The sequence below is a fragment of the Pseudomonas sp. GXZC genome (assembly GCF_026967615.1).
GTDB classification, from domain to species: Bacteria; Pseudomonadota; Gammaproteobacteria; order Pseudomonadales; family Pseudomonadaceae; genus Aquipseudomonas; species Aquipseudomonas azotoformans_A.
This window is the reverse complement of record NZ_CP114115.1, coordinates 6,929,053-7,044,395: the sequence shown is the minus strand read 5'-3', so window position 1 is coordinate 7,044,395 and position 115,343 is coordinate 6,929,053. Positions and strand designations below refer to the sequence as shown.

Annotated in this window: 99 protein-coding genes and 2 pseudogenes (2 of these 101 only partly in view); 53 read left to right on the top strand and 48 right to left on the bottom strand. The window is 60.2% G+C overall.

What is annotated here, in order from left to right; genetic code table 11:
* From OZ428_RS33290 to OZ428_RS33225, 14 genes are all read left to right on the top strand, one after another.
* Positions 1-332 carry the 3' portion of a F0F1 ATP synthase subunit B gene (locus OZ428_RS33290; RefSeq protein ID WP_008439543.1) on the top strand. 139 nt of this gene lie to the left of the window's left edge, so only the last 332 of its 471 coding nucleotides appear in the window; its start codon lies off the left edge, out of view; its stop codon occupies positions 330-332.
* Between the two features lie 12 nt (positions 333-344).
* Positions 345-881, top strand: coding sequence for a F0F1 ATP synthase subunit delta (locus tag OZ428_RS33285; protein WP_010207689.1), 537 nt, complete (start codon positions 345-347; stop codon positions 879-881).
* Between the two features lie 21 nt (positions 882-902).
* Positions 903-2,447 (top strand): F0F1 ATP synthase subunit alpha, encoded by a 1,545-nt coding sequence (atpA, locus tag OZ428_RS33280; protein WP_010207686.1) that lies wholly within the window; start codon positions 903-905, stop codon positions 2,445-2,447.
* Between the two features lie 50 nt (positions 2,448-2,497).
* Positions 2,498-3,358: a F0F1 ATP synthase subunit gamma gene (gene atpG, locus OZ428_RS33275; RefSeq protein ID WP_010207685.1), complete on the top strand. Its 861-nt coding sequence runs from the start codon at positions 2,498-2,500 to the stop codon at positions 3,356-3,358.
* A 27-nt stretch (positions 3,359-3,385) separates the two neighbouring features.
* Positions 3,386-4,762: a F0F1 ATP synthase subunit beta gene (gene atpD, locus OZ428_RS33270; protein ID WP_010207684.1), complete on the top strand. Its 1,377-nt coding sequence runs from the start codon at positions 3,386-3,388 to the stop codon at positions 4,760-4,762.
* 44 nt (positions 4,763-4,806) lie between these two features.
* Positions 4,807-5,223, top strand: coding sequence for a F0F1 ATP synthase subunit epsilon (locus OZ428_RS33265; RefSeq protein ID WP_003177061.1), 417 nt, complete (start codon positions 4,807-4,809; stop codon positions 5,221-5,223).
* A gap of 123 nt (positions 5,224-5,346) precedes the next feature.
* A complete protein-coding gene (glmU, locus tag OZ428_RS33260; protein WP_133078456.1) occupies positions 5,347-6,714 on the top strand; it encodes a bifunctional UDP-N-acetylglucosamine diphosphorylase/glucosamine-1-phosphate N-acetyltransferase GlmU in 1,368 nt (455 codons plus the stop codon).
* A gap of 128 nt (positions 6,715-6,842) precedes the next feature.
* Entirely contained in the window at positions 6,843-7,610 is a 768-nt protein-coding gene (locus OZ428_RS33255; protein ID WP_133078455.1) for a DeoR/GlpR family DNA-binding transcription regulator, read from the top strand.
* A 10-nt stretch (positions 7,611-7,620) separates the two neighbouring features.
* On the top strand, positions 7,621-9,453 hold the full coding sequence (glmS, locus tag OZ428_RS33250) for a glutamine--fructose-6-phosphate transaminase (isomerizing) (protein ID WP_269132371.1): 1,833 nt from the start codon (positions 7,621-7,623) through the stop codon (positions 9,451-9,453).
* A gap of 145 nt (positions 9,454-9,598) precedes the next feature.
* On the top strand, positions 9,599-10,426 hold the full coding sequence (locus OZ428_RS33245) for a heteromeric transposase endonuclease subunit TnsA (RefSeq protein WP_017781026.1): 828 nt from the start codon (positions 9,599-9,601) through the stop codon (positions 10,424-10,426).
* Positions 10,427-10,439: 13 nt separating this feature from the next.
* Positions 10,440-12,500, top strand: coding sequence for a Mu transposase C-terminal domain-containing protein (locus OZ428_RS33240; RefSeq protein WP_330913947.1), 2,061 nt, complete (start codon positions 10,440-10,442; stop codon positions 12,498-12,500).
* Positions 12,493-14,103, top strand: coding sequence for an ATP-binding protein (locus OZ428_RS33235; protein WP_017781028.1), 1,611 nt, complete (start codon positions 12,493-12,495; stop codon positions 14,101-14,103). Before OZ428_RS33240 ends, OZ428_RS33235 begins: the two co-directional genes overlap by 8 nt.
* A 1-nt stretch (position 14,104) precedes the next feature.
* On the top strand, positions 14,105-15,607 hold the full coding sequence (locus OZ428_RS33230) for a TnsD family Tn7-like transposition protein (RefSeq protein WP_017781029.1): 1,503 nt from the start codon (positions 14,105-14,107) through the stop codon (positions 15,605-15,607).
* Entirely contained in the window at positions 15,600-17,222 is a 1,623-nt protein-coding gene (locus OZ428_RS33225; protein ID WP_017781030.1) for a Tn7-like element transposition protein TnsE, read from the top strand. Before OZ428_RS33230 ends, OZ428_RS33225 begins: the two co-directional genes overlap by 8 nt.
* 658 nt (positions 17,223-17,880) lie before the next feature.
* Here the strand turns inward: OZ428_RS33225 and OZ428_RS33220 are convergent.
* Positions 17,881-18,852: an ExeA family protein gene (locus OZ428_RS33220; protein ID WP_017781032.1), complete on the bottom strand. Its 972-nt coding sequence runs from the start codon at positions 18,850-18,852 to the stop codon at positions 17,881-17,883.
* Positions 18,842-19,018 (bottom strand): annotated as a pseudogene (locus tag OZ428_RS33215) (IS481 family transposase); the annotation flags it as partial. The pseudogene OZ428_RS33215 and the gene OZ428_RS33220, both read right to left, overlap by 11 nt.
* A 723-nt stretch (positions 19,019-19,741) precedes the next feature.
* On the opposite strand from OZ428_RS33215, the gene aac(3)-IId reads away from it, so the two are divergent.
* Both aac(3)-IId and OZ428_RS33205 read left to right on the top strand, forming a co-directional pair.
* Entirely contained in the window at positions 19,742-20,602 is an 861-nt protein-coding gene (gene aac(3)-IId, locus OZ428_RS33210; RefSeq protein ID WP_000557454.1) for an aminoglycoside N-acetyltransferase AAC(3)-IId, read from the top strand.
* A gap of 12 nt (positions 20,603-20,614) precedes the next feature.
* A complete protein-coding gene (locus OZ428_RS33205; protein ID WP_000587837.1) occupies positions 20,615-21,157 on the top strand; it encodes an AAA family ATPase in 543 nt (180 codons plus the stop codon).
* Positions 21,158-21,638: 481 nt separating this feature from the next.
* Here the strand turns inward: OZ428_RS33205 and OZ428_RS33200 are convergent, their stop codons facing one another.
* Positions 21,639-21,830 (bottom strand): hypothetical protein, encoded by a 192-nt coding sequence (locus OZ428_RS33200; RefSeq protein WP_000951934.1) that lies wholly within the window; start codon positions 21,828-21,830, stop codon positions 21,639-21,641.
* 23 nt (positions 21,831-21,853) lie between these two features.
* Between OZ428_RS33200 and OZ428_RS33195 the strand changes: the two genes are divergently transcribed.
* The 7 genes and pseudogenes from OZ428_RS33195 (at position 21,854) to OZ428_RS33165 (ending at position 28,978) form a co-directional block, all read left to right on the top strand.
* Positions 21,854-22,081 carry a hypothetical protein gene (locus tag OZ428_RS33195; RefSeq protein WP_000248278.1) on the top strand — a complete coding sequence of 76 codons (228 nt, stop codon included), beginning with the start codon at positions 21,854-21,856 and terminating at the stop codon, positions 22,079-22,081.
* Positions 22,082-22,131: 50 nt separating this feature from the next.
* Positions 22,132-23,268, top strand: a complete 1,137-nt coding sequence (locus OZ428_RS33190; protein WP_000080860.1) for a DUF3883 domain-containing protein — start codon at positions 22,132-22,134, stop codon at positions 23,266-23,268.
* Positions 23,269-23,382: 114 nt separating this feature from the next.
* Positions 23,383-24,754 (top strand): annotated as a pseudogene (locus OZ428_RS33185) (IS1182-like element ISCfr1 family transposase).
* A gap of 668 nt (positions 24,755-25,422) precedes the next feature.
* Positions 25,423-25,836: a hypothetical protein gene (locus OZ428_RS33180; RefSeq protein ID WP_269132367.1), complete on the top strand. Its 414-nt coding sequence runs from the start codon at positions 25,423-25,425 to the stop codon at positions 25,834-25,836.
* Positions 25,837-25,913: 77 nt separating this feature from the next.
* Complete coding sequence (locus tag OZ428_RS33175; RefSeq protein ID WP_269132366.1) at positions 25,914-27,116, top strand: Fic family protein; 1,203 nt, start codon at positions 25,914-25,916, stop codon at positions 27,114-27,116.
* A 117-nt stretch (positions 27,117-27,233) separates the two neighbouring features.
* Positions 27,234-27,815, top strand: coding sequence for a LemA family protein (locus OZ428_RS33170; RefSeq protein ID WP_133078452.1), 582 nt, complete (start codon positions 27,234-27,236; stop codon positions 27,813-27,815).
* On the top strand, positions 27,812-28,978 hold the full coding sequence (locus tag OZ428_RS33165) for a hypothetical protein (RefSeq protein WP_133078451.1): 1,167 nt from the start codon (positions 27,812-27,814) through the stop codon (positions 28,976-28,978). Before OZ428_RS33170 ends, OZ428_RS33165 begins: the two co-directional genes overlap by 4 nt.
* Positions 28,979-28,981: 3 nt before the next feature.
* Here OZ428_RS33165 and OZ428_RS33160 read toward each other — a convergent pair whose 3' ends face one another.
* The 5 genes from OZ428_RS33160 to OZ428_RS33140 form a co-directional block, all read right to left on the bottom strand.
* Positions 28,982-29,266, bottom strand: coding sequence for a hypothetical protein (locus OZ428_RS33160; RefSeq protein ID WP_269132365.1), 285 nt, complete (start codon positions 29,264-29,266; stop codon positions 28,982-28,984).
* Between the two features lie 319 nt (positions 29,267-29,585).
* On the bottom strand, positions 29,586-30,596 hold the full coding sequence (locus OZ428_RS33155; RefSeq protein WP_133078449.1) for a hypothetical protein: 1,011 nt from the start codon (positions 30,594-30,596) through the stop codon (positions 29,586-29,588).
* 85 nt (positions 30,597-30,681) lie between these two features.
* Positions 30,682-32,982: a penicillin-binding protein 1C gene (pbpC, locus tag OZ428_RS33150; protein WP_269132364.1), complete on the bottom strand. Its 2,301-nt coding sequence runs from the start codon at positions 32,980-32,982 to the stop codon at positions 30,682-30,684.
* Positions 32,963-38,767 (bottom strand): MG2 domain-containing protein, encoded by a 5,805-nt coding sequence (locus OZ428_RS33145; protein WP_269132363.1) that lies wholly within the window; start codon positions 38,765-38,767, stop codon positions 32,963-32,965. Before OZ428_RS33145 ends, pbpC begins: the two co-directional genes overlap by 20 nt.
* A gap of 77 nt (positions 38,768-38,844) precedes the next feature.
* Positions 38,845-39,474 (bottom strand): LysE family translocator, encoded by a 630-nt coding sequence (locus OZ428_RS33140; protein ID WP_133078446.1) that lies wholly within the window; start codon positions 39,472-39,474, stop codon positions 38,845-38,847.
* Positions 39,475-39,601: 127 nt separating this feature from the next.
* On the opposite strand from OZ428_RS33140, the gene OZ428_RS33135 reads away from it, so the two are divergent.
* Complete coding sequence (locus OZ428_RS33135; protein ID WP_016978705.1) at positions 39,602-40,084, top strand: Lrp/AsnC family transcriptional regulator; 483 nt, start codon at positions 39,602-39,604, stop codon at positions 40,082-40,084.
* 84 nt (positions 40,085-40,168) lie between these two features.
* Here the strand turns inward: OZ428_RS33135 and OZ428_RS33130 are convergent, their stop codons facing one another.
* The 9 genes from OZ428_RS33130 to OZ428_RS33090 form a co-directional block, all read right to left on the bottom strand.
* Positions 40,169-40,552, bottom strand: a complete 384-nt coding sequence (locus OZ428_RS33130; RefSeq protein ID WP_269134248.1) for a mobile mystery protein B — start codon at positions 40,550-40,552, stop codon at positions 40,169-40,171.
* 32 nt (positions 40,553-40,584) lie between these two features.
* Positions 40,585-40,755, bottom strand: coding sequence for a hypothetical protein (locus tag OZ428_RS33125; RefSeq protein WP_269132362.1), 171 nt, complete (start codon positions 40,753-40,755; stop codon positions 40,585-40,587).
* Positions 40,746-41,210, bottom strand: coding sequence for a helix-turn-helix domain-containing protein (locus tag OZ428_RS33120; protein WP_269132361.1), 465 nt, complete (start codon positions 41,208-41,210; stop codon positions 40,746-40,748). Before OZ428_RS33120 ends, OZ428_RS33125 begins: the two co-directional genes overlap by 10 nt.
* A 164-nt stretch (positions 41,211-41,374) precedes the next feature.
* Positions 41,375-42,307 (bottom strand): phosphatidate cytidylyltransferase, encoded by a 933-nt coding sequence (locus OZ428_RS33115; protein WP_010207670.1) that lies wholly within the window; start codon positions 42,305-42,307, stop codon positions 41,375-41,377.
* Position 42,308: 1 nt separating this feature from the next.
* A complete protein-coding gene (locus tag OZ428_RS33110; protein ID WP_061434693.1) occupies positions 42,309-42,929 on the bottom strand; it encodes a lysophospholipid acyltransferase family protein in 621 nt (206 codons plus the stop codon).
* A 9-nt stretch (positions 42,930-42,938) separates the two neighbouring features.
* Entirely contained in the window at positions 42,939-43,382 is a 444-nt protein-coding gene (locus OZ428_RS33105) for a hypothetical protein (RefSeq protein WP_016978701.1), read from the bottom strand.
* A complete protein-coding gene (locus OZ428_RS33100; protein ID WP_269132360.1) occupies positions 43,372-44,670 on the bottom strand; it encodes a phosphatase PAP2/dual specificity phosphatase family protein in 1,299 nt (432 codons plus the stop codon). The genes OZ428_RS33105 and OZ428_RS33100 overlap by 11 nt, the downstream gene beginning before the upstream one ends.
* A gap of 2 nt (positions 44,671-44,672) precedes the next feature.
* Positions 44,673-46,421: a bifunctional alpha/beta hydrolase/class I SAM-dependent methyltransferase gene (locus OZ428_RS33095; RefSeq protein WP_177052535.1), complete on the bottom strand. Its 1,749-nt coding sequence runs from the start codon at positions 46,419-46,421 to the stop codon at positions 44,673-44,675.
* A gap of 11 nt (positions 46,422-46,432) precedes the next feature.
* Positions 46,433-47,056, bottom strand: coding sequence for a CDP-alcohol phosphatidyltransferase family protein (locus OZ428_RS33090; RefSeq protein ID WP_061434689.1), 624 nt, complete (start codon positions 47,054-47,056; stop codon positions 46,433-46,435).
* Between the two features lie 186 nt (positions 47,057-47,242).
* On the opposite strand from OZ428_RS33090, the gene hflK (OZ428_RS33085) reads away from it, so the two are divergent.
* From hflK (OZ428_RS33085) to cfaB, 8 genes are all read left to right on the top strand, one after another.
* Positions 47,243-49,147, top strand: coding sequence for a protease modulator HflK (gene hflK, locus OZ428_RS33085; RefSeq protein WP_269132359.1), 1,905 nt, complete (start codon positions 47,243-47,245; stop codon positions 49,145-49,147).
* Between the two features lie 12 nt (positions 49,148-49,159).
* Positions 49,160-50,149 (top strand): protease modulator HflC, encoded by a 990-nt coding sequence (gene hflC, locus OZ428_RS33080; protein WP_269132358.1) that lies wholly within the window; start codon positions 49,160-49,162, stop codon positions 50,147-50,149.
* A complete protein-coding gene (gene hflK / locus OZ428_RS33075; RefSeq protein ID WP_177110923.1) occupies positions 50,146-51,180 on the top strand; it encodes a protease modulator HflK in 1,035 nt (344 codons plus the stop codon). The genes hflC and hflK (OZ428_RS33075) overlap by 4 nt, the downstream gene beginning before the upstream one ends.
* Positions 51,177-53,063 carry a cation-translocating P-type ATPase gene (locus tag OZ428_RS33070; protein WP_269132357.1) on the top strand — a complete coding sequence of 629 codons (1,887 nt, stop codon included), beginning with the start codon at positions 51,177-51,179 and terminating at the stop codon, positions 53,061-53,063. The genes hflK (OZ428_RS33075) and OZ428_RS33070 overlap by 4 nt, the downstream gene beginning before the upstream one ends.
* Before the next feature lie 116 nt (positions 53,064-53,179).
* On the top strand, positions 53,180-53,434 hold the full coding sequence (bufA2, locus tag OZ428_RS33065; RefSeq protein WP_010207657.1) for a BufA2 family periplasmic bufferin-type metallophore: 255 nt from the start codon (positions 53,180-53,182) through the stop codon (positions 53,432-53,434).
* Between the two features lie 65 nt (positions 53,435-53,499).
* Positions 53,500-54,345 (top strand): MNIO family bufferin maturase, encoded by an 846-nt coding sequence (gene bufB, locus OZ428_RS33060; RefSeq protein ID WP_269132356.1) that lies wholly within the window; start codon positions 53,500-53,502, stop codon positions 54,343-54,345.
* On the top strand, positions 54,336-55,124 hold the full coding sequence (locus OZ428_RS33055) for an HvfC/BufC N-terminal domain-containing protein (protein WP_269132355.1): 789 nt from the start codon (positions 54,336-54,338) through the stop codon (positions 55,122-55,124). The genes bufB and OZ428_RS33055 overlap by 10 nt, the downstream gene beginning before the upstream one ends.
* Positions 55,125-55,211: 87 nt before the next feature.
* The gene (gene cfaB / locus OZ428_RS33050; protein WP_038845439.1) at positions 55,212-56,396 is read left to right on the top strand and encodes a C17 cyclopropane fatty acid synthase CfaB; all 1,185 of its coding nucleotides are present in this window, start codon (positions 55,212-55,214) and stop codon (positions 56,394-56,396) included.
* Between the two features lie 5 nt (positions 56,397-56,401).
* On the opposite strand, the gene cls is transcribed toward cfaB, so the two are convergent.
* On the bottom strand, positions 56,402-57,841 hold the full coding sequence (cls, locus tag OZ428_RS33045) for a cardiolipin synthase (RefSeq protein ID WP_033897233.1): 1,440 nt from the start codon (positions 57,839-57,841) through the stop codon (positions 56,402-56,404).
* A 130-nt stretch (positions 57,842-57,971) separates the two neighbouring features.
* On the opposite strand from cls, the gene OZ428_RS33040 reads away from it, so the two are divergent.
* Positions 57,972-58,493, top strand: a complete 522-nt coding sequence (locus OZ428_RS33040; protein ID WP_016978689.1) for a DUF3617 domain-containing protein — start codon at positions 57,972-57,974, stop codon at positions 58,491-58,493.
* Here the strand turns inward: OZ428_RS33040 and OZ428_RS33035 are convergent.
* From OZ428_RS33035 to folE2, 8 genes are read right to left on the bottom strand one after another with little or no spacing between them, the layout of a single operon-like run.
* Entirely contained in the window at positions 58,477-59,295 is an 819-nt protein-coding gene (locus tag OZ428_RS33035; RefSeq protein WP_269132354.1) for a His/Gly/Thr/Pro-type tRNA ligase C-terminal domain-containing protein, read from the bottom strand. The genes OZ428_RS33040 and OZ428_RS33035 overlap by 17 nt on opposite strands.
* Before the next feature lie 11 nt (positions 59,296-59,306).
* Positions 59,307-60,644 (bottom strand): dihydroorotase, encoded by a 1,338-nt coding sequence (locus OZ428_RS33030; RefSeq protein WP_133078431.1) that lies wholly within the window; start codon positions 60,642-60,644, stop codon positions 59,307-59,309.
* 3 nt (positions 60,645-60,647) lie between these two features.
* Positions 60,648-61,208 carry a gamma carbonic anhydrase family protein gene (locus OZ428_RS33025; protein WP_028618554.1) on the bottom strand — a complete coding sequence of 187 codons (561 nt, stop codon included), beginning with the start codon at positions 61,206-61,208 and terminating at the stop codon, positions 60,648-60,650.
* Entirely contained in the window at positions 61,205-61,618 is a 414-nt protein-coding gene (gene hisI, locus OZ428_RS33020; protein ID WP_269132353.1) for a phosphoribosyl-AMP cyclohydrolase, read from the bottom strand. Before hisI ends, OZ428_RS33025 begins: the two co-directional genes overlap by 4 nt.
* Positions 61,615-62,493 carry a metal ABC transporter substrate-binding protein gene (locus OZ428_RS33015; RefSeq protein ID WP_269132352.1) on the bottom strand — a complete coding sequence of 293 codons (879 nt, stop codon included), beginning with the start codon at positions 62,491-62,493 and terminating at the stop codon, positions 61,615-61,617. The genes hisI and OZ428_RS33015 overlap by 4 nt, the downstream gene beginning before the upstream one ends.
* Positions 62,494-62,504: 11 nt before the next feature.
* Complete coding sequence (locus OZ428_RS33010; protein ID WP_016978683.1) at positions 62,505-63,371, bottom strand: metal ABC transporter permease; 867 nt, start codon at positions 63,369-63,371, stop codon at positions 62,505-62,507.
* Positions 63,371-64,039 (bottom strand): metal ABC transporter ATP-binding protein, encoded by a 669-nt coding sequence (locus tag OZ428_RS33005; RefSeq protein WP_133078428.1) that lies wholly within the window; start codon positions 64,037-64,039, stop codon positions 63,371-63,373. The genes OZ428_RS33010 and OZ428_RS33005 overlap by 1 nt, the downstream gene beginning before the upstream one ends.
* Entirely contained in the window at positions 64,036-64,926 is an 891-nt protein-coding gene (folE2, locus tag OZ428_RS33000) for a GTP cyclohydrolase FolE2 (protein WP_177052547.1), read from the bottom strand. Before folE2 ends, OZ428_RS33005 begins: the two co-directional genes overlap by 4 nt.
* A gap of 128 nt (positions 64,927-65,054) precedes the next feature.
* Between folE2 and OZ428_RS32995 the strand changes: the two genes are divergently transcribed.
* The gene (locus OZ428_RS32995) at positions 65,055-66,257 is read left to right on the top strand and encodes an N-acetylmuramoyl-L-alanine amidase (RefSeq protein WP_269132350.1); all 1,203 of its coding nucleotides are present in this window, start codon (positions 65,055-65,057) and stop codon (positions 66,255-66,257) included.
* Here OZ428_RS32995 and OZ428_RS32990 read toward each other — a convergent pair.
* A complete protein-coding gene (locus OZ428_RS32990; protein WP_269134247.1) occupies positions 66,254-66,622 on the bottom strand; it encodes a glutamine synthetase in 369 nt (122 codons plus the stop codon). The genes OZ428_RS32995 and OZ428_RS32990 overlap by 4 nt on opposite strands.
* Positions 66,623-66,749: 127 nt before the next feature.
* Between OZ428_RS32990 and dksA the strand changes: the two genes are divergently transcribed.
* The 4 genes from dksA to OZ428_RS32970 are packed head-to-tail and all read left to right on the top strand — an operon-like array spanning position 66,750 to position 70,041.
* Positions 66,750-67,154 carry an RNA polymerase-binding protein DksA gene (dksA, locus tag OZ428_RS32985; protein WP_033897241.1) on the top strand — a complete coding sequence of 135 codons (405 nt, stop codon included), beginning with the start codon at positions 66,750-66,752 and terminating at the stop codon, positions 67,152-67,154.
* Between the two features lie 27 nt (positions 67,155-67,181).
* Positions 67,182-68,390 (top strand): zinc metallochaperone GTPase ZigA, encoded by a 1,209-nt coding sequence (zigA, locus tag OZ428_RS32980; RefSeq protein WP_133078425.1) that lies wholly within the window; start codon positions 67,182-67,184, stop codon positions 68,388-68,390.
* Positions 68,390-69,034 (top strand): DUF1826 domain-containing protein, encoded by a 645-nt coding sequence (locus tag OZ428_RS32975; protein WP_269132349.1) that lies wholly within the window; start codon positions 68,390-68,392, stop codon positions 69,032-69,034. The genes zigA and OZ428_RS32975 overlap by 1 nt, the downstream gene beginning before the upstream one ends.
* 44 nt (positions 69,035-69,078) lie before the next feature.
* Entirely contained in the window at positions 69,079-70,041 is a 963-nt protein-coding gene (locus OZ428_RS32970; protein ID WP_269132348.1) for a CobW family GTP-binding protein, read from the top strand.
* Here OZ428_RS32970 and OZ428_RS32965 read toward each other — a convergent pair.
* Positions 70,035-70,427, bottom strand: coding sequence for a DUF3301 domain-containing protein (locus OZ428_RS32965; RefSeq protein WP_016978674.1), 393 nt, complete (start codon positions 70,425-70,427; stop codon positions 70,035-70,037). The two genes, OZ428_RS32970 and OZ428_RS32965, sit on opposite strands and share 7 nt — an antisense overlap.
* Before the next feature lie 117 nt (positions 70,428-70,544).
* Here OZ428_RS32965 and pdxY point away from each other — a divergent pair, with 117 nt between their 5' ends.
* Both pdxY and OZ428_RS32955 read left to right on the top strand, forming a co-directional pair.
* Positions 70,545-71,417, top strand: a complete 873-nt coding sequence (pdxY, locus tag OZ428_RS32960; RefSeq protein ID WP_033897245.1) for a pyridoxal kinase PdxY — start codon at positions 70,545-70,547, stop codon at positions 71,415-71,417.
* 82 nt (positions 71,418-71,499) lie between these two features.
* The gene (locus OZ428_RS32955) at positions 71,500-72,528 is read left to right on the top strand and encodes a hypothetical protein (protein WP_269132347.1); all 1,029 of its coding nucleotides are present in this window, start codon (positions 71,500-71,502) and stop codon (positions 72,526-72,528) included.
* 3 nt (positions 72,529-72,531) lie between these two features.
* Here OZ428_RS32955 and OZ428_RS32950 read toward each other — a convergent pair whose 3' ends face one another.
* Complete coding sequence (locus tag OZ428_RS32950) at positions 72,532-73,017, bottom strand: acyl-CoA thioesterase (protein WP_003177014.1); 486 nt, start codon at positions 73,015-73,017, stop codon at positions 72,532-72,534.
* A gap of 291 nt (positions 73,018-73,308) precedes the next feature.
* Between OZ428_RS32950 and OZ428_RS32945 the strand changes: the two genes are divergently transcribed.
* Complete coding sequence (locus tag OZ428_RS32945; protein ID WP_033897248.1) at positions 73,309-75,072, top strand: cation:proton antiporter; 1,764 nt, start codon at positions 73,309-73,311, stop codon at positions 75,070-75,072.
* 16 nt (positions 75,073-75,088) lie between these two features.
* Here OZ428_RS32945 and OZ428_RS32940 read toward each other — a convergent pair whose 3' ends face one another.
* The 3 genes from OZ428_RS32940 to uvrD all read right to left on the bottom strand — a co-directional run bounded on the left by OZ428_RS32940 (position 75,089) and on the right by uvrD (position 78,878).
* Positions 75,089-75,496 (bottom strand): SMI1/KNR4 family protein, encoded by a 408-nt coding sequence (locus OZ428_RS32940; protein WP_017739032.1) that lies wholly within the window; start codon positions 75,494-75,496, stop codon positions 75,089-75,091.
* Between the two features lie 136 nt (positions 75,497-75,632).
* Positions 75,633-76,505, bottom strand: a complete 873-nt coding sequence (locus OZ428_RS32935) for a Tim44 domain-containing protein (protein ID WP_033897249.1) — start codon at positions 76,503-76,505, stop codon at positions 75,633-75,635.
* A gap of 189 nt (positions 76,506-76,694) precedes the next feature.
* Positions 76,695-78,878 carry a DNA helicase II gene (gene uvrD, locus OZ428_RS32930; protein WP_038845478.1) on the bottom strand — a complete coding sequence of 728 codons (2,184 nt, stop codon included), beginning with the start codon at positions 78,876-78,878 and terminating at the stop codon, positions 76,695-76,697.
* Positions 78,879-79,125: 247 nt separating this feature from the next.
* On the opposite strand from uvrD, the gene OZ428_RS32925 reads away from it, so the two are divergent.
* The 3 genes from OZ428_RS32925 to OZ428_RS32915 all read left to right on the top strand — a co-directional run bounded on the left by OZ428_RS32925 (position 79,126) and on the right by OZ428_RS32915 (position 83,318).
* Positions 79,126-81,999, top strand: coding sequence for an EAL domain-containing protein (locus OZ428_RS32925; RefSeq protein ID WP_269132346.1), 2,874 nt, complete (start codon positions 79,126-79,128; stop codon positions 81,997-81,999).
* A gap of 161 nt (positions 82,000-82,160) precedes the next feature.
* A complete protein-coding gene (hexR, locus tag OZ428_RS32920) occupies positions 82,161-83,027 on the top strand; it encodes a transcriptional regulator HexR (protein WP_003177007.1) in 867 nt (288 codons plus the stop codon).
* A gap of 93 nt (positions 83,028-83,120) precedes the next feature.
* Positions 83,121-83,318: a PA3496 family putative envelope integrity protein gene (locus OZ428_RS32915; RefSeq protein ID WP_073860054.1), complete on the top strand. Its 198-nt coding sequence runs from the start codon at positions 83,121-83,123 to the stop codon at positions 83,316-83,318.
* Here the strand turns inward: OZ428_RS32915 and OZ428_RS32910 are convergent.
* Positions 83,248-84,222, bottom strand: a complete 975-nt coding sequence (locus OZ428_RS32910; RefSeq protein ID WP_033897252.1) for a LysR family transcriptional regulator — start codon at positions 84,220-84,222, stop codon at positions 83,248-83,250. The genes OZ428_RS32915 and OZ428_RS32910 overlap by 71 nt on opposite strands.
* A gap of 196 nt (positions 84,223-84,418) precedes the next feature.
* Here OZ428_RS32910 and OZ428_RS32905 point away from each other — a divergent pair, with 196 nt between their 5' ends.
* Entirely contained in the window at positions 84,419-85,834 is a 1,416-nt protein-coding gene (locus OZ428_RS32905) for an acetyl-CoA carboxylase biotin carboxylase subunit (RefSeq protein WP_016978663.1), read from the top strand.
* Positions 85,835-85,845: 11 nt separating this feature from the next.
* On the top strand, positions 85,846-87,654 hold the full coding sequence (gene oadA, locus OZ428_RS32900) for a sodium-extruding oxaloacetate decarboxylase subunit alpha (RefSeq protein WP_269132345.1): 1,809 nt from the start codon (positions 85,846-85,848) through the stop codon (positions 87,652-87,654).
* A gap of 116 nt (positions 87,655-87,770) precedes the next feature.
* Here oadA and OZ428_RS32895 read toward each other — a convergent pair whose 3' ends face one another.
* The 3 genes from OZ428_RS32895 to OZ428_RS32885 all read right to left on the bottom strand — a co-directional run bounded on the left by OZ428_RS32895 (position 87,771) and on the right by OZ428_RS32885 (position 90,884).
* On the bottom strand, positions 87,771-89,054 hold the full coding sequence (locus OZ428_RS32895; RefSeq protein ID WP_133078419.1) for an autotransporter outer membrane beta-barrel domain-containing protein: 1,284 nt from the start codon (positions 89,052-89,054) through the stop codon (positions 87,771-87,773).
* Between the two features lie 190 nt (positions 89,055-89,244).
* A complete protein-coding gene (locus OZ428_RS32890; protein ID WP_133078418.1) occupies positions 89,245-90,066 on the bottom strand; it encodes an amino acid ABC transporter permease in 822 nt (273 codons plus the stop codon).
* Positions 90,063-90,884: an ABC transporter substrate-binding protein gene (locus OZ428_RS32885; RefSeq protein ID WP_133078417.1), complete on the bottom strand. Its 822-nt coding sequence runs from the start codon at positions 90,882-90,884 to the stop codon at positions 90,063-90,065. The genes OZ428_RS32890 and OZ428_RS32885 overlap by 4 nt, the downstream gene beginning before the upstream one ends.
* 113 nt (positions 90,885-90,997) lie before the next feature.
* Here OZ428_RS32885 and OZ428_RS32880 point away from each other — a divergent pair, with 113 nt between their 5' ends.
* Positions 90,998-91,894 carry a homocysteine S-methyltransferase family protein gene (locus OZ428_RS32880; RefSeq protein WP_269132343.1) on the top strand — a complete coding sequence of 299 codons (897 nt, stop codon included), beginning with the start codon at positions 90,998-91,000 and terminating at the stop codon, positions 91,892-91,894.
* A 114-nt stretch (positions 91,895-92,008) separates the two neighbouring features.
* On the opposite strand, the gene OZ428_RS32875 is transcribed toward OZ428_RS32880, so the two are convergent.
* The 3 genes from OZ428_RS32875 to OZ428_RS32865 are packed head-to-tail and all read right to left on the bottom strand — an operon-like array spanning position 92,009 to position 93,784.
* Positions 92,009-92,692 (bottom strand): GNAT family N-acetyltransferase, encoded by a 684-nt coding sequence (locus tag OZ428_RS32875; protein WP_269132342.1) that lies wholly within the window; start codon positions 92,690-92,692, stop codon positions 92,009-92,011.
* Positions 92,693-92,702: 10 nt separating this feature from the next.
* Entirely contained in the window at positions 92,703-93,149 is a 447-nt protein-coding gene (locus OZ428_RS32870) for a GNAT family N-acetyltransferase (RefSeq protein WP_133075609.1), read from the bottom strand.
* Positions 93,146-93,784 carry an FMN-binding negative transcriptional regulator gene (locus OZ428_RS32865; RefSeq protein ID WP_133075608.1) on the bottom strand — a complete coding sequence of 213 codons (639 nt, stop codon included), beginning with the start codon at positions 93,782-93,784 and terminating at the stop codon, positions 93,146-93,148. Before OZ428_RS32865 ends, OZ428_RS32870 begins: the two co-directional genes overlap by 4 nt.
* 87 nt (positions 93,785-93,871) lie before the next feature.
* On the opposite strand from OZ428_RS32865, the gene pdxR reads away from it, so the two are divergent.
* Positions 93,872-95,416, top strand: coding sequence for a MocR-like pyridoxine biosynthesis transcription factor PdxR (gene pdxR / locus OZ428_RS32860; protein ID WP_133075607.1), 1,545 nt, complete (start codon positions 93,872-93,874; stop codon positions 95,414-95,416).
* A gap of 132 nt (positions 95,417-95,548) precedes the next feature.
* On the opposite strand, the gene OZ428_RS32855 is transcribed toward pdxR, so the two are convergent.
* The 7 genes from OZ428_RS32855 to aspA all read right to left on the bottom strand — a co-directional run bounded on the left by OZ428_RS32855 (position 95,549) and on the right by aspA (position 107,966).
* A complete protein-coding gene (locus OZ428_RS32855; protein ID WP_133075606.1) occupies positions 95,549-96,640 on the bottom strand; it encodes a polyamine ABC transporter substrate-binding protein in 1,092 nt (363 codons plus the stop codon).
* Positions 96,637-97,677 (bottom strand): histone deacetylase family protein, encoded by a 1,041-nt coding sequence (locus OZ428_RS32850; RefSeq protein WP_133075605.1) that lies wholly within the window; start codon positions 97,675-97,677, stop codon positions 96,637-96,639. Before OZ428_RS32850 ends, OZ428_RS32855 begins: the two co-directional genes overlap by 4 nt.
* 199 nt (positions 97,678-97,876) lie before the next feature.
* A complete protein-coding gene (locus OZ428_RS32845) occupies positions 97,877-98,869 on the bottom strand; it encodes an AraC family transcriptional regulator (RefSeq protein ID WP_133075604.1) in 993 nt (330 codons plus the stop codon).
* 62 nt (positions 98,870-98,931) lie between these two features.
* Positions 98,932-103,551 carry a dermonecrotic toxin domain-containing protein gene (locus OZ428_RS32840; RefSeq protein WP_269132341.1) on the bottom strand — a complete coding sequence of 1,540 codons (4,620 nt, stop codon included), beginning with the start codon at positions 103,549-103,551 and terminating at the stop codon, positions 98,932-98,934.
* Positions 103,552-103,661: 110 nt separating this feature from the next.
* Positions 103,662-104,639 carry an asparaginase gene (locus OZ428_RS32835; RefSeq protein WP_269132340.1) on the bottom strand — a complete coding sequence of 326 codons (978 nt, stop codon included), beginning with the start codon at positions 104,637-104,639 and terminating at the stop codon, positions 103,662-103,664.
* A gap of 77 nt (positions 104,640-104,716) precedes the next feature.
* Positions 104,717-106,162, bottom strand: a complete 1,446-nt coding sequence (locus OZ428_RS32830; RefSeq protein WP_269132339.1) for an alanine/glycine:cation symporter family protein — start codon at positions 106,160-106,162, stop codon at positions 104,717-104,719.
* A gap of 379 nt (positions 106,163-106,541) precedes the next feature.
* On the bottom strand, positions 106,542-107,966 hold the full coding sequence (aspA, locus tag OZ428_RS32825) for an aspartate ammonia-lyase (protein ID WP_269132338.1): 1,425 nt from the start codon (positions 107,964-107,966) through the stop codon (positions 106,542-106,544).
* Positions 107,967-108,148: 182 nt separating this feature from the next.
* On the opposite strand from aspA, the gene OZ428_RS32820 reads away from it, so the two are divergent.
* Complete coding sequence (locus OZ428_RS32820; protein WP_133075599.1) at positions 108,149-109,060, top strand: LysR substrate-binding domain-containing protein; 912 nt, start codon at positions 108,149-108,151, stop codon at positions 109,058-109,060.
* Positions 109,061-109,119: 59 nt separating this feature from the next.
* Here OZ428_RS32820 and OZ428_RS32815 read toward each other — a convergent pair whose 3' ends face one another.
* Complete coding sequence (locus tag OZ428_RS32815) at positions 109,120-110,988, bottom strand: reprolysin-like metallopeptidase (RefSeq protein ID WP_269132337.1); 1,869 nt, start codon at positions 110,986-110,988, stop codon at positions 109,120-109,122.
* A 384-nt stretch (positions 110,989-111,372) separates the two neighbouring features.
* On the opposite strand from OZ428_RS32815, the gene purE reads away from it, so the two are divergent.
* The 4 genes from purE to OZ428_RS32795 all read left to right on the top strand — a co-directional run bounded on the left by purE (position 111,373) and on the right by OZ428_RS32795 (position 113,925).
* Entirely contained in the window at positions 111,373-111,864 is a 492-nt protein-coding gene (gene purE, locus OZ428_RS32810) for a 5-(carboxyamino)imidazole ribonucleotide mutase (RefSeq protein WP_003176980.1), read from the top strand.
* 11 nt (positions 111,865-111,875) lie between these two features.
* Positions 111,876-112,961 (top strand): 5-(carboxyamino)imidazole ribonucleotide synthase, encoded by a 1,086-nt coding sequence (locus OZ428_RS32805; protein WP_028618517.1) that lies wholly within the window; start codon positions 111,876-111,878, stop codon positions 112,959-112,961.
* A 104-nt stretch (positions 112,962-113,065) separates the two neighbouring features.
* On the top strand, positions 113,066-113,311 hold the full coding sequence (locus OZ428_RS32800; protein WP_016978642.1) for a GlsB/YeaQ/YmgE family stress response membrane protein: 246 nt from the start codon (positions 113,066-113,068) through the stop codon (positions 113,309-113,311).
* 77 nt (positions 113,312-113,388) lie between these two features.
* Positions 113,389-113,925 (top strand): DUF3299 domain-containing protein, encoded by a 537-nt coding sequence (locus OZ428_RS32795; RefSeq protein WP_269132336.1) that lies wholly within the window; start codon positions 113,389-113,391, stop codon positions 113,923-113,925.
* Here OZ428_RS32795 and OZ428_RS32790 read toward each other — a convergent pair.
* A protein-coding gene (locus OZ428_RS32790) for a hypothetical protein (protein WP_269132335.1) crosses the window boundary here: on the bottom strand, positions 113,922-115,343 show its 3' portion. 4,203 nt of this gene lie beyond the right edge of the window; only the last 1,422 of its 5,625 coding nucleotides appear in the window; its start codon lies beyond the right edge, outside the window — the gene reads right to left on this strand; its stop codon occupies positions 113,922-113,924. The genes OZ428_RS32795 and OZ428_RS32790 overlap by 4 nt on opposite strands.

Here is a 115,343-nt window from a genome sequence, read left to right as displayed (position 1 = left end):
CAGCACGAGCAGCTCGCGACCTGGAGTTGGCCCAAGATAAAGCGGGTCAACAACTGCGCGAAGCGAAAGCTCAAGCAGCCGAAATCATTGAGCAAGCCAAGAAACGCGGTAACCAGATCGTTGAAGAGGCTGTTGAAAAAGCCCGTATCGACGCTGACCGTGTGAAGGTTCAGGCTCAGGCCGAGATCGAGCAGGAACTGAACGGTGTCAAAGATGCGCTGCGTGCCCAACTGGGTGCTCTGGCCGTCGGCGGTGCTGAGAAGATCCTGGGTGCCACAATCGATCAAAACGCGCACGCGGAGCTGGTAAACAAACTGGCTGCTGAAATTTAAGCGAGGGCGATCATGGCAGAATTGACCACGTTGGCCCGACCTTACGCTAAGGCAGCCTTCGAGCACGCCCAGGCCCACCAGCAGCTGGCCTCTTGGTCAGCCATGCTCGGCCTGGCTGCAGCAGTGTCGCAAGACGACACGATGCAGCGCGTGCTCAAGGCCCCGCGACTGACGAGCGCAGACAAGGCCGCCACTTTTATTGAAGTGTGCGGCGACAAGTTCGATGTGAAGGTACAGAACTTCATCCACGTCGTTGCCGAAAACGACCGTCTCCTGCTTCTGCCGGAGATTGCCGCTCTGTTCGACCTGTACAAGGCCGAGCAAGAGAAGTCGGTAGACGTTGAAGTGACCAGTGCTTTTGCATTGAACCAAGAACAGCAAGACAAACTCGCCAAGGTTCTCAGTGCACGACTCGACCGGGAAGTGCGCCTGCAAGTTGCGGAAGACAAGTCCCTCATTGGGGGCATTGTCATTCGCGCCGGCGACCTGGTTATCGATGGCTCGATTCGCGGCAAACTCGCGAATCTTGCCGAAGCATTGAAATCTTGAGTTTGAAGGGGCAGCAGAGCAATGCAGCAACTCAATCCTTCCGAAATAAGTGAAATTATCAAGGGCCGCATCGACAAGCTCGATGTGACCTCCCAAGCCCGTAACGAAGGCACTGTCGTCAGCGTATCTGACGGTATCGTGCGGATTCACGGTCTGGCCGACGTAATGTCCGGCGAGATGATCGAGTTTCCGGGCGGCGTCTTCGGTATGGCCCTCAACCTGGAGCAGGACTCCGTAGGTGCCGTAATCCTGGGCGCTTACCAGTCTCTGGCTGAAGGCATGAGTGCCAAGTGCACCGGCCGCATCCTGGAGGTTCCGGTTGGTAAGGAACTGCTGGGTCGCGTAGTCGACGCACTGGGTAACCCTGTTGACGGCAAAGGTCCACTGGGCAACACCGAGACCGACGCGGTCGAGAAAGTTGCTCCAGGCGTGATCTGGCGTAAGTCGGTAGACCAGCCTGTACAGACTGGCTACAAGGCTGTCGATGCCATGATCCCTGTCGGCCGTGGCCAGCGTGAGCTGATCATCGGTGACCGTCAGATCGGTAAAACCGCTCTGGCGATCGACGCGATCATCAACCAGAAAGACAGCGGCATTTTCTGCGTCTACGTAGCCATTGGTCAGAAGCAATCGACCATCGCCAACGTGGTTCGCAAGCTGGAAGAGAACGGCGCACTGAAAAACACGATCATCGTGGCTGCCAGTGCTTCGGAATCGCCTGCACTGCAATACCTGGCACCGTATGCCGGTTGCACCATGGGTGAATTCTTCCGCGACCGCGGTGAAGACGCGCTGATCGTTTATGACGATCTGTCCAAGCAAGCAGTGGCTTACCGCCAGATTTCCCTGCTGCTGCGCCGTCCACCAGGCCGTGAAGCTTACCCAGGCGACGTGTTCTATCTCCACTCCCGTCTGCTGGAGCGCGCATCCCGCGTTTCGGAAGAGTACGTAGAGAAGTTCACCAACGGCGCAGTGACCGGCAAAACCGGTTCCCTGACCGCACTGCCGATCATCGAAACCCAGGCTGGCGACGTTTCCGCGTTCGTTCCGACCAACGTGATTTCCATCACCGACGGTCAGATCTTCCTGGAATCGGCCATGTTCAACTCAGGCATCCGCCCTGCAGTGAACGCCGGTGTTTCGGTATCCCGTGTGGGTGGTGCCGCTCAGACCAAGATCATCAAGAAGCTCTCCGGTGGTATCCGTACCGCTCTGGCTCAGTACCGTGAACTGGCGGCATTCGCCCAGTTCGCTTCTGACCTGGACGAAGCGACCCGTAAGCAACTTGAGCATGGTCAGCGCGTTACCGAGCTGATGAAGCAGAAGCAATACGCCCCAATGTCGATCGCTGACATGGCGTTGTCGCTGTATGCCGCTGAGCGTGGGTTCCTGACTGACGTCGAAATCGCCAAGGTCGGCAGCTTTGAACAAGCGCTGATTGCTTACTTCAACCGCGATCACGCCGACTTGTTGGCCAAGATCAACGTGAAGGGTGACTTCAATGACGAAATCGACGCTGGCCTCAAAGCCGGTATCGAGAAGTTCAAGGCCACCCAAACCTGGTAAGCCGCAGCGGGAGCCGCAAGGCTCCCGCTTGCTAACCTGATAGGTGTTACATGGCAGGCGCAAAAGAGATTCGCAGTAAGATTGCGAGCATCAAAAGCACGCAAAAAATTACCAGCGCCATGGAAAAAGTGGCGGTCAGCAAAATGCGCAAGGCACAAATGCGCATGGCTGCTAGCCGTCCTTATGCGGAGCGTATCCGCCAGGTAATTGGGCATCTGGCCAACGCCAACCCGGAATACCGCCACCCCTTCATGATCGACCGCGAAGTTAAGCGTGTGGGTTATGTGGTTGTGAGCAGTGACCGTGGTTTGTGCGGTGGTTTGAATACCAACCTGTTCAAGGCCCTGGTCAAGGACATGGCGGTAAACCGCGAAAAGGGCGTCGAGATCGATCTGTGTGTTGTTGGTAGCAAGGGTGCGGCCTTTTTCCGCAACTTCGGCGGCAACGTCGTAGCAGCTATCAGCCACCTGGGTGAAGAGCCGTCGATCAATGATTTGATCGGCAGTGTGAAGGTGATGCTGGATGCATACCTGGAAGGCCGGATTGACCGCCTCTCCGTGGTATCCAACAAGTTCATCAACACCATGACCCAGCAGCCAACCGTGGAGCAATTGATTCCACTGGTGGCGACTCCGGATCAGGAACTCAAGCACCACTGGGACTACCTCTACGAACCAGACGCCAAAGAGCTGCTTGACGGCTTGATGGTGCGCTACGTGGAGTCGCAGGTGTACCAGGCGGTGGTCGAGAACAACGCAGCTGAACAAGCGGCGCGGATGATCGCGATGAAAAACGCTACCGATAACGCCGGTGATCTGATCAGCGATTTGCAGCTGATCTACAACAAGGCGCGTCAGGCTGCGATCACCCAAGAGATCTCGGAAATCGTCGGCGGCGCTGCCGCGGTTTAACGGTTCAAATATTCAGAGGATCCAGCTATGAGTAGCGGACGTATCGTTCAAATCATCGGCGCCGTTATCGACGTGGAATTTCCACGCGACAGCGTACCGAGCATCTACAACGCGCTGAAAGTACAAGGCGCGGACACTACTCTGGAAGTTCAGCAACAGCTGGGCGACGGCGTAGTTCGTACCATTGCGATGGGTTCCACCGAAGGCTTGAAGCGCGGTCTGGACGTTGTCGACTCTGGCGCAGCCATCTCCGTACCGGTCGGTAAAGCGACCCTGGGCCGGATCATGGACGTACTGGGCAACCCGATTGACGAAGCTGGCCCGATCGACACCGAAGAGCGCTGGGGCATTCACCGTCCAGCACCTTCGTTCGCGGAACAAGCTGGCGGCAACGACCTGCTGGAAACCGGCATCAAGGTTATCGACCTGGTCTGCCCGTTCGCCAAAGGCGGTAAAGTCGGTCTGTTCGGTGGTGCCGGTGTAGGCAAGACCGTAAACATGATGGAACTGATCCGTAACATCGCCATCGAGCACAGCGGTTATTCCGTGTTCGCCGGTGTGGGCGAGCGTACCCGTGAGGGTAACGACTTCTACCACGAGATGAAGGACTCCAACGTTCTGGACAAAGTGGCACTGGTTTACGGTCAGATGAACGAGCCGCCGGGTAACCGTCTGCGCGTAGCACTGACTGGCCTGACCATGGCCGAGAAGTTCCGTGACGAAGGTAACGACGTTCTGCTGTTCGTCGACAACATCTACCGTTACACCCTGGCCGGTACTGAAGTATCCGCACTGCTGGGCCGTATGCCTTCGGCAGTAGGTTACCAGCCGACCCTGGCTGAAGAGATGGGCGTTCTGCAAGAACGTATCACTTCGACCAAGGAAGGTTCGATCACTTCGATCCAAGCGGTATACGTACCTGCGGATGACTTGACCGACCCGTCGCCAGCGACCACCTTCGCCCACTTGGACGCCACCGTCGTACTGTCCCGTGACATCGCTTCCCTGGGTATCTACCCAGCGGTCGATCCACTCGACTCGACTTCGCGCCAGCTGGATCCGAACGTGATCGGCCAGGAGCACTACGACACCGCTCGCGGCGTTCAGTACGTGCTGCAGCGTTACAAAGAACTGAAGGACATCATTGCGATCCTGGGTATGGACGAGCTGTCGGAAGCCGACAAGCAGTTGGTAAACCGTGCTCGTAAGATCCAGCGTTTCTTGTCGCAGCCGTTCTTCGTGGCTGAAGTCTTCACCGGTGCATCGGGTAAATACGTTTCCCTGAAAGACACCATTGCTGGCTTCAAAGGCATCCTCAACGGTGACTACGACCACCTGCCAGAACAAGCGTTCTACATGGTCGGCGGCATCGAAGAAGCGATCGAGAAAGCCAAGAAACTGTAATCCAGGCGCCCGGAAACGGGCGCTCATCAGGTTGAGGCAATCAGATGGCTATGACAGTCCATTGCGATATCGTCAGCGCGGAAGGGGAAATCTTCTCCGGTCTGGTAGAGATGGTGATTGCACACGGCGAACTCGGTGACCTTGGTATTGCCATGGGTCACGCGCCGTTGATCACCAGCTTGAAGCCAGGTCCGATCACTCTGACCAAGCAAGGCGGGGAAAAAGAGGTGTTTTACATCTCGGGTGGTTTCCTCGAGGTTCAGCCGAACATGGTCAAGGTACTTGCCGACACCGTGCAACGTGCTGGCGACCTGGATGAAGCCTCCGCTCAGGAAGCCGTCAAGGCTGCCGAGAAGGCCCTGAATGAAAAGGGTGCGGACTTCGACTACAGCGCTGCTGCTGTACGTCTGGCCGAGGCTGCAGCTCAGCTGCGCACGCTCCAGCAGATCCGCAAGAAGTAAGCGGCCACGCCGTCATGCTTCATGCGCGATTGATTAAAAAGGGTAGCCTCGGCTACCCTTTTTCTTTTTCAGCAAAACACTTCTCTGGTCTGAAGCCGGACCGCCCAGGATTGGTAGCCACTCATGTCTCTTGAAATCGTCATTCTCGCCGCAGGCCAGGGCACCCGCATGCGTTCGGCCCTGCCCAAGGTGCTGCACCCGGTTGCCGGCAATTCTATGCTGGGCCATGTTATCCACAGCGCCCGGCAGCTCGACCCACAGCGCATTCACGTGGTGATCGGCCATGGTGCCGATGTAGTACGTGAGCGCCTCGCCGCGGACGATCTGAATTTCGTATTGCAAGACAAACAACTGGGCACCGGCCACGCCACTGCCCAAGCCGTGCCTTTCATCAGCGCCGACACCGTGCTGATCCTCTACGGTGACGTGCCGCTGATCGAAGTCGAAACCCTGCAACGCCTGCTCAAGCACGTGGTGCCTGGCCAGATGGGCCTGCTGACGGTTGAACTGGATGATCCTACTGGTTATGGGCGCATCGTGCGTAACGCCGATGGCAAGGTTGCCGCTATCGTTGAGCACAAAGATGCCAGCGAAGCCCAACGCGCTATTACCGAGGGCAACACCGGGATCCTGGCGGTCCCCGCCGATAAGCTCGGCGATTGGATGAGCCGTCTGTCTAACAACAACGCCCAGGGCGAGTACTACCTCACCGACGTCATCGAGATGGCGGTAAGCGATGGCCTGTTGGTTGCCACCGAGCAGCCTCACGACCCGATGGAAGTTCAGGGCGCCAACGACCGCAAGCAACTCGCCGAACTGGAACGTCACTACCAATTGCGCGAAGGCCGTCGCCTGATGGCCCAAGGCGTGACCTTGCGTGACCCGGCACGCTTCGATGTACGGGGTGAAGTAACTGTAGGCCGCGATGTGCTGATCGACATCAACGTGATCCTCGAAGGTCGCGTGATCATCGAAGACGACGTGGTGATTGGCCCGAACTGTGTGATCAAGGACAGCACCCTGCGCAAAGGCGCGGTGGTCAAGGCCAACAGTCATCTGGACGGCGCGGTAATGGGTGAGGGCAGCGATGCGGGTCCATTTGCGCGACTGCGCCCCGGAACCGTGATGGGCGCCAGGGCGCACGTGGGCAATTTCGTCGAGCTGAAAAACGCCAAAATGGGTGACGATGCGAAGGCTGGCCACTTGGCCTATCTCGGTGATGCGGTGATTGGAGCTCGCAGCAATATTGGCGCGGGTGCCATTACCTGTAATTACGACGGCGCGAACAAATACCAGACCACCATTGGTGAAGACGTATTTATCGGCTCCAACAATTCGCTGATCGCCCCCGTTTCCATCGGAGATGGCTCGAACACGGCGGCGGGTTCGACCATCAACCAGGATGTGGATAAGTCTCAACTGGCGGTAGCCCGCGCCCGCCAACGCAACATCGACGGCTGGAAGCGCCCGGTCAAAATCAAAAAGAGCTGAGTGATCCACATTCACTGAAACCTGTTGGCTAATCACCCACAGGTTTTTTTATACCTGCATGTTGACGATTTTCTCGGAATAGGTTTTGATTGCCTTCGTTATCTTTCGAAACGAAACTTAAAGCCAAAATGTCGAAACGAAATACGCCCCAACGACGCCACAACATCCTGACCTTGCTCAATGAACAGGGCGAAGTCAGCGTGGATGAATTGGCCAAGCGTTTCGAAACCTCGGAAGTTACGATCCGTAAGGACCTGGCCGCCCTCGAAAGCAACGGCCTGCTGCTGCGTCGCTACGGGGGCGCAATCACCATGCCCCAGGAGTTGGTGGGCGACGCTGCCCAGCCCATCTCGGTGTACAAGCGCGCCATCGCCCGTGCCGCCGTGATGCGCCTGCGTGAACACGCCCGCATCATCATCGACAGCGGCAGCACCACCGCCGCCATGATCCCCGAACTGGGCCACCAGCCAGGCCTGGTGGTGATGACCAACTCCCTGCACGTGGCCAGCGCCTTGAGCGAACTGGAACACGAGCCGGTGCTGTTGATGACCGGCGGCACCTGGGACCCGCATTCGGACTCGTTCCAAGGGCAGGTCGCCGAGCAAGTGCTGCGTTCTTACGACTTCGATCAGTTGTTCATCGGTGCCGACGGCATCGACTTGGAGCGCGGCACCACCACCTTCAACGAATTGCTGGGCCTGAGCCGCGTCATGGCCGAGGTCGCCCGTGAAGTGGTGGTCATGGTCGAATCCGACAAGATCGGCCGCAAGATTCCCAACCTGGAACTGCCCTGGAGCAGCGTCCATACCCTTATCACCGATGATCGCCTGCCGCTTGAGGCCCGCGACCAGATCAAAGCCCGCGGCATTACGCTGATATGCGCGGCAATCATCTAGGAGAAACACCATGTGTGGCATCGTAGGCGCAGTCGCTGAACGCAACATCACCCCGATCCTGCTCGAAGGCCTCAAGCGCCTGGAATACCGCGGCTATGACAGCGCCGGTGTGGCGGTCTTCACCAACGCCGGCAAGCTGGAGCGCATGCGCCGTCCGGGCAAGGTCAGCGAGTTGGAGCAGGCCCTGGCCGGCGAGCCGCTGGTTGGCCGCCTGGGTATCGCTCACACTCGTTGGGCGACTCACGGTGCGCCGTGCGAACGCAACGCCCACCCGCACTTTTCCGGCGACCTGGCCGTGGTGCACAACGGCATCATCGAAAACCACGAAGTGCTACGCGAGCAGCTCAAGGGCCTGGGCTACGTGTTCACTTCGGACACTGACACCGAAGTCATCGCCCACCTGCTCAATCACAAGCTCAAGGATCTGGGCGACCTGACCGTCGCGCTCAAGGCCACGGTCAAGGAACTGCACGGCGCCTACGGCTTGGCCGTGGTCAGTGCCAGCCAACCGGACCGCCTCGTCGCGGCTCGCAGTGGCAGCCCGCTGGTGATCGGCCTGGGCCTGGGCGAAAACTTCCTCGCCTCCGACCAACTGGCCCTGCGCCAGGTCACCGACCGCTTCATGTACCTGGAAGAAGGCGATATTGCTGACATCCGTCGTGAAAGCGTGGCGATCTGGGACGTTAACGGTCAGTCCGTCGAGCGCGAAGCCGTGCAATACCGCGATGGCGCCGAAGCCGCTGACAAAGGTGAATACCGCCACTTCATGCTCAAGGAAATCCACGAGCAACCGGCTGTGGTGCAACGCACCCTGGAAGGTCGCCTGAGCCAGAACCAAGTGCTGGTCAACGCCTTCGGCCCACAGGCCGCCGAGCTGTTCGCCAAAGTGCGCAACGTGCAGATCGTCGCCTGCGGCACCAGCTACCACGCCGGCATGGTTGCGCGTTACTGGCTGGAAGAACTGGCCGGCATCCCGTGCCAGGTCGAAGTCGCCAGCGAATTCCGCTACCGCAAGGTGGTGGTGCAGCCCGATACCCTGTTCGTGACCATCTCCCAGTCCGGCGAAACCGCCGACACCCTGGCCGCCCTGCGTAATGCCAAGGAGCTGGGCTTCCTGGCCAGCCTGGCGATCTGCAACGTCAGCATCAGCTCCCTGGTGCGTGAGTCCGACCTGACCCTGTTGACTCAGGCCGGTCGCGAAATCGGTGTGGCGTCCACCAAAGCCTTCACCACCCAGCTGGTGGGCCTGTTGCTGCTGACCCTGTCCCTGGGTCAAGTGCGCGGCACCCTGGCCGAAGGCGTCGAAGCCACCCTGGTCGAAGAATTGCGCCGCCTGCCAACCCGTCTGGGCGAAGCCCTGGCCATGGACAGCACCGTGGAAAAAGTCGCCGAACTGTTCGCCGACAAGAACCACACCCTGTTCCTCGGCCGTGGCGCGCAATACCCGGTGGCGATGGAAGGTTCGCTCAAGCTCAAGGAAATCTCGTACATCCACGCCGAAGCCTACCCGGCCGGGGAACTCAAGCATGGCCCATTGGCTCTGGTGGATGACGACATGCCGGTGGTTACCGTGGCGCCGAACAACGAACTGCTGGAAAAGCTCAAGTCCAACCTGCAGGAAGTCCGTGCCCGTGGCGGCCAACTGGTGGTGTTTGCCGACGAGAAAGCTGGCATGACCAACGGCGAAGGCACCCACGTCATCAACATGCCGCACATCAACGACACCCTGTCGCCGATCCTCTACACCATCCCGCTGCAGTTGCTCTCGTACTACGTGGCTGTGCTCAAGGGCACTGACGTCGACCAGCCGCGTAACTTGGCGAAGTCAGTAACCGTGGAGTAATCCGCCACATCCTGGAGACCCGCCCTGTGGGATGCAAATAAAGTTTCATCCGTACAAATAAAGTATCATCCTTACAAATAAAGTTTCATCCTAAGCCTGTATCCGCTATGTTGAGGTCATCGACACGGTGGATGCAGGCTTTTTCATGTCTGGAACATTCAAGGGCCTGACCCAGGCACAGATTGATAGAAGGCTCAAGGAGGGGCGTGGCCAAGGCCAGGGACGGGACTACAAGCCGTTCATCTACACCAGGGATGTGTCCTCGTTGGGGCGCTCCCACCGCCTGCCTGGCAGCAAGACCCGGCGTCTGCACCATCTTTTATCCGATCTTGAACTGGCCATTTTCCTGACCTTGGATCGGTCTCCCCAGGTCACTGATATCCGTGAGCAGTTCCCGATGCGGGCCGAAGATACGGTGCGCATCGCCGAGGAACTTGGCCTTGCTCACGGTCGCTACAAAGGAATCCCTCAGGTTCTGACCAGCGATTTCCTGGTGGATTTTGATGACCCCCAGCGCCCATCCGTCGCGATCCAGGCCAAGTACAGTGCCGATCTGCAGAAGCCGGAAGTCATCGAGAGACTTGAACTTGAAAGGCGCTACTGGCAGGAAAAAGGGATTCCCTGGTTCATCATCACGGAGCGCGAGGTATCCAGAGAGGCATTTGCCAATATCCAATGGCTCTATCCGGCCCATGCTGAAGACGACATTGCACAGGATGATCTCGCACACTATCAGCAGCTGTTCTTGCTCGAGTTTCAGCGTCACCCAGACCGGAAGCTGACCGCCATTGCCCAGGAAATGGATACTTCCGGCCAACTGGAGGCTGGTCAAGCACTCTATTGGCTACGCCAGCTGCTGGCTCGGCACTGGTTTCTCTTCGATCTTGACACCCCTTACCGCGTGCTGAAGCCGAAGGATCTAGCTGCCAACCCTCATCAGATTCATCAGGAGCTGATCAGTGTTGTCCGTTAATCAGGTGTTCCGTATGGGAGAGCTCCGAAAGCGCCTGCTCTGGTCCGGTACCGAGCAGGCTGTCTGGATTGATATCGATTTGGACACGGCGCTGCCCGAATCGATATCGGTTGCAGAGCTGGAGCGTCTGATTATTGAGGGTGAGCTGGAGAGCATTGGCGATCCCTTCGAGGAGACGGTCCTTCGGGAGGTGGAGGCAGGCTCCCCTGACCAGCTGAAACGTGATGAGGCGTGGGCGATGCTGGCGGATTATATGCACGATCCCCAGCTTTTCGTGCGGCGCCCCAGAGGGCTCATTGTCGGAAGCATCATGCAACGCCATGGTGTCACCAAACAGACGGTGTACAGATTACTGAGGCGCTACTGGCAACGAGGCATGTGTAGGAACGCCCTCTTGCCGGACTATGTCAACTCGGGTGCCCGTGGCAAGCGCCGAAAGCCGAACAGAGCCAAGCTGGGCAGGCCAAGAGTGGTGATGGCGGGGAAAGGGCGTAATGTCACGCCGGATATCGAGCGCATTTTTCGCCGGGTCATCGAGGAACGCTTGCTCAAGGAAAAACATCCGTCCATTCCTGATGCCTACGCCTCCGGGCTGAACCTGCTCCGTGCTGTTCAGCCGGAGCTGCCGACCTCCGAACTGCCTACATTGGGGCAGTTCCGGTACTTCTATGGGCGCGAATATCATTTCACCGACACCTTGCCGCGCAGGATGTCCGCAGTGGACTTTGCCAAGGACTTCCGGCCGCTCAACAGCACATCGACGACTGAGACCCTGGGTCCAGGATACCGTTACCAAATAGATGCCACCATCGCAGATATTTATCTGGTTTCAGAGCATGACCGCAGCCTTATCGTCGGCAGGCCTGTCGTTTACATGGTGCTCGACGTGTTCAGCCGCATGGTCGTTGGTATGTACGTCGGATTCGAGGGGCCCTCCTGGGTCAGTGCCATGGTGGCATTGGCCAACACGGTCGCCGACAAGGTCGAGTATTGTCGCCAGTATGGTTTGGAGATCGATGCCAGCGATTGGCCGGTCAAGGGTTTGCCGGATGTGATACTGGCCGATAAGGGCGAACTGAACGGCACCAAGGTTGAGGCATTTTCCCAAGCCTTCGGCGTCCGCATCGAGAACGCACCGGCCAGGCGAGGTGATGCCAAGGGCATCGTCGAGCGCTATTTTCGAACGGTGCAGGAGCGTTTCAAGCCTTACGCCAGCGGTGTGGTCGAGGACACTACCAGCCGGAAGCGAGGTGGCCACGACTACAGGCTTGATGCCAGTCTGACCTTGCCCGAATTCACGAAAATCATCATTGCCGGCATCCTCCACCACAACAATTTCCACACCCTGAGCAAATACGACAGGGCTGCGGGAATGCCGGGCGATCTGCCGGCGATTCCAGTCATGCTGTGGAACTGGGGCTTGGCCAGCTTGACCGGTCGGTTGCGCACTGCGCCGGAGGAACTGGTGTGGATCAATCTCTTGCCCCATGAGTCGGCCACGGTTTCGGAGCTGGGAATCAGGCTATTCGGCTGCTTCTACAGTTGCCCGGCAGCAATCAGGGAGGGTTGGTTTCACCGAGGCCAGGGGCGTCGGCCGACAGGGGTAACGGTCGCATACGACCCGCGTAGTGCGGACCATATCTACTTGCGGCCGTCCAATAGTCTCAAGGATTACTGGGTTTGCGATCTTGCCGACCGTAGTCGACGTTTCAGGGGGATGACCTTCTGGGATGTCTGGATACTGTCCAGAGAGGAACGGCGGAGCGATGTCAATGCGGCGTCAAAAGCCTTGGCGGAAAGAGGCAAGCTTCTGGAGCAGATCGAGTCGATTGTTGCCCAGGCAGAGAACGCCAGTCCGCTCAAAACTGGCATTAGCAAGAAAGATCTGGGCACCCAGATCCGCGAGAACAAGCAGCAGGAAAAGCGCCAGGAGCGCCTGAAAACAGCATTTAAACCTGAGAAAGCACAGCGGGCGAAACCCGCGGAGGTGATCCCACTGCGGGGCGAGAAGCAGGAAGATTATGCCTTTCCGGATCTCAGTGACCTGATATTCAAGGAGGAAGAAGATGACTGAAGAATTACAGCGCGGAGTGATTCCCCTGGCGCGTTATCATGAGCAGCAGCTTCCCGAGTATCAGGACAATCCACTCATCAGTGCATTACCTCCGATTCCTGATCTGCAGGAAGTGGTCGGCCTGATGCAGCAACTTCCCAGTTTCGAGCCGCAGGAGGCGCTTCTGGATGGTCGGCTCCGGGCTCATGCCATTGCCCGTCTGTTGCACGGCTTCTTTCAGCCACTCAGCCACCACTTGGAGCTGGAGAGCAAGATCAGCCTGATGATCCGTCAGGGCTACATCGGTCGGAACCCGGCCAGCGGTGCCTGGTATGCACACCTGCAGAATGGCTATCGCCGGGTGGAGGAGGAGGATCTTGATGCGGCGGTGTACCAGAGTGTTACCTCCACAGCCAACAGTTTGTCGCTGTTCGGCTGCTCCGGTTGCGGCAAGACGCGCACGCTGGAGCGGATTCTGGGTATGTACCCCCAGGCTCTCCATCACCCCGATTACAACATCACTCAATTGGTCTATCTGAAGGTCGACTGCCCCATTGACGGTGACCTGGATGAGCTGTGCCTCAGCTTCTTCAACGAGGTAGACAAGATCCTGGGCACCCACTACAGCCGTAGCCACGGACGCAAGAAGCTGGGTACCAAACGTTTGATGGCATCCATGTGCCAGGTGGCCAACCTGCACGCACTCGGAGTGCTGATCATCGATGAAGTTCAGAACCTCAACGAGGCACGCTCCGGTGGTGCCGAAAAAATGCACAATTTTTTCGTGTCGTTGGTGAATACCATTGGCGTTCCGATCATTCAGGTCGGTACTCACCGGGCCAGCAAGTTCTTCCAGCGCACCTTCCGGGCAGCGCGTCGGGTCTCCGGGCTGGGCAGTATTCGCTGGGACAGGTTGCCTCGGGACGAGCACTGGAAGCGCCTGTTGAAGCGACTCTGGAAGTACCAGTGGCTACGAAATGCGGCGCCGCTGGACGATGAGTTGGAATCGACCATGTACGACCTCACACAAGGGGTCATGGACATCGTCATCAAGTTGTTCGCGCTGGCGCAGATCAGGGCAATAGTGACAGGCGTCGAGTGCATCAAGCCGCTGTTGCTGCGCAGGGTTTTCGAGGACGAGTTCAAACCGGTCCACCCGATGCTGGCGGCTTTGCGAAGTGGCAGGCCCGAACTGATCGCTAAATATGACGATCTGCTGATGCCGGAGATCGAGGGACGTTTGCTGACCCTGAGTCGCTCTCTGGATAACCTCCCCCAACCGAAAGCGCCGGCACTTCCGGCAGACGACAAGGCCAAGCGGCTGGCTTCACTGCTCGAAGAGATGGAAATCCCGAGGGATATTGCCATTCCCATAGCCGATGAATTGGTGGTTGAGTATCCGGATATCCCCCTGGCGGCCCTGATTCATAAGGCCACAGCTTACCTCGCACAGGACGTTCCCAAGAGGCCCAGCGTTTCCCGAGTTAAGCGGACGGAGTGGCGATGTCTATCCGAAGAGGATCTGCGTCGACGTTATGCCGATGGGCCTGAAAGTGAGGCCTACGACAGATTCAAGCAGGCTGGTCTGATCCTCGATATGCGGCCTCTGCTGAGAGCGAGCTAACGTGTACTTTCCCAGGCTCTATCCGGACGAGCTGCTCTACAGCGGCATTGCTCGCTGCCGGGTCCATCTGGGGATCAGCAATCACAAAACTCTGCTTCATATGGCGTTCGGTGACAGCAAGGTCGCCGCCATCACCGACCTGCCCACGCACTTGGCCGCTCTGGCGAACAACACTGGGCTGGATACGGCGAACGTGATCATGCATCACACGCTGTTTCCGCTCTATGCCCCCTTCATTCCAGCGAAGCGGCGTAACGATCTGTTCCAGGCCATGCTTGCTTCCGACCGGTCGACCATCGGTCTGGCTGGGTCTTCGGCGGCTTTGGTCAAGTGGCCCGACTGGCTGCGTTACTGCCCTGTCTGTTTTGAGGAAATGGCTGCCCGTTTCGGTGAGACTTATTGGCGGCGAAGCTGGCAGATTAAAGGGGTAGATGCCTGTCCCGAGCATGGCTGTCAGCTCCTGAACTCACCTATCCCGTTCCGTCGAGCGCAGCGGCATGAATTTCATCCGGCCTCGCCATTGTTTCTGCCCTGTGACTCTCGCACGAGCCCGGCGAGCGAAGAAGCTATCAGGCTCGCCAAGACTGCCACGCAACTGCTGGCGCTTGAAGAGGCGCAATCGCCTGGCTACGGTCGCTGGACCAACCTGTACAGGTACCTGGCCACAGAGTGCGGTGCCAGGCGTGGCCGGCAAGTTAGGGCTGAAGTCATATGGGAAAAGATCCTGGAATCTCACTGCAGGAATTGGCTTACTACGAATGGTCTGCTTTCCCACGAAGAGCCTCCGCCCTGGCTGCTGGCGATGTTCAGGAAGCATCGCAAGGGATTCAGTGCGCTGCAGCATCTGATCGTCTGGACTAGCCTGCGCCCCGGCCAGCATGCTGGCGAGCTGATCGGCGAGGCGAAGACACGCCAGGCCGACGTTTCTCCCGATCAGTTTGCCAGGCAACTTCCGGCAAGGGCAGGCCAAACACAGATGTACCGTACCCTTTGGCTGCAAGCACTGGATAATCACGGTGGAGCCAAGGCAGCTCGACAAAATGGCGGGGATGCGTGTTATGCCTGGCTCTATCGTCATGATCGGCACTGGCTGATGGCTGCGAACCAAGCCAGGCAGCGTCGACAGGGCAACAACAGCCACATCGATTGGCGAGCGCGCGACAGGAAGCTAGTACGTCTGCTGATCCGGCTTGGCAAAGACAGCGAAGATGACCTGACCTTGCCACGCAGGAGCCGCAACTGGTTCCTGCAGCAGCTACCCCATCGGGCATCAATTGAGCACCATCTCGATCAAATGCCTCTGTGCCGCACCTTCCTGAATCGCTATGCCGAGTCCGTCGGCGAGTTTCAGATTCGCCGCCTGACTGCAGCGATGCAGGAGGATATTCGGGTCGGCATATCATCCAGGCGCTGGGAGTTGGAAAAGCGTTGTGGGCTGGAAAAAAGCAGTATGGCACCGCTGACCACTGCGTTCATTCGATTGATAGGAAGATGGATTGAATAGGACCTTATTCCGTCAGATCCAGACCGGATCTAGGCTGTTGGCTATTGGAAACTTGTTCAGAGCCCCTACTCCTGGGGCGCAGTGGCGACTGGCGGCACTCTTCGAGGGTAATGGCCAGTCGCAATTGAAGCGGTTTCCACTGGAAATGTCCTGTGTCCTTGCGGTTGGTCGCGAGTTTCCTGGCGAAGAAGGGGCCCCTTACCGGTCCAGTGGTTTCAAGAAGGCGGTGGTGCTGCCTCCAATAGATAGCTGGCGGGAAAGGCAATTGGGTGACTGTCCAAGGCTCGCCAGAAGGCTGGCTGCAAATCCTGAGATATCTGGACAGCGATGCTTTGTGTTCGAGGTTGACGGTCTGACCGTCTGGTTACCGAAATTCGAGCTGGCACGCAAACTGTTCTTCCACGCAGCTTTCATAGTCCGTGCAGCCTTCGAGCCGAATGGTCTAGACATGGCTTTCACAATCTACAAAGAGGGCGATGCTGTTCATATCCATACGCCTACGAAGACGGGCGCGCCAAGTCAGCTTCTCAAAATTAAGGGATATAGGGACCACTTCAGTTGGCTGCTACTGAATCAGGATGTGAAGCGATCCTTCGAGTCAATCTGGCAAAGCCTCAACCAAGAGCAAGAGCGCACATCGCAAGAGTCGGCATATGCCAGGTGGAAGTTCGACTTCATGGCACCCATTTCCCTAGCGGGTACCACCATGAATATGCGAGGCCCTTTTGATCCGAAAAGCAACGAGTTGCTGGTCTGGGAAATCGAAGCGCTTCAAGGCCTCAGCTTCAGCCATCGAGGCGATATTTTTTTCCACCATCCTGCCCTGAAGCAACCAGTGAGGGGAGAGGGTACTGGCTGTGTATCCGTGCCATCGGGAGCTGAAGAGGTGGAAGTAGATGCTATCGAAGAGCCGACTGCTGCCAAGGAACCAAGGCTGATTCATCTACCCGTTGAGGGAATTACTTTTGATGCTCAGTTGAGCACCAGGATTGCCTACAACGGGGAGCGTGCCAGCGGTCATGGCAAGAAGATCGACGATGAGCAATGCCCGAGCAAAGAAGGCCAACTCTTAGGCGTGGCTGATCCTGTGAGCGGTGGCAGCATAGCGCCAGGGGAATTCCAGCAATTGGGCGAGGGTGATAGGGAGGAGCATGAGCGGTTTGCAAATCGCTTCTCGTTGCTCCGTGAGGTCATTGAACAGATCGCTCAGGAGCCTCGAATTACGCTGGTATCACTGGAGGTGAGACCATTGCCACCCGTTCCGCGCTGCAGCTATCACATGCTCGATCACGAAAAACCACGCTGTTATTTGCTGGCAAAATTCAAACTGCCAAACGGCAATCAGCGCTACCTTCTAGAAATAGACACCTCAGACAACCGCAAGACCATGTCAACACGGATCATGGGCTTCAAAGCAGGTGTTGAGGCCGAGAAATGCATCGACAGGATCTTGAGGCAGACAGTGAAAGGTTCGTTGCGCTGGCCGCACACTATGGCGAAGTTCTGTGAGCCTTTGCGCTCTGTACATCACCCGAAAGAAAGCTCATTCGGTGTCAATCATGCCAAGGTGTTCGAATGGAAGCAGCGTATAGAAGCCTGTCTTAGTCGGGAGTAAAAGGCCGGTGGACCCGGCCTTGCGATGCGGGGGCTATTAGGTCACGTAAATGAAAATCTGGGTGCATTCATCACCGGTAGCTACAACCTTGCATTGGATGCGCTCCATGATTTCCTCTCCTAACTGACGCGCTGCGAAGTCGAACCTGAGCAGGTAGGACTTCTCGCTACGCTCGGCCTCCCAATATGAAAGTCCCTGATCGAGCTGGACGGTCAGCTGCCTTCCGGAGCGCAACTGCAGTTGCAGCTGACGGTAGTGCGGCAAAGATGGGAGGCTGAGCACCTCGCCTTCGAAGCCGCAGTACTCCAAAGCCTGACGGATAGCTTCATCGCGCTCCTGAGATGTCCGCCAGTCGTGCCAGCACTGCCAAGGTGAGCGGTTGTCATCTTTCTGGTACTGACGCCCCTGGATGCGGATGGCGAAGTCTCCATCGCTATGCCTGCCCAGCTCATGAATAACGTTGACCAGCAGATTTACGACTAGCTGTAACGACCTGCAAACGAAAACACCCCGACCTGCAATCGACGCGATTTTCGACCGGAATTAACTGCGACTGTCCGGTCCAGCAAACCAGCATTAGCTGCGAATGAACCTGCATTGATCCGTGCGGACCTGCATTCCATTGTCGCCAGCCAGCATTAGCTGCAAATGTCGGGACTCAGATCGGCAAACCCGCTGCCAGCATCTTGTCGCGTAATTCGACGGCCCGAGCCGGGTCGAGCGTGTTGCTGAATAACGCCTTGATCTCGGTAGGCTTGGCGTCGAACTGTTCCACTAGGTCCTTGAGGCGGTAGCCGTGGCGCGTGAGGGTCGGCTCCAGGTCATCCAGCTGTCGCGACAGCACCGAGTGCACGAGTTCCGCCGACACAGGCTTCTCGCCGGTCAGGTAGCCGGCCTCCAGGGCCAGGCTGAGGTGCAGTTGAATTTGCAGTGGCGTGCGCAGCTTGGTGGCCAGCAGGTCAATGGCGTCTTCGGTCAGGATCGACTCGGGTTCGAGCTTACCCTCGGTGCAGGCGTCCAGTAGCCAGTGAATGTATTCGCGCTGACTGCCGGTGATGCCGTCGAGCGAGAAGATGTCGGTGCGGTAGCCGATTTCCTCCATCGTCGGCCGCCGCAGGTCGTTACGCAGCTTGGGGTGTCCGGCCAACACGATCGACAACCGGCCGTTGCCGTCCTCGACCAGTTCCATCAAGCGTTTCAGACCGGTCAGGGTATGGCCGTTGAGGTCGTGGGCCTCATCGACGAACAGCGCAACCGGGCGCTTGTTCTTCCTCACCAGCTCGCGCAGATCGCGCTCACGCTTTTCGCCCTGGGTGGGGATGCGCACCTGCTTTTCGGTGGAGAGGTCGTAGAACAGCGCGGCGATGAAGGTGGCCAGCTTGATGCTGTGCTTCTCGATGGCCAGCGACTTGGAGACCGTGATCTTCTTTTCCTCGTCCATCGCCTGTTGCAGTCGGCGCAACATCACGGTCTTGCCGCTGCCGATGACGCCGCACAGGGCAATCAGCCGCCCTTCGAAGATCGCCCCCTTGATGTCCTTGATCAACTGCTGATGGTGGCCGGTTTCAAAGTAGCCTGCCTGGTTCAGTGGCACCGCCAATCCGTAGTGCTGCATCACTTCAGCCCGCATGTTCTTCTCCTGCTTTCTTGTGGCGGAAGTAGCCCCGCACACGCTCCAATACAATGCGGCGTGTCAGGGTTTCGCTCAGCACCTGGTGGATGAAGGATTGATCGTCGGCGGAGAGCTTAGCCAACGGCTGCGCCAAGTCATCGGCAATGGCGAGCTTGGCTGCGATGGTGCAGAACCTGCGCCGCATGGCCAAGCTTTTGCCTCAAGGGCCACCGCTGACGGGATAGGTATGCCTGCTACGAGCAGAAACCCTCAAATTAACCCTTAAACCTGAGCAAGGACGCTCAGTGAAACGCCGGAAGGCAACTTGAAGTGGCTTGCAGCCACTTCGACAGCAGGCACACCTGATCGGCAGGCTGCCGCTAAAGCTACTTTTTCAACAGAATCGGCCGATTTGTGCCGGTCGTCAAGGACCGCTTCGGATCACTCTCAACCGGATCGCGGGCCAGCTGATTTGCTAAAACCCGCGCCAAACTCAACGAAGGATTTCGCATGATCCGTTTTTTTTGGCGATCACGCTCGGCCTGATGGTTGGCTGCTCGTCGAGTTCAAGTTCGATCTGATCAGTGAGCGGTAGCGCAAGTGGATCGCCTCAGCCAAGCAGCGTTGTTGTACCGGAAGAAAGCCTTGAACTAGTAGCGGAAAGGATGAAACTTTATTTTTACGATTCTCAGCATTTTCCAAGGTTGAGCGAAAATTAGGATGATACTTTAATGATTCCGGCCTCCATCCCCACAAAACGCTTGCAGATGGCAGAATTGAAATAAGTCATTGTTTTAAATGGATTTTTGCAGGAATTGCTACGTTGCAGGGTCCTGTAGTTAGGATGACACTTTATTTTCCTCCCACAGATAGGTATAGTGTTTTGCAGTTTAGAGGAGATATCGCGATGCATACGCGGAAGGCAATAACGGAGGCGCTTCAAAAACTCGGAGTCCAAACCGGTGACCTCTTGATGGTGCATGCCTCACTTAAAGCGATTGGTCCGGTCGAAGGAGGAGCGGAGACGGTCGTTGCCGCGTTACGCTCCGCGGTTGGGCCGACTGGCACTGTGATGGGATACGCGTCGTGGGACCGATCACCCTACGAGGAGACTCTGAATGGCGCTCGGCTGGATGACGAAGCCCGCCGTACCTGGCTGCCGTTCGATCCCGCAACAGCCGGGACTTACCGTGGGTTCGGCCTGCTGAATCAATTTCTGGTTCAAGCCCCCGGCGCGCGGCGCAGCGCGCACCCCGATGCATCGATGGTCGCGGTTGGTCCGCTGGCTGAAACGCTGACGGAGCCTCACGAACTCGGTCACGCCTTGGGGGAAGGATCGCCCGTCGAGCGGTTCGTTCGCCTTGGCGGGAAGGCCCTGCTGTTGGGTGCGCCGCTAAACTCCGTTACCGCATTGCACTACGCCGAGGCGGTTGCCGATATCCCCAACAAACGGTGGGTGACGTATGAGATGCCGATGCTTGGAAGAGACGGTGAAGTCGCCTGGAAAACGGCATCGGATTACGATTCAAACGGCATTCTCGATTGCTTTGCTATCGAAGGAAAGCCGGATGCGGTTGAAACTATAGCAAATGCTTACGTGAAGCTCGGTCGCCATCGAGAAGGTGTCGTGGGCTTTGCTCAGTGCTACCTGTTCGACGCGCAGGACATCGTGACGTTCGGCGTCACCTATCTTGAGAAGCATTTCGGAACCACTCCGATCGTGCCTCCGCACGAGGCCGTCGAGCGCTCTTGCGAGCCTTCAGGTTAGAGGCCGTCGACAATGATAATCTGGATCAACGGACCTTTCGGCGCCGGAAAGACGACGCTCGCTAAGCGGCTGCGCGATCGGCGTTCCAAATCGCTGATCTTTGACCCCGAGGAAATCGGGTTCGTGGTGAAAGAAACGGTCCCCATGCCAGCGAGCGGAGACTATCAGGATCTCCCCTTGTGGAGGGGACTTACGATCGCGGCGGTCAGGGAGATTCGAAGGAATTACTCGCAGGACATCATCATCCCAATGACGCTCGTGCACCCGGACTATCTGACTGAGATACTCGACGGGGTAAGGCGGATCGACGATCAGCTGCTGCACATCTTTCTGACGCTCAACGAGGACCTATTGCGTCACCGGATCGCGAACCAGACCATGCATCCTGACCCGAATCGAAATGCGGAGATTCGAGAGTGGCGATTAGCGAATGTCGCCCGATGCTTGGCCGCAAGGGAACGGCTTCCATGCACAACCCGTGTTCTCGATAGTGGTGCACACACCAGCGATGAACTCGCAGCGATGGTGCTCGACGGAATCGATGGGCGCACCTGATCGCCTTCGACGCCTGCGCAAAGCGTAGCGCGAGGGTGGCGGGCTCACGACCAAACGCCCAGAGGTCGATCATCGCAGGGATGTTTGGCTTTGTGGTGCGGACGACGGGACTCGAACCCGTACTCTCACAGAGAAGCAGATTTTCGTACCACCTCGACTTTCGCCGCCGTCTGATGACGTTCGTGGTCTGGACTGTCCCTTCGCCATTGCCCGAAGGCTTTAGGCGCCGCCCGTCCAGTCTCTACACCTTCCCCCGAAGGGGCTTGGCTCGGGATTGGCTTAGGGTATTGCCCGTTAGCGTTCCCCGACTTTGAGCGGTTCTACTCCGCGGATTTCCCCGCGGGCACTCCAATTTTAAAGTCTGCTGCGTCTACCGATTTCGCCACGTCCGCCTTTTTTCGCCGTTCCTAGCGCTCGTGCGATGCACCTATGTTGCACCTAGCGCCGAATCGTTCTTCGTCATCCTGAAAAACCACGTCTCCTAAAGCCTTGCATAGCTTATCTTTTCTCCACCACGAACTTTTTTGTGGGATGGTAGAAAAAAAGACTTTTTAAGTCCGCTGGCTTGCCAGGCCTTGTTAGCTTGTACGGTCATGGTTATCGGGTAAAGAATATTGACGGCATCGCTGGTGTCGGTGGCTGAAAAGCCGGCTCCCATCAGGGCAATAGCCATTTCAGATGCAGGCGTACAGGGCAATGGTCAACAGCTACAGCCTGTCTGACGATTCCGGCGTCATGGCTGCGGCGGCTATCACGCATTTTTTGTTCGGTCAGGCGGTGTTTTCGTACCTCAATGGTTGGAGCGTGTTGATCGGACCTGGTACAGGTTTGGACAGCACGGGCTGCAAATACGCAAGGGATTTAATGGGCCTGGTGGCGTTCACGGCTTTTATCGTGACGTTTCTGTTCAGGGGCTACTCATAATCTCGTGGCTCGGCGGTTCCCGGCACACCATGACAGTAAGGAAGGACCCTGTGTCTCAACTCTCCCAGCTTCGAAGCCCCGCCGCCGTGCAGGCTGCCATCGATGAGTTCGTGCAACTGGGCCGCACGAAATTCCTGGCGCGCCACGGCTACGGCAAGTCCCGCGACTTCCTGGTACGTGATCCGAAGACCGGCACCGATTGCGATTCCAAGGCCATCGCCGGTGTGGCCTTCGGCAAGCAATTTCCCGAGCAGGGCCCGCTCACTGCTGACAGCTTCTCCGGTGGCGAGGCGACCGTCGTTCCGGCGCTGACGCGGCTCGGGTTTCGCATCATTCGCATCGGCGAAGACTGGTCCGAAGAAGAGGTCCTGGCCACGGTCGAAGACTATTTCGACATGCTGCGTGCCGAGGCGGCTGGGGAGCCGTACAACAAGTCCGAGCACAACCAGGCACTGCGCCAACTGCTGAACGGTCGCAGCAAGTCTTCAGTCGAGCTCAAGCACCAGAACATTAGCGCCGTACTCGATGCCCTGGGCCTGCCCTATATCAACGGCTACAAGCCACGCGGCAACAGCCAACTGCTGCTGCGTAAATCCGTACACGCCTACGTTCTGGAACATCAGCAGACGGTCGGCGCTCTTGTCGATGCCCTGGAGGAGGTAAAACTTCCGGGTGACAAAACCTACCGAGCGGCTTTGGTAGAACCACCCGCCCGTGAAGTGCTTGTGCGTACCCCGGCATCTCTACGGCAACGCCTACCGCGAAAGTTCGATTATGCCGCTCGCGATGAAGCCAACCGCAAGCTGGGCCGGGCAGGGGAGCAGTGGGTGATTGGCTACGAACAGCAACGCCTGACCGAGCTCGGCCACCCAGAGCTTTTTCAGCGGCTGGATTGGGTGTCCGACACCCAGGGAGACGGTGCGGGGTTCGACATCCTGTCGTTCGAAGAGGACGCCCATGAGCGCTTCATCGAGGTGAAAACCACCAATGGCGGGGTAGGCTCGTCTTTCTTGGTCAGCCACAACGAACTCGAATTCTCCAAGGAGGCGGGCGATCAATTCCATCTGTATCGCGTGTTCCAGTTTCGGGACGGTCCGCGCCTGTTCACGCTACCCGGCGACCTCAGCCAACATGTGCATCTCAAGCCGACGGACTACCGGGCGAGTTTCCGGAGTTTGGTGGGGTAAAGGCAGGGTTCTGTTGAGCCGAATGGCTGTGTGCGGCCGATTCTGTTGAAAAAGTAGCGGCCTCCCCATGCCGTTGGCAAAATTGCTTTGTCAGCGAGCGTGGGGGCGAACAGCATGATGGGACAGTTACCGGGAGGACAGCAGCGCCTGTTCTACTCGTTCAATCTGGAAGATCACGTCCCGGCCCAACATCTCCTGCGCAGCATCGACCAGTGCTTGGATCTCAGTGATCTACGTGCCTACCTGGCAGATTTCTATAGCCCCATCGGGCGTCCCTCGATTGACCCGGAGTTGATGGTGCGCATGCTGGTCGTCGGCTACTTGCTATGGCATTCGTTCCGAGCGGCGATTGTGCGAAGAGGTGCACCTGAACCTGGCCTATCGCTGGTTCTGCCGGTTGGGTCTGGAAGACGAAGTCCCCAATCACTCGACCTTCTCGAAGAATCGCCATGGGCGTTTTCGTGACAGCGATCTATTCCGCTGGTTATTCAATGAGGTGCTGCGGCGCTGCATGGCAGCCGGCCTAGTCAAGGGTGAAGGTTTCGCCGTCGACGCCAGCATCATTAAGGCGGATGCCAGCCGGCAACGTGGGGTGGCGGGAGATGAGGTCGATTGGAACGATCCAAAGCTCAGCAGCCGCGCAGTGCGCGAGTACCTCGAAGCCCTTGATGAAGAGGCGCTGGCTGAGGCTCTTCCCAAGAAAATTTCGCTCACTGATCCTCAGTCCCGTTGGACAGCAGCGCCAGGTGGCCCGGCCTTTTTTGCCTACTCCACGAATTACCTGATCGACACTGAGCACGGTGTGATCATGGACGTGGAAGCTACCCCGGCGCACCGTACCGCCGAAGTCGATTCGACTAGGACGATGGTCGAGCGTGTCGAGGCGCAGTTCGATCTCACACCGGAACGCCTTATCGGCGATACCGCTTATGGCACCGCCCCGATGCTGGCCTGGATGGTCGAAGAAAAGGACATCGAACCGCATGTGCCGGTGTGGGACAAGACCGAGCGCAAGGACGACAGCCTCTCCAGTAACGACTTTCACTGGAGTCAGGACGCCAATGAATATCGCTGCCCAGCCGGCAAACCGCTACGCAGTGAATGGCGCGCCTTCACCCAGCAAAGGTCGCGGGTAACTAAGGCCAAAACCGTCATTTACCGCTCCAGCCAAACCGACTGCGCCACCTGCCCGTTGAAAGCGAAATGCTGCCCCAACACGCCGAATCGGAAGATCGTCCGCAGCATCCATGAGGCTGCCCGCGACGTGGCTCGACGCATCGCCAAGACACCGGAGTACCTCGTCTCTCGCTGCGAACGAAAGAAGGTGGAGATGCTTTTCGCCCACCTCAAACGGATCATGAAACTCGACCGTTTACGACTGCGTGGCCTAACGGGTGCCACTGACGAATTCACCTTGGCTGCGATGGTGCAGAACCTGCGCCGCATGGCCAAGCTTTTGCCTCAAGGGCCACCGCTGACGGGATAGGTATGCCTGCTACGAGCAGAAACCCTCAAATTAACCCTTAAACCTGAGCAAGGACGCTCAGTGAAACGCCGGAAGGCAACTTGAAGTGGCTTGCAGCCACTTCGACAGCAGGCACACCTGATCGGCAGGCTGCCGCTAAAGCTACTTTTTCAACAGAATCGGCCGATTTGTGCCGGTCGTCAAGGACCGCTTCGGATCACTCTCAACCGGATCGCGGGCCAGCTGATTTGCTAAAACCCGCGCCAAACTCAACGAAGGATTTCGCATGATCCGTTTTTTTTGGCGATCACGCTCGGCCTGATGGTTGGCTGCTCGTCGAGTTCAAGTTCGATCTGATCAGTGAGCGGTAGCGCAAGTGGATCGCCTCAGCCAAGCAGCGTTGTTGCCGGCGGCCGGAAGAAAGCCTTGAACTAGTAGCGGAAAGGATGAAACTTTATTTTTACGATTCTCAGCATTTTCCAAGGTTGAGCGAAAATTAGGATGATACTTTAATGATTCCGGCCTCCATCCCCACAAAACGCTTGCAGATGGCAGAATTGAAATAAGTCATTGTTTTAAATGGATTTTTGCAGGAATTGCTACGTTGCAGGGTCCTGTAGTTAGGATGACACTTTATTTTCCTCCCACACGCCCGGGCCTCCAGGCTCCCGCGAAAGGACGCGCCCTCGATGCAAACCCCCTCCCAGCTCCACCAACGCTTGAACGACCGCCGCTTCACCGTCGCCAACAACGCCCAGGGACTTTCTGGCTCGGGCACGGTGTTTCATTACCTTGTCGAGGGTGATGCCATCTCCGGCACGTACCAGGGCGGACACATTCGCCTGGGCACGCAAGTGGGCCGAGTGACAGGCCCAGACACTATCGAACTTCTGTTTCAATGCCTGACCTCGGACGGTGAGCTGCTGTCCGGTTGGTCGCGTGGCACGGTCGGCTTGGATGCTGTCGGGATTACCACACTGAGCTTTGTATGGGGTTGGTTGTCGGGGGCGACGGGTGGAGGGGAGTCCAGCTATGTAGAACTCATTGAGTCAGTTGAGAGATCAGAAAATAAATCGGAAAAATTTTCTGGAATAGCTGTATAAAACTGTCTTTATGTCCCGTTAATATTGAGCTTTAAGGAAAAACGGATCCGAAAATAAATCGGAAAAAGGTGAGGAAAATGACGCAGCAATTCATCTCCGGAAACCACTGGTTGGAACCTGTCTGGCCATCGCCTGGTTTCCCTGCGTCAATTTTACGGACGGCTGAAACGCTTTCGTTTCGTGCAGGGAAACTCACGGGTCTACTTCCCGAAAATACCGCCATCCGGATCGGCGGCCTGATGCGAATCACCAACAGCTATTACAGCAATCTCATTGAAGGCCAATTCACTGAGCCTGCAACGTTGTCTGCGCGAGTCCCCCGGCGTGACTCCAAACACCTGCGTGAGCTGGCCGAAAGTCATATCGGTGTTCAGGAGTTGTTGGAACGAGCGGTACGTCGGCCAAAATCAATCGAAGCCTCTTGGGGTGTTTTCTTTGCCCCTGAGCTCATTTCTGTCATCCATCGCCGCCTTTTTGCCAGTGCCAGTGATGAGGATTTGCGGCTCAGTGATGGCCGGCTACTTGTATCCGGTCAGTTGCGGGATGTAGCACAACGCAACGTGCTGGTAGGTGACCATGCTGCGCCTGCTTGGGAGTCCGTCACGCCAATGCTCAAACGCCTTCAGCAGGTATACGGCGGACAACCCGACCAGACCTCCCGAGTTCTCAGCGCACTGGCTTACCACCATCGTCTCGCATTTGTTCATCCATTTGAGGATGGCAATGGCCGGGTGGTCCGTATGGCCACGCATTTGCAGTTGATGCGACTTGGACTTGCGTCGCCCCTTTGGTCGCTTTCTCGAGGGCTGGCACGAAAACAAGATGAATACTATGGGCGCCTGCGAGCTGCTGATCAGCCTCGTCGAGGCGATCTCGATGGTCGAGGTCAGTTGACCCAACGCGGGTTGTTCGAGTTTGTAGAGTTCATGCTGCAAGTGTGTATCGACCAGATGGATTACGTAGAGCAATCCATGGGGCTTGTCAGCTTGCGCCAGCGACTTGAAAGGGTGATTGGACTCGAGAGTCGCTTCATCGAGTCCGGGGTAAAGCAGGATATGGCCAAGGCTATTCATATCTTGCTGACTCAGGGTGAAGTTGCCCGAGCAGATTTCAAGACCTTCTCAGGGCTTCATGATCGGGTGGCGAGTGATCAGCTTAAAAAATTGATCGATATGGGCGTGGTCGAGGCACCTTCGGCCAAGTCACGTTCGATCTTTCCTGGGCTTCCCGTGTGGTTTGCGCAGATGATCTTTCCTGATCTCCATCGGCGCTTTTATTAAACGGCAAAAGTAGGTGTGGGCGTTCTGTCCCTTTTGTGGACTAATTCCACATAGGTCGCCGCGCTTTACCTCTAAAATGCGACCCTGTGGATAACTCAGCCAGGGAATGCCTTCACCATGAACATCGAACTCCTAATCTCCGGCATCGTCGTGCTGATCATTGTTGTCGGCCTCGTCGGCTGGATGGTGGGCGTCTACAACGGCCTGGTGATGCGGCGTAACGATGTGGACAAGGCTTTCGCCAATATCGATGTGCTGCTCAAGCAACGGGCGGATCAGATCCCGGATCTGATGCGCGTGGTGCAGACCGCGATGAACCATGAGCGCGCGCTGTTTACCCGCCTCAGTGATGCGCGCCAGCAATACCTCAACGCCAGCAGCCTGAATGACAAGGTCGAGGCGTCCAACCAGTTGAATGCGGCGCTCAAGTCGGTGATTGCGGTGGCGGAGGGTTACCCGACGCTGATTTCCGGTCCCAACATGGTCGAGCTTCAGCAGGCGATCTCGGCTGTCGAAGAGCGCATCGCTGACCGTCGTGAATTCTTCAATGAGTCGGTCAATCTCTACAACATCGCTATCGCGGTGTTCCCCGACCTGTTTTTCGCGCGGATGCTCAGCTATCAACGCATTCCGCTGCTGGCCATCAGTGCCGAAGAAACCCGTTACGAAGGTGTGAAGCTTGAGGTGCCGGGGGCATGAAAACCACGCAGGCGGGAGAAGAGAAAAAGAAGTCGCGTTGGAAAACCCTGTTGGCGCTGTTGTGCCTGGCAGGGTTTGCCTGCTTGTTGGTCTACGCGCCGATGACCGTGGTGGCGATGTTTTTCCCGGTATTCGCCCTGGTGTGCCTGCTGGCCAGCTTCGGCCCCAACTTCTACAAGACCGAACAACGACTGGCCACCAGCCAGATACGGTCGCTGGCCATGGGCCTGGTAGAAATCCGTGGCAAGGTGATTGTGGATAAACCGCTGGTGTCTCCGGTGCACGGCAAGTCCTGCGCTGGCTACGTGTGGATCATCGAAGACGGCGAAAAGGACGACGACGGGCGCTGGAGTTGGAGCCGGGCCAAGAGCGAGGCGCGCTGCAACGACTTCCGTGTACAGGACGCCACGGGAGAAATCCGCGTCATTGCCGAAGGCATCGACCTGTTCGGCAACAAATCACCGGACGACTATGAACTGATCGGCAGCTCGCGCCGCCAAGGCGAAATCCTGCTGGTCCAAGACCTGGACGTGATGCTGATTGGCGACGCCTGCGAGCGCGATGGCCAGACCGTGATCGCCCAGGGCAAACAGTCCAAGGCTGTATTCGGCGTGGCACTGACCGAGGACGTGGAAAACCGCCGGGTGCTGGCGCCGTTGTGGCGTGTCGGTAGTTTCTACGGCGCGGTGGTGGCGATGCTCGGGGTTGGCGTGATGGCCATGACCCCTGCGCATTTTGCCCAATTGCAGTTGCCGGGCCCGGATACTTATCAACAGATGGAATCACTTGGGTCTGTGTATAAGCTGCTGGCCTGGCTGTACCGCGAGGGCGGTTTTCCGATCCCCTTCATGGCCGCGTTCGGCTTCATGCTGACGATTTTCGTGGTGTTGATATGGACCCGGCTGTTGCTGCCCAAAGGCATGCGCCTGGCGGTCGGTCGCGTACTCGGCGCTTGGATGGCGTTGGGCATGGTGATTGGTGGCGTGGTCACCCTGCTGCTGTTCGTCGCCCATGTGGATGCGTTGAAACAGTTTTTGGTGTGGATGCTGATCCTGCTGGGCACGCTGGTGTTCTCACTGTTTGAGCAGCGCAAGATGGGGGTTGCGTACAGGCATTTTGCCAAACGGGTGAGCAAGGGTAGTTTCAGCGATGAAGACGGATAATATTTAACTCACGGCTAGTTCGACCCGTGACCCGACTTCATTAGGCGTAAGTCCAAAGCCCACCACTAAACGATCAATGATCGTCTCCAGAGAGCCTTTTAATTTCAAGTCCTTAAGATTCACTTCTTCAAGCGCCAGACGCTCCAGGAACGTACTCATGTCGGTGCTTACTGCCGAGGGCAGGGTTATTGGTTGGTCTGAAAGTAATTGGCTTAAGGCAAGAACATCGTTCCTGTGCTTTTTGATGTTCTTGCTATCGACGGGTTCTCCGTTCGCTTTGGCGTCCAATAAGTTGAGCCAGGCTTTGGCCTTTAGAGGAATTAACCGATCAACGCTGATATGAGTGATATCCCCGAGAAGCTGTCGACCTTCCAGCAGGAAGGTGTAATAGGCGTCATCCAGTAAAAATGCAGATAGGCTGGATACTGAATCGTCTGTTGGGATAGGGACCAGCTTGGTATCTTCTGGGACTGCAAGTCCTTCAGGTGCTCGTGTAAACAGCTCGATTTGTACCGGATATTCTTCATCGCTTGGGTGTTGAAAGCGGAAGAAAACGGGCCGCTCTCCATCTCCCTGTTTGATCCTATAACCACCCGCCCGAATAGCGTTAGTCCTCTGATAGCCAAATGACTCTCTCCTTCAACTCATCCAGTGCAATCTGAATACGCTCATCGGGGCAGTCTTCCAGACTCAACAGTAACGATGCTTCATCCGCCAGGTTTTGCTCTTTCTTCAGGCTGGAGTAAGACCAGATCTCGACCCAGGCCCTCTGCTCATCGATGCCATCAGTCACCGTCACCTCAAGGCTATCAAACACCTTTCTCGTCATGCCGTAGACCGGCGAGGCAGGCTCGGCCAGCATTGAGACACTGGCCAGCGCGGTTTCCCCTGCCAGGTAAACCCCTTCACCCAGATGGAGCTTCCGATCGATAGGGAATTTTCGCTTAACTGGGGACCGCAGATAAGGACGTGCTTTTTGAAAAACCTCTGCTTGGGAGCCGCTGAATTCGTAGTGGTTGATGAAGCCTTTGCTCTGAGCTGGACGAATGATGTCCAACGTTAGCAACTGATGGATGACCTTGCCCAAGGTCACACGGCTGTATTTGTAAGGGCCCATGATTTGATTAGCAGTCAGGAGCGTATGGCTTTGCCAGCCGCGGTAGAGGCAGTGCAGCAACATTGCTTGCGATGCAGGCAACAGGGCACTGGTTTCTGCGTCAGCTCTGCGTTTACGGAAGTGCTCACGCAGGTCCAGCGCCAACTCGGGCACGAACATCTGATAGCCAGGCTGGATAAAGTTGATCTGCTGCTTGATCAGGCTGCGTCGCTCCAGCACGGACAACGATTTGCTGACGTATACGACCACCGCCTCTGTGGCTTTCAGAACGTGTTGGATGTGTTTTTTTAAAGCGACAGCGCCGGGGTAGGTATCGTCCGTTGGCAAAAGTAGAAGAATTGAAAGCGCAGGGGCAGAGCCGAGTTGAAGCGTGAGTTCAGCTATTCCATAGGCGTCCGTGATGAAGAACGGAAGCTTTAAGCCTGTTACCGTCGCCACGTCCGTTTCTATACCTAGAACAGATTGGACATAGGTACGTGTTTGGTCTCTGAGGTTATCCATGTGCGCAGCTCTTGTTAACCTATTTTTTTCACTGTAAACCCAAATGGGTTACACGTCAAAAAACTGGATAACATAGTGCCGTGGTTTAAGGCACAAACTCCACCTTCAACCCTCGACTCGTACTGCGCCCCTGATCATCACTGACCCGCAACCGATACTCCCCCGACTTGCCCGGTCGCCAGTTCAGCGTGCTTTGCGGCGGGCCCTGGCCGATCAAGGTTTGATCGGCAAACCAGTACAACGTCGCTGCGTCGCTAGCGGCGTTGGCATTCAGCGGGATGCTTTCCTGGGGCTGGGACAGGCGCAATTGATAGCTCACCTGGGTCAGCGGCGAGCGGATCTGCGGGGCTTCGCTCTGATCACTGAGGCGGTTGGGCTGGCAGTTTTTCATCACGCTGGGCGGGGTACGTCGCGGCAGGCCGGCGGCGCGGTACAGGCGTTGCACGTCGCTGGGCCAGAATTCGAAGACTTCTTCGCGGGTGTATTGCGCGTCAAACGGCGGGCAGGCGGCCTTGCCGGTACGGGTGTCGATCAGCACCGGGCGGTGCAGGTTGGACACGCGAATTGGCGACACGCCGGGGATGTACCAGGTCTTGCGGGTTTGCGGGCACCAGCGGTTGGGCAACTCGCCGGACGCGGCGCAAACATCGATGCGCACCAGCCCGGCGGGCGGTTTGTCGGCCTTGATGACCACGTTGGGCAAAGCCAGGGGCAGAGCGTCTGTGATGCGAAAGAATAAGGGCGCGGCAGTCTTGGCACCGATAAATGCTGGGTTCGGCCGGCCATCGAAATTACCCACCCACACCACCAGCACGTAGGGGCCCACCAGTCCTGCACTCCACGCATCATGAAAACCCCAGGAAGTGCCGGTTTTCCAGGCGGTACGCCAGTGGCGTCCGGGCAGACCATCCGGGCGAGGGTTTCGGCGCAGCATATCGCGAACCATGAACGCCGCCTGGGGCGTCAGCAGTGGGGCGCCGGTGGTCTGGGGCTGTTCCTGCAAATAGCGCAATGGCCGCAGATGCCCGTCCCCGGCCAACATCACGTACAGACGCGCCAATTCTTCCGGGGTCATTTCACCGCCACCGAGGGCCAGGGCCAGGCCGTAATGGCTTTCGTCACGCAGGCCTTTGATCCCGGCGCGTTGTAATAGTCCATACAGGGAAGGCGACTTGACCTGGCTGGCGAGCCACACCGCCGGGATGTTACGACTACGGATCAGGGCGTCCCGCGCGGTCAGTGGGCCGACAAAACTACCGTCGAAATTTTCCGGCTGGAAGTAGCCGAAGTTACTCGGCAGGTCCTTCAGGATGCTCATGGGGTGGATCACCCCTTGGTCTAGCGCCAGCCCGTACAGGAACGGCTTGAGCGTCGACCCTGGCGAGCGCCGCGACAGCACGCCATTGACCTGGCCGTGAAGGCTTGTGGATAAATAATCCGCCGACCCGACCAAGGCCTTGACGCTCTGGTCGCGGCTGTCGATCAGGATCGCCGTAGCGTTTTCCACACCGGTGCTGCGCCGTTCGGCGATGAAGCCGGTGATCAGGCGTTCGAGCAATTGTTGCAGCGGCAGGTTGAGGGTGCTGTTCAGCTCATTACCGGGCTGGGACGCCAGCAGTTGTTCACTCAAATGCGGCGCCAGGAACGGAATCTGCTGGCGGTTGCGTGCTTCCAGGGGCAAGTCCAACAAGCTGTCATTGCGCGGGTCTTGTGGATAAGTCTCGCGCCAGTCAGCCATCAAGCGCTGCCGCGCCTGTTGCAGCGACGGGCCGAAGCGTGCGCGTCGCCCCGGTTGCTGCGGAATCACCGCCAGCGCCAGCGCCTCGGAAAGCGACAACTGCGTCGCCGACTTGCCGAAGTAAATACGGCTGGCCGCCTCGGCACCTTCGATATTGCCGCCCATCGGCGCCAGGTTCAGATAGGCCTCAAGGATGTCGTGCTTGCTGTAGCGCGCCTCCAGCCACAGCGCCAAGGCCATCTGCTGCAACTTGCCCGGCACCTGGCGGGTGTTCAAATTCCACAGGCGCCGTGCCAATTGCATGCTCAAGGTCGAGCCGCCCTGGCGCTGGCCACCGCTGTAGGTTGCCATGGCCGCGCGCAGTAACGCCGGGGGATTGATCCCCGGATGCCAGTAGAAATTGCGGTCTTCCTTGAGCAGCAAGGCTTCGACCAATGAAGGAGAAATCCGCTCCAACGATAGCCAAAGACGGTATTGCCCGTCATCCGCCAAGGTCATGCGCAGCAGCGAGCCATCATCGGCCAACACCACACGTGATGACGTGACGGCTTGCTCCAGCGGCGCATGTGGCCATAGACGCAGCCCCACCAGGACCACCGCCGCTGCGAACAGCGGCAGTGTCAGGCGCTTAAGGCTTGGTAATTTCAAGCTGGCCTACTTTGCCGCGCCCTTGCAGGGTGGTTTCGTACATGCCTTCGGCATAGGCCGGTGGCGTATTGAAAGTGCCCGCGTTGGTAGCGCGCACGCGGTAGACGAAAGTGCCTACATCACGCAGCGCGGTGCCGTACAACACCACTCGATCATCGCGCACATCGACGTACTCCGGCTGCCAGTTGCTCAGCTCGGTTTCGCCGATGGGGGCTTGCCAGCTTTCTTCTTCCTGGCTGTCCTCTTCCACGTACTCGGACTCTTCGCCTTCACCTTCCTCGCTGCTGGCGGCTTCCGGCTCCGGCGGCAAGTTATACACAGGCTCGACGCCACCCGGCAGCAGGTCGACCACGGCCACTTGTTGCACCTGGTCACGGTCGGTCGCGCGCAGACGCAGGCGCACCAGGAACTCATCACCTACCGCGACCTTGCTCACCGGCTCGCCCTTGAGGTCGAGGTATTCGTGGATGATCTCCAGGCCATTGGTGATCGGCTTGAGCTTGGCGCCCTTGTCGAAACCGGCTTCGCTGAGCATGAAGAACGCCGCCGGGCCGTCGGATTTTTCCATCACCAGCTTCTGCGTCGCGCCCGGCACGGCGGCGCGGGGTGGCTGACCGGCCATCTCCAGCAATTGCTGCTGCTTGTCCCCCAGCCAGGCCGTGGCCTTGAGGGTCATGTCGCTTTGCGCGCGCTGGCCGTAGTTGTCCAGGGCGCGCAGCAGCAGGGCCGCCGACAGCGAGTTGTAACGCTGCTCGTTGAGGCGCTTACCGAGTTTATCCAGCAGCGCTGCAGGCACATCGTCCATCAGCTCTGGGAAATGTCGCGCCAACAGGTGCAGGTGTTCGGCGTCGTGCACCAGCGGGTCGTAGTACAAACCGTCGCTGTCCCACTTATCCACAAGCGAGCGCCAGGGGATTTTGCGGAACAGCGTGTCAGCCTGGCGATCCTGCTTGAGCAGCTTGTAGCTGGCCGCCAGGTAAGCGGCGCCCAGGTCGTTCTGCCAGCTGTCCTTGAAGTAGCCCTCGTAGCGCTCGCGGATATCGCTCAAGGCGCCGCTTACCAGAATCCCCTGACGGCTTAGCAGGTAACTGGCGTAGGCGCGATTGCGCAATTCCGACAGGCCTTCGCTAGGGCCATTGGCCAGGTCTGTCAGATACGCATTCGAACGCACCAACAGGTCTTCCGGCACCGGTAGGCCACGCTCCTTGGCTTCGATCAGGAAGTCGGTGGCGTACAGGCTGGCGTACGGCGCCACGTCCGGGTTGGCCGCCCACAAACCAAAGCCGCCGGCCTGGTTCTGGCGCTGGCGCAGCATGCGCACCGCACTGCCGAAGGCTTGTTCGGCCTCAGGTGCGTTGCCGCCCCAGATCAACGCCGGCATGGCCTTGGACACCAGTTGCTCGGTGCAGGCGTAGCCGTAGTCGTCCAGGTAATGCTTGAGGCCGTTGGCCCACACCAGTGGCGAGGCCGCCACGCCCAACTGTACGTCGCGCAATTGGCTGAACAATTCGCGGGTCGGCTTGAGCTCCTTGCTGGCGCTCTCAAAGCGACCCAGGCTCAGGGCGACGCGATGTTCGCTCAGTGGGCGGATCGAAGTGGTTTCGGCCACCTGGATGCGTTTGCCATCCGGCAGCACTGCGACAAATCGAAGGTCCGCCGAGCCGAGTGTTTCGCCAACCTTGATCTTGAACTCGGCGGTGCCTTCCTTGCGAGGTTGCAGGGACAAGGTGCTGCCCTTGTCGCCCTGTACCTTCAGGCCATCGCTGGTCTGCAGTTCAAACTTCACCTCTGTCGCCGCGTCGAGGTTGCTGAACACCCCGGCGCTGACGTTGAACACATCCCCCGGCGCCACAAAGGCCGGCACGTTGGGCGTGATCACGATCGGGCCGCGCACGTCGGTATTGGTTTCGCTGACGCCGACACTGTCGCTGTCCACCGCCACCGCAAACAGGTGCAGCTTGCCGTTGAAGCTGTCCGGCACCTGGTAATGCAGTACGGTTTCGCCAGCGGGCAGGTCGACCAGTCCAGACCACCAAGCCACAGGCGGCTGGTGTTTACGCTTGAACGGGTTGAGGTGATTGGCCAGCGCGCCTTCCGTATCGCCACCGGGCGCTGCCCCACTGAGCAGACGGCTGAATTCCGGCAGGATCAGGTCAAGAATCTGACTGGTGCCGACCTCCAGCGCACGCTTCTGGAAGAAGAAGCCCAGCGGATCCGGCGTCTGGTAGCGCGCCACTTGCAGGATGCCTTCGTCCACCGCATAAACCACTGCTCGGCCTGGGCGGTCGGCGTTGACCTTGATGTCGAGCATCTGCCCCGGCTCAATCTTCGCCGGGCCTTCAACCTTCAGCGTCATGCGCCGCGCATCCAGGTTGATGCTGAAGGGCACGACGCCATAGGACAGCGGGCTCATATACACCTCGGCCGAGCCCATGTCGCGCACAAACTGCACGTTGACGTAGGCATTGCCCTCAAGCCCTGCAGGCACGCGGATATGTTGCACGCTGTTGGTGCTGTCGGCCTTGAACCATTGCTGGGTGTAGACCTTGTCCCGCTCGATGGTGATCAAGCCGGCACCGGTATACGGCGCGCGAATGCTGATGGCGATTTCATCACCGGTGGCGTAGCTGCGTTTATCCAGGCGCAGTTGCAACTCGGCATTGCGTTCCAGCGAGCGTGAGGTGTTGCCTCGTCCGGCCACGCTGTAGTCGATCTGGTTGAGCAGGTTGCCGTTGGCGTCTTTCAATTGCAGGGTGAAGTCACCCGGTGTGCCGGTGTTCAGGGCCTGCTTGGCGCCTTCCTGGGTCATCACCAGCGGTGAGGCCGGCTGGCTGATGTTCTTGATGCGCGACTCGTACTTGTAGGTGCCGTTGGATTGTTTCACCAGCACCGACACATAACGATGCTCGACCACCTCTGTAGTCAGGCCGTCCACCGCCAGGGGCGAAAGGTCCGGCGCGACGGCCAGCCATTGCACTTGGCGCGGCGCATCCTTGGCGACGTACGACAGCGAATCCTGACTTTTCACACCCACAAGGTAGGGCGCGGACGACACCAGCAAGGCACTTTGCGCCGCCACATTGCGCCCACCTTCGGCTTCGAACACCTGGCTCATCACCTGCAGGCGATAGGTGCTATTGGCGAAGCGTTGCAGGTTGAGGTCGAGCACGGCCTGGCCGTTATCGTCGACGGTGGTTTCGGCCAGGTCTTCCGTGGTGGCGTCTTCCAGGGAGTCGTTGAGACGGAAACGGTAATCCGGGTAACGATCAAACGCCGCGAGCGTCGGGCTCAGGGACATTTTGGCGGTCACGCGACGGCCGGACGCCGGGGCGCCAAACAGATGCATCGCGGTGACCTTGGCCACCACTTGGTCCGGTGGAATCCAGCCTGGCACAGGCGTGTCGTGCAAACTCAGGCTGACCTTCATGCGGTCCGGTTCGAAGTCACGGACCTTGAAGCTCACGCTGCCCAGGTCGGTGCGGGTCTGCTTCTGGCCGATCAACTGCAAGGTCGCGGTGTATTCCCCGGCGGGAGCGACTTCACTGCTGGGGAAATCAAAGGTTTCAAAACCGCTGGCGGACAGCTTCAACGGTTGGCGAATCACTTCCAGGCCACGGGGGTCGGTGATTTGCAGTTCCACCGGCAGGCCCAGCAGGGCGCCTTTCCAGTTGCCGCTGCGCACGATCATGCCCAGGTGCGCGGTTTCGCCCGGACGGTACAGGCCGCGATCAGTAAACAGGTAGGCGCTGAGGCGATCGATCGCACCGTCTTCTTCCAAACCGCCTACATCGAAGCGCGACAGATCCAGTTGCTGGGACTGACGGGCGATCGGCAAAAACGACTGGTCATTGCCGCGAGTGACCACATACATCAGCGGCGTTTTCTCACGGCGCAGTTCATCCAGCTTGGCGAAGTGCGCGTGGCCTTCGGCATCGGTGCGGCCGCTGCTCACCGGCAGACCGTTACGCCCAATGATGTCGACTTGCGCGTCGGACACCGGCGAACCGTTGCCGATGGACTGCACATACACGTCATGGCTGCCATCGCTGGAACGCTTGGCGATGATGCCCAGGTCCGTCACCACGATAAAACGCAGGTCGCTGGTGCTGCTGCGGTCGTACTCGAAAGTGCGTTGGGCCGGGTCATCCTGCGGGCTCAACTTGAGTACGAAAATCCCGCGACGGCCGCCATTGGCGGTGAGGTAGTGGCTGAGGTCCACGTTGTCGTAGACGGTTTTCGCCGGGTCATTGGATGACAGCGGGATATCCAGCGACTGACGCTCGACCATGCGGTCGAAGTACTCGTTGCCGAAGTTCGGCCGGGCAAAGCTGCCGCTGCTTTGGTCCACCAGGTGTTGCAACTGGTTGGGCAGCAGGCGGGCGATTTCCACATGGGCGCCAGGCACACCGCGAGCCATGAAGCCCAGGCGTTTTTCACCATTGAGGCTGAGTAAGGCGCCGTCAGACAGGAACTGCAAGGTGCGTGGGTAAGCCGGCATGCTGATCAGCGACGCCGTAGGATTCTTCGCCAGGTAGCCGCCGATGGCTTCCAGGTTGGCGGGGACTCGCACGTACACCGCGCGCCCGGCCGGGGCCTTGAATTTGAAGGCGTGCAGGGTATTCAGCGGTTCGACGCTGGGCACATGGGTCAGGTTGAGCTTGTTGCTGCGGGCGAGCAGGGCGTCGTCGATGTCGTTGCTGTTGTAGGGGCGCGTGTCGTCCTGGGCTTTTTCCGGCAACAACCAGGCCTGGACCTTACCGGCGATGGTCTCGTCGGCGACGGCGCTGGAACTGCTGAACATCAACACCGGCTCTGGTTCACCTCGTGCGTTGTCGACAAAACTCACTTCGGCGCCGGTGAAGGTCAGGCGATAGCGGCCGGGCACGGTGACTTCCGACACCAGCGGCGCGGTGCTGGCGTTGCCGCCGTCGCGGGCCTTGATGCCTTCGTCGAGCTTGGCGCTGACAGGCGTGCTTTCCAGTGGCGTGGCCAGGGCGGCGGAGCGCACGTACGCGTTGAGTTTTTTCTCGTCGAAGGTGATTTCCGGGCGGTTGGGCAACTGGGCGTCGCGGTAGGCCAGGCCTTTGCCGAGGGTTACCGTGACGCGCTTGCGGAGGTTGTCTTCATCCACCGGGTGGGAAAAATGGAAGGTCGCCACCAGCTGTTTCAGCGTCGGGTTGGACGGGTCCTGGTACAGCTCGTTTTGCGCCAGGGTGGCGCGGAACGGTTGGGTGGAAAACTGCGTGCTGTACTGGTCGAGCAACACGCCGTCGGCGAGCAGGTTTTTCTTCGCCATGTCCAGGGTGTAATGGGCGTCGATGGGCCAGTCTTTTTCCGGCACGAACAACAGGCTGCGGTCATCCGCCCAGCGCCAGGTGCCCGCCACCGCAGGTTTAAGGGTAATACCCTCGGTGACCGGTTTGCCGATGGCCGACAACGGAGCCACGGATTCGCCAAAGCGCACCTGCAAGTTATCCACAACCGGCGTTTGCTGGGTGTAGTCGGTAAGGTTGGGTTTGTGCAGCGAGTAGCTCGCGGTATGCGGCTGTGGCAGGTTGGAGTACCAATGCCAGCCGTAGAAACCGGCGGCGGCCAGCAATACCAGGCCCACTAAGCCGGCACCGGTTTGACGCGGATAAGCGCGCGCCTTTCTGCCCAGGTTCGCCAGCCCACGCCAGACTGCACGCAGCCAGAGCGGCGGATGCCATTGACCAAAGACGGCCCCCACCACAGTCAATAACGCACCGACAATACGGCGGCTGATCGCTTTGAACGAATCGAACATGGTGAGCATCCCTGGCTAAGTGCGGCGTATCTTACACGCGTCTTTGATACAAAAGATGACGCCGATAGGCTGCACCGCTAGGCGTGTTGCACAAAAGTGAGACGCACCGCAAAACCGATCAAAAGACTGCCGAATAGCCATTGCTGCACACGCTGCGCCGAGCGATTGCGTGCCAGCCACTGGCCAATGCGCGCGCCGGCCAGGGCATAGCAACAGTCGAAGACGAAACCGACTGCGACCAGAATCACCCCCAGCAAGGCGAATTGCGCCGCCACGGGGCCGGCTTGCGGGTTGATGAATTGCGGCAGCAGTACCGAACAGAACAGCAGTGCCTTGGGATTGAGCAGGTTGGTCAGCAAGCCACGTTGCAGAGCGGCACGCCAGGCACGCGTTGTCAGGGTGGCGTTGGCCGTATCGAGCGTCGGCAGCATATTTGCCCGCAGGCACTGCACCCCCAGCCACAACAGATAGGCCGCGCCGCCCAGGCGCACTACATCAAAGGTCCAGGGCGCCACCTTGAACAAGGTCGCCAAACCCATGCCCGCCAGCGCTACATGGCAGGCGCGGGCCAGTCCCAGGCCAATCGCCGTGGTCAGCGCCAGGGCCTTGCCCTGACGCGCGCCGGTCTGCAGCAGCAGGATCATGTCCGGCCCTGGCAGCAGGTACGCCACCGAAAGAGCCACCAGAAACAACCAGAGTTCCGCCATGTTCCACCCCCCTTGTGTGTCGGCCAATTCTAGGGCCGAAGGGTGGGGCAGGTGCTTGCGTAATCAGCCAGAAAAGCGTCTAGTCTTGGCACTATCTGCCACTTATTGCCATGAAAGCCATCCACTTATGCCAAATCTAAAACTCGATGCTTTTGACCGCAAGATTCTCGAAGCCCTGCAACGCGACGGCCGCCTGAGCAATGTGCAACTGGCCGACGAGATCGGGCTGTCTGCCTCACCCTGCCTGCGGCGCGTGCGCCTGCTGGAAGAAGCCGGCGTGATTCGCGGCTACCAGGCCACACTGGATCGCGATGAAGTGGGCCTGGGGATGATGGTATTCGTGGGCGTGAAGGTGGAGCGGCATAACGACACCGAAGCCAACGCCTTCCGTGAGGCAGTCACGGCGTTGCCCGAGGTGATCTCGGCGTTCCTGGTGTCGGGGGAGTCGGACTTTCTGTTGCAGGTGGTGGTTCCGGATTTGCGCGGCTATGAGCGGTTCGTCACGGGGAGTTTGCTGAAGCTGCCGGGGGTGAGGGATATCCGCAGCAACTTCGCGATCCAGACCGTGAAAACCCCAGGGGCATTGCCACTGGGGCATTTGCCGGGTTAAGCGCTTGTGACAAGCTCCCTCGCCACAGGGGTACAGCGGATTCACGATTCACCCTAACGTTGCCCGTTATCCTCAAGCGGCGCGTCAACTGCGCACGAATGCCAACAGTAGCGTGTAATCATTGTTGTCGGCAGCGCGAAGCGCTTGGATGTAGCGTTGGCGCACTTCATTAGCGGTCACCAAGTTACCGCGACCCCAGGAGAAGGGAGCAAGACCACATTGCCTCAGTAGGCAGTCGGTCATGAGGCGAGCATGTCTACCGTTGCCATTCGGAAAGGCGTGTAGCCAAACAAGTCGGTGGTGAAAGCGCACGGCAACCTCTTCTGGCGGGAAGACATTGTGTTCCAGCCAGTAAGCCATGTTGTCGAGCAACTGTCGTAAGTTGACCGCGATCTGTGTCCAATCACAGCCGATATTCTTATCGGATTTGCGGAAGGTGCCGGCCCATTTCCAAGTGTCGTCGAACATTTTCACGTGAAGCTCACGGCAGAAATGGTCGTTCAGTACATCCAGCTTTTTTGCCGCGTTATCCAACGTGAGGCTTTGAGGATGTTCTGCGCTTCCCATTCATCCAGTTCGCCCTGGGTGGCGATATGCCTCGGTTTCAGGCCAGCGACTTCGTCGGGATCGAGAGGCGCTTGGCCTGGTTTCAGTTCCAGTTCTATCGCCATAGGCGGGCCCACGAACCGTCGAGCAGTTCTCTGCGGCGTTCATCAATCTGACGTTCGATGAACGCATCAGAGGGGCGTTGGTCTTCGAGGCTCATGGAGTGTGCAACGCCTAGGATTTCTTGCTTCGCCATGAATTCGGCGCGGTCTTGGATGACTTCGTGCAGGGGCTTCTTGGGGACCAGGCCGTAGACGAGTTCACAGTCCAGTGCTGCTGCTAGCTTTCTTAGCTGTGCGAGCGATATCCGATCTTCAGCCTCGGAGCGCTCGGACTTGGTCAACGTTCCTGAGGATACGCCGGCAATTTCGGCCTGCGTTTTTAATGAGCGGCCTAATGATTCTCGGATTGCCCGCAGCCAACCGCCTGGCGGAACAGCCGCATTTTTAATGGTATTAAACGGCTCAATGGCACGTTCTACTTGAGAAAGGCGCAGTTTGTAGAGCTTGGAAGCACTCATGGTAAATGACCCTTGGTAAGCCTATAGGCTATCAATTTCGCTAATTAATATTAGCCTATAGGCATACAAATAAAGAAAAAAATAAGCCTATAGGCTAACAAAATACATAATTTTGTTTGCCTATAGGCTTAAAAATTCGTTCAAGTTGTTAATGGCAACGAAATTTACGTCCACCAATACCGCACAAGATGAAAGAAAATCGGCGCCGCAAAGCACACCGAATCCAACCGATCCAACATCCCGCCGTGCCCTTCGATCATATGGCCCCAATCCTTCACGCCGCGATCGCGTTTGATCGCCGACATCACGATGCCGCCGGCAAACCCGAGCAGGTTGATCAGCAGTGCAATCAAGAACGACTGCCACGGGTTGAACGGCGTGGTCCACCACAACGCCGCGCCGATCAGCGACGAGAGCAGGATGCCGCCGACAAAGCCTTCCACGGTTTTCGACGGTGACAGGTTCGGTGCGATCTTGTGCTTGCCGAACAATTTCCCACACACGTACTGCAAGACGTCCGACAGTTGCACCACGATCACCAGGTAGGCAATCAGCAGCAGGTTGCGGCCTTCGTAGCCGGGGATGTCGAGGGTGAGCAGGGCGGGCACGAAAGACACACAGAACACTGCGATCATCAGGCCCCACTGCACTTTCGACGCGCGTTCCAGGAAGTGCGTGCTGTCGCCACCCAGGGAGGCGAGGATCGGCAGCAGCAGGAACACGTACACCGGGATGAAGATCGAGAACAGCCCGTACCAGTCCGAGTAGATCAGCAGGTATTGCAGCGGCAGCGCCAGGTAGAACGCGGCGACCAGCGCCGGGTAGTCGCTGCGGCGGGTGGGGGTGAGGGTGAGGAATTCGCGCAGGGCGTAGAACGACACTGCGTAGAACAGCAGGATCACCGCGCCGGTGCCGAGCCAGAAGGCGATGCCGATGACCACCACCATGACCCACCAGGCGTTGATGCGCGCATTGAGGTTGTCGATGACGGCATTGGGGCTGCCACGGGTGCGCAGCTTGAGGATCAGGCCGATCAGCGAGGCGAGCACCAGGATGGCGCCGATGCCGCCGAACAACATCAGGGTTTGGCTATCCATGTCAGACAGGCTCCGGGGCAAGGGCGAGCAGGGCATCGCGGGTGCGGGCGAGGAAGGCGGTTTTGTCTTCGCCGTCTTCCAGTTGCAGCGGCGCGCCGAAGCTGGTGGTGCACAGCAGGGGCAGCGGCAGCACGCGGCCCTTGGGCATGACCCGGTTGAGATTGGCGATCCACACCGGCACCAATTCGGCCTGTGGGTAACTTTTCGCCAGGTGATACAAACCGCTTTTGAACGGCAACAGGCCGTCTTCGAGGTTGCGCGTGCCTTCGGGGAAGATGATCAGCGAATCGCCGCCTTCCAGAGCGTTGAGCATGGGTTGCAAAGGGTTATCCACAGGGTCCTTGCGTTCGCGGTCGATCAGCACGCCGTTGAACACTCGGTTGATGATGTAGCGACGCAGGGCGCTGGTATTCCAGTAATCGCTGCCGGCGACCGGGCGCGTGAATTTGCGCAGGTTCTGCGGCAGCGAGGCCCACAGCAACACGAAGTCTCCGTGGCTGCTGTGGTTGGCGAAGTAGATGCGTTGCACCGGCACCGGCGCGCAACCGAGCCACAGGCTGCGGGCGCCGGTGACGGTGCGGGCCATGGAGGTAATCAACGTGGCGACCACGGGTTCGAACATGGGGATTCCTTATCCGGCGAAAGGCAGCCAAGGGCTGGCGAGGATCACGCCCAGGGTCAGCAGCGCTTGCGCGCCCAGCAGCCAGGCTTGTTTGCGCAACAGTTTGAGCGCGCCACGACGGCGCTCGGTCCAGGGTCGGCCAACGCGCTTGGCCGATTGCAGGCCAAGGGTTTGCAAGGCCTGGTCGAGGTCCGGGGTGCGGTCGATGTCCCGGGCCAGCAGCGCGAACAGGTCGGCGTCGAAGGCCACGCGCAGCGCCCAGTACTTTTGCAGCAGCCCGAGGATAATCATCCACAGGCTCAGCAGCAGGCAGATCGGCGCAATACTCGCCATCAGCAGTTGGGCCAGGCCGAACAGTACGCCGACCAGGGTCAGGCCTGTGGATAACTGATCCAGCGAGCGACCTCGACGCAACAAGCTGGCGACAACCTGCAGTTCCATATCAGCGGGCATGGGGTAAACCCTCCAAAGCTTCACGGTGTGCGGGGTGCAGGACCACATCGGCCCGCGCTGTACGAATGATAGTCAGCGCATCCTCTATCGTCGCGGCGCGCCCGGTGTGCAGCAACCAGGCCGCGACGGCGGTGGCGCTGCGCGAATAGCCGAGGGCGCAGCACACCAGCAAGGGGCCGCTAGTGCGCAAGCGTTCGATGGCCTGCGCGGCTTGCAGGCATTCAGCGGGACTCGGGGCAATCAGGTCCAGCACTGGAATCGATTGGTAAGCGCGGCCCTGTGGATTAATCGGCAATTCGGCACAGAGATCGACGATGGCCTTGAAGGGTTCTTGCTCATTCGTTGTAGGAATACGCCCGAGCCAGACGTTATCCACAATCAGGTCAGGTTGTGGATGCTTGCGTGTCCACAGGCGTGAGTTGATCCAGGCAGCGGCCAGATAGGGTGCATACAGCCAACGCGCGGCAGGTGTCAGTTGGCCGTCGGCGCGTTTCTGGAAGCCCGCAGCGCCGAGCACGAAGTAATTGGCCTTGATCAAGGCGAGGGAAACCGCAGGCCAAAGTATCCACAGCCATGCGCCACCCATCACAAATGCAAAGATCGCCAAGGCCAAGGCGCCAAGGCCATAGCGCACACCCAACCGCCAGCGCTTGGGATCCCGCGTCAGCCGTGCATTCAATAACGGGCTCGGATGTTCCACCGGCCACAACCACACACACAGCCACCCGGCGAGGGCGCCTGTGGGTAAGTCGATAAAGTGATGTTGATAAGTGGTCAGCACTGAAATGCCGATCAACGCGAACCAGCCATGCACCAGCCAACGCCAGAATCCCTGGGTATGGCGTTGGTACATGACCCACAGGATTACCAGCAACGCGATATGCAGGGACGGCGCCTGGTTGAACGGCTTGTCGAACCCCGCCAGCACCGCAAACAGCCAGCCGAACACGCCGTCCAGCTCCGGCCGTTCGAAGGTGAAGCGCAGCGGCCAGATCAGGAAGCAGCTCACGGCGATCACCTGGGCACTCAGCAAACGCAGCGCATGTTGCTTCAGTTCATGCCGGGTGTTGGGCAGCAGCAGGGAAAACCCGTAGAGCAGGTCGATGGACCAGTAGGGCACGATGGTCCAGGCCCAGAACGGCATATGGGTTTCCCAATCGAACACCAGCGTGCCGACGTCGCTACGCTGGCTGGTCACCCAGGTGGCAAAGCCGTAGGTGCTGAAAAACAGCGGCGCCAACAGCAGCAGCCACAGGAATGCGGGTTTCAATAAGCCGGGTTCGCGCATGCTCAGATCTTCTGTGCCAGGGACACCGTGAAAATGCCCCACTCATCCACACGCTGGGTGATCTTGCGGAAACCGGCGGCTTCCACCAGTTGGTCCATTTCCGCCTGGCTGCGGCGGCGCATCACCCAGGCCTGGCCCTGGCGGTGACTGGTCAGTGCGCGTGCGATCAGCTCCAGTTGCGGGTGCCATGGCTGGCCGGTGTAGACCAGATAGCCGCCGGGCTCTACGGCCTCAGCGAGGCCCGCCAGCGAACCGCCGACCATGCCGTTATCGGCAAACAGCTCATACAGCCCGGACACCACCGCCAGCGTTGGCTTGGGTTCCAGCGCGGCGAGATCCAGGCGGTCGAATGCATCACCTTTGACGAACTGCGCAATGTCCCCCAGGCCTTTCTCGCGAATCAGCGCACCCCCGTCGCGCACGTTGATGTCGCTGTAGTCGCGCAGCAGGATCGATTCCGGCAGCGGCGACACACCCTGCAAGGCTTCGAGGATGTAGCGGCCATGACCGGCGGCGATATCCACGATACGCACTTCGCGATCCTCCCCGCGCAACTTGGCCATCGCCAAGCGCAACAGTTCTTCTACATTCAACTTGCGCTGGCGAATACCGCGCCAGCCGATGGAGTTGAGGTAGTTGGTGTCGATCATCCGTCCCAGCCCGCCCTTGCCAGTGGGCGTGTTGCGGTACACGTAGTCGAGGGTGCTACCGGAGTCGAAACCGGTGTCGAAGCCCAGCTTCACACCGTCCGAGAGGTTCTTGCCCAGGCCCATGCTGGCGCGGGTCATGCGCCAGTACAGGTCGCGCAAAGAGTTGCGCGGTAGCGGCGCGGCCAGGGCTTCGGACTCGGCGCAAGTAGCGCCCAGCTTGTCGGCGTCCAGCAGTGACGCGCGGTCCAGCGGGTGTTCGAAGTTCTGCAGGATGAAACGCCGGGCGCTGCTCACAGCAGTTGCGCGGTCGCGTTCGCCCAGGGTGTCGTGGAAGAAACCGGGGAGAATGTGCAGCTCTTTTTTCAGGCTGCCGAGGCGGTCGAAAAATTGCTGCTGGGGTTTGCGGTGCACCACAAAGTCCGAACCCGAGATCAGCAGTTGCGTCGGCACCTGGATCGCCTGGGCATCGGCGACAACCCGGTCGGCCGCTTCGTACAGGCCGAGCAGCACATTCACCGAGATCGCCTTGGTGATCAGCGGATCGCTGTCGTAGGAGGCGACGCGCTCCGGGTCATGGCTGAGGAACTTGGCCTTGACGTAACTGTTGACGAAAAAGTTGCCACGGAATTTGCGCATCAGCGCCAGGCCCGGACGGGCAAATGGCACGTAGAGCTTGACCTTGAACGCCGGGGACGCGAGCACCAGCGCGCGGATTTTTGGCGCGTAGTCGTGCACCCAGGTCGCGGCAATCACCGCGCCGACGCTTTGCGCAATGACGGCGAAGTTCTCCTCCTCGATGCCATAGGTGGCGCCGATGTGGTCGCAGAAGGTCTGCACATCACGGGCGCTGGTGGCGAAGCTGGGGCTGTCACCGCGCTCGCCGGGGGATTGGCCGTGGCCACGGGCGTCCCAGGCGAAGAAATCAAACTGCGGCAGGTTCAGCTCATCCACCAGGTGGGCGATACGTCCCGAATGCTCATGGCCGCGATGGAACAACACGATTGCCTTGCGCGGCCCGGTAGTTTCCGTGGCCGGCCAGTGCCGGTAGAAAAGCTCGACGCCGTCGTGGGTACTGAAGGTGTGCTGTTGCTGTTCGCGCATCGCAAAAATCCTTATGCAATCGGTGAGGTTTCTTGTTGTTCTTTGAGGCCCTGACGCACGCGGTTGACCAAGGTGTAGGCGAGCAGGGCGGCCACCAGCCACATCACGGCGTCGACCCAACCCGCGCCCAGCCAGCCCAGCGCCACGCCGGTGGCCAGTACCCCGAGTACGAACGCGCGATCGCTTTTGCCCATCGGCCCGTCATAACGCCGCGATGCGCCTACCATCGGCCCCAGCACGCCGGCGTATTCGCTGAACACCGCCAGCAACGCCACCAGCAGCACCGGCGCCAGGCTCACGCCGGGGATCAGCGCAAACGGCAGGATCAGCGCACTGTCGGCGATCACATCGCACAGTTCATTCAGGTAGGCGCCCAGGCGCGACTGCTGGCCGAATTCACGGGCAAGCATGCCGTCGATAGCGTTGAGCGCCATGCGCAGGATCATCCACAGCGGGATCAGCGCAAACAGCCACAGGTGTTGGGCGAAGCTGGCAATCAGCAGGCCGACCAGCAAGGAAATCACGCCGGCCAGCACGGTGATCTGGTTGGCGGTGGTGCCATTGTCATAGAGGCGCTGCACAAGAGGGCGCAGCAGGTTTTGAAAACGCGGCTTGAGCTGATAGATCGAAATCATGGGGAGTGACGCTTCCTTGTCCGTGGACCCGCGAAAAACTGTTCTGGAGTGTGCCCGATTCTTCGTGGCCTGCACCAGTGATGGCGTGTGTTTCTGGGGGTTTAGTCACGGTCTGCTTCTAAGCAAACAAAAATTTCACGCCTTGTGTTATATCGTAACTAATTGTGTGCGAGCGGACATAAGTGGATGCAAGTGGATCTGGAAGCTGACGGCGCTTCGGTGGAAGGCCTTCCGCGTTTTCAACAGGGGCTTTTCCATGCCCGGCGATTGCGCCAGGCCGGTATCAGCCTGACGGTGTTGGCCGTTGCCGGCTGGGTGCTGGCGCTGTTTGTCGCGTTGTTTGCGCCGCTGTCGATCTGGCCGGTGGTGTTGATCAACTGTGCGTCGGCGTTGTTATTGTTGGTGGCCGGCTTGCAATCGGCGTGGTGGGTGGCGGATTGGCGTGCGCAGGCGTTGGAAGAACCGTCGGTTGATGCGCCGGTTGAAGACGCAAGCCGCTACGCGCGCCTTCTGGAGCGCTTTGGCAAACAGATCGGTACGCCAGTGTTGTGGCTCGGCGGCTGGTCGTTGCTGGCGTTGGTCAGCATTGTCGAGTTCTGGAACCTAGCCTTGCCCGCCGCAGCGATCGGTCAATCGGCAAGCATCGGCGCCGCCCTGGCGTTGGGGTTGGCGTTTGGTGTGCTGGTGTTTGAACGCCGCCTTGCCCAGGAGACCACCGCGCAATGGCCGGAAGCCTCGCAACTGGCGCAGTTGAGTCGGGTGGCGATTATTTGCCTGGTGGTCAGTGCGGTGTGCCTGCTGTTTGCCGGGGCCAACGCCGTCTGGCCCCTGAGGTTGGCTGTATTGATCGGCGTGCTGCCGGCGCTCGTCTCGCTGGAGTTTCTATTAAGAGCCGTGCTGTCCCTGTTCAGCCCACGCCAGCCACGCCTCGAACCGCGCCTGATGGCGCAAAGCTTTATCGCCGGATTGTTACGCTGGCCGCCGCAACCCTTGCTCGCGCTGCAGCATGAATTGCACAACCGCTTTGGTATCGACCTGCGCCAGATCTGGGCATTTACCTACATGCGCCGGGCGTTCCTGCCGGTGTTGCTGGTGGTGCTGGCGGTAGGCTGGGCGCTTACTGGCGTGCACGAAGTGCCCCTGCAAGGTCGTGGGATCTATGAACGTTTCGGCAAGCCGGTGCAGGTGTTCGGCCCTGGCTTGCATGCGGGATTGCCATGGCCATTGGGCCGCGTGATCAGTGTGGAAAACGGCGTGGTGCATGAACTGGCCACTAGCGTCAGCGAAGCCGCTACACCGGAGCTGGCGCCTGCCGAAGGCCCGGCGCCGCTGATCGCCAACCGTTTGTGGGACGCCAGCCATGTGAATGACAAGTCCCAGGTGATCGCCAGCAGCAGCGGCGACAAACAGAGCTTCCAGATCGTCAATATGGATGTGCGGTTCGTCTACCGCATCGGCCTCACCGACCAGGCCGCGCTCGCCGCCACCTATAACAGCGCGGACGTGCCGACCCTGATCCGCAGCACCGCCAGCCGCATCCTCGTACATGACTTCGCCTCGCGCACCCTCGACGAATTGCTCGGCGAACAACGCACGAGCCTGGCCGACGAAATCGGCCGCGCCGTGCAGGCCGACCTGCAAACACTCGACAGCGGCGTAGAAATTCTCGCCACGGTGGTGGAGGCGATTCACCCACCGGCCGGCGCCGCCAACGCTTACCACGGTGTGCAAGCTGCGCAGATCGGTGCCCAGGCCCTGATTTCCCGCGAACGCGGTGCGGCCAGCGAGCAAACCAACCAGGCGTTGCTGCAAGCCAGCACCGCCCGCGATCAGGCCACAGCCACTGCCCGTGAAGTGAACGCGGGCGCCCAGGCGGCCAACCTGCGTTTTGCCGCCGAACAAAAGGCCTACGCCACGGCCGGCCAGGCGTTCGTGTTGGAACAGTACCTCGGCCAACTCAGCCAGGGCCTGGCCCACGCCAAGCTGCTGATTCTGGATCATCGCCTGGGTGCCGACGGCGCGCCGACGATCGATCTGCGTTCTTTTACCTTGCCGGCCGATCCTTCGGTGCCGCGTAAAGCCGTTCAATAAGGAGTCTGTCTGTTGAGCGCTCATTCTCACGATCACGGTCATCATCACGGCCATCACCACCACCATCATCACGGTGACGAACAAGCGGCCGGCCCGTTCCCTTGGCGGCGTATGGCCTGGGCGCTGTTGCTGGTGCTGTTTGCGGTCGCTGCCGCCAGCCTGGTGCAGGTGCGTTCCGGCGAGGCCACGGTGATTACCCGTTTCGGTAACCCGTCGCGGGTGCTGTTGGAACCGGGCCTGGGCTGGCGTTGGCCGGCGCCGTTCGAAGCGGCGATCCCGGTGGACCTGCGCCTGCGCACCACCTCCAGCGGTTTGCAGGATGTGGGTACCCGCGACGGCCTGCGCATCATCGTGCAGGCGTACGTGGCCTGGCAGGTGCAGGGCGACGCAGACAACGTGCAGCGCTTCATGCGCGCCGTGCAGAACCAACCGGATGAAGCGGCGCGGCAGATTCGTACCTTCGTGGGTTCGGCGCTGGAAACCACGGCGGCCAGCTTCGACCTGTCCAGCCTGATCAACACCGACGCCAGCCAAGTGCGCATCGCTGATTTCGAGGCGCAGTTGCGCCAGCAGATTGATCAACAATTGCTCACCACGTATGGCGTGCGCGTGGCCCAGGTCGGCATCGAACGCCTGACTTTGCCTTCGGTCACCCTCACCGCCACAGTCGACCGCATGCGCGCCGAGCGTGAAACCATCGCCACCGAACGCACCGCCGTGGGCAAGCGTGAAGCTGCGCAGATTCGCTCCGCCGCCGAGCGTGATGCGCGCATCGTGCAGGCCGATGCCACGGTGAAGGCTGCCGATATCGAGGCCCAGTCGCGGGTTGAAGCGGCGCAGATTTATGGTCGCGCCTACGCGGGTAATCCACAGCTGTACAACCTGCTGCGGTCCCTCGACACCCTGGGCACCGTGGTCACGCCAGGCACCAGGATCATCCTGCGCACCGACGCGGCGCCGTTCCGCGCCTTGGTGGACGGGCCGAAGGACGTCCAGCCATGACGATGCGTGACAGCCCGGACAGCCCCTGGATCCAGGCCGGGCGCCTGACCTTCCTGGCGCTGTACGCGGTGACGGTATTGGCGGCGTTGGCCTGGGCGTTTTCCAATGTGCGCCAGATCGACCCGCAGAACCGTGCGGTGGTCCTGCATTTTGGCGCCCTCGACCGTATTCAGAATGCCGGGCTGTTGCTGGCGTGGCCGCAGCCGTTCGAGCAGGTGGTGTTGCTACCGGCGGCTGACCGCGTGATCGAACGCCGGGTGGAGAACCTGCTGCGCTCCGACGCGGCGGTCCAGGCCGACCGTGTGGCCAGCTTCGCCACGCCCTTGAGTGATGCGCTGGCGGGTTCCGGTTACCTGCTGACCGGCGATGCCGGCGTGGTGCAACTGGATGTGCGGGTGTTCTACAAAGTCACCGAACCCTATGCCTTTGTGTTGCAGGGCGATCATGTGCTGCCGGCCCTGGATCGACTGGTGACGCGCAGCGCCGTGGCCCTCACCGCGGCGCGGGACTTGGACACGATTCTGGTGGCGCGACCTGAACTGATCGGCACCGACAACGGCGCCGCCGAGCGCCGTGAGCGGTTGCGTGGCGACTTGGTGCAAGGCATCAATAAACGCCTCACGGAATTGGCTTCTACGGGATTGGGATTGGGCATCGAAGTCACCCGTGTCGATGTGCAATCGAGCCTGCCGGGCCCGGCAGTCAATGCGTTCAACGCCGTGCTGACCGCCAGCCAGCAAGCCGACAAGGCCGTGGCCAACGCCCGCACCGACGCGGAAAAACTCACCCAGACCGCCACCCAACAGGCCGACCGCCTGGTGCAAGTCGCCCACGCCCAGGCCAGCGAACGCCTGGCCAATGCCCAGGCGCAAACCGCAACCGTCGCCAGCCTGGCCCAGGTGAAAGACCCGGGTTTGCTGCTGCGCCTGTACCGCGAGCGCGTGCCGAAAATTCTCGGCCAGGCCGGTTCTGTGACCACGGTCGATCCGAAAGACGACTCCCGCTTGATCATCCAGGGAGCCGAACAATGAGCGCACCCATGCTGACCTCCGCCGAACAGCGCAGCGCTGCCCGGCAATTGACCCTGGCCATGCTGGCCTTGGGGTTGCTGGTGCTGGGCCTGGTATGGCGCTGGCTCGCGCCCGACCAGACCGGCGTGAGCCAGTTGCTGCTGGGCGTCGCGTCCTTGCTGGTGGCCGTGCCGGTGATGCGTTCGGCCTGGTACAGCCTGCGGTTTCCGAGTTTGCATGGCATCACCGATCAACTGATCGCCCTGGCCATGCTCGGTGCCTGGGCCACAGGGGATCTGCTGACGGCGGCGTTGCTGCCGATCATCATGATCTTCGGCCATGTGTTGGAAGAGCGCAGCGTGATCGGCTCCCAGGAAGCGATCCATGCTCTGGGCAAGCTGACGCGCAGCCACGCGCGCTTGGTGCAGGCCGACGGCAGCATTGTCGAAGTGGATAACGGCACGCTGAATACCGGCGATGTGGTCGAGGTGCGCGCCGGTGACCGGGTGCCGGCTGATGGCGTGGTGCTGTCGGGCCAGGCGAGCCTGGACACGGCGCCGATTACCGGTGAGTCGGTGCCGTTGGAAGCCAGTGTGGGCGTGCAGGTGTTTGGCGGGGCGATCAACCTGGATGGCTTGCTGCGCCTGCAAGTGACGCGCACGGGCAATGAATCCACCTTGGGCAAAGTCATCGCGCTGATGCAGAACGCCGAGCGCGCCAAGCCGCCGATCACACGCCTGCTGGAACGCTATGCCGGCAGCTATATGGTGCTGGTGTTGTTGCTGGCGGCGGTGACCTGGTTTGTGACCAACGACGCCCAGGCGATGCTCGCGGTGCTGGTGGCGGCATGCCCGTGCGCGTTGGTGCTGTCGGCGCCGGCCACGGCGATTGCCGGGATAGCGGTCGCGGCGCGGCATGGGATTTTGATTCGCAGCTCGGCGTTTCTGGAAGAGCTGGCGGACCTGACCTCGTTGGTGGTCGACAAAACCGGCACGCTGACCTTCGGCACCCTGCGCCTGCAATCCATCGAAGCCACCGCGCCGGATCGGCAGGTGCTGCTCAATCTCGCGGCCAGCCTGGGCTCCGCGAGCAGCCATCCGGTCAGCCGGGCGTTGGCGGGGTTGGCAACGCAGGAACAACTGCTGGCGTTGACGGATATTCGCGAACGCCAGGGGCTGGGTGTCGTGGCGCAAACCGATCAGGGCGAAGCGGCCTTGGGTCGGCCGGAATTGTTCGAGCAACTGGGCATCGTCACCACCGCTGTGCCGAATCACGATGGCCCCATCGCCGGGCTGGCGCTGAATGGGCAATTCCTCGCCTGGTTGCTGCTGGCCGACAGCGTCAAGCCGGAGGCACGCCAGGCCCTGCAAGAACTGCGTGATCTGGGCCTGGGTCGCCAACTGCTGCTTACCGGCGATCGCCAAAGCGTGGCCAACAGCCTGGCGCTGGAGGTCGGCATCAGCGATGTCGAAGCCCAGGCCCTACCGGAAGACAAGCTCAACCGCGTGTTGGGTGAAATCGGCAGCGGCTTCCGCCCGATGGTGGTGGGGGATGGCATCAACGATTCCCTGGCACTCAAGGCTGGCGTAGTCGGTGTGGCCATGGGCGCGGGCGGGGCGGATATTGCCCTGGCGTCGGCGGACGTGGTGCTGATCGGCAGCGACCTGCGGCGCCTGGGCACCTGTGTGCGCTTGAGCCGCCAGTGCCGGCAGACCTTGCAGGTCAACGTGATCATCGGCCTGGGTTGGACCCTGGCCATTGTCGTGTTTGCCGCGTTTGGCTGGTTGGGTGCAGCGGGCGCCATGATTGCAGCGGTGTTGCATAACCTCAGTACCTTGCTGGTACTGGGGAATGCCGGGCGTTTGCTACGCTTCCAGGAGCCCCTTTTGAAGCTCGAAGAATAATTTTCAGAAATATTTGCACACGGCTGTAACGCGGCTGAGGGGCCTCACTCTAGTGGTGTGTCGAGACTGAACAATCCGTTCAGACCGACACCCCTACGATCATGAGGAATACAACAATGAACATCAAATCCGCTGCTGCTGGTGCCGCTCTCGCAATGGCCGCTGCCACTCTGTTTGCCGGTGTTGTCACTCAGGCTCAAGCCGCTGACACCGCCGTTCACTGCTACGGCATCAACGCGTGCAAAGGCCAGAACGACTGCAAAACCAAGGACCACGCCTGCAAAGGCCAGGGTTCTTGCAAAGGTCAGGGTTTCAAGGCAATGGCCAGTGCCGATGCCTGCACCAAGGCTGGCGGCAAAGTCGGCGAATAACCGACCGCTAAGTGCACCCGCAGCGGTCGCCCCCACCGCTGCGGACACTTTCCCAGGAGTGTCTTATGCCTACCTCTCTTCCGAGCCTTGGTTACGGCCTGGGTTTACGCAGTGAGTACTACCAACAGATCCTTGAACAATCGCCTGCGGTGGATTGGTTCGAAGTGATCTCCGAGAATTACCTGGTCCAGGGCGGTAAAGCCTTGTATTACCTGGATGCGATAGCCGAGCGTTATCCCCTGGTGATGCACGGGGTGTCCTTGTCCATCGGTGGGCCCCATGCCCTTGATACCGATTACCTGAAGCAGATCAAACAGCTCGCCGAGCGTATCCAGCCGGCGTGGGTTTCCGATCACCTGTGCTGGAGTCGCGGCAGCGCCCACCAGTTGCATGACCTGCTGCCGCTGCCTTACACCGAAGAAAGCCTCTACCACGTGGCCGCCCGTGTGCGCCAAGTGCAGGACGTGTTGCAACGCCCGTTGGTGCTGGAAAACGTCTCCAGTTATGTACGCTCGAAGGCGGACGAATTCACCGAGTGGGAATTTCTCAATGCCCTGGCCCACCTGTCGGGCTGCCAGCTGTTGCTGGACGTTAACAACGTGTACGTCAGCTCGCGCAATCATGGCTTTGACGCCTGGACGTTTATTCGTAACTTGCCGCCGGAAAGCGTCCGCCAGCTGCATCTGGCGGGGCATATGGACTATGGCGATTACGTGGTCGACACCCATGACCATCCGGTGTGTGATCCGGTGTGGGCGCTTTATCAACAGACGCTCGAGCACCTGGGGCCCGTGTCGACGCTACTGGAACGGGATGACCATTTCCCACCCTTTGAAGAACTGCTCACCGAGCTGAGCAAGGCCCGTGAACTGGGCGCGGCCGCCCTGGCCAGGAGACAGCTATGCGCCTGACAGATTGGCAACTGGCCTTCGAGCAGCACCTGTTATCCGAAACGCCAGTGGCCAACAGTGGTTTCGCCGCCACGTTGCTGGGCGGGCCGACGCTGGATGTGGACACGGGCCTGGCGATTTACCACAACGCCTATCTCTCTCGGCTGCAGGAAGTCTTGCGGCATGACTTCAGCGCCCTCCTTTATTGGCTGGGCGATGACGAGTTTGCCGCGCTGACCGAAGCCTACCTGCGGCGCTACCCCTCGGCCCATTACAGCCTGCGCTGGCTGGGCGAGCGTTTCCCGGTGTTTATCCTTGAGCATCTGGTGGCGGAGCAGAGTGCGCCATTGGCGGAGTTGGCGCGGTTGGAGTGGGCATTCACCCTGGCATTTGATGCGCCGCAGGGCGAACCACTGACGCTGAGCGACATGGCGTCGTTGCCGCCAGAGGCGTGGCCGGTGTTGCAGGTTTCCCTGGCGCCGACGGTGCAACCGCTGCTGTGCCACTTCAACAGTGTCGCGATCTGGCGTGCCAGCAAGGACGAATCCGACTTCCCCGACAGCCACACGCTGGACCCGGCGCAGACGTGCCTGGTGTGGCGTCATCAGAATGTCTGCCATTACCGCAGCCTGGAACCCGCCGAGGCCTCTGCCCTGACGGGGATGGCGACCACCGGTTGGAGCTTTGCCGAACTGTGCGCCGAGTTGGCAGTCACTCATGCAGAGGGTGCGCCATTGCAGGCCGTTACGTGGCTGAAGCAGTGGGTCCAGGACGGGTTGCTCGAGCGCCGGGCCCCATAGAAGAGCGCTATCAAATCGATAGCCTCCTACTTTGTCTTCGGATGGTCTAACCTCTCAGCAGACGTCTGAAACAAGGGGGGACTACTCATGCTCGCGCAACTTCCACCGGCCTTACAGAATCTTCAGCTACCGCTGCGTCTTCGACTCTGGGACGGCCATGAATTCAACTTGGGCCCCGAGCCCAGTGTGACCATCGTGGTGAAGGACCCCACGGTCGTGACCAAGCTGACTCATCCAACGCTCGATTCACTGGGCGAAGCCTTTGTCGAGGGCAAATTGGAGCTGGAAGGCTCCATCGCCGAGGTCATCCGGGTGTGTGATGAATTGAGTCACGCCCTGATCGAAGACGACGAGGGGAGTCGTCCGGTGCGCTCGATCCACGACAAGGCCACTGACGCAGCGGCCATTTCCTACCATTACGACCTGTCCAACGAGTTCTACCAGCTGTGGCTGGATCAGGACATGGCGTACTCCTGCGGGTATTTCGAAACCGGCAGCGAATCCATCGACCAGGCCCAACAAGACAAATTTCGCCACTTGTGCCGCAAGTTGCGGCTGCAGCCGGGCGAGTATCTGCTGGATGTCGGCTGTGGTTGGGGTGGCTTGGCACGGTTTGCCGCGCGGGAGTTCGGGGTCAAGGTGTTTGGCATCACCTTGAGCAAGGAGCAGTTGGCGCTGGCCCGGGAACGGGTGAAAGCCGAAGGCCTGGAAGACCAGGTGGACCTGCAACTGCTCGATTACCGTGACCTGCCGCAGGACGGTCGTTTCGACAAAGTGGTCAGCGTGGGCATGTTCGAACACGTCGGTCACGCCAACCTGGCGGAATACTGCAAGACCCTGTTCGGCGCGGTGCGCGAAGGTGGCCTGGTGATGAACCACGGCATCACCGCCAAGCACACCGATGGTCGCCCTGTGGGGCGCGGCGCGGGTGAGTTCATCGAGCGCTACGTGTTCCCCAACGGCGAACTGCCGCATTTGGCGATGATGACGGCCGAGATCAGCGAAGTCGGGCTGGAAGTGGTCGACGTCGAAAGCCTGCGCCTGCACTACGCGCGTACTCTGGACCATTGGAGCGAGCGCCTGGAAGACAACCTGGAAGCGGCGGCCAAGATGGTGCCGGAGCAAGCGTTGCGTATCTGGCGGCTGTACCTGGCCGGTTGTGCCTATGCGTTTGCGCGGGGCTGGATCAACCTGCACCAGATTCTGGCGGTGAAACCCCATGCCGATGGCAGCCATGACTTGCCGTGGACACGGGAAGATATCTACCGCTGAGCCCGTTACAAGATCGGTGAAATAAGCCGCGCAACCCGCATGCCCAGTTGCTGAAGGCGGCGGGTTTCGCGGCTTTCTTCTTGGCTGACTTCATGGGCCAGGGCGAAGTCGTCCAGCAGCATGTGCTCGACTTCCTTGGCGAAGGCCTCGTCGACCGTCAGCAACATCACTTCGAAATTCAGCCGGAACGAACGGTTGTCCATGTTCGCACTGCCGATGGCGGCGATTTCGTCGTCTACCAACACCACCTTCTGATGCAGGAAGCCTGGCGTATAGCGAAATACCCGCACGCCGGCGCGCACGGCTTCGATCGCGTACAGGCTGGACGCGGCGTAGACGATGCGGTGATCGGGCCGTGAAGGCAGCAGCAGCCGCACATCGACACCGCGCAGCACGGCCAGGCGCAGTGCAGAGAACACCGCTTCGTCGGGGATGAAATAGGGGCTGGTGATCCAGACGCGCTCGGTCGCGGCGTGGATGGCTTCGACGAAGAACAGCGAGCAGGTTTCATAAGGGTCGGCCGGACCGCTGGCGAGCAGTTGGCAGAGCACGCCGTCCTCGGGGTAGGCGTCCGGCAATATCAGCGGCGGTAGTTCGCGCGCGGCCCAGAACCAGTCCTCGGCAAACGACTCCTGCAGGCACGCCACCACCGGGCCGGTCACCTGCACATGAGTGTCGCGCCACGGCGCCAGCGGCGGTTTCTTGCCCAGGTATTCATCGCCGACGTTATGCCCGCCGACAAACCCGGTGATGCCGTCCACCACCACGATCTTGCGATGGTTGCGGAAGTTGACCTGAAAGCGATTGAGCCAGCCGCTGCGGGTGGCGAAGGCTTTGACGTTCACCCCGGCGTCGCGCAGCGACTGCACATAACGATGGGGCAGGGCGTGGCTGCCGATGCGGTCATACAGCACGTAGATGGCGACGCCTTCTGCGGCCTTTTCCTTCAACAGCGCGTGCAGTTGGCGGCCGAGTTCGTCGTCATGAATGATGAAGAACTGGAACAGCACCGCCGTCTTGGCATTGCGGATCGCCGCGAAGATTGCGCTGAAGGTGGCGTCGCCATTGATCAGCAAACGCACTTCATTGTTGGCCAGGCACGGCATGCGGCCCAGCTTGGGCATGGCGCGCAGCGAGGCGTAGGCGCTGGAGTTGCGTGCCGCCAGGGCTTCCTCGACCCACGGGCGCCAGTTCAGCTCGGTGATGGCGGTGTGCATTTCCTGGTTGGCCTGGCGACGGGCCTGGATGTAAGCGTCGAACGTGCTGCGGCCGAAGATCAGGTAGGGGATCAGCGTGAGGTAGGGCATGAACATCAGCGACAAGGCCCAGGCGATCGAGCCTTGGGCGGTTCTGACGGTCAGCACCGCGTGGATCGCGGCGAGGGTCCCGAGAAAATGCAGCGTGGCAATGAAGTAGGCGAGCAGGTGCGGGCCAAAGAAATCCATGAACGACGTTACTCCAGGCAATCCAGTGCCTAACAGACCATGTCTGGTCAGGAATGTCGCTATTTTATTTGCCGTGCAACCCTGGCACCTTTGCGGCGTCTAACGCCCAACATTACCCAGGAGTTACCCGATGAATGCTCGTCTGCTGTCTTTGGCCATGATGATTGGTGTGTCGCTGCCGGTGGCGGCGCAGGCGCAGATGCTGGCGCCGGGCTTGTGGGAACTGACCACCAGCAATATGAAAGTCGATAACCAGGACTTGCCCGACCTGTCGCTGATCCTCGGTCAGCTCAAGCAACAGATGACCCCGGAACAGCGTGCCATGCTCGAAAAACAGGGCATCACCATGGCCGGCAAAGGCGTGCAGGTGTGCCTCACCCCGGCGCAGGTTGCCTCCGATTCGATCCCGCTGACCGACCCGCAATCGGGCTGCAAGCAGGAAGTGACCGACAAAACCGGCAACCAGTGGAAATTCCGTTTCAGTTGCCCGAAAGCCCAAGGCACGGGTGTAGCCACTTTCCAGAGCCAAAAAGAATTCACCACCACCGTCAACGGTACCTTCAATGCCACCGGCATTCAGCAGAAGGGCAGCCTGGACAGCCATGCCCAGTGGCTGGGCAACGATTGCGGGACGGTCAAGCCTCGCGCTTGAGCCTTTCGCACAGGGCTTCGATACTCATCTGACCGAGGTCTTCCCCCAGGCGGCTACGCAGGCTGACGTAGCCGCCGGCTTTTTCCCGCTCGCCAACAATCACCAGATACGGCACTTGGTGCAGGCTGTGCTCGCGCATCTTGTAGCTGACCTTCTCGTTGCGTCGGTCCACCACCGCCCGTATGCCCACACGTTTCAATGCTTCACAGACCTGCTGGCCGAAGTCGGCCTGGCTTTCACTCAGGGTGAGCACCGCAGCCTGCTGGCTGGCCCAACAGGTGCCGTAAATGCGTTGTTGCGATGCGTTGAGGGTGACCTTGGTCAGCTTGAAGGCTCGGATCACACCGGTGCTGGGCACATGAAGACCGTGGCACAGGGCTTCAAAATCGCCCAGGCGCCGTACTGAATGATTGGTGTTCGCCAAGTGACGCATGCGCGCTTCGATCTGTTCAAGGTCGAGCGCTGTGAAGGCGCGTTCGTAGGCCAAGTCATAGAAAAAACCATCGTCGATGGGCGACCCGGCTGTCAGTTGAGCGATAGGAAACAGTTGCTGAGTGGCCATCGCCAACAGACTTGCGCAGGAGCGACGCAGAATCTCCAGCCCCTCAGGATCCTGGGTGGTGATGATCTGGAGTCGGGCGTCCTGTTCCAGCAGGTGTTCACAACCCACTAGCACACCGTCAACACGACCGGCGACCGAGGTTTTGGTCAGCCCCAAGCCGATGCTGGCGGCTACCTCGTAAACCGACAGCGCCTCGTCGTACTCGCGTTGGGTGCCGTCTGGCAGGGTGATCCGGATCATCGCCGTCGTCTCTAGCGCTGGAAATGCAAAGGTAATCCTTGGCAGCTGTCGATTACCTGACCGTTATGAAAGGCCAAGTGGCCGGAAACCAGGGTGGTGCTGACGCTGTGACGAAAACTGCGTTCGGCGAAGGGCGTCCAGCCGCAGCGGGCCAGGATGGGTTGGCTGCTGACCGGCTTGCCCTCGGGCTCAGGTTTGATCAGCACCAGGTCGGCCCAATAACCTTCACGCAGGTAGCCACGGTCGGGGATGGCGAACAGGTCGGCCACACGGTGACTGGTTTTTGCGACCAGCGTGGTCAACGGCAGCAGCCCATCGGCCACTAGTTCCAGCAGCGCGGGCAGGGCGTGCTGGACCAGGGGCAATCCCGACGGCGCCTCGCGATAACCCAACTGTTTTTGCGCCCAGGTATGCGGCGCGTGATCGCTGCCGATGACATCCAGGCGGTCGCTTAACAAGGCCAGGCGCAAGGCGTCGCGGTCGGCGCGGGTCTTGATGGCCGGGTTGCATTTGATCTGGTGGCCGAGGCGGTGATAGTCGCGGTCATCGAACAGCAGGTGGTGCAGGCAGACCTCGGCGGTGATGCGTTTTTCGCTCAAGGGCTTGTCTTCGAACAGCGCCAGCTCGCGGGCGCTGGTCAGGTGCAGTACATGCAAGCGGGTGCCATGGCGCTTGGCCAATTCCACGGCAAAGGATGACGAGCGATAGCACGCCTCGGCATCGCGGATCAGCGGGTGCGCGACGGCGGGGATGTGCTCGCCGAAGCGTTCGCGCAGGCGCTGTTCGTTGGCCTGGATGCTTGGCGTGTGTTCACAGTGGGCCAGCAAAATCGTGGGCACTTCGGCGAACAGGCGCTCCAGGATCCGAGGATCGTCCACCAGCATATTGCCGGTCGAAGCCCCCATGAACACTTTGACCCCGGCCACCTCACGTGGGTCGAGGGCGGCGACGGTGTCGAGGTTGTCGTTGCTCACGCCGAAGTGGAAGCCATAGTTGGCCACCGAGTGCAGGGCGGCGCGGCGTTTTTTGTCGGCCAGGGCGTCCAGGTCGAGGGTGGCCGGGTGCGTGTTGGGCATGTCCATGAAACTGGTGATACCACCGGCTACCGCCGCGCGGGATTCGCTGTAGAAGCTGCCTTTGTCCGGCGCGCCAGGTTCGCGAAAATGCACTTGGTCATCGATCATGCCGGGCAGCAGCCAGTGACCTTGGGCGTCGATGGCGACAGGCGCGTTGCTGTCCTGGATGCTGCTGGCGATCTTTTCGATACGACCATTGGCAATCAACACATCGGCGTCGAATTCCTGGCCTTCGTTCACCAGGCGGGCGTTGCGGATCAGCAGGCGGCTCATGGTTCAGAACTCGTTTTGCAGGGCTTTGTAGCCGCGCACCAGATCAACGTTGGTGCGGGCCACGTCCTCGGAAAACTCCGAGGCGCTCACGCTCACCGGCGGGAATTGCGAGAGGTCGGTGTTGGGTCCGATGCGGGTGGTGGAGGGCACGTAGAACGCGGCGGGCAAGTCGCGGCCGTCGACCACCGAGTTGTGGCGCACCACGCAGCCATCGCCCACGGCGCAGTTGAACAGCACGCTGTTGAAACCGATGAACACGCGGTCACCGACGGTGCAGGGGCCATGGACGATGGAGCGGTGCGCAATCGAGGTGAACTCTCCGATGGTCACCGCCGCGCCGGATTTGGAGTGGATGACCACGCCGTCCTGGATGTTGGAGTTGGCGCCGATGATGATCGGGTCCATGCCGCCGCTGGCGTCGACTTCGTCGGCGCGGATGACGGCGTAGGGGCCGACGAACACGTTTTCGCCAATGATGACCTTGCCGCAGATGATGGCGGTCTTGTCGACGTAGGCCGATTCGGCAATCACGGGCAGATCGCCGGACGGGTTTTTGCGGATCATGCTAAGGGCTCCGTAATGATGTGGACGTAGTCGCCGTCGATGGCGTTGTAGAAGCAGGTCGGCCGTCCGGTGTGGCAGGCCGGGCCTTGCTGGTCGACGATCAGCAGGACCGCGTCGCCGTCGCAATCCAGGCGTGCTTCCACCAGCTGTTGCCAGTGACCAGAGCTTTCGCCCTTGCGCCACAACTGCTGGCGTGAGCGCGACCAGTAGCAGACCTGCCCGCTGCCCAGGGTTTCCTTGAGGGCCTGGCGGTTCATCCAGGCCAGCATCAACACCTCGCCGCTGCCGTGTTGCTGGGCGATGGCGGCGATCAGGCCATCGCTGTTCCACGGCAGGGCATCGAGCACGGGTTCGAGGGGAAAGCGGCTGCCGACGGCAGCCCCTTCCAGTTCGAGCATGCTCAGGGTCATGGCTTGCCCAGAGCCGCGCACAGCGTGTTGAGGTTGTATTCGAACAGCCCGGTGAAGGTGCTGGCCGGGCCTTCAGCGGCGAGGGCGTCGGAGTACAGCGTGCCGCCGATCTGCGCACCGCTTTCGTCAGCGATCTGCTTGAGCAGGCGCGAATCCTTGATGTTTTCCATGAACACGGCTTTGACTTTGTCTTTGCGGATCTGAGTGATCAGCGCGGCCACTTCGGCGGCGGACGGCTCGCGTTCGGTGGACAGGCCCTGTGGCGCGAGGAACTCGATGCCATAAGCCTGGCCCAGGTAGCCGAAGGCGTCGTGGGAGGTAACGATGCGGCGGTTACCGGCGGGCAGTGCGCCGAACTTGGACTTGGCGTCGGCCAGCAGGCGATAGATTTCTTTAAGGTAGGTTTGGCTGTTGTGCTGGTAGTCGGCCTTGTTGGCCGGGTCGGCAGCGATCAGCGCCTTGGTGATGTTGTTCACATAGATTTCGGCGTTGGCCAGGTTGTGCCAGGCATGCGGGTCGGGGATGGTCTCGCCGTCTTCGTCCATGGTGTGGGAGATCACGCCTTTGCTGGCGGTCACCACCGTGGCTTTGGTTTCGGTGCTGGTCACCAGGCGGTCCAGCCAGGGTTCGAAGCCCAGGCCGTTCTTGATGATCACCTTGGCCTTGAGCAGTGCCTTGGCATCGTCCGGGGTAGGCTCGTAGGTGTGGGCGTCGGCGTCGGGGCCGACCATGTTGCTGATCTGGATGTGATCACCACCAATCTGGTGAGTGATGTCATCGAGGATGCTGAAGCTGGTAACCACCTGAAGCTTGTCGGCGGCCTGGGCCGTCGACAACGACAGGACGAGACTGAACAGCACGAGTAGAGCGCGCATCGGGAAACACCTCATTGGGATGACAGCAAAGGCGGGCGGCGCAGCAAGCCGTGCACCGGACCGAAGACCACGGACAGCAGATACCCGGCGCCCGCCACCAGCACGATGGCCGGGCCGCTGGGCAACGAGTAGTAGAACGACAGCAACAAACCCAGCCACACCGACAGGCATCCCAGCACTGCCGATACCGCGATCAACACCGGCAGGCGCCGGCTCCAGAAACGTGAAGCGATAGCCGGCAACATCATCAGGCCTACCACCATCAAGGCGCCGATGGCCTGGAAGCCAATGACCAGGTTCAGCACCACCAAGGTCAGGAACAAACCATGGGCCAGCGGACCGAGGCGGCTGACGGTCTGCAGGAACAACGGGTCGAGGGTGTCCAGCAGCAGCGGTTTGTAGATCGCGGCCATGGCGATCAGGCTGAAGCTGGAAACCCACAGCATGCCGGTGAGGGTGGTTTCATCCACCGCCAGGGCGGAGCCAAACAGCAGGTGCAGCAGATCGAGGCGTTTGCCGGCGATGCCGAGGATCAACACGCCCGCGGCCAGGGAGATGGGGTAGATGGCGGCGAGGCTGGCGTCTTCGCGCAGGCCGGTGCGGCGAGTGATCCAAGCGGACAGGCCAGCCATGCTCAGGCCCGCGCCGAGGCCGCCGATGGTCAGGGCGGGCAGGCTGAGGCCGGCGAACCAGAAGCCGAGGGCTGCGCCGGGCAGGATGCCGTGGGCGACGGCGTCACCGATCAGGCTCATGCGGCGCAGGATCAGGAACACGCCCAGCGGCGCGGTACTGCAGGCGAGCACCAACCCGCCGATGAGGGCGCGGCGCATGAACACGAAGTCGACGAAGGGCATCCACAGGTGGGCGGCGAAATGCATCAGGCCACCTGCATCTGTGGCTGCGGGCGGATCAGCTCTTTGCTCGGGCCGAACACGCAGCCGGTGCTTTTGATCTGCACCACTTGCTGGGTGTGGTGGCGCACGGAGGCGAGGTCATGGCAGACCACGATCAGCGTGCGGCCTTGCTCATGCCAGGCGTGGATGTGTTTCCAGCACAGCGCCTGGCCCTCTTCATCAAGGGCGGCGTGAGGCTCGTCGAGCAGCAGAACGGGCGCTTCGGCCAGGCTCATGCGAGCAAGGAGGGCGCGTTGCAGCTCGCCACCGGACAGTGCCATCAACGGGCGATGCTCAAGGCCGCTGAGGCACCAGTCTTCCAGTACTGCTTCAAGCCGCTGATTGCGCTGTTGCGGGGACAGTTGCGTGCCCCAGAAGCCGGCGGCGACCAGCTCTTGCAGGCTGATGGGAAACTGACGGTCCAGGTGTTGCTGCTGGGGCAGGAACGACAGGCCGCCACGGCGTGGAACCTCCACCGTGACCTTGCCCGCCAGCGGCTTTTGCAGGCCGGCGATGACTTTAAGCAGGCTGCTTTTACCGGTGCCGTTGGCGCCGATGATGCCGGTGAGGCTGCCTTTTTCCAGGGTGAGGTCGATGGCGGGCGTCAGCGGCTGGCCGGGTGCGCCCCAGCGTAAAGCGGTGCAGGTGATCATGCAGGGTGTCTCGTCCAGCGGCTTTCAGCCACGGCATCGTGCGCGTGCAGGCTTTCGGCGTGGATCACTTTCAGGTGGAAGGCTTTGACGGCATCCGAGCGTTTCAAGGCGAGGTTCAGGCGGCGGGCGGCGTCTTCGCAGAACATCAGGTTCTGCCCGTTGGCCAGGGCGAAGGCTTGTTCGTCCGCACGTTTCACGGCGGTTTGTACGGCGGTGCCGAGGGCGGCTTCGACGGTGTCGATTAAGTCTGTCAGTGGCAGTTGCTCGCCTTGCAGCTCGACATGCAATTGCGCACTGCTGCGCTGGCTGTGAGGCGTGGCGACGATGCCGTTGGCGCTGCCGAGCCAGGTCAATACGTCTTCATGCTGCAACGGTGTGTTGGCGAAGTCGTCGAGAAATTGTTGCTGAATCAACTGCCTGGCGAGGGCAGCGGAGCAGGGACAGGTCGAGGAGTAAGTAACGTCAATTTTTAGTTCCACGTGGAACATCTGGTTTTCCAGACGCGCTTCGATGCTCACCGGGTAGCCTTTCCAACCGGCCAAAGGACTGACCAGTGCCGGGCGTTTGAGCAGCAAATCGGTGTGGATACGCAGGTAGGCGTTATTAGATAAACCTTCATGACTGTCGAGAAAACGCTGCAGTACATTACGCAGAAGTGCGGGCGTAAGCGGTTGCTGGTCGAGCATCTCCAAGGCCAGGTACAGGCGTGACATATGAATGCCACGGGCGGCGCCATCGTCCAGGCTCACGCCGGCATCGGCGGTGGCGGTCAGGCGCTGGCCGTCGATGAGAATCGGCAGGGCGATACCGCACATGCCCACCCAGTCGAGTGGCAAGGCTTGGCGTGAAGCCTGCGCGGCGATATCCGGCAGAGTCAGCGCATTCATGAGCAGGTCCATCGTTGGAAATAAAAAGACATGTTATATTATAACTATTGAGTCGACGATGATTTTTCTGCTCCAGCCTTTTTTCAGTCATGTCGAGTAGGGACGCTCCTTTATTTGCGGTATTTTTCATGCACAGACGTCAGCTCCTAAACCTGCTTCTGGCCAGCCCGCTGTTCACCTTGCCGTTTGCCGCCCACGCCACGCAGATCAGCAACGCCCGCCTGTGGCGCTCGGACGACAAGCTGCGCCTGGTGTTCGACCTCAGCGGTCCGGTGCAATACAAGACCTTCACCTTGAGCGCGCCGGAGCGCTTGATCATCGACTTGAGCGGCGCCGGGCTCAGTGGGGATTTCTCTCAGTTGGCGCTGAAGAACAGCGGGATCACCTCGATTCGTTCCGGGCATTTCGGCAAAGGCGACACGCGCATCGTGCTGGACCTGGCCGCACCGATGCAGCTCAACAGCTTTCTATTGCCGCCTCAGGATGGCCAAGGTCATCGACTGGTACTGGACCTGACCAGCGCCACCCAGGCGCCTCGCCAGATTGCGGCCGAGCCCAAGCCTTTGGTGGATAAAGCGCATCCCAAACGCGACATCGTTGTGGTGGTCGACCCCGGCCACGGCGGCAAGGACCCAGGCGCCGTCGGCTCCAAAGGCCAGCGCGAAAAAGACGTGGTGCTGTCCATCGCCCAACTGCTGGCTAAACGCTTGAAACGCGAGAAAGGCTTCGACGTGAAGTTGGTGCGCAACGACGACTTCTTCGTGCCGTTGCGCAAGCGCGTGGAAATCGCCCACAAGCACAATGCCGACATGTTTATCTCGGTGCATGCGGACGCGGCGCCACGCATCACCGCTTCGGGCGCTTCGGTGTATGCCTTGTCCGAAGGCGGCGCCACTTCCGCCACGGCGCGGTTCATGGCGCAACGGGAAAACGGCGCCGATCTGCTCGGCGCTACCAGCCTGCTCAATCTGAAAGACAAGGACCCGATGCTCGCCGGGGTGATCCTGGATATGTCGATGAACGCTACTATCGCGTCCAGCCTGCAACTGGGCAGCTCGATCCTGGGCAGCCTGGAAGGCATCACCAGCCTGCATCAAAAGCGTGTGGAACAAGCCGGGTTTGCGGTGCTCAAGTCACCGGACGTGCCGTCGATCCTCGTGGAAACCGGGTTTATTTCCAACGCACGGGACAGTGCGCGGCTGGTCACTGCGCGGCATCAACAGGCGGTTGCCGACGGCCTGTTCGAAGGCCTGAAGAAATACTTCCAGAAGAACCCACCGATGAACAGCTACATGGCATGGGTGCAGGAACAGAAGATCGGTCAGGTCTAACAGCCGGTTATACGGCTACAGGTGAATTTGGCGCTGGCGCCGCCCGAACTGGAAAACCGGTTGAGGGTGGTCCAGCCCACGCGCCGCGTGTAGCCGACCCACGCCTCTCCATCCGACGCCAACCCGGTAAAGAACGTCAGTTGCCCATAGCGGCTGTTGGTTTGTGCCCAATAGCGTTTGCCGATCACCTCGTACCCGCGCAAATACGTGGTGCTGCCGACCGTCGCCACGCTGTAGGCGTTGCCTAAAGGGTCAACGCAAGCGAGCAGATTGGCGCTGCGCGTGCAGTTGGCCAGCAGGCTTGGCGTCTGGGCGCACGCAGGTCCCACGGCAACCAATAACAGGGCGCACACCAGGTATCTCATCGGGTTTCTCAAGGCTGGGGAGTGTTCAAGCATTGCGCCCTTCGTCGTGGCGAGCAAGAGGGGATTGGCTTATTTGTATTGTTATACTATAACATTAAAAAACAGCCTGACCCGTGAACCGCTCCCCATGACCGAACAAGACCTCCTGGCCCAGCCTTGCGCCGACTACATGAATGAAGCCCAGCAAGGGTTCTTCCGTGAGTTGCTGCTGGCCCAGCGCAATGAGCTGCAAGCCCGCATCGACGCCGAGTTCCTGGTACTGCGCGAGCAGGAAACCAACAGCGACCCTGCCGATGTCGGCAGCGCCGAAGAACAGCGCCAATGGCAACTGCGCCTGCTGGAGCGGGAAAAGAAGCTGTTGGACAAGATCGACGACGCCCTCGACTTACTGGCGCGCGGCGAATACGGCTGGTGCCGCGAAACCGGCGAGCCCATCGGCCTACAGCGCTTGTTGCTGCGTCCTACCGCCACCCTGTGTATCGAAGCCAAAGAACGTGAAGAGCTGCGCGAACGCCATAAACGGGCGATTTGACCGGCCAACCCTGATGAGGAATACCTGATGCCCAATCGTCTCCCCGTTACTGTGTTGTCCGGCTTTCTCGGCGCCGGTAAAAGCACGCTGCTCAACTACGTCCTGCGCAACCGCGAAAACCTGCGGGTGGCGGTGATCGTCAACGACATGAGCGAAATCAACATCGACGGCAGCGAAGTCCAGCGCGACGTCACGCTCAACCGCTCCGAAGAAAAACTGGTGGAGATGAGTAACGGCTGCATCTGCTGCACCTTGCGCGAAGACTTGCTCGAAGAAGTGGGAAAACTCGCCAAGGAAGGTCGTTTCGATTACCTGCTGATCGAGTCCACCGGCATCTCCGAACCCTTGCCTGTGGCCGAAACCTTCACCTTCCGCGACGAAAACGAGCAAAGTCTGGCCGACATCGCGCGCCTAGACACCATGGTCACCGTAGTCGACGGCATGAACTTCCTGCTCGACTACCAGGCGGCCGAAAGCCTGGCGTCGCGGGGTGAAACCCTCGGTGAAGAAGACGAGCGTTCCATCACCGACCTGCTGATTGAGCAGATCGAATTCGCCGACGTGATCCTCATCAGCAAGATCGACCTGATCAGCAGCCGCGAACGCGAAGAGTTGATGGCGATCCTTGAGCGCCTCAATGCCCAGGCGGAAATCATCCCAATGGTCATGGGCGAAGTGCCGCTGAACAAGATCCTCAACACCGGCCGTTTCGACTTTGAACGTGCCGCCCAAGCCCCAGGCTGGCTGCAGGAACTGCGCGGTGAACATGTGCCGGAAACCGAGGAATACGGTATTGCTTCCACCGCTTACCGTGCGCGCCGTCCCTTCCATCCACAGCGTTTCTTCGACTTCATCGACCGCCCGTGGGTCAACGGCAAACTGCTGCGCTCCAAAGGTTTTTTCTGGCTGGCCAGCAAGCACCAGGATGCGGGCAGTTGGTCCCAGGCTGGCGGTTTGATGCGCCATGGTTTTGCCGGGCGCTGGTGGCGCTTTGTGCCAAAAAGCCAGTGGCCTCAGGACGAAGAAAGCATCGCGGCGATCATGGGCAACTGGCAACTGAGCACCGGTGATTGCCGCCAGGAACTGGTGTTTATCGGGCAGAACATCGACTTCACCCTGCTGCGTGCCGAGTTGGACGCGTGCCTGCTCAACGATGAAGAAATGGCCCAGGGCGTCGACGGTTGGCGCCTGCTGGCCGATCCCTTTGGCCCTTGGTATGAGGAGGCAGCCGCCTGATGCTGGCCCCGGTGATTCCCCTGCGTCCTGTGATTCGCCAGACCCGTGGCGAAACCCCGTTGGCGCTGTCCGACATCCTGGAAGATGGCGTCAACCTGGCCGTGTGGGAGCGGCTGTTGCCGTTGCACATCGCCGAGTTTGGCGCCTTGCTGGTGGCGCTCAACGAGCCGTTGGCCGATTCCATGGTGATCGAGCTCAACAACGAAGACGCCGAGCCGAACTTGCAGGGATTGGCGTCCAGCTGCCGTGATCTTGAAGGCTACGAAGGCTTTATCGCGGATGTGTCGTGGCTGGTCAGCGCATTCGCCTGCTTGCTGGGCGCCAAGCGTATTGGTGTGCGTTTGAGGTTGCTGGATAAGGCGATGTGCCCACGTTTTCACGTCGACCATGTGCCGGTGCGGCTGATCACCACCTATGCGGGGGTCGGCAGTCAGTGGTTGCGCGAAGGCGTGATGGACCGGCGCAGGCTGAGCCAGCCAGAGGCCGAGCCCACCGAGCGTGTCGAACAGATTCGCTGCGGCGAAGTCGCGCTGCTCAAGGGCACCAAATGGCACGGTAATGAGAATCACGGTTTGATCCACCGGTCCCCGGCGCTCAAGGCCGATGAGCGCCGATTGATCCTGACACTGGATTGGCTCGCATAACCGCGTAGGATCAAACGCTCTACACGGTCCGAACGATGCCCCTCATGCTGCAGAACATTCCCACCCACGTGATTGCCGGGCCCTTGGGCGCCGGCAAGACCAGCCTTATCAAGCACCTGCTCGCCCAGCGCCCGGCCAACGAGCGCTGGGCGGTGCTGATCAACGAGTTCGGGCAGATCGGCCTGGACGCTGCCTTGCTCACCCAGGATGACGACGGCATTGCCCTGGGCGAAGTCGCTGGAGGCTGCCTGTGCTGCGTGAATGGTGCACCGTTCCAGGTAGGACTGGGTCGTCTGTTGCGTAAGGCCAAGCCCGACCGGCTGTTTATCGAACCGTCGGGCCTGGGCCATCCGGCGCAGTTGCTCAAGCAGTTGCGGCAGGCACCGTGGCAGGGCGTGCTGGCCGTCCAGCCCTGTGTGCTGGTGCTGGATGCCCAGGCGCTGGCAGCAGGAAAACCATTGCCGCCAACGCAGCAAGAGGCTCTGACAAGTGCCGGGTTGCTGGTGTTGAACAAGGATGAAGGGTTGGACGCCGGGCAGCGCCGAGCGATCGAACGGCAGTTGCCCGAATGCCCGCTCTACTGGACCCGCCAGGCGCAATTGCCCTTGCAACAATTACCCGGCCTGAACGCGCAGGCTTCAGTCGCTGTGGATAACATCGAAGTGCCCGAAGGCCAGGCGCAAATGCCGGCGGTGTGGAGCGATCCGACTCAACCGATCTGCCTGAGTCAGACTCAAGAAGGTGGTTGGAGCGTCGGATGGCGCTGGCACCCGAGCCAGCCATTCGATACTCGGCGCCTCGACCAGTGGCTGACAAGCCTTGAATGGCGCCGCGCCAAACTGGTTATCCACAGCGCCGAAGGGTGGGTTTCGACCAATGCGGTGGACAACAGCGAGTTGACTTGGCAGGCCAGCGAATGGCGCCGCGATTCACGTATCGAGTTGATTTTCAGCGAGCCACAGGACCTGGCCGCCTTGCAGGCCGCAGTAAAGGCCTGCCGTTACTGACGGTTCTTGGCGTGGTCCTGGCGCCACTGGCTCAGCTCGATCACTTCGGCGCTGGGCAGCGGCGTCTTGATCTCGAACGGGTAGGGCGCCAGTTCGATTTGCGCGCTGTGGGCGCCGAATTGGGTGATGGTCCCCGGATGGCGGGTTTCGCCGGTCACAGTGAATTCAAAGTTGTAGATACGCGCCAGGCGCCGCCGCCCATTGGCATCCTTCACAAACCCGATACGCTTGAGCGCCACCGCGCCGTCCAGCAGTTCGATGTCGAGCTTGGCACAATGCTGCTTGACCCGCTCCAGCGCCCGCTCACGCAGGCCGTGGTTGTGCCACACCCAGGCGGCACCGGTCGCCAGCAGCATCAACACGAAGATGTTTCCCAGGGTCAGCATGCGAAAGACTCCAACAAAGTGAGAGCAGCTTAACTGTGTCGCCGGTCTGTCGTACAGGATGCGTTTAGTCGCATACTGCGCGGCCAGAATTTCAATGGCTTTACGGAAATCCCGCGCATGAAACGCACACCTCATCTGCTTGCGATCCAGTCTCATGTGGTCTTTGGCCACGCCGGAAACAGCGCCGCCGTATTCCCCATGCAGCGCGTCGGGGTGAACGTCTGGCCGTTGAACACGGTGCAGTTCTCCAACCACACCCAGTATGGCCAATGGGCGGGCGAAGTGTTGGCGCCGCAGCAAATTCCGGCGCTGGTGGAAGGCATTGCGGCGATCGGCGAGCTGGGCAACTGCGACGCCGTGCTGTCCGGCTACCTGGGCAGTGCGGACCAGGGGCGTGCGATTCTCAGCGGCGTGGCGCGCATCAAGGCCATCAACCCCAAGGCTCTGTACTTGTGCGACCCGGTGATGGGCCATCCGGAGAAGGGCTGCATCGTTCCCCAGGAAGTCAGCGATTTCCTGCTGGACGAAGCCGCGGCCATGGCCGATTTCCTGTGCCCTAACCAGCTGGAATTGGACAGTTTTGCCGGGCGCAAGCCGCAATCGCTGTTCGATTGCCTGGCCATGGCCAAGGCGCTGCTGGCACGCGGGCCGAAAGCGGTATTGGTTAAGCACTTGGACTACCCCGGCAAGCTGCCGGACGGTTTCGAGATGCTGCTGGTGACCGCCGAGGGCAGCTGGCACCTGCGCCGGCCGTTGCTGGCGTTTCCGCGTCAGCCTGTGGGCGTGGGCGACCTGACCTCGGGGCTGTTCCTGGCGCGGGTACTATTGGGCGACAGCCTGTTGGCGGCGTTCGAGTTCACCGCCGCAGCCGTGCATGAAGTGCTGCTGGAAACCCAGGCCTGCGCCAGTTATGAACTGGAACTGGTGCGTGCCCAGGACCGTATCGCCCATCCCCGCGTGCGGTTCGAAGCGACGCCGATTGAGCTGTAGGAACATTCCTGATTGAGCCAGGCAAAGGGCGTCCGGTACTATCGGGCGCCTCTTTGTACCCTGTGCTTTTCAAGGATGAACCATGTCATATTTCCTACGGGCTTTTTCCACGCTAAGCCTGGTTTCGTTGCTCAGCGCTTGCAGCATCAACGGTAGCTACCCGGACGCCACCGAACCCGATGCCGCCAAGCTGCGGTTCATCTCCAACACCCAGAACTCCACCCTCGACTTCTTCGACGCCCAGCACTGCGCAGGCCGTACTACCGGCATGCTCAACAACTCCTTGATGACCGACACCCAGCGTCGGGTGGGCATGATCGTGCCTCCGCCGGAAAAAGCCCGTGGTTTGCTGGAGGTCAAGCTGGCGCCTGGCAAGCCGGTGTTCATGCGCATCAACACCAATGGCAGCGGCTACGTGTGCGCCAAGGCGATCAGCTTTACGCCTGAGGCGGGCAAGGAATATGAAGTGACGTTCGACGTGGCCGAGGGCAGTTGCATCACCACCTTCCAACGTCTGCAGCGCTTCAACGGTAAAGACGAGCGTATTCCGCAGCCGATGATCGAAAGCCCGCTGCAAGCGTGCGCCGGCAGCACGCCGATGTTCCCCAAGCAGATTCCAGAAACACCCAAGCGCGCTGCGTTGATCGGTTCCATCGTTGACACCAACCTGCAGTTGTTCAAGATGATGAACCCGCAAACACCCGTCGAACCGCCGTCGACACCCAAGTCGCTTGAAGAGCAGATTGCCAAGCGCAAGGCGGCAATGGGTTCGTTCACGTTGCCGGAGGCCTACTGGACCCAATATCGCCAGAACTTCACCCTGCTCAATGAAGATGCGGCGGCGCAAGAGGCGCGCACAATGGGGCTCTACAACGAAGTGCTGCGCTACCGATTGAGCGTCACCGAAGACGCCGTGTTGGAACAATGGCTGAATCCGACGGACACCACCACGCGTGATCGTGTGGCGGAGAACGACAAAGTGATGGCCGCCTATTACATCAACACGCGCAAGTCAGTGATGGTTGAAGTGCTCAACCATCACCTGGCGCGCATGGGCCAACTGGATCAGCGCTTTGAGGTGTGTGCGCATTTCGACAAGTGCTGGCACTGATGCCTACAGCGCGTCGGCCTTGATTTCCTGGTAGCGCTTTTCCAGCTCCTGGCGGATCTGCCGGCGCTGCTGAGCTTGCACGAACCGGCGCTTGTCTTCGCTGTTGTGCGGCTGCAAGGGCGGCACGGCGGCTGGTTTGCGCTGGTCGTCCACGGCCACCATGGTAAAGAAGCAGCTGTTGGTGTGGCGCACCGAGCGTTCGCGGATGTTTTCGGTCACCACCTTGATGCCCACCTCCATCGAGGTGTTGCCGGTGTAGTTGACTGACGCGAGGAAGGTCACCAGCTCGCCGACATGAATCGGCTCGCGGAAAATCACCTGGTCCACCGACAACGTCACGACATAACGGCCGGCATAACGGCTCGCGCAGGCGTAGGCCACTTCGTCGAGGTACTTGAGCAGGGTGCCGCCGTGGACATTGCCTGAGAAGTTGGCCATATCAGGGGTCATCAATACCGTCATCGACAGCTGGGCGTTTCCGGGTTCCATAGCACACTCACGGGTTGTAGGCATTGGTTGGGGGGCACCTCTGCGGGTGCTGGAATCTTTGCTGCGCCTTCCTTAACGGGACGCCGGTGGTCGGCTTGCCGTCACGCGTGTACCGATCTGTTTCCATATATTGCACCGGCTTTCTGCCGGAAGTCGCGGTGTTAACCTTCAAAAGCCCATCTCAGGGCATTTCTTACGATCAAGGCAGACTTTTCCTTTCGCCCTTTGCGACATTTCAAAGGCGCGGGCGGAAGTGGGAAAAGCGCCAGTACCCTCAAGGAGCCCCTCGCCATGCACGCCATCAGCTTTATCCAGGACCTGGCCGTGATCATGCTGGTGGCAGGGGTTGTCACCATCCTGTTTCACCGCCTCAAGCAGCCGGTGGTGCTGGGCTACATCGTCGCCGGGTTCATCATCGGCCCGCACACCCCGCCGTTCGGCTTGATCCACGACGAAGACACCATCAAGACCCTCGCCGAGCTGGGGGTGATCTTCCTGATGTTCTGCCTGGGCCTGGAGTTCAGCCTGCGCAAGCTGTTCAAGGTCGGCGCCACAGCCTTCATCGCGGCTTTCCTGGAAATCATCCTGATGATCTGGATCGGCTACGAAATCGGCCGCTGGTTCGACTGGAACACCATGGACTCGCTGTTCCTCGGCGCGATCCTGGCGATTTCCTCCACCACCATCATCGTCAAGGCGCTCAATGACCTGAAGATGAAAAACCAGCGCTTCGCCCAGCTGATTTTCGGCGTGCTGATCGTCGAGGACATCCTCGGCATCGGCATCATCGCCTTGCTGTCGAGCATTGCCGTCAGCGGCACGGTCAGCTCCGGCGAGGTGTTTTCCACCGTCGGCAAGCTGTCGTTGTTCATGATCGTCGCGCTGGTCATCGGCATTTTGCTGGTGCCACGTTTGCTGGCCTACGTGGCCAAGTTCGAAAGCAACGAGATGCTGCTGATCACCGTACTGGGCCTGTGTTTCGGTTTCTGCCTGCTGGTGGTCAAGCTGGAGTACAGCATGGTGCTAGGCGCGTTCCTGATTGGCGCGATCATGGCCGAATCCCGTCAGTTGATTAAGATCGAGCGCCTGATCGAGCCGGTTCGCGACATGTTCAGCGCCATCTTCTTCGTGGCCATTGGCTTGATGATCGACCCGCAGATCCTGCTGCAATACGCCTGGCCGATTGCGGTGATCACCGTGGCGGTGGTGCTGGGCAAGATGTTGTCCTGTGGCCTGGGGGCGTTTATCGCCGGCAATGACGGCCGTACCTCACTGCGCGTGGGCATGGGGCTGTCACAGATTGGCGAGTTTTCCTTCATCATCGCGGCGTTGGGGATGACGTTGCAGGTGACCAGTGACTTCCTCTACCCCGTCGCCGTGGCGGTTTCAGCCATTACCACACTGCTCACGCCGTACCTGATTCGCGGTGCCGACCCACTGTCCTTGAAGATCGCGGCGATCATGCCGCAGCGAATGAGCCGGGTGTTCGGCATGTACGGCGAATGGCTGCGCAGTATCCAGCCTCAAGGTGAAGGCGCAATGCTGGCGTCGATGATCCGCAAGATCATCCTGCAAGTCGGGGTGAACCTGGCGCTGGTGGTGGCGATCTTCTTCGCCGGCAGCTTTTTCGCGGCGCGTATTGGTGGGTATCTGGAAGGCTGGATCAGCGATCCGAGCTGGCAGAAGGCATTGATCTGGGGCGGGGCGTTGTTGCTGTCGCTGCCCTTCCTGATTGCGGCGTATCGCAAGCTCAAGGCGCTGTCGATGCTGTTGGCGGAGATGAGCGTGAAGCCCGAAATGGCCGGGCGGCATACCCAGCGCGTACGGCGGGTGATTGCAGAGCTGATCCCGATCCTGTCGCTGCTGGTGATCTTCCTGCTATTGGCAGCCTTGTCGGCCAGTATTCTGCCGACCAACAAGTTGCTGGTGCTCATTGCCGTGGTCACGGCGGCGGTGGCGGCCGTGCTCTGGCGCTGGTTCATCCGCGTGCATACGCGGATGCAGGTCGCCTTGCTGGAGACGCTGGATAACCACAAGGATACGCCCGAGCACTAAGCGCCTGGGTGTGGGCTCAGCTTTCCAGCCAGACGTCCCGCGCCCAGTGCCACACCGATTCCCAGGTTTCTTCGGTAACGAGTTCTTCTTCGCCGGACCACAGCACCACGGTGCCGTCTTCTTCAACGCAGTAGTAGTCGTCACCGTCCTGGCAGATCGGGATCATGCTGCGATCAACACCGGCATCCCAGGCATTGGCAGCCACGTCGGGCAAGTAGGTATGGGATTGCGGGTCGGTAACGGTCACCGGTTCCAGGCTGCCGTACACCACATCGCTGACGGTCAGCAAAAATTCACGGAAGACAAACGGGATATCGATGAACAGTTGTTCCTCGATTTCCACCAGTTGATCTTCGTCAGGCAGCTCCAGCGGAACCGGGACCGGTTCGTTGGCTTCACGCAATTGTTCGATGATTTCTTCCACGGCCGGGATCCTCTTGCTAGATGGCGCGGTTTATAGGGGCGTTTTATACAGTAGCTCGCTATAAGTGCAACCGTGAAATAGAAAACCCCGGACAGGTCCGGGGTTTTTTGTAACTGCTTGCTCAAGCGTGCAGGGATCAGCCGTTCTGGCGGATACCGGCGACCAGCCAAGGCTGGTTGTCGCCTTGTGGACGTTCCATGTTCCAGCTTTCGCTGAACACTTCGCCCTGGTCGAAACGCGAGGTCTTCGACACACCGCTGAAGGTCAGGGTGGCGATGGTCTTGTCGGCGCGATCATCCACACCGTCCAACTGCACGCGCAGGTCGTCGATGTAAGTCGACTGGAATGCATCGCCAATCTCAGCGCGTTCGCGCTTGAGGAACTCCAGCAGTTGCGGGGTCACGAACTCGGCGATCTTGTCCATTTCGTTGGCGTCCCAGTGCTGCTGCAGGGACTGGAAGTGGCTGCGGGCCGCTTCGACGAAACGCTCTTCGTTGAACCAGGCCGGCGCGTTGATCACCGGACGGGCTGCAGCAGGGGCTGCTGAACCACCGAAGATCGAGCCCATGGCTGGTTTTTGCTCGAACACTTCACGCTGCATCGGCGCGCCGGCTGGAGCCAGGTGCTCCTGCTGCTTGCGGCGACGGGCGGCGATAAAGCGGAAGATCACAAAGGCGATGACCGCCAGGATCAGCATGTCGAAGATCTGCATGCCCTGGAAGCCGCCACCCATGAACATGGAAGCGAGCAGGCCACCGGCAGCGATACCGGCCAGAGGGCCCAACCAGCGCGAAGCACCGCCGGCCTTGGCAGCGGCGCCAGCAGCACCGGCTGCGCCTGCGGTCGCGGCTGCACCGCCCATGCCGCCGGCGGATGGAGCCATTTGGCTGGTCTGGTGAGTCGGTGCCGCACCGGAACTTTTGCCGCCACCGAAGCGTTTGGCGTTGGCGTCGATGCTCATCGTCAGGCCGATGCACAACGCCATGGCGATGCTAAGAAAACGTTTCATAAAGGGAATTCCCATTTGTGGATTGCACGCGCGCCATGTTGCACAGGTGGAGTGACAGTGGCTAGCGACATAATGTTTCGGGCTTTTGCGTAGGACCGATTCAGAATGGTCTGTAGGACTTATTACTGATATTGGCCCGCGCCTGTTAAAAACAAGGGCGGGCCAATAACCTTCATGTAGGCAAATGTTTCAAATGGCTTCGAGCTTCGCGTAGCCCATCATCAGCCACTTGCTGCCTTCGGCGAAGTTCACCTGCACCCGGGCCTGTGCACCAGCGCCTTCGAAGTTGAGGATCACGCCTTCGCCGAACACCGAATGCCTGACCTGCTGGCCAAGGCTGAACTGGGTTTCCGGAATCTCGGAACCCGCAAACATACTGCTGGAGTTCTGCTGCTGCCCGCCGCCGAACGGGCGACTGACGCTGTTGGACAAGCGCACTTCCTGGATCAGGCCCTTCGGAACTTCACGTACGAAGCGCGACACCTTGTTGTAGGTCTCGCTGCCGTACAGGCGTCGGGTCTCGGCGTAGGTCATCACCAGGTTCTGCATGGCACGCGTGATGCCCACATACGCCAGGCGGCGTTCTTCCTCAAGACGGCCGGGTTCTTCCAGGCTCATCTTGTGCGGGAACAGGCCTTCTTCCATGCCCACCAGGAACACATAGGGGAATTCCAGGCCCTTGGCGCTGTGCAAGGTCATCAGCTGGATGCTGTCTTCATGCTCATCGGCCTGGGTATCGCCGGCTTCCAGCGACGCATGGCCGAGGAAAGCAGCCAGCGGCGTCAGCTCTTCATCTTCCTCGGTGTTTTCGAAGGCACGGGCGGCGCTGACCAGTTCCTCAAGGTTTTCTACCCGGGCCTGGCCTTTCTCACCTTTTTCCGCCTCATGGTAGGCGATCAGCCCGGACTGTTCGATCACCGTCTGGGTCATCAAATGCAGGGGCATTTCCGCGCACTTGGCTGCCAGGTTCTCGATCAGCTCGACAAACACACCCAAAGCGCCGGCTGCGCGGCCGGTCAGGCCTTTATTGACGATGAGCAAGCGCATGGCTTCCCACATCGACACATCGGCATGGCGCGCGTGGTCGCGAATCGCCTCGACGGTTTTCTCGCCGATGCCGCGCGCCGGGATGTTGATCACCCGTTCCAGCGCCGCATCGTTGCCGCGACCTTCCAGCAAACGCAGGTAGGCCATGGCGTTCTTGATTTCGGCACGCTCGAAGAAGCGCTGGCCACCATAGATGCGGTACGGGATGCGTTCGCGCAGCAAGGCTTCTTCCAATACCCGCGATTGGGCGTTGGAACGGTACAGGATCGCGATGTCACTGCGCGCCAGGCCGGTTTTCAGCGCGCTTTCGATGGTTTCCACCACGTAGCGTGCTTCATCGTGCTCATTGAAGGCGGCGTACAGGTTGATCGCCTCGCCTTCGCCGCCGTCGGTCCACAGCTCTTTGCCCAGGCGCCCAGTGTTGTTGGCGATCAAGGCGTTGGCGGCCTTGAGGATCCCGGCGGTGGAGCGGTAGTTCTGTTCCAGACGGATGGTCACCGCGTCCGGGAAGTCTTCGGAGTACTGGTAAATATTCTCGATTTTCGCGCCACGCCAGCCGTAGATCGACTGGTCGTCGTCGCCCACTACCATCAGGCTGTCGCCGCCCTTGGCCAGCAGGCGCAACCAGGCGTACTGCACGGCGTTGGTATCCTGGAACTCGTCCACCAGGATGTGGCGGAAGCGTTTCTGGTAATGGGCCAACAGGCCGGGGTTGTCGCGCCACAGGTCGAGGGCGCGCAGCAGCAGCTCGGAGAAGTCGATGACCCCGGCGCGTGCACAGGCGGCCTCGTAGGCTTCATAGATGCTGCGCATGGTCGCCAGGAACAAATCGCCGCTGGCCTGGATATGTTGCGGGCGCAGGCCTTCGTCTTTCTGGCCGTTGATAAACCACTGTGCCTGACGCGCTGGCCAACGCTGTTCGTCCAAGCCCAGCTCGCGTATCACGCGCTTGACCAGGCGTTGCTGGTCATCGCTGTCGAGGATCTGGAAGGTCTGGGCCAGGCCCGCCTCCTGCCAGTGCGCCCGCAGCAGGCGGTGCGCCAGGCCGTGGAAGGTGCCGACCCACATGCCGGCCGGGCTGATGCCCATCAACTGCTCGATGCGGTGGCGCATCTCGGCAGCGGCCTTATTGGTGAAGGTCACCGACAGGATGGAATGCGGGGACGCGTTCTCGACCTGGATCAACCAGGCGATACGGTGCACCAGCACTCGGGTTTTACCGGAGCCAGCACCGGCCAGGACCAACTGACGGCCAACGGGGGCCGCTACGGCCTGGCGTTGGGCATCGTTGAGGGAGTTCAGCAAAAGGGAGAGATCATCGCGCATCGGCGCATTCTAGGGTGCCCGGGGGAGTGGGGCAAATACCAATGCCGGGTGGTCGACGGAAAACCGCCAGGGTGATGACCGGTCGGTCAATGGCCACAGCCCGCGCCGCGTCTCGCTCAAGCCGTCTGGCCCGGAAGTTTGCGCTGTACGACCGTGCAGTTTTTATGACGCAGAGCAGTTTGGCCCAGGCGCTTGCTTGTGTATGCTCCGTCGACGTTTCGGGCTCACCATTATAAGAACACTGCCTATGACCCTCAGCACCGACCTGCTCGGCCCCTCGACGGCACCCGCGCAGGTTCTTCGCAAACACTACGCCACGGAGATGGCGGTCGAGCGTACGCGCCTGCTGTATCAGGGCTCGTTGCTGCCGACCCTGTTGATGCTGGTCAATGGCCTGGTCTGCGCCTGGCTATTGTGGAACCCCCAGCAATACTTGCTGGACAGCATCTGGCTGGTCTGGCTGCTGGCCCTGGTGGCGATGCGCGTGATCCAGGTGGCGGCGTTCGACTCGGCCATGCCCAGTCGCCAGGCCCAGCCGGTGTGGCGGCGGATGTTCATGCTCGGCTCGGCCGTCAGCGGCCTGACCCTGGCCACGGCTGCCATTGCGCTGGTGCCGGTCGACAGCTTCATGCAACAAGCCTGGGTGTTCGGCCTGATCGGCGCGGCTACGCTGTCGGCCAGCGTGGCCTATGCCGTGAGCCTGCCAGCGTTTTTGTCGTTTGCCTTGCCGTGCCTGGTGCCGGCTATCGTCTATTTATTCTGGACGGGCGATCCGCAGCAGCGCGGTTGGGGCGTGCTTGGCCTGATTCTGTTGGCATCCTTGAGCCTGGTGGCGTGGCAGGTCAATCGCCTGATCCAGCGCGGGCTGCTGCGTCGCTTCCAGAACCAGGCGCTGATCGAGCATCTGCAGCAGGCACAGCAGCGCAGCGAGCAACTCAATCAAGAGTTGGTGCGCGAAGTGGAACAACGTCGTCAGGTCGAGCAAGAACTGCGCGAAGCCCAGATTGGCCTGCAAGACCGCGTGGCCCAACGCAGCCAGGAACTGGACGCCGCCAGCCTGGCCCTGAATAAAAGCGAAGCGCGCCTGGCCATGGCGCTGCAAGCCAGTGAGTTGGGCCTGTGGGACTGGAACCTGCAAACCGACGAAGTCCATCACACCCAGCTCAAGGAGTTGTTCGGCCTGGAGCCGGAATATGTCACGGCGATGCTCAGCCACCTCAAGCCACGCCTGCATCCCGAAGACCTGCCGCTGCTCAAGCGTGCCCTGGTGGAACACCTCAAGGGCCGCAGCGAGGACTACCTGGTGGAATACCGCGTGCGTCATGGCGATGGGCACTGGGTGTGGATCGAAGACCGTGGCCGCGCCGTGGAGCGCGCGCCCAGTGGACGGGTCACGCGCATGCTCGGCACGCGGCGGGATATCAGCGCCGGCAAGGCCCTGGAAGAACAGCAGCGCTTGGCCTCGACCGTATTCGAGGCCGCCAGCGAAGGCATCGTGATCCTTGACCCAGACTACAAGCTGATTGCTGTCAACCAGGCGTTCAGCCGTGTCACTGGCTTTGAAACCGACGACATGATCGGCCGTAATGTGGTCGAGCTGCCCAGTAGCCGCGATGCCCGCCGTCACTTCCCGGTGATCCGCCAAGCGTTGCTCAGCCATGGCACCTGGCAGGGTGAGCTGGTGGAAACGCGCAAGAACGGCGAGCTGTACCCGCAGTGGCTGCAATTGAATGTAGTGCGCGATATCCGGGGGAAAGTCAGCCATATCGTGGGTTTCTTCGCCGATCTCTCAGCGCGACGTGAGTCCGAAGAGCGCATGCGCTACCTCACGCATTACGACGAATTGACCGGCCTGGCCAACCGCTCGCTGTTCCGCGAACGGCTGCGCGAGGCCCATCAGCGGGTTCGCCAGGGCGGGCGTAGCCTGGCGCTGCTGCACATCAACCTCGACCGCTTCAAACTGCTCAATGACAGCCTCGGCCATGAAGTGGCCGACCAGCTACTGCAGAAAATGGCGCGTCGCCTGATCAATGCGTTACCTGAGGCTGACACCATCGCACGCCTGTCTGGGGACGAATTTGCCGTGCTGTTCGACGCCTACGGCAACCTGTCGAGCCTGGCGCGGGTCGCCACGCGGTTGCTGGCCAAACTGCGGGTGCCGGTGACGGTGGACGGGCATGAGCTGGTGGTGAGTGCCTCGATGGGCGTCAGCCTGTTGCCGGACAATGCGCGGGAAATTTCTGCATTGGTCAGCCAATCCAACATGGCCATGCAACATGCCAAGCACCTGGGCGGCAACAATTTCCAGTTCTACACCGACAGCCTGCAAGCCAGCACTCTGGAGCGTTTGCAGCTGGAAAACCATCTGCGCAAGGCCATCGAAGAGCGCCAGCTCACGGTGTTCTACCAACCCAAGCTGTGCCTGGCCACCGGCAAGCTGAATGCCGCCGAAGCGTTGATCCGCTGGGACCATCCGCAGTGGGGCATGGTGCCGCCGGGGGACTTTATCGGCCTGGCCGAAGAGACCGGCCTGATCGTGCCATTGGGCGAATTCGTGTTGCGCGAGGCCTGCTGGCAGGCGTGTGAATGGCAGCGTCAGGGGCTGGCGCCGATCCGCGTATCGGTGAACCTTTCGGTGCATCAACTGCGCCAGGGCAAGCTGGTCAGCCTGGTGCGCCAGGTGCTCGAAGAAACTGGCCTGGACCCGCAATACCTGGAGCTGGAGCTGACCGAAAGCCAATTGCTCGACAGCGTCGAACACATCATCGCCACTTTCCAGCAACTGCGGGACCTGGGCGTGAAGCTGGCGATCGACGATTTCGGCACGGGTTATTCGTCCCTGAGCTACTTCAAGCGCATTCCCGTGGACTACGTGAAGATCGACCAGACTTTCATCCGTGGGCTGGGCCAGGGGCGTGAAGACGCCGCTATCACCCGCGCCATTATCGCTATGGCCCACGGCCTTGCGCTCAAGGTGGTGGCTGAAGGCGTGGAAGATCAGCAGCAGTTGGACTTCCTGCGCGGTGAGCGTTGTGATGAGGTACAGGGCTACTTGATCAGTCGGCCGATGCAGGCCGAAGGGCTGGCAGATTTGTTACGGAAAAATGCAGATTTTCCCTAGTGATGCCTGGGGCGCCCCTGTGGCTACAACTTGGCCGCCCTTAGATTCAAAGGGGAGCAGGGCGATTTAGTGATGCGTCGGACGGGCAAAACGACAATTCTTGTAGTATAACTACAAGCTTGCTACATCCCTGGCCCTGCCCATAACAAGAGTCCTGCCCTTTGAACCTGTTGCAACATATCGCCCAGTCGCGCCACCTGTTACGCAAATCGGAACTCAAGGTTGCCGATCACGTGCTGCTTGACCCTGCGGCTGTGATGCACAGTTCCATGGCCGACCTGGCGCACAGCGTGGGCATCAGCGAACCGACCATCGTGCGCTTCTGCCGTGCCATCGGTTGCTCCGGGTTCCAGGACTTGAAACTCAAGTTGGCGCAAAGCCTGGCCGCCGGTGCCAGCTTCGGTCAATTCGCGATCCATGAAGACGACTCCGTCGCCGACTACAGCCTGAAGATCTTCGACACCACTCTGCATACCCTGATGGAAGTGCGCGAGAAGCTCGACCCGGTGGAGTTGCAAAAGGCCGTGACCGCCATGTCCCAGGCCCAGCGTGTCGAGTTCTATGGCTTTGGTGCTTCGGGCGCGGTGGCCGCCGATGCCCAGCACAAGTTTTTCCGCCTGTTGCTCACCGCAGCGGCCTACAGCGACCCGCATATGCAGGCGATGTCGGCGGTGACTTTGAAGCCTACCGACGTGGCGATCTGCATTTCCCAGTCGGGCCGCTCCAAAGACTTGCTGATTACCGCCAACCTGGTGCGTGAAAGCGGCGCTTCGCTGATTACCCTGTGCCCGAGCCAGACGCCGTTGGCGGAACTGTCCACGGTCAACCTGGCAATCGATGTGCACGAAGACACCGAGATCTACACGCCGCTGACTTCGCGCATCGCCCACCTGGTGGTGATCGACGTGCTGGCGATGGGCGTCGCCATGGCGCGCGGGCCGAGCCTGGTCAACCACCTCAAGAGCGTGAAGCGCAGCTTGCGCAGCCTGCGGTTGTCGCCCAAGTCCGTCAAAGCATTGGATGATTGATCAAAGTTTCATCAGTTTGTAATCCCCGCGCAGCCAAACCGTCATCGCCCAGGGCCATCCTGAACTCCCCGTACTCGCATTGGGAGACTCCAAATGGCCCGGCCCTACGAAGACAGCAACAGCTCCGTCAAAACCCGTCGTCAGCAGGAAGACCAGCGCCGCATGGCGTTCCGTCGCGCAATCGAAGACCGTTGCGAGGAGCGCCAGCTGCTCCAGAGCATCAGTGACTACCCGGAACTCCACTGGCAGGCACCCGCGGCTGCCCAGCGAAACGCTCAGCCAGCGCGCTGATTTGCACCCGCTCGCTGCGGATAAAGCCCAGGAACGCATGGGCCACCGGTGACAGGCGTTTGGCTTTGGCTTGCACCAGGCACCAACTGCGGTACAGCGGCAGCTCTTCCACCGGCAGCTCCTTGAGCCCGCCGGTGGCCAGCTCCATGTTGACCGCGTGACGCGTCAGCAGCGCCACGCCCAACCCCGCGCAAACACACTCGCGCTGCGCCTCGGCCGAGGCCACTTCCACCGTCTGGGTGAAGTGCACGCGTTTCTCCTTGAAATACTCCTCGCACGCCAGTCGCGTACCGGAACCCGGTTCGCGCAGCAGCAGCGTGTAGGGTTCCAGGTCCTGCAGGCGCAGCGGCCCTTGCAGGCTCAGCGGGTGATCGGGTGGCGCCACGGCGACGATCGGGTTGTTGAGGAACGGCAGGAATTCCAGGCCCATGTCCTGAGGCACCATGGACATGATCACCAGGTCATCGCGATTGTCCGAAAGCCGGCGAATCACCTGGGCGCGGTTCACCACCGTGAGGTGTAACTGCACCTCGGGATGTTGGCGCTTGAAGGCGGCAAACAGGTGTGGCACGAAGTATTTAGCGCTGGATTCAATCGCCAGCTTCAACTGGCCTTGCAGCGAACCCTGCATGTCCGACAGCTGCATATCGAGGTTTTCCAGGCGCCCGAAAATATCCCGGCTGGCTCGCTGCAAGGCTTCAGCGGCCTCGGTCATGTAGAGCTTTTTGCCGACATAATCGAACAGCGGCTGCCCGATCAGCTCTTCCAGCTGGCGAATTTGTAGGCTAACGGCCGGTTGTGTGAGGGACATTTCCTCGGCGGCGCGGCTGTAGGAGCGCAAATCGCACACTTCATTGAAGATCTGCAATTGACGCAATGTCATACGCATCAATGACTTACGCATTTTTAGCACGTTCCTGCTGAATCTAATGAGTTCAACTATAAGTCTTTACTTATGCACGACCCAATAATTATTGATTTTTGTTAATCCCTCGGCGGGCTTAGTGTGTGTCTCGCGACTGTCATGAAACATTTGGTCACGCGCCGACCCGGATCCAGCGGGTCGAAGAACGCAGCAATCGGCTCAAGGGAATTTCCAAGTGATAAAAAAGATCCTGATCGCCAACCGTGGTGAAATTGCCGTACGCATCGTGCGTGCCTGCGCCGAGATGGGCATTCGCTCGGTCGCGGTCTACTCCGACGCTGACCGTCACGCGTTGCACGTCAAGCGTGCCGACGAAGCCCACAGCATTGGCGCCGAGCCCCTGGCCGGTTACCTGAACCCGCGCAAGCTGGTGAACCTGGCGGTGGAAACCGGTTGTGACGCGCTGCACCCTGGCTACGGCTTCCTGTCGGAAAACGCCGAACTGGCGGATATCTGCGCCGAACGTGGTATCAAATTCATTGGTCCGTCGGCGGAAGTGATCCGCCGCATGGGCGACAAGACCGAAGCGCGCCGCAGCATGATCAAGGCCGGTGTGCCGGTCACGCCGGGCACCGAAGGCAACGTCGCGGACATCCACGAAGCGCTCACCGAAGGCGACCGCATCGGTTACCCAGTGATGCTCAAGGCCACTTCCGGTGGCGGCGGCCGTGGTATCCGACGTTGCAACAGCCGCGAAGAACTTGAACAAGCCTTCCCCCGCGTTATCTCCGAAGCCACCAAGGCCTTCGGTTCGGCGGAAGTGTTCCTGGAAAAATGCATCGTCAATCCCAAGCACATCGAGGCACAGATCCTCGGTGACAGCTTTGGCAACGTGGTGCATCTGTTCGAGCGCGATTGCTCGATCCAGCGTCGTAACCAGAAACTCATCGAAATCGCTCCAAGCCCGCAACTGACGCCGGAACAGCGCGCCTACATCGGCGACCTGTCGGTACGCGCCGCCAAGGCGGTGGGTTACGAGAACGCCGGCACCGTGGAGTTTCTGCTCGCCGAGGGCGAGGTGTACTTCATGGAGATGAACACCCGCGTGCAGGTGGAACACACCATCACCGAAGAAATCACCGGGATCGACATCGTCCGCGAACAGATCCGCATCGCCTCTGGCCTGCCGCTGTCGGTGAAACAGGAAGACATCCAGCACCGTGGTTTCGCGTTGCAGTTCCGCATCAACGCCGAAGACCCGAAAAACAACTTCCTCCCAAGCTTCGGCAAGATCACCCGTTACTACGCACCCGGCGGCCCCGGCGTGCGCACCGACACGGCGATCTACACCGGCTACACCATCCCGCCGTTCTACGACTCCATGTGCCTGAAACTGGTGGTGTGGGCGTTGACCTGGGAAGAAGCCATGGACCGCGGCCTGCGTGCCCTGGACGACATGCGCCTGCAAGGCGTGAAGACTACCGCCGCCTATTACCAGGAAATCCTGCGCAACCCGGAGTTCCGCAGCGGCCAGTTCAACACCAGCTTCGTTGAAGCCCACCCTGAACTGACCAACTACTCGATCAAGCGCAAACCCGAAGAGCTGGCCCTGGCCATCGCCGCCGCCATCGCCGCCCACGCAGGCCTGTGAGGAATATTCCAATGACTAAAAAAATCTTCGTAACCGACACCATCCTGCGCGACGCCCACCAATCGTTGCTCGCGACCCGCATGCGCACCGACGACATGCTGCCGATCTGCGACAAGCTCGACAAAGTCGGCTACTGGTCCCTGGAAGTCTGGGGCGGCGCCACCTTCGACGCCTGCGTACGCTTCCTGAAAGAAGACCCGTGGGAGCGCCTGCGCAAACTGCGCGCCGCGTTGCCCAACACCCGCCTGCAAATGCTGCTGCGTGGTCAGAACCTGCTTGGCTACCGCCACTACAGCGACGACGTGGTCAAGGCGTTCGTGGCCAAGGCTGCCGTCAACGGTATCGACGTATTCCGCATTTTCGACGCGATGAACGACGTGCGTAACCTGCGCGTGGCTATCGAAGCAGTGAAAGCAGCCGGCAAACATGCCCAAGGCACCATCGCCTACACCACCAGCCCAGTGCACACCGTCGAAGCCTTCGTGGCCCAGGCCAAGCAACTGGAGGCCATGGGTTGCGACTCGATCGCGATCAAGGACATGGCCGGCCTGCTGACGCCGTACGCCACCGGCGAACTGGTCAAGGCGCTGAAAGCCGAGCAGACCCTGCCGATCTTCATCCACTCCCATGACACGGCGGGTCTGGCCGCGATGTGCCAGCTCAAGGCTATCGAAAACGGTGCCGACCACATCGACACCGCCATCTCCAGCTTCGCCTGGGGCACCAGCCACCCAGGGACCGAGTCGATGGTCGCCGCCCTCAAAGGCAGCGAGTTCGACACCGGCCTGAGCCTGGAACTGCTGCAGGAAATCGGCCTGTACTTCTACGCCGTGCGTAAGAAATATCACCAGTTCGAGAGCGAATTCACCGCCGTCGACACCCGTGTGCAAGTTAACCAGGTGCCGGGCGGGATGATTTCCAACCTGGCCAACCAGTTGAAAGAGCAGGGCGCACTCAATCGTATGAGCGAAGTGCTGGCCGAGATCCCGCGCGTGCGTGAAGACCTTGGCTTCCCACCGCTGGTGACGCCGACCTCGCAGATCGTCGGCACCCAGGCGTTCTTCAACGTGCTGGCCGGCGAGCGCTACAAGACCATCACCAACGAAGTGAAGCTCTACCTGCAAGGCGGCTACGGCAAGGCGCCGGGCACGGTGAACGAGAAACTGCGTCGCCAGGCCATCGGCAGCGAAGAAGTGATCGACGTGCGCCCGGCCGACCTGCTCAAGCCGGAAATGACCAAGCTGCGCGGCGAAATCGGCGCATTGGCCAAGTCCGAAGAAGACGTGCTGACCTACGCCATGTTCCCGGACATCGGTCGCAAGTTCCTCGAAGAACGCGATGCCGGCACCCTGGCGCCGGAAGTGTTGCTGCCCATCCCAGAAGCCGGCGGCGTGGCCCGTGCCGGTGGTGAAGGCGTGCCGACCGAGTTCGTCATCGACGTGCACGGCGAAAGCTACCGCGTGGACATCACCGGTGTCGGCGTGAAGGCTGAAGGCAAGCGTCACTTCTACCTGTCCATCGACGGCATGCCGGAAGAAGTGGTGTTCGAACCGCTCAACGAGTTTGTCAGTGGCGGCAGCAGCAACCGCAAGCACGCCACCGCGCCGGGTCATGTCAGCACTGCAATGCCGGGCAACATCGTCGACGTGCTGGTCAAGGAAGGCGATGTGGTCAAGGCCGGCCAGGCCGTGCTGATCACCGAAGCCATGAAGATGGAAACCGAAGTGCAGGCAGCCATTGCCGGCAAGGTGACTGCCGTTCATGTGGCCAAGGGCGACCGGGTCAACCCTGGCGAAATCCTGATTGAAATCGAAGGCTGATCCAGCCTTCGACACTACCGTTTAATCCTCGGGGGGGCAGGTGCCCTCCTTTTTTTTGCCCGCTCGTTCCCACGCTCCGCGTGGGAACGCCGCCCCGGACGCTCCGCGTCCAGAGGTCAGAACCGCATCCGCCATTGCCCCATCAGGCCCTGGTTGCTGCTGTTGCTGCCGTTTTCGCCGATGTAGGCCAGGCCGACGGTGTGTTGGCTCGAGAGTGCGAGGTCCAGCCCGGCTTGCAGGTTGAGGCTATTGCGGTCCAGGGATGTGCCCTGGATGGTGAAGTCGTCTATGCCGCCCTGGCGAAAGGATTGGCGCACCTGGCTATCAATGTCACCGTAGAGGTGTTTCCAGCCTGCGCTCAGGTGTGGCGTGAGGCTCATCTGGTTATCGAACCGAATCTGCTTGGCCAGGCGCAGGCCAAAGGTGCTGCTCAGGTTTTGCTGGGTTTGTGCGCCGACATTCAGCGCAGCCCGCCCACCCTGTTCCTTGAAACTGTCCCGGCTGTAGCGCTGGTAACCAAGCCCGGCAAACGGCTCGATACTCAGGCTGCCAGTGCCCAGTTGGTAGCCCGCTTCACCGAACACATTTTGGCCTGTGGCGTTGTAGCTGCCCTTGAGCGTGTCCTTGTAGCTGAGGATCTCGACGCCGCGCCGGTTCTGCCCGGCATGGCTGCTGTAGATCGCCCCCAGGCGCAGCGCCAATGGGCCGTCTTGGCGCACGGCGTAGCCGCCCAGGTGCCAGCTGTCCAGGTCGGCGGCAAAGCGTCGGGTGTCAAAACGGCTGCTGGATTTGGCCCCCAGCACTCCGACCCGCCACGCACTATCAACGGCCCAGTCTGCGCCCATGAGCACGCCCTGGTTGGACGTGTTCAGGCCGGCGGTGCCGCGCTGGCTGTCGAGGCCGCCTTCACTGCCGAGGTTTTTGACCCAGAAGTGACCATCAGTGTCGGTGGGCAGTTCGCGCAGGGTCGAGAGCACGCGGCTGCTGAGTTGCTGGGTAGTGTTCTGGGTCGCAGCCGCCAGGTTCGCGTTCTGGCTGCCGGCCAACTGTTCGAGGGCCGCGCCGAAGCCATTTGGTTGCTGCGCAAGTTCGGCGTTTAGTTTTTCCAATGCCTTGATCTGCTCAGAGGTCAGTTGGCCTGATTCCAGCAGGCGAGCCAACGCGGGCTCCAGCACCTTTGCCACCTGCAAGCCGTTGTAGGAAGTAGCCTGCCCAGTCAGGTGACCGGCGGCGGGAATGGCCGGGCGGTAGGGGGCAAAGGTCCAATCGGGATCAAACGGATCGAAGAGTTGATACTGGTAGGACGCTTCCTCCATGTCGCCGCGGGCATTGGCGGGCTGGAGGCTGGCGGCAACCGCAAGGCTGATGAACAGTACGATTCTGCGGGGTGTTATGGGCATGAATTCCCGACCTCTTGTGGATGAGGTCGGGAATTTAGCGAGATGGTGGGGGGATAACTGTCAGGACAAGGGCTCCTGGTTTGCGGGAGTTGTCTGTATTGGCGCGCGTTTCAAATAGGGTCTGCATTTTATTGCAGTTGCTCGCATGCAAATGGGCGTGGTCAAACTGCACCGCCATTACAACTGAACATCAGCTACGGCGCACATACCCCTTGCCATAATGCCGCTCCATCCGCGCCTGGATCAGTTCCAGTCCGAGGGACAGCACCCAGTAAATGATCGCGGCGGTGGTCAGCATCTCGATATAGCGATAGCTCGACCGGCCGTAGGATTGCGCCAAAAACATCACTTCCCACACGCCCATCACCGAGATCAGCGACGAGTCCTTGAGCATCGAGATGAACTGGTTGGTCGCTGGCGGGATGATGGTGCGCATGGCCTGGGGCAGGGTCACGTGCCAGAAGATCGCACTGTTGCGCATGCCCAGCGCCAGGGCGGCTTCGCGTTGGCCGTGGGCGACGCCGAGGATGCCGGCGCGGAAGATTTCGCTCAGGTAAGCGCCGTAGTTCAGCGACAGCGCGATGATCCCGGCGACGATCGCGCCCGGCACCAAACCCAACTGCGGCAGGCCAAGGTAGATCAGCAGGATCTGGATCAGCAGCGGCGTGCCGCGAAAGAACGACGCGTAGAAGCTGGCGATGCCAAAGGCCACGGCGCTTCTCGACAGGCGTCCCAGCGCGGTGACGAAACCCAGCACCGACGAAATCACGATGGAACACAGGCACAGGAACAACGTCAGCGCCGCGCCTTGCAGGAAGCCGTTGGGCGCCAGGTGCAGGCCGACCAGGTTGGGCAGCTTGTCGAGGATGATCGAGAACTTCAGGTCAAAGCTCAGGAAGAAACTGGCGAACAGGCAGAGCAGTGCGGCCCAGGTCAGGTAGAGCCGCGTGCGAAAGCCAAACAGCCGTGGCTTGATCACCGGCGGCTTTGGAGGAGTCGGAAAAGCAGTCATTGGCTGATATCGGCGCCGATCCATTTTTGCGACAGCTGGCTGAGGGTGCCGTCCTGTTTCAGCTGGGCGAAGACTTCACGCACCTTGCTGTCCCACTGTGGGTCGCCTTTCTCGATGGCCACCGAGTTGGGTTCCGAATACAGCGCTTCGCCGGCGAGCTTGAAGCGCTGGTCTTCGTTCAGGCGCGGTTGGGCGGTGACCAGGTTGGTGAGGATCGCGTCCAGGCGCTTGCCAGCGCCGAGGCCGAGGTCCTGGAAGGCGACGTTGTCGGTGTCGTACGGGGCGATCTGCACGTTCTCGAACGGGTACTGCAACTGGGTGTCCTCGGCGCCTTCGATCACCAGGTTTTTGTTCAGGTAGCTTTCATAGCTGGAGGCGCTGGTGAGGCCGACTTTCTTGCCGCTCAAGTCCTTGGCGCTGTGGATGCGGTCGTCCGTGGCGTTGACCACGATCACCGCAGGCGACGCGTAGTACTCCACCGGGAAATCGAACACCTCGGCGCGGGCCTTGCTCGGGGTCATGGAGCAGATGCAGATATCGTAGCGCCCGCTCCAGTGGCCGGCGGCGATCACGTCCCAGGACGGGGTTTCCAGGCGCAGCTTCACGCCGAGCTTGTGCGCCACGGCCTTGGCCACATCGACGTCGAAACCATCGAGCTGGTTTTGTTCATTGAGGAATGAGAACGGTGGGTAGCTTTCCATCAGGACGCCCACCAGTTCTTTCTTCTTTTCGACCCGGTCCAGCGTGGCACCGCCGAAGGCTTGAGTGGAAGCAGCCAGAATCGTCAGGCCCAGGGCCAGCAGCGGTTTTAGTTTCACGAGTCGCACCCACGTAAAAAAACAGTTGTTATGAACAGAATTGAACGTATTAAATAGTTATAAGAACGACTCTCATAGTGAGTTATTTTCATAAGCTTATGAGTAAAAAGCATATGGCCAACGCAACAGTAATTCTCGATGGCGGCATGGGCCGTGAACTGCAACGCCGCGGCGCGCCGTTCCGGCAGCCGGAATGGTCGGCGCTGGCGTTGAGCGAAGCGCCGCAGGCGGTGGAAGCGGTGCACACGGCTTATATCGAAAGTGGCGCGAACGTCATCACCAGCAACAGCTACGCGGTGGTGCCATTCCACATTGGCGAGGCGCGCTTCGCCGCCGAAGGCCAGGCCCTGGCGGCGCTGGCCGGTGAATTGGCGCGGCGTGCCGTGGACGCTTCCGGCCAGGCCGTACGGGTGGCAGGCTCGCTGCCACCGCTGTTTGGCTCGTACCGTCCTGACCTGTTCGAGCCGCAGCGCGTCGCCGAGTTGCTGACGCCGCTGGTGCAAGGCCTGGCGCCGTTTGTCGACCTGTGGCTGGCGGAAACCCAGAGTTCCATCGCCGAAGCCCGCGCCATTCAGGCCGGGCTGCCAGAAGACGGCAAACCGTTCTGGCTGTCGTTTACGTTGAAGGATGAAGACACCGACGACGTACCGCGCCTGCGCTCCGGCGAGCCGGTGGCGGACGCGGCTGAAGCGGCGGCGCAGTTGGGTGTGCAGGTGCTGCTGTTCAATTGCAGCCAGCCCGAAGTGATCGGCGATGCGATTGATGCAGCGCGCCAGACGTTCGCGCGGTTGGGCGTGCAGATTGAAGTGGGCGCTTATGCCAACGCGTTTCCGCCGCAACCCAAGGAAGCGACGGCCAACGATGGTTTGGACCCGTTGCGCGATGATTTGGATCCACCGGGCTATTTGCATTGGGCAGCGGATTGGCAGGCGCGTGGTGCCAGCCATCTGGGTGGTTGCTGCGGGATTGGGCCGGAGCATATTGCGGTGTTGGCGCAGAAGCTTCGGTAGTAGAACCAATACAAATCCAAATGTGGGAGCTGGCTTGCCTGCGATGGCGGTGTGTCAGTACCCGATGTGCAAGCTGACACACCGCCATCGCGGGCAAGCCCGCTCCCACAGGGGTTAGGTGTTGGCTGGGAGGCGGCACTCGGCCAGGGTTTTTAATTGGCCCGATTCCGTCTGGTTGCCTTGCGACAACCATTCCTCAAACCCCGCCCCAACCGTCGGCCATTCCGCGTCGATAATCGAATACCACGCCGTATCGCGGTTCTTGCCCTTCACCACCGTGTGCTGGCGGAACACGCCCTCGAAGCTGAACCCCAACCGTTCTGCCGCGTACTTGGAACGGCCATTGGCGTTGTTGCACTTCCACTCCAGGCGCCGATAACCCTGCTCAAAGGCATGCTTGGCCAGCAGGTACACCGCCTCGGTGCTTTTCGGCGAGCGTTGCATCGGTGCGCCAAAGGTCACGTGGCCGATTTCGATGCGGCCTTGCTCGGGCACGATGGACATCAGGCTGAGGATGCCTTGCACCTGGCCGGTCGCGCGGTCGATCACGCTGAAAAAGTACGGGTCGTTGTGGGCCTCGTGGTTGTTGAGCCATTCATTGAATGCGCTGCGCTCGGGGAAAGGTCCGTAAGGCAGGTAGTCCCACAGCTTGGGGTCGGCGCCAGGGCCTTGGAGTGCCTGGAACAGATCGTCGCCATGACGCGCCGGGTCGAGTTTTTCCAGGCGGATAAAGCGTCCTTCAAGCAGTTGCACCGTCGGCGCGGGGACGCCTTTCCAGTCGGCGAGGGAAGTGGACATGCTGCGCTCCTTAAAGACCTTTGCGAAATTGGATGAAACCTGGGCGTTCGGCGATGCGTTCGTACAGCTGGATCGCGGTGGCGTTGGTCTCGTGGGTTAGCCAGTGGACCTTGCAGCAACCGTCGGCCTTGGCGGTGGCGTAGACGAATTCGATCAGCTTGCGGCCCACGCCGGTGCCGCGTTGGCTCGGGTCTACCAGCAGATCCTGCAGGTAGCAGGAGTTCTCGATGCTCCAGTTGGAGCGGTGATAGATGAAGTTGACCATGCCCACTGCCTTGCCGTCCTGCCAGGCCAGCGCCGAGTGGGTCGGCTCATGGGCGTCGATCAGGCGCTGCCAGGTGCTTTGGCTGACCGCGTCCGGCAGCTCGGTGTTGTAGAACTTAAGGTACGCCTGCCACAGCGGCAACCACGCGGCGTGGTCGTCGGCGGTGACGGGGCGGATATCGATCTGGCTCATTGCGCAACTCCTTGGGGAATCAATTGGCCGAGGGCCTGGTCGCGCACGTCCGGGCTGGCGGCCAGGCCTGCGCGCACGCCAGCCATGTCGGCGGGGCTTCGGTTTTGGCTGAGCTTGCGCTTGCCGATCAGGCGCTCCATCGGCAGGGCAAAGCCGACGATGGCCTTGAGCATGCCGTCAATGTAGTCGGCTGGTGCGTCGCTGACTTTCCACGGCTCGGCGCGGTTGCCTTCATGCCGGTCGGTGAGGGCGCTGACCAGTGCGAGCAAACGCTCGGCATCGGTGAACACGTCGGCCGTGCCGTAGGCGTGTACGGCGGTGTAGTTCCAGGTGGGCACGACTTTGCCGTGCTCGGCCTTGGCCGGGTAGAACGCCGGGCTGATGTAGGCGTCGGCGCCGGCAAAAATCACCAGGGCTTCGCTGCCGTTCTGCAGGTCTTTCCATTGCGGGTTGGCCTTGGACAGGTGCCCGTGCAGCGTGCCATTCGGGCCTTCATCGGGGTGGAGCAGCAGCGGCAAATGGCTGGCCAGCAGGCCCTGTTCGCCAAAGGTCACCAGCTGCGCCAGGCGGGTGTGCTGGATCAACTGATGCAGTTCGGGCAAGTCATCGAGGGCAAAGGCGCGGGGTATGTACATGGAAATATTCCTTGGCGAATGCCTGCATCCTAGGCAGGCTAATGGCTCGTTGAAAGAGCCATCTGGCACCCATTTCATAGGTCCAATATGTCGCCCATCACGCCGCCACTGTCGTTCAACCCTGCAGGAATCGAGCTGGATCGCCGTCAGGGGCTGACGCGCCAGCTGTACGAAGCCTTGCGCCAACGCGTGCTGGATGGACGGCTGGTCAGCGGTACGCGCTTGCCCGCCAGCCGTGACTTGGCGGCGGCGTTGTCGATCTCGCGCAACAGCGTGGTGCGTGCCTACGATCAGCTGTATGCCGAAGGCTTTACCGAAAGTCGGGTCGGTGATGGCACTTATGTGGCGCAACTGCCCACGGCAAAAAAACTATCCACAAAAGTATCCACAGGGTTACACACAGGCTTATCCCCAGCCTTATCCACAAAATGGTCGAATTTACCGGAGGATCTGGACAATGAAGTTATCCACAGCGGCGGTTTGGCGCGGATAAAAACCCACCATTTGTCGCAGCCTCCGGCGGGACCGCCACGGGCTTTTCGTGTGGGTGTGCCGGCATTCGACCTGTTCCCGTTTGAAGTATGGGCCAAGCTGAATGGGGCTTTCTGGCGCAAGCCCGACCTGGAACAGCTGTGTTACGGCGACCCGGCGGGGGACGCGCGGCTGCGCAGTTTGATCGCGGCTTATTTGCGCAGCTCGCGGGGCATGCAGTGCGCGGCTGAACAAATTGTGATCACCAGTGGCGCACAGCAAGCGATTAGCCTTTGTGCACAGTTGCTGGTGGAGCCCGGCGACGGCGTCGCTGTGGAAAACCCGGGCTACCGCGCGGCAGGCCATGCGTTCGCCCTGGCCGGGGGGAAATTGCACGGCGTGCCGGTGGACGCCGAGGGCATCAACTGCCAGGTGCTCAACACCCTGGAGGACTGCCGTGTGGCCTATGTCACCCCGTCCCACCAGTATCCGCTGGGCGTGGTGATGAGCCTGGCGCGGCGCCTGGAATTGCTGGCCTGGGCCGAGCGCGCGGGGGGGTGGATCATCGAGGACGACTACGACGGCGAGTACCGCTACAGCGGCGCGCCGCTATCACCGTTGGCGGCGCTGGATCGCAGTGGCCGGGTGCTCTACGTCGGCACGTTCGGCAAGGTGGCGTTTCCGGCGTTGCGCCTGGGCTACCTGGTGTTGCCGCCGGGGTTGGTGGATGCGTTTTCTCGCCGGCGTGCCGTGGACATGCGCCACTCCGAAGTCAGCACCCAGGCGGTAATGGCCGAGTTCATGGCGGCGGGGCACTTCCAGCGGCACATCCGCCGCATGCGTCGTGCGGCGTTGAGCCGGCGCAATGCGTTACTCGCTGGCTGGCCTAGCGGCTTGCCCGGTATGGGTGAACTGCCCAACGTTGCGGCGGGGCTGCACATGACGGTGCGGGTGGATAGCCTGGCCCGTGAGCAGCAGTTGCTGGCGCAGGCTCACGCGGCGGGAGTCGAGATCAACGGTTTGAGCAGCTATTGGCTGGCGCAATCGACCATGCCCGAGGACCAGCGTGCCGGCCTGGTGCTGGGTTTTGCGGCAGTGCCTGAAGCTGACATCGCCGAGGCGCTGGCGCGGTTGCGCCAGGCTTGGCGTATTGCCAGTTAGTTCAGAGCAAAAAAGCAATCTGTGGCGAGGGAGCTTGCTCCCGCTGGAGTGCGAAGCGCTCCCAGGCTTTTTGGGGCCGCTGCGCGGCCCAGCGGGAGCAAGCTCCCTCGCCACAGGTACGGTGTTCGCTCATCAGGTGCCGGATTTGATCTTGGTCCAGGCGCGCGTGCGCGCCCGTTCCGCATCCCGCCCCAGCGGCTTCAACGTATACAACGTGGCCATCGCCGCCTCGGTCGGGTACAGGTTGGGGTTGTTGCGGATCGCCGGGTCCACTTGCTCGGTGGCGTCCTTGTTCGGGTTGGGGTAGCCGACGAAGTCGCTGATCGGCGCGATCACCTGGGGTTGCAGCAGGTAGTTGATAAAGGTGTAGGCGTCCTGTGGGTTCTGCGCGCCTTTGGGGATGGCGAGCATGTCGAACCAGATCGGCGCGCCTTCCTTGGGCAGGCGCATGTCCACGGTCACGCCGTTCTTGGCTTCCTTGGCGCGGTTGGCGGCCTGGGAGAAGCTGCCCGAGTAACCCACGGCCACGCAGATGTCGCCATTGGCGATATCGGCCATGTACTTGGAGGAGTGGAAGTAGGTGATGTACGGGCGGATCTTCATCAACAGCGCTTCAGCCTTGACGTAGTCCTTGGGGTTGCTGCTGTTGGGGTCCAGGCCCAGGTGTTGCAGGGCCAGCGGCAGGATCTCCGACGGTGAATCGAGCAAGGCCACGCCGCATTGCTTGAGCTTGCTGATGTTCTCTTCCTTGAAGATCAGGTCCCAGCTGTCCACCGGCGCGTTCGCTCCCAGCACCGCCTTGACCTTGTCCGGGTTGAAGCCGATCAGGATGGTGCCGTACATGTAGGGCACGGCGAATTTGTTGCCCGGGTCGTTGGCCTCGATCAGCTTCATCAGCTTGGGGTCGAGGTGGTTCCAGTTGGGCAGTTGGCTGCGGTCCAGGGGCTGGAACACGCCGGCTTCGATCTGCTTGGCGAGGAACACGTTGGACGGCACCACCACGTCATAGCCGGAGTTGCCGGTGAGCAGCTTGGCTTCCAGGGCTTCGTTGGTGTCGAAGATGTCGTACACCAGTTTGATCTGCGGGTTCTGCGCCTTGAAATCTTCCAGCGCCTTGGGCGTGATGTAGTCGAACCAGTTGTAGACCTTGAGGGGTTTCTGTTCGGCCTGGGCTGTGCCGCTCACGACAGCGGCGCAGAGGGCGAGGGTGGTGAGCAGCTTCATCGGGTAGCTCCTTGTTGTTCGAAACCTTCGAGCACGTTGACGGCGTTGATGCCGATTTCTTCTACCGCGTAACCGCCTTCCATCACGAACAGCGTCGGTTTGCCCAGGCGCGCGAGGCGCCGGCCCATGGCCAGGTAGTCGGGGCTGTCGAGCTTGAATTGCGAGATGGGGTCGTCCTTGAAGGTGTCGACGCCCAGGGACACCACGATGATGTCGGCGTTGTAGCGTTCGGTTTGCTCGCACGCTTCATCGAGGGCTGCGCTCCACCGATCCCAACCGGAGCCGGCGGGCAAAGGGTAGTTGAAGTTGAAACCAACGCCTGCGCCTTCGCCCAGCTCATCGGCATAGCCGAGGAAGAACGGGAACTCCGCCTCCGGGTGGCCGTGGATCGAGGTGAACAGCACGTCGCTGCGTTCGTAGAAGATCGACTGGGTGCCGTTGCCGTGGTGGTAGTCCACGTCGATGATCGCAACCTTGCTGTGGCCCTGGTCGAGGAACGCCTGGGCCGCGATGGCGGCGTTGTTGAGGTAGCAATAACCGCCCATCAAGTCGCCTGCGGCGTGGTGCCCCGGTGGCCGGCAAAGGGCGAAGGCGCTGTGGGCGCCCTGTTGGATCGCCTGTTGTGCAGTGAGCGCCACTTGCGCCGCGCTGTAGGCGGCTTGCCAGGTGCCGGCGGTGATCGGTGCGCCGCCGTCGAAGCTGTAGTAGCCGAGCTGGCCGTGCAGGCTGGTGGGCAATACCCGGCGCAGGGTGCGGGCGGGCCAGGTGTAGGGCAGCAGGTCGCCGTCCTTGCCGTATTCGGTCCAGCGCGCCCAGGCGCCTTTGAAGAAGTCGAGGTAGTCGCGGCTGTGGATGCGTTGCAGCGGCGCCAGGCCGAAATCCTGCGGCGCCTGCACCGGGCCGAGGTCGCGGTCCTTGACGCGTTGCAGCACATGGTCGGCGCGCGATGGCATTTCGAAGCAGGGCATCAGTTGCCCGTCCATCAGCTCGCAGCGTCCGTGGTGCAGGTGGTGATCGTCGGAGTAGATCGTCAGCATGGGGGCTCCCGCAGGCTCGTTGTTGTGCTTGCCAGTGTTGCGTCGCGGGGGATTCAAGAGAATGGCAGGAGCGGCCAGAAGGGGATAAATGCGGCCAATGACGTTGACCGTAATTCGCCCTTCCTGTGGGAGCGGGCTTGCCCGCGAAAGTATCGATGCGGTGTGAACTGCATCCCGGATACCCGCATCGCCAGGACACTCAAGCCCGAAATTGCTGTGGCGCCACCCCACTCCAGCGCACAAACGCATGGCGAAAACTCGCGGTTTCGCTGTAACCCAATTGTTCGGCGATTCGGTAAATGGGCAGTCGATCCTCAGCCAGCCACTGCTTGGCCTGCTCGAAGCGCAGCTCGTCGAGCAATTGCTGATAGCTGCACCCCAGCGCGTGCAAGTGCCGCCGCAGGGTGCGCGGCGAGCAGTTCATTTGTGCCGCCAAGCCTTCGACGCCCGGCGCCGCGTGCAACTGATCGGCGAGCAACTGACGCACGCGGTTGAGCCAGGCCTGGCGCCCAGTGAACTCGGAGTTTTGCTTGCGGCAACGCTCGGCCATGGCGCGGTGGGTGATGGCATCCGCCAGGGGTAAAGGTTGTTGCAGCCACTCACGGGCGAAGGCAAACCCGTTGGCCGGGGCCTGGAATTGCAACGGGCAGTCGAACCGTTCGGCATAACAGGCGTGGTAATCCGGCGCCGCGTAGTCGAAGCGAGCTTCACGCAAGGGCAGGGCGCGGCCAAGCAAATCGTCACAGATGACTTTCATCGACACCAGGCAGAACTCGACATTGAACGCCGCCAGCGTCGGGTCTTCCCGATAGTCACCCGCGGTCAGCCAGACCTGCTGGCCGTCTTCCACCAGGCTCAGCTCGAAAAGTGTTCCCAACAGCGCCGGGTAGCGCAACGCCAGGCGCAAAGCGTCACCTAAGGTGGCACTGGTCAGCAGCGCATAACCGAGCAAGCCATAGCTCGACACATGCATGCGCTGGCCCAGTTCCAGGCCGATGTCCTGGCGCAAGGCCACGGCATTGGCGCACACGCGCATCTCCTGGCAGGTGGTGATGCGTGTGTCGGCGTGGCGCAGGTCGGCCAGGCCAATGCCGCTGCCGGCCAGCAACACGTCGCTCGCCAGGCCCTGGTCCTGGAAGGTAGTCAGGACCAGGGACACGGCATTGAGGGTGGTCAGGTGTGAATGCAACATGGAGAGACCAGCGCCAAGGGGTTGCGGTGGCGCAGCAAGTTGCATGCCGTCACGTGCTGCAATCAGGTGCCTGACGTGGATTGTGGCCGCTCGAAAAACAACTCACGGGCTTTTTCCAGGCTGATTTCGCTGCGGTAGAACGCGATGGTCTGCTTGCGGTCCAGGCCTTTCAGCGAATCGGCGGAGGTGCCCAGAGCGTGCTCCGCCGGGGTTTTCAGCCGGGCAGACAGGTAGGTTTTGTCCGGCGTCCAATCGGTACTGTAGTGAAAATGCGCGTACCAAAGCACCTTGTCATTGCCGCGGTCGATGATGGTGTATTCATCCAGGTAGTCCGGCTTGGCGCCTTTGATTCGGCGCCGAGCCTGGGTCTTTTTGATCGTGATCACGTTGTGATGTTTGAGCCATTCAATCCCTGACACGGTGGGCGGGTAGGCCTTGAGCGTTCTCTGCACCAGCTGATTGCTCTGTTGGTTGAGGTCGGCCAGGGCCGCGTCGAGGGCTTTGGTCACCGTGCTGGCAGAGGTCGACAAGGTATCGCTTTCGGTGATGTTGCGCTGTGTCAGCGCTTGTTCGATGGTGCTGATGGCCTGTTCCAGTTGCCGGGCATGCTGGTGGTACAGGTATTCAATGCCGAAAGGCGCACGGTCGGCCTTATTGGCGTGGGTTTTGGCCCGTGCCAGGAAAGCCGGTAACCCGTCCAGCAATGCCTGGCCCTGGTTGATACTGACTTGTACGTCCAATACCACCGGCTCTCTGGATGGGGGCGGGGTTCGCTCGCGCAACACCCAGGTTCCTTTGGGTTTCTCATGGTAAGTGGACAGGACCTGCTGGGTCAGCGGCGAGCGAATATCCACCAGACCGGTTTCCAGGCCGACACTGCTCAGGCGCGGCTCGCCGATCAGCAGGCCGTGGTAACGCGTATGGATAAACTGCTTCGACGGGCGTGGCGGGGTCGACGGCGGGGTGGGGCGGCTTCTGAACAAACCTCTTTGCGCACTCAGTACACCCAGGTTTTTGACGGCGCGCCGCTGGAATTCAGTCAATTCTCCACGCACTTCAAGCAACTGATCGGTGATGGCGTTCTCTGAGAATTCCGTGGGGAAATCCTGCAAACGTTCGTCAATCAATTGAAACTGCTCGATCAGGCTGCTCAGGGTATCAATGCGTTCGTCCAGCCGCCGGTCACTGCTCTCCATCAGTGTGTCTTGCAAACATTGAACGGCGATGTCGGCCGCGTCGATGATCCGATCCAGTTCCGTCCAGGCGGCAGGTTCGGTGGTGAACGTGTACTTGGGCATGCACAGGTTGCGGTTGAGCGTAATACGGATTGCTCTGAGGAAGTCGGGTGTATAGACCGGCATTGCGCCTTTCAGGGTGCTCAAGATCAGCGCGCCGTCTCTGCCCAGGCCTTTGAGTTCCGTGAAGCGGCCGTGCATGTACTCCAACTGAACGAGGAGCCTGCCGGTCAGGTCGCGCATGTCGCGGAAGTCTTCAACCGCGCGCTTTTGCACGGTTTCGGTCGAGTGTTGCAGCTGTTCGTACACGGTGCGCCATTTAGGCGTGAAGCTGACGAGGATTTCGGCGATCGCCGCCTGGGTCATTTTGGTCTGGACCTTAAGGTAGCTCAGGGCCTTTGGCGCGTATTCGGCGCTGGGCTCGTGAATGTTCATCTCCTTGAGCAGTTGCAGGGCCGACTCGTATTCCGTGCGCTGGGTCTCCAGGGTCCGTATGTAGCTGCGCCGAAGGGGATCGATCGACGCGGAGGCGCCTTCGTCCAATTCACGGCGAGCCTGTTGCAACTCCCCCTGTGCGGCTTTTTTGCGGTTTTCGAAGGTCTTGAGTTGCTCGCGCAGTTCATCGGCTTTTTTCTTGGCCAGATCCCGGGCCTTCTGGGTCATGAGCTTGGGGCCACCACCGCGCAGGCGCAGGCGCGTATCGACAAACCACTGGCCTTGGCTGTTGTGGATCAAGGGTGGGCCAGTGCGCTCGGGGCGGGTGGGGTCGGCAATCAAGACGGTATCGTTTTCATCCACCAGCACCTGGAACCAGCGTTTACCCACGGGCGCATACCAGTGTTGCCCGCCGCGATACAGATGCTGATCGGGCCCTTCCTTGTCGTTGACGGCGCCGAGAGTGCCGGGTTTGGTCACTTTGAAACTGTCCAGCACGGTGGCCAGTCGCGCCGGTGTACGGTTGACCGCGCCACTGATATGCAGGGGGCGGTCGTGGGGGCCCAGGGTGTCGGAGCTGACCGTCGCAAGCTTGCTGACAATTTCCGGTTTCAGCCGGGAGGGCGGTTGAGGACGCGCTATCGGCAAAGGCTTTTCTCTTTTTGCCAGGCCCGGCGAACGGTGGGTCACGCAGTGCAATGTGATGGCCATGCCGATATTCAGCAGCAGGTCGGCGAGGGCCGCCCAGGGTGACGCCTGCTCGGGGTGTGCCTTGGCGTCGACCACGTCTTGCAGTTGTTCCATGATCTGCCAGATCCAGGCCGCCGTGCCCGTGATGCGCCCCAGAAACGGCAGGGCGGCGTTGAAGATTGCCCAGCCGATGCGCTTGAACGTGGCCCAGCGTGCCTCGGCATTGGATACCGATTGCCGGTCAGCCAGGGTCACCAGGGCATTGGCATTGGCGTTGTACAGGGTGGCGAACAGATCGCCGGTTACGGCGCTCTGGCTCAGTTTCACTGGCCCGCTCATTTCTAACGCCTTGAGCGGATCCAGTACGAATGTGGCGACTGCCCATGGCGAAGGCAGGTCGTTGGGGAATACGAACTGGGCATAGTCATCGCGGGTTTTGTCGGGCAGCCAGGCCAATACGGATTCGCGCAGGCTTATCGACTGCTGCAGGGCGTAGAGCAGATTGTTCGGTGACGGAAATTGCGACAGTGGTTTGTCGAGCAGTGGGCGGTAGAGCAAGCAAGGGCCGGCGGCCATGTTTTGCGGGCCGATCACGAACATGTTGGCGACCACGTCCGGGGTGGCGTCCAGCCGCCGGGTCGGCACAAAGGCCAGCGGGCGGATGACGATTGTCTGGCCATCCACCAGGCGGTCGGCGGGGGCGGCCTGCATCAGTGCGCTGATGTAGCGATAGCCTTGTTCATTGACCCCGCCTTCGTCGCGGATCTTGCATTGCAGGGCCAACAGCGGCAGTTGAATGCGCAAATGCTGGGTGTAGAGCAACTGCCGGCGCGCAGACTCCAGGGGATCATCCAGCAAGATTGTCTTGACCAGGGCCGGGTAGGTGTTGCCGATGTCTACGCGGCTGATCAGGCTCTCCAGGTAGTCGAGGGTCAGCCAGGCAGGTAATGCCTTCGGGTTGCGCTGACGCAGGGTTTTGATGCCCTGGGGCAGGGCGATCAGGTTCTGCAAGGCTAGCTCGGTCAGGCTGAAACGGAAGGTGTCGAACTGTCCTGGCACCGGGAACAGGCCCCAGATCACGGGGCTGCGCACCACGATTTCAAGGTCTCCCAACCACTTCGTCGAGGCTTTGGGGTGATCCTTGAGCATCTCGGCGTTAAGTTGGTCCAGGGTGTATTGCTGGATCGGGCTTATGCCGTCTTGATAGCTCTTGCCCCGATTCAAGCTGTGCAACGTCGCGAGGTCTTTGAGGTGGCGTGAGAAGGCGTCCTGGTCTGAGGCTGAAGCATCGGTCAGCCAGTCAGGCAGGGCCGCCACGTACTGCTGCAAGTCGGCCTCACTGAGCGTGGCTTGAGGCGTTGGCGCTTGTGTCAGGCTTTGTTGGGAGGCGCCCGGCTCACGCAAGTCAGCAAAGCTGATGCAGCCAATGGCGGTGATCTGGAGGCTGATAAAGGCGCAAGCCAGGTAGTCGAAAAAATCGCCGTCGGGTTCCACCAGGCGCCACTGGATTTTTATGTGCCCCAATGCGTTGCTCAACAGTTGCGGCAGGTCCTGGCCCAGTTGCTCAAGGCTGGTGTATTTCTTGAAATTCCCGAGCAGTGAATGGGTGAGGATCACCTCATGGCCGTTTCGCTTGCTGATCAAGACGCTGATCAGATGCTCGTCCAGGTGAGTCGCCTTACCGTCGTCGTCGACTTGGTCGATATCTATCACGTAGGCCCTCACGGCCTGCGGGTCACTGAGGCTGCGTTGGGCGTAGTCCGGCGTGCGGTATAGCTGGCGTGCCATTTCGCAATCGTCGTCGCTCAAGCCGGTGGCCTGCTGTACGTTCCAGAAATCGCGCAGGGTTGTGGACAGCGCGTGCCAGCGCGGGCCGCTATCGGCCTCCGAATTGTTCCAGTACTCCATCTGGGCCTGTTGATAAGCGCGCAACATCACAGGTGCCAGCGTGTTGATGAGGCGGGCGATGTCGAGGATGCGCACCGGAAGGTGCACCGCCGGCTCGATGATCGGCAGTTGGGTCAGGAAGTGCTCGCCTTCGATGTACAACGCAGGCACTGCCAGCACGGCCTGGGCGGCGAGAATATCGGTAAGCGCCTGGTAATGGCGGTCGACGGGGACGACGTGACCATCGTCAATCCCCCAGAGCGGGGTGCCCACCATGGTCACGTTCGGGTCGATGTCGAGGGTGGGGTACAGGTCCTTTAATTGCTCGCGCAGCAGCGTGGCGGCCACTTCGCGAAACGCAGGGCCGGTGGACATTTGCGTGACGAGCGTGTCGGTGAGGTTTTTATGGGCGTCGGTGGAAGGGGGTGTGGTCATGGCGCGTCCTGGCAGGCGGAAGAATGGCAACGGCCCCAGGGGAGGTCTGGGGTGTTGTCATGCTAGAAAGCCGTATGCCAGGCGCGGTGGTGCTTATGTAGGTTGGCTGTTCAGCGCAGTTCGCCGCACAGGTCGAGTTCCACCAGGCGGCGCACTTCCTGGCTGTCGAGCCCGGCGCCGAGCAGTGCGTTGAGCTTGCCGAACGCCGCTTCACGGGTCATGCCGCCACCGGACAACACACCGACGCCGCGCAGGCGGCTGCCGGCTTCGTAGACATCCAGCTCCACGCCGCCTTCATGGCATTGGGTGATTGCCACGACCACAATCCCTTGGTCCTGCGCCTGTTGCAGGCTGGCGAGGAATGGCGGGTTGTCGCTCGGCCCGGTGCCGCTGCCGAAGCATTCGAGGATCAGTGCCTGGATGCCGCTGCCGATCATGGCATCCAGGTGGGCCGCGCCGATGCCCGGTACCAGCGGCAGTACGCCGACGTTGGCCAGGGCTTTGGGCTGGCGGAAATCCAGGGCTTGGGGAATGGACTCGGCACGGGTCGCGCCGCCCTGGCGGTTCAGCGCGGCGAACGGGTTGCGGCCGAAGCTGCGGATTTTCGCGCAGCGGGTGGGCGCCATCATGGCGCCGTGGAAGTACAGGTGCACACCCGGCGCCAGGCCTGCGCCCAACGCCTGCAACGCGCCGCTGACATTTTCCCAGGCGTCGCTGTCCGGCACGCCGGCCGGCAGCATGGAACCGGTGAACACCACCGGCGCCGGCAGGCCCAACAGTTGGAAGCTCATGGCCGCCGCGCTGTAGGCCAGGGTGTCGGTGCCGTGCAGGATCAGCACGCCATCGCAGCCCTCATCAACGGCCTCGACCACGGCGGTGCGCAGGCGCTGCCAGTAGGCGGGAGTCATGTTGGCGCTGTCGATCAGCGGGGCCATTTCCTGGAAGCGCCAGGCAGGTAGTGCCTGACCGTCAAGCTGCTCGCGCATACGGGCTTCGAAGCCGGAAGCCGGAGCCAGGCCATTGGCGCTGGCCTGCATGCCGATGGTACCGCCGGTGTAGAGCACCATCACGTTGTTGGATGCTGACATTGAGATTCTCCTGAACGAAAAACGCCGCCGGGCCCAGAGCATGCCCAAGGCCGGGCGGCGTGTCACTGCTTAGCGTTTCAGCGTTGCGTTTGCGCGTTCAGCTCTGCCGATGGCGCCGTTTCCGGTTTTACCGGATTGGCCGGCCAGGCCTTGCGGTCCAGGTCCAGGTCAGGGAACTGGCTGGAGTCGAACACCGGCGTCTTGATGCCTGCCGCGCGCTGGTTGTCGTAGTCATTCAGGATGCGCATGGCGATCTTGAACAGGAACGCCAGGGCGAACAGGTTGACGAAGGCAAGCATGGTCATGGTGATGTCGGCGAAGGCGAACACGGTGCTCAGGTTCTCGATGGAACCCCAGAAAATCAGCACCAGCACCAGCGCGCGGTATCCCATCAGCACCTTGCGGTTGTTGCCCACCAGGAAGCGCAGGTTGCTCTCGCCGAGGTAGTAGTTGTACATGATCGAGGTGAACACGAACAACGCCAGGGCCACGGAGATGAACATGCGGCCCCAGTCGCCCACTACAGCGGCCAGGGAGTTCTGGGTCAGGGCAATGCCGTCGCCTTCAAAGCCTGGGGTGTAGAAACCGGAGAGCAGGATCAGCAGCGCGGTGCAGGTGCAGATCACGAAGGTGTCGAGGAACACGCTGAACGCCTGGACCACGCCCTGGGCAATCGGGTGCTCTACAGAAGCCACCGCCGCCACGTTAGGCGCACTGCCCAGACCTGCTTCGTTGGCGAACACGCCGCGCTTCACGCCCATGATGATCGCACTGCCCACCAGGCCACCGAAGGCTTGGTCGAGGCCGAAAGCGCTCTTGACGATGGTCGCGAGCATGGCCGGAACGTGGTCGAATTGCAGCACGATCACGTACAGGGTCACGGCGATGTAGACCAGGGTCTTGACTGGCACCAGCAGGTCGGCAATCGAAGCAATACGCTTGATCCCGCCGATGAACACCAGGCCCAACAGCACAGCCAGCGCGAGGCCGGTGTAGGTGGTGTCCAGGCCAAAGGCGTTGTTCAGCGAGTGGGTCACGGCGTGGGCTTGCAGGCCGTTGAAGGCAAAACCGAAGGTCACCAGCAACAGGAAGGCCATGACCATACCCAGCCAGCGCTTCTGCAAGCCGTGCTGAATGTAATACGCCGGACCACCACGGTAGGTGCCTTCTGCGTCAGTGCGCTTGTACAACTGGCCGAGGGAGCACTCGATGAAGCTCGACGACATGCCCACCAATGCGGTGACCCACATCCAGAACACGGCACCGGGGCCACCCAGGGTCACGGCAATGCCGACGCCGGCGATGTTACCGGCACCCACGCGGCCAGCCAGGCTGAGCATCAGCGCCTGGAACGAGCTGAGTTGGTCGGAGCTGCTTTTCAGGCTGTCTTTGAACACCGAGAACATGTGGAAAAAGTGACGCAGTTGAACGAAACGCGAGCGAATCGTGAAATAACCGCCGAGCCCGACAATGAGCACGATCAGTACTTTCCCTGAGAGGAAGTCGTTGATGACTTCGAGCATGGAGTGTTCCTCGCTGATTTTTCTAATGGCAAACGCAGGACGGTCCGACCACGCCGCATGGCACCAGGCAGTGCGCGGCAGTTCGACCCCAATCCTTTTGCGGGTTGTTATTCATGCGGTTTCGCGCTGTCCAGGACCTCGTTACCGACGATCTCTGACGCGAAGAGGGGCGGCACTATACCTAGGCGAACATGATCCGTCTGCCCGAGGCGATTAAAGGTTTCAGCACGGAGGTGGGCATGCAGGGCGATATTGGATTTTTTATGGGCGTCATTTCACAACCTTGAGGCAAAAAAAAGGGCCTGAAGAACGAGCCTTCAGGCCCTCAAAAGGTGAGAGGTGTCTAGTCCCTCAACCTGGTGAGCGGTGCAACAAACGCTTAGGCCTTCAGGGGAACCAAGCGTGGGGCAATCATGTTTTCGGGGCGCAGGATGTCGTCGAGCATGGCGTCGTCGAGCAAGCCTTCTTCACGCACCAATTCCAGCACGCCACGGCCGCTTTCAAGAGCGATACGGGCGATGCGGGTGGCGTTCTCATAGCCGATGTACGGGTTCAGTGCAGTGACCAGGCCGATGGAGTGCTCGACCAGTTCGCGGCAGCGCGCTTCGTTGGCGGTGATGCCGACGATGCAGTGCTCGCGCAGCATGTCCATGGCGCGTTGCAGCAGGCGGATCGAATCGAAGATCTTGAAGGCGATCAGCGGCTCCATCACGTTCAGTTGCAGTTGGCCGCCTTCGGCTGCCATGGTCAGGGCCAGGTCGTTGCCGATCACTTGGAATGCCACCTGGTTCACGGCTTCCGGGATCACCGGGTTAACCTTGCCGGGCATGATCGAGCTGCCTGGCTGACGGGCCGGCAGGTTGATCTCGTTGATGCCGGTACGTGGGCCGCTGGACAGCAGGCGCAGGTCGTTGCAGATCTTCGACAGCTTTACGGCGGTACGCTTGAGCATGCCGGAGAACAGCACGAAGGCGCCCATGTCGGAGGTGGCTTCGATCAGGTCGGCGGCCGGCACCAGCGGCTGGCCGCTGATAGTGGCCAGGCGTTGCACGGCCAGTGCCTGATAGCGCGGGTCGGCGTTGATGCCGGTGCCGATGGCGGTGCCGCCTAGGTTCACTTCGGTCAACAGCTCTGGCGCCAGGGTTTTCAGGCGGGCCAGGTCTTCGCTCAGGGTGGTGGCGAAGGCGCGGAATTCCTGGCCGAGGGTCATCGGCACGGCGTCTTGCAATTGGGTGCGGCCCATTTTCAGCACATGGCCGAACTCGACGCCTTTGGCGGCGAAGGCCTGGATCAGGCTGTCGAGGCTGGCCAGCAGCGCGTCGTGGCCCAGCAGCAGACCCAGACGGATCGCGGTGGGGTAGGCGTCGTTGGTCGACTGCGCCATGTTCACGTCATTGTTGGGATGCAGGTATTGGTATTCGCCCTTGTTGTGGCCCATGGCCTCCAACGCGATGTTGGCGATGACTTCGTTGGCATTCATATTGGTTGAAGTGCCGGCGCCGCCTTGAATCATGTCCACCACGAACTCTTCGTGAAAATCGCCGCGGATCAGACGGGCACAGGCTTCGCTGATGGCAGCGTGCTTGGCTTCGCTGAGCTGGCCCAGCTCGCGGTTGGCGTCAGCGGCTGCTTGTTTGACCATTGCCAGGCCGACCACCAATTTCGGGTAATGCGAAATCGGAACGCCCGAGAGGCGGAAGTTATTCACCGCTCGCAGGGTCTGGATGCCGTAATACGCTTGAGCGGGTACGTCGAGTACGCCAAGCAGGTCTTTTTCTGAGCGGAATGATGCAGCGGAGGACATGACGGAAATCATCTCAATAAGGACCCGGAACTGGCCGGAACGCTGCGAATGCTAGGCTTGTAGAAGTTTTTGGGCCAATGCTGTTAACCGCTGGCCTATGCACAAACGGCATAATGTGGCTGTGACCCCGTTATCATGGCGGGCGTGTGTGCCAAAATGGTGCGTACCTGTGGGAGGAAGTGATGAATCTTGAGAGCAAGTGGCTGGAAGACTTCAGCGCCCTGGCGGCGACCCGCAGTTTTTCCCAGGCGGCAGAGCGGCGCTTCGTGACCCAGCCGGCCTTTAGCCGACGTATTCGCAGCCTCGAAGCCGCGCTGGGTTTGACGCTGGTCAACCGCTCGCGTACGCCGGTCGAGCTGACGGCGGCGGGGCAGTTGTTTCTGGTGACGGCGCGTACTGTGGTCGAACAGCTGGGTGAAGTCTTGCGCCATTTGCATCATCTGGAAGGCGGGCAGGGCGAGGTCATGCAGGTGGCGGCCGCTCACTCCCTGGCGTTGGGCTTCTTCCCGCGCTGGATCGCGCAACTGCGCAATGAGGGGCTGAACATTGCCACGCGGCTGGTCGCCACCAACGTCGGCGACGCGGTGCACGCTCTGCGCGAAGGCGGTTGTGACTTGATGCTGGCGTTCTACGACCCGGACGCGGCGATGCAGATGGATGCGGAAATCTTCCCTTCCCTGCACCTGGGCAACACCGAAATGCTCCCGGTGTGCGCCGCCGATGCCGACGGCAAGCCGTTGTTCGATCTGGAAGGCGAGGGCAGCGTGCCACTTTTGGCCTACAGTGCCGGTGCGTTTCTTGGCCGTTCGGTACATCTGCTGCTGCGCCAGCGCGCATTGCGCTTCACCACCGTGTACGAAACCGCCATGGCCGACAGCCTCAAGAGCATGGCCTTGGAGGGCCTGGGTATCGCCTGGGTGCCACAACTGAGTGTGCGCGCAGAACTGGCGCGCGGTGAGCTGGTGGTGTGCGGCGGCCCGCAATGGCATGTGCCGTTGGAGATTCGTCTGTATCGCTGTGCGTTGGTACGCAAGGCTAATGTGCGGTTGCTGTGGCGCAAGTTGGAGGGTGGCGCGGCGAGTCCAGCAGTTTGAAAAGGTGAAGACCGATGGGTAGGGCCTTCACCTTTGTTCGGATGGGTAATCGCGATTAATCAATCAAACTGGCTGAGGTAAGTTCTGATGGCTTCTCTGTTTTTGTCACTGAAGCGATAGGCATTGAGGCGAAAGATTGTGAATGCGTCTGGTGAACTCATGGTTGTCTCGCTCCACCAACCCTCGTAGATGATCTCTGCTGCGTCATGGTTCGCACCCAGCATGTGGCCTATTTCATGTGCGGCTACTCTGTAACTTTGGAGTGTTGCAATTGCAAATTGGCCTCCAATGCTATTGGCGAATCCCAGCGCTTTACCGGGGATAGGGATGTGGCGAGTGAGCAGAATGAACTTGTCGAGGGGAGACGTAGTTTGCGATATATTTTCTAAGTATTTAGACACCGCATTCTGCCATTGCTTGCTGGACTCTTCAGGGGTGCTTAGCTGGTATTTGAATGTGTGCAGTTCGGGTGCAGCTTCTTTGGTTATTTCTATTAGCTCAACTTTGCGATTTGAAAGCTGTTCAATTTCATCAACCACCCAAGAGAGGTAATCTTTTTTTATTGACTCGAAGGTGTGTATTGTGAGGGCGCTTTTAAAATAAAGGTCTGATAAGAAATTCCAAATATTAAGTTCCAGATCCTGGTGAAGAATGATGTGAATTTTTATCGGTTGCAATGACGTTGGCGTGCTCTCGGCGATGGGTGGGGGAGCTAACTCCGGCAGTTTATCAGGTTGATGGTTCTCTGGTACGTCTGCTGTTATCTTGCTTTTTTGCCAGGTCTCCATTGCAGGAAGCGCATGGTTCTTTAAGGTATCACCGAAAAAATCGAAGTCTTGGAGATTAATCCAATAACGGGGTAGGGTGTGCGGCAAGTGTTTTGGTGGTGGGGGCGCGCGATACGTTATTGACCACAGATGGATGATATTTTGTTTTTGTTGGTCGATGAGTGTTTGGATGTAGTCACTGAAGAATGATGGACTCGTTGAAAAACTCTCCAGGCGGATGTTCTGCTCATCCAATTTCCCTTCAGTGATCAAGCGATCAATGGCAGCGCGCTGACTGAAGGCGATGCAGGGGAACAGTGGATTTGTTTCTACCTGCGGATTGATAAGGTAAATAGTCAGATAGGCCTTCACCATGGCAATAGAATCAAACTGCTGTATTTTGATTTGGGGCATATACAGCACGCAGGGATTCGTATCGCCGATGTGATCTTCAGGTTTAAGTGTGATTAAAAAGGCGCCGGTGAGTGCAATGCTATGCGAGGGTTCGGACGCCGGCAGTGTAAGCGATATTTTATAGAAACTAACCGGGGGGACAATGTTTGAATGTGCAAGGCGTAAAAGTAAAGAAGTACTTTCCAAGTTGAGAGAGTTATCCGCTGCTCTCACGCTGCTGGCGCACTGTAATTGAGCGGCCATGGCGTTGGCGACATAGTTTTTATTGGTGAGCGGCACCGCTTTATGAGGGGCGCTCCAAAAATCATCGATCTGGTTCAGGTAATATTGGATATCCTTAAGTTTGAATAGCGCGGCATGGAGGACAGGTTGGAAATCGATTGGTAGCAGGTGTGGCGTGGGATTTCGCGTGCTGAGAAAAACGCAGTCGCTGTTGTAGCTTGTCGGTGCCGAGTCGAAGAACAGTATTGAATTGATAATGGCGATCAGATTATTTTCGCTCGGTATTGGCGCGCCGGCTAAAAGCGATTTTGATGTAGTGAATGCAATTTCATCAAGCGTGGCCACGTGCCGGATAGGTGCGAGGGCTTGGTTCACTAATGCGAATGCACCCGTTAGGAAGTCGGGGAAGTCAGCCAGTGTATATCTTACGTTTTCGCTCAACTCGTGTAATATAAATGCCGGCCAGGGCGCTTCCATTGTTGTGATACTTTCAGCCGATGGAAGGGAGGGAGTAGGGAGCGTCATACTTGTTATCCTTAATGTTCTATTTAAAGGGTTTTATAAAACCATTAATAGAATAAAATTCTTGCTTTAAGGTGTCTTGGCGATAAAGCATCGGGGGCTGTCGTAACCGTCTGCCGTTTACCGGATAAAAGTCAAAAAGGAGGCGAAGATGTTTTGCTTTTAGAGTGGGTGCGGTTTGTTGACCCGCAAGACAGGATGGTGTGTTTTAACCGTGTAAGACAGATGGTCATCCAAGGGGCTGTTTATCTGCATTATTACGGTATACTGCGCGGCCTTCGGCCGGTCCAACCGGCCTTAATTCGTACACCAAGCCACGCCGGATTTCCCGCGTGGCTTGTTGTTTTTTGACGCGCCTGCGGGCGCCCAGAGAGAAGAGGCACGACGATGAGTGCATTGGTTGGCGTGATCATGGGCTCCAAGTCCGATTGGTCCACCCTTAGCCACACCGCCGATATGCTGGAAAAACTCGGCATTCCGTATGAAGTGAAAGTGGTCTCTGCCCACCGCACCCCGGATTTGCTGTTCCAGTATGCCGATGAAGCAGAATCCCGTGGCATCGAGGTGATCATCGCCGGTGCCGGCGGTGCGGCGCACCTGCCAGGCATGTGTGCGGCCAAGACCCACCTGCCGGTGCTGGGCGTGCCGGTGCAGTCGGCAATGCTCTCGGGCGTGGATTCGCTGTTGTCCATCGTGCAGATGCCGGCCGGCATTCCGGTGGCGACCCTGGCGATCGGCAAAGCCGGCGCGATCAACGCCGCGCTGCTGTCCGCCAGTATCCTGGGCGCCAAGCACCCGCAGTTCCACGCGGTGCTGAAAAAATTCCGTGCCGAGCAGACAGACAGCGTGCTGGACAATCCAGACCCACGCATCGCCTGAGGTTGTTGACGATGAAAATCGGTGTAATCGGTGGCGGCCAATTGGGCCGCATGCTGGCCTTGGCGGGAACCCCGCTGGGGATGAACTTCGCTTTCCTGGACCCGGCGCCGGACGCTTGCGCAGCTGCGTTGGGTGAACACCTGCGGGCTGACTACAGCGACCCGGACCACCTGCGCCAACTGGCTGACGAAGTCGACCTGGTGACCTTCGAATTCGAAAGCGTCCCGGCCGAAACCGTGGCCTTCCTCTCGCAGTTCGTGCCGGTGTACCCGAGCGCCGAAGCCTTGCGCATCGCCCGCGACCGCTGGTTCGAAAAAAGCATGTTCAAGGACCTGGGCATCCCGACCCCGGCCTTCGCCGATATCCAGTCCCAGGCGGACCTGGACGCCGCCGTCGCCAGCATCGGCCTGCCGGCCGTGCTGAAAACCCGCACCCTGGGTTACGACGGCAAGGGCCAGAAAGTCCTGCGCACCGCCGCTGATGTGGTCGGCACCTTTGCCGAGCTGGGCAGCGTGGCCTGCCTGCTGGAAGGCTTCGTGCCGTTCACCGGCGAAGTCTCGCTGATCGCCGTGCGTGCCCGCGATGGCGAAACCCGCTTCTACCCGTTGGTGCACAACACCCACGACAGCGGCATCCTCAAGTTGTCGGTCGCCAGTACCGATCACCCGTTGCAGGCCCTGGCGGAAGATTATTCCAGCCGTGTGCTCAAGCAACTGGATTACGTCGGCGTGATGGCGTTCGAGTTCTTTGAAGTCGACGGTGGCCTCAAGGCCAACGAAATCGCCCCGCGCGTGCACAACTCCGGGCACTGGACCACCGAAGGCGCCGAGTGCAGCCAGTTCGAAAACCACCTGCGGGCGGTCGCGGGCTTGCCGCTGGGCTCCACGGCCAAGGTTGGCGAGAGCGCGATGCTCAACTTCATCGGCACGGTGCCGGCGGTGGAAAAAGTCATCGCCATCGATGACTGCCACCTGCATCACTATGGCAAGGCCTTCAAGGCTGGGCGCAAGGTAGGCCACGCCAACCTGCGCTGCAAGGACCGCGCGACATTGGAAGCGCAGATCCTCAAGGTTGAAGCGCTGATCGCCGAGCAATAAGGCAAGTCCGACGGGAACCATTGGTGACCGTCGTCTCTCTGATTGCAGGATGCCAAAGCCTGACTAGGCTTTGGCATAGCTCACTTCAATCAGAGGGAAATGCCATGGGTATCATCGGAACCATCTTTATCGGCTTGATCGTCGGCCTGCTGGCGCGTTTCCTGAAACCAGGCGACGACAGCATGGGTTGGATCATGACCATCCTGCTGGGTATCGCCGGCTCCCTGGCCGCGACCTACGGTGGTCAGGCGCTGGGTATCTACCAGGCAGGCCAAGGTGCAGGCTTCATCGGTGCCCTGGTTGGCGCGATCATCCTGCTGGTGATCTACGGCCTGATCAAAAAGAAGTAATCTGCCGACAAAGTCCTCTGCGCTGCGCAGGCGCAGGGGGCTAGAATGCTCGGCACCTGTACTTGCCGAGCTTCTCCATGCGCCGTCTTTTGTTGATGTTCCTTTTGCTGGGCCCTGGCCTGGCGCACGCCGGTGAACTGCCGGAAACCGACTGGCTCGACCTGATGCCGCTTTCCGACCAGAAAGCCCTCGAAGCCATGCCCGAGATCGACCACAACTCCCCCGAAGCCCAGGGCACCTTTACCGATAAAGGTGGCTTGAAGCAGAGCAAGGGGTTGCCGGCGGTGATGTATTCGACCAAGACCGTCGCAGCCATGAATGGCAAGAACATCCGTATCGGCGGTTACCCGGTGCCGTTGGAAACCGACGCCAAGGGTCGCAGCACCTTGTTCTTCCTCGTGCCGTACCCAGGCGCGTGCATCCACGTGCCGCCGCCGCCGCCCAACCAACTGGTGCTCGTGCGTTACCCCAAGGGGTTGAAGCTGGATGATATCTACACGCCGCTGTGGGTGACCGGCACCCTTAAGGTCGAGAAGGTCAACAACGACCTGGCCGACGCCGCCTATGCGTTGGATGCCGGCAAGGTACGGGTGGTCAAAGAGTCGGATCTTTAACGCCCTGCATCGGGATAAAACACCCGCTTGGCTTGTGGCCAATAAATCTCTGCGCGATGAATATCCAATCGTCGGCCCTGGCGAGCGGCCTCGATTTGGGCGGTTGCCCCTAACGCCCGTTGTGCCGGCGTCTTGAGATGGGATTTGGCGGGGACGCTATGGGACGCCTGCTCATAGTGCAGGTGCGCGTAGGCCCACAACTTGCCTTTGGCATGGATCTCGAACTCATCCAGAAAGTCCGGAACCTTGATCCATTTTTCGGTACCAGGTTTTTTTGATTGTCGGGTGCCGGCGACCCGGTCAAGGGTTTTGCGGGTGCTTAGAACCCCGGGCTGGCTGTGCAAGAACTCCAGGGCATTGGCATCGGGCGCTTGCTTGATAACGAGGTCCAGACGCAGCAGTTTGGCCATTGTGTTCAAGCGGGTCGCGTGTTCCCTAAAATGCCGTACTTGCGCCAGTAGACCCTGTCGAGCTGTCTCATTGATGACGGCGATGCAGGCTGCCTCAAGGTCATCGGCGCCTTGATTGAGCTTGGCTGCGCCCAGCCTGATACGGTCTTCGACACCCGCGGGTTCGGCCGATGCTTTGTTCCTGTAAAACACGATGAGGTCATCCTGTTCCTCTAGCACGTCCTGCATTTTCTTGGCGGCGGCGTTCAGCTCCTGAGTCAGGTTCGTCTGGCTGGAAGAGGCTGGTGCACTGGGCTCTTTAACCTGAATGGTCGATTTGATCCAGAGCTTGTCCTCGCCAGACTTGATATAGGTGGCGATGCGCTGATCCTCGCTGTCGAGGATGTCGGCAACGTCGCTGTTCTCGGTCCTGGGTTTGGCAAGCACGGTTTTAGTGGTGCGGGGCTGGTCGCCGGCGATCAGTATGGGAATACGATTTTTCGGCGTAGGTTGGGTGGACAGTTTCGACGTGCCAGGCGCAGGCGGGGTGACGGGCGATGGTCCGGCTTTCGGCGCTGGGAGTTTTTCCAGGGTGTCCAGCATCCGTTCCAGTTCGGCGTCCAGTAAAGACTTCAACGCCTTGGTCTGTTCAATAATAGTGTTAACGGCGCTGCGTTTAGCGTCGAGAAAGTCGTTGAGCGGTTTAAGGATGAGTGTGTCTTGCCCCTGGAATGCGCCAGTCTCTTTCACCCGCTGAAGGCTTTTTTGCTGAGCCTCCAGATAGCCCTCCAGATCATCAACGACTGCCGAATAACGCGGGCTGAGGTTGTTTGCCACATCAATGGCATCGCTCAACCGTGATCTGCCAAAGTCCGGTGTAGTGGCGAAATCCTTGGGGTCGAAGATTCGCAACTCGGTGTGCCTTGCGTGTACCAGGCCCAGTTCCTGTACGGCTTCCTGGTGTAGGAACGATTTGTCGAACAGCAGGTTTATCGTATTGAATTCGGTCGATTGGGTGGCCTGATCCAG

Coding starts and splice junctions, on each gene's coding strand:
- OZ428_RS33285 (WP_010207689.1), top strand. CDS start 345: ATGGCAGAATTGACCACGTTGGCCCGACCTTACGCTAAGGCAGCCTTC.
- atpA (WP_010207686.1), top strand. CDS start 903: ATGCAGCAACTCAATCCTTCCGAAATAAGTGAAATTATCAAGGGCCGC.
- atpG (WP_010207685.1), top strand. CDS start 2,498: ATGGCAGGCGCAAAAGAGATTCGCAGTAAGATTGCGAGCATCAAAAGC.
- atpD (WP_010207684.1), top strand. CDS start 3,386: ATGAGTAGCGGACGTATCGTTCAAATCATCGGCGCCGTTATCGACGTG.
- OZ428_RS33265 (WP_003177061.1), top strand. CDS start 4,807: ATGGCTATGACAGTCCATTGCGATATCGTCAGCGCGGAAGGGGAAATC.
- glmU (WP_133078456.1), top strand. CDS start 5,347: ATGTCTCTTGAAATCGTCATTCTCGCCGCAGGCCAGGGCACCCGCATG.
- OZ428_RS33255 (WP_133078455.1), top strand. CDS start 6,843: ATGTCGAAACGAAATACGCCCCAACGACGCCACAACATCCTGACCTTG.
- glmS (WP_269132371.1), top strand. CDS start 7,621: ATGTGTGGCATCGTAGGCGCAGTCGCTGAACGCAACATCACCCCGATC.
- OZ428_RS33245 (WP_017781026.1), top strand. CDS start 9,599: ATGTCTGGAACATTCAAGGGCCTGACCCAGGCACAGATTGATAGAAGG.
- OZ428_RS33240 (WP_330913947.1), top strand. CDS start 10,440: ATGGGAGAGCTCCGAAAGCGCCTGCTCTGGTCCGGTACCGAGCAGGCT.
- OZ428_RS33235 (WP_017781028.1), top strand. CDS start 12,493: ATGACTGAAGAATTACAGCGCGGAGTGATTCCCCTGGCGCGTTATCAT.
- OZ428_RS33220 (WP_017781032.1), bottom strand. CDS start 18,852: ATGCGGGCTGAAGTGATGCAGCACTACGGATTGGCGGTGCCACTGAAC.
- OZ428_RS33205 (WP_000587837.1), top strand. CDS start 20,615: ATGATAATCTGGATCAACGGACCTTTCGGCGCCGGAAAGACGACGCTC.
- OZ428_RS33200 (WP_000951934.1), bottom strand. CDS start 21,830: ATGGCTATTGCCCTGATGGGAGCCGGCTTTTCAGCCACCGACACCAGC.
- OZ428_RS33195 (WP_000248278.1), top strand. CDS start 21,854: ATGGTCAACAGCTACAGCCTGTCTGACGATTCCGGCGTCATGGCTGCG.
- OZ428_RS33180 (WP_269132367.1), top strand. CDS start 25,423: ATGCAAACCCCCTCCCAGCTCCACCAACGCTTGAACGACCGCCGCTTC.
- OZ428_RS33175 (WP_269132366.1), top strand. CDS start 25,914: ATGACGCAGCAATTCATCTCCGGAAACCACTGGTTGGAACCTGTCTGG.
- OZ428_RS33170 (WP_133078452.1), top strand. CDS start 27,234: ATGAACATCGAACTCCTAATCTCCGGCATCGTCGTGCTGATCATTGTT.
- OZ428_RS33165 (WP_133078451.1), top strand. CDS start 27,812: ATGAAAACCACGCAGGCGGGAGAAGAGAAAAAGAAGTCGCGTTGGAAA.
- OZ428_RS33155 (WP_133078449.1), bottom strand. CDS start 30,596: ATGGATAACCTCAGAGACCAAACACGTACCTATGTCCAATCTGTTCTA.
- OZ428_RS33145 (WP_269132363.1), bottom strand. CDS start 38,767: ATGTTCGATTCGTTCAAAGCGATCAGCCGCCGTATTGTCGGTGCGTTA.
- OZ428_RS33140 (WP_133078446.1), bottom strand. CDS start 39,474: ATGGCGGAACTCTGGTTGTTTCTGGTGGCTCTTTCGGTGGCGTACCTG.
- OZ428_RS33135 (WP_016978705.1), top strand. CDS start 39,602: ATGCCAAATCTAAAACTCGATGCTTTTGACCGCAAGATTCTCGAAGCC.
- OZ428_RS33130 (WP_269134248.1), bottom strand. CDS start 40,552: ATGTTCGACGACACTTGGAAATGGGCCGGCACCTTCCGCAAATCCGAT.
- OZ428_RS33125 (WP_269132362.1), bottom strand. CDS start 40,755: ATGGCGATAGAACTGGAACTGAAACCAGGCCAAGCGCCTCTCGATCCC.
- OZ428_RS33120 (WP_269132361.1), bottom strand. CDS start 41,210: ATGAGTGCTTCCAAGCTCTACAAACTGCGCCTTTCTCAAGTAGAACGT.
- OZ428_RS33115 (WP_010207670.1), bottom strand. CDS start 42,307: ATGGATAGCCAAACCCTGATGTTGTTCGGCGGCATCGGCGCCATCCTG.
- OZ428_RS33110 (WP_061434693.1), bottom strand. CDS start 42,929: ATGTTCGAACCCGTGGTCGCCACGTTGATTACCTCCATGGCCCGCACC.
- OZ428_RS33105 (WP_016978701.1), bottom strand. CDS start 43,382: ATGCCCGCTGATATGGAACTGCAGGTTGTCGCCAGCTTGTTGCGTCGA.
- OZ428_RS33100 (WP_269132360.1), bottom strand. CDS start 44,670: ATGCGCGAACCCGGCTTATTGAAACCCGCATTCCTGTGGCTGCTGCTG.
- OZ428_RS33095 (WP_177052535.1), bottom strand. CDS start 46,421: ATGCGCGAACAGCAACAGCACACCTTCAGTACCCACGACGGCGTCGAG.
- OZ428_RS33090 (WP_061434689.1), bottom strand. CDS start 47,056: ATGATTTCGATCTATCAGCTCAAGCCGCGTTTTCAAAACCTGCTGCGC.
- hflK (WP_269132359.1), top strand. CDS start 47,243: ATGCAAGTGGATCTGGAAGCTGACGGCGCTTCGGTGGAAGGCCTTCCG.
- hflK (WP_177110923.1), top strand. CDS start 50,146: ATGACGATGCGTGACAGCCCGGACAGCCCCTGGATCCAGGCCGGGCGC.
- OZ428_RS33070 (WP_269132357.1), top strand. CDS start 51,177: ATGAGCGCACCCATGCTGACCTCCGCCGAACAGCGCAGCGCTGCCCGG.
- bufA2 (WP_010207657.1), top strand. CDS start 53,180: ATGAACATCAAATCCGCTGCTGCTGGTGCCGCTCTCGCAATGGCCGCT.
- bufB (WP_269132356.1), top strand. CDS start 53,500: ATGCCTACCTCTCTTCCGAGCCTTGGTTACGGCCTGGGTTTACGCAGT.
- OZ428_RS33055 (WP_269132355.1), top strand. CDS start 54,336: ATGCGCCTGACAGATTGGCAACTGGCCTTCGAGCAGCACCTGTTATCC.
- cfaB (WP_038845439.1), top strand. CDS start 55,212: ATGCTCGCGCAACTTCCACCGGCCTTACAGAATCTTCAGCTACCGCTG.
- cls (WP_033897233.1), bottom strand. CDS start 57,841: ATGGATTTCTTTGGCCCGCACCTGCTCGCCTACTTCATTGCCACGCTG.
- OZ428_RS33040 (WP_016978689.1), top strand. CDS start 57,972: ATGAATGCTCGTCTGCTGTCTTTGGCCATGATGATTGGTGTGTCGCTG.
- OZ428_RS33035 (WP_269132354.1), bottom strand. CDS start 59,295: ATGATCCGGATCACCCTGCCAGACGGCACCCAACGCGAGTACGACGAG.
- OZ428_RS33030 (WP_133078431.1), bottom strand. CDS start 60,644: ATGAGCCGCCTGCTGATCCGCAACGCCCGCCTGGTGAACGAAGGCCAG.
- OZ428_RS33025 (WP_028618554.1), bottom strand. CDS start 61,208: ATGATCCGCAAAAACCCGTCCGGCGATCTGCCCGTGATTGCCGAATCG.
- hisI (WP_269132353.1), bottom strand. CDS start 61,618: ATGACCCTGAGCATGCTCGAACTGGAAGGGGCTGCCGTCGGCAGCCGC.
- OZ428_RS33015 (WP_269132352.1), bottom strand. CDS start 62,493: ATGCGCGCTCTACTCGTGCTGTTCAGTCTCGTCCTGTCGTTGTCGACG.
- OZ428_RS33010 (WP_016978683.1), bottom strand. CDS start 63,371: ATGCATTTCGCCGCCCACCTGTGGATGCCCTTCGTCGACTTCGTGTTC.
- OZ428_RS33005 (WP_133078428.1), bottom strand. CDS start 64,039: ATGATCACCTGCACCGCTTTACGCTGGGGCGCACCCGGCCAGCCGCTG.
- folE2 (WP_177052547.1), bottom strand. CDS start 64,926: ATGAATGCGCTGACTCTGCCGGATATCGCCGCGCAGGCTTCACGCCAA.
- OZ428_RS32995 (WP_269132350.1), top strand. CDS start 65,055: ATGCACAGACGTCAGCTCCTAAACCTGCTTCTGGCCAGCCCGCTGTTC.
- OZ428_RS32990 (WP_269134247.1), bottom strand. CDS start 66,622: ATGAGATACCTGGTGTGCGCCCTGTTATTGGTTGCCGTGGGACCTGCG.
- dksA (WP_033897241.1), top strand. CDS start 66,750: ATGACCGAACAAGACCTCCTGGCCCAGCCTTGCGCCGACTACATGAAT.
- zigA (WP_133078425.1), top strand. CDS start 67,182: ATGCCCAATCGTCTCCCCGTTACTGTGTTGTCCGGCTTTCTCGGCGCC.
- OZ428_RS32975 (WP_269132349.1), top strand. CDS start 68,390: ATGCTGGCCCCGGTGATTCCCCTGCGTCCTGTGATTCGCCAGACCCGT.
- OZ428_RS32970 (WP_269132348.1), top strand. CDS start 69,079: ATGCTGCAGAACATTCCCACCCACGTGATTGCCGGGCCCTTGGGCGCC.
- OZ428_RS32965 (WP_016978674.1), bottom strand. CDS start 70,427: ATGCTGACCCTGGGAAACATCTTCGTGTTGATGCTGCTGGCGACCGGT.
- pdxY (WP_033897245.1), top strand. CDS start 70,545: ATGAAACGCACACCTCATCTGCTTGCGATCCAGTCTCATGTGGTCTTT.
- OZ428_RS32955 (WP_269132347.1), top strand. CDS start 71,500: ATGTCATATTTCCTACGGGCTTTTTCCACGCTAAGCCTGGTTTCGTTG.
- OZ428_RS32950 (WP_003177014.1), bottom strand. CDS start 73,017: ATGGAACCCGGAAACGCCCAGCTGTCGATGACGGTATTGATGACCCCT.
- OZ428_RS32945 (WP_033897248.1), top strand. CDS start 73,309: ATGCACGCCATCAGCTTTATCCAGGACCTGGCCGTGATCATGCTGGTG.
- OZ428_RS32935 (WP_033897249.1), bottom strand. CDS start 76,505: ATGAAACGTTTTCTTAGCATCGCCATGGCGTTGTGCATCGGCCTGACG.
- uvrD (WP_038845478.1), bottom strand. CDS start 78,878: ATGCGCGATGATCTCTCCCTTTTGCTGAACTCCCTCAACGATGCCCAA.
- OZ428_RS32925 (WP_269132346.1), top strand. CDS start 79,126: ATGACCCTCAGCACCGACCTGCTCGGCCCCTCGACGGCACCCGCGCAG.
- OZ428_RS32915 (WP_073860054.1), top strand. CDS start 83,121: ATGGCCCGGCCCTACGAAGACAGCAACAGCTCCGTCAAAACCCGTCGT.
- OZ428_RS32910 (WP_033897252.1), bottom strand. CDS start 84,222: ATGCGTAAGTCATTGATGCGTATGACATTGCGTCAATTGCAGATCTTC.
- oadA (WP_269132345.1), top strand. CDS start 85,846: ATGACTAAAAAAATCTTCGTAACCGACACCATCCTGCGCGACGCCCAC.
- OZ428_RS32895 (WP_133078419.1), bottom strand. CDS start 89,054: ATGCCCATAACACCCCGCAGAATCGTACTGTTCATCAGCCTTGCGGTT.
- OZ428_RS32890 (WP_133078418.1), bottom strand. CDS start 90,066: ATGACTGCTTTTCCGACTCCTCCAAAGCCGCCGGTGATCAAGCCACGG.
- OZ428_RS32880 (WP_269132343.1), top strand. CDS start 90,998: ATGGCCAACGCAACAGTAATTCTCGATGGCGGCATGGGCCGTGAACTG.
- OZ428_RS32875 (WP_269132342.1), bottom strand. CDS start 92,692: ATGTCCACTTCCCTCGCCGACTGGAAAGGCGTCCCCGCGCCGACGGTG.
- OZ428_RS32870 (WP_133075609.1), bottom strand. CDS start 93,149: ATGAGCCAGATCGATATCCGCCCCGTCACCGCCGACGACCACGCCGCG.
- OZ428_RS32865 (WP_133075608.1), bottom strand. CDS start 93,784: ATGTACATACCCCGCGCCTTTGCCCTCGATGACTTGCCCGAACTGCAT.
- pdxR (WP_133075607.1), top strand. CDS start 93,872: ATGTCGCCCATCACGCCGCCACTGTCGTTCAACCCTGCAGGAATCGAG.
- OZ428_RS32855 (WP_133075606.1), bottom strand. CDS start 96,640: ATGAAGCTGCTCACCACCCTCGCCCTCTGCGCCGCTGTCGTGAGCGGC.
- OZ428_RS32850 (WP_133075605.1), bottom strand. CDS start 97,677: ATGCTGACGATCTACTCCGACGATCACCACCTGCACCACGGACGCTGC.
- OZ428_RS32845 (WP_133075604.1), bottom strand. CDS start 98,869: ATGTTGCATTCACACCTGACCACCCTCAATGCCGTGTCCCTGGTCCTG.
- OZ428_RS32840 (WP_269132341.1), bottom strand. CDS start 103,551: ATGACCACACCCCCTTCCACCGACGCCCATAAAAACCTCACCGACACG.
- OZ428_RS32835 (WP_269132340.1), bottom strand. CDS start 104,639: ATGTCAGCATCCAACAACGTGATGGTGCTCTACACCGGCGGTACCATC.
- OZ428_RS32830 (WP_269132339.1), bottom strand. CDS start 106,162: ATGCTCGAAGTCATCAACGACTTCCTCTCAGGGAAAGTACTGATCGTG.
- aspA (WP_269132338.1), bottom strand. CDS start 107,966: ATGTCCTCCGCTGCATCATTCCGCTCAGAAAAAGACCTGCTTGGCGTA.
- OZ428_RS32820 (WP_133075599.1), top strand. CDS start 108,149: ATGAATCTTGAGAGCAAGTGGCTGGAAGACTTCAGCGCCCTGGCGGCG.
- OZ428_RS32815 (WP_269132337.1), bottom strand. CDS start 110,988: ATGACGCTCCCTACTCCCTCCCTTCCATCGGCTGAAAGTATCACAACA.
- purE (WP_003176980.1), top strand. CDS start 111,373: ATGAGTGCATTGGTTGGCGTGATCATGGGCTCCAAGTCCGATTGGTCC.
- OZ428_RS32805 (WP_028618517.1), top strand. CDS start 111,876: ATGAAAATCGGTGTAATCGGTGGCGGCCAATTGGGCCGCATGCTGGCC.
- OZ428_RS32800 (WP_016978642.1), top strand. CDS start 113,066: ATGGGTATCATCGGAACCATCTTTATCGGCTTGATCGTCGGCCTGCTG.
- OZ428_RS32795 (WP_269132336.1), top strand. CDS start 113,389: ATGCGCCGTCTTTTGTTGATGTTCCTTTTGCTGGGCCCTGGCCTGGCG.